126 protein-coding genes, 1 tRNA gene, 1 other RNA gene, 4 pseudogenes and 1 riboswitch (1 of these 133 running past the window's edge) are annotated in these 115,343 nt (G+C 46.6%); of the genes and pseudogenes, 20 read left to right on the forward strand and 112 right to left on the reverse strand.

Annotated features, from left to right (window positions below):
• Positions 1-123: 123 nt before the first annotated feature.
• The 5 genes from NSB25_RS14805 to NSB25_RS14825 form a co-directional block, all read right to left on the reverse strand.
• A complete protein-coding gene (locus tag NSB25_RS14805) occupies positions 124-597 on the reverse strand; it encodes a hypothetical protein (protein WP_103240426.1) in 474 nt (157 codons plus the stop codon).
• Positions 594-1,277, reverse strand: coding sequence for a response regulator transcription factor (locus NSB25_RS14810; protein ID WP_103240425.1), 684 nt, complete (start codon positions 1,275-1,277; stop codon positions 594-596). Before NSB25_RS14810 ends, NSB25_RS14805 begins: the two co-directional genes overlap by 4 nt.
• A complete protein-coding gene (locus NSB25_RS14815) occupies positions 1,246-1,794 on the reverse strand; it encodes a VTT domain-containing protein (RefSeq protein ID WP_103240424.1) in 549 nt (182 codons plus the stop codon). The genes NSB25_RS14810 and NSB25_RS14815 overlap by 32 nt, the downstream gene beginning before the upstream one ends.
• Positions 1,795-1,848: 54 nt before the next feature.
• Positions 1,849-2,472 carry a class I SAM-dependent methyltransferase gene (locus NSB25_RS14820; protein ID WP_103240423.1) on the reverse strand — a complete coding sequence of 208 codons (624 nt, stop codon included), beginning with the start codon at positions 2,470-2,472 and terminating at the stop codon, positions 1,849-1,851.
• A 124-nt stretch (positions 2,473-2,596) separates the two neighbouring features.
• Positions 2,597-2,950: an AlkZ-related protein gene (locus NSB25_RS14825; protein WP_103240422.1), complete on the reverse strand. Its 354-nt coding sequence runs from the start codon at positions 2,948-2,950 to the stop codon at positions 2,597-2,599.
• Between the two features lie 229 nt (positions 2,951-3,179).
• Here NSB25_RS14825 and NSB25_RS14830 point away from each other — a divergent pair, with 229 nt between their 5' ends.
• A complete protein-coding gene (locus tag NSB25_RS14830) occupies positions 3,180-3,806 on the forward strand; it encodes a nucleotidyltransferase family protein (protein ID WP_146040074.1) in 627 nt (208 codons plus the stop codon).
• A 219-nt stretch (positions 3,807-4,025) separates the two neighbouring features.
• Here the strand turns inward: NSB25_RS14830 and NSB25_RS14835 are convergent, their stop codons facing one another.
• The 3 genes from NSB25_RS14835 to NSB25_RS14845 all read right to left on the reverse strand — a co-directional run bounded on the left by NSB25_RS14835 (position 4,026) and on the right by NSB25_RS14845 (position 5,610).
• The gene (locus NSB25_RS14835) at positions 4,026-4,940 is read right to left on the reverse strand and encodes an RpnC/YadD family protein (RefSeq protein ID WP_103240420.1); all 915 of its coding nucleotides are present in this window, start codon (positions 4,938-4,940) and stop codon (positions 4,026-4,028) included.
• Positions 4,941-4,984: 44 nt separating this feature from the next.
• Positions 4,985-5,197 carry a hypothetical protein gene (locus NSB25_RS14840; protein WP_146040073.1) on the reverse strand — a complete coding sequence of 71 codons (213 nt, stop codon included), beginning with the start codon at positions 5,195-5,197 and terminating at the stop codon, positions 4,985-4,987.
• Positions 5,198-5,322: 125 nt separating this feature from the next.
• Positions 5,323-5,610 (reverse strand): helix-turn-helix domain-containing protein, encoded by a 288-nt coding sequence (locus NSB25_RS14845; protein WP_207656168.1) that lies wholly within the window; start codon positions 5,608-5,610, stop codon positions 5,323-5,325.
• Positions 5,611-5,786: 176 nt separating this feature from the next.
• Here NSB25_RS14845 and NSB25_RS14850 point away from each other — a divergent pair, with 176 nt between their 5' ends.
• Complete coding sequence (locus NSB25_RS14850; protein WP_103240418.1) at positions 5,787-6,179, forward strand: BlaI/MecI/CopY family transcriptional regulator; 393 nt, start codon at positions 5,787-5,789, stop codon at positions 6,177-6,179.
• Positions 6,180-6,221: 42 nt separating this feature from the next.
• Positions 6,222-8,102: a BlaR1 family beta-lactam sensor/signal transducer gene (locus tag NSB25_RS14855; RefSeq protein WP_103240417.1), complete on the forward strand. Its 1,881-nt coding sequence runs from the start codon at positions 6,222-6,224 to the stop codon at positions 8,100-8,102.
• Between the two features lie 100 nt (positions 8,103-8,202).
• Here NSB25_RS14855 and NSB25_RS29245 read toward each other — a convergent pair whose 3' ends face one another.
• From NSB25_RS29245 to NSB25_RS14875, 5 genes are all read right to left on the reverse strand, one after another.
• Complete coding sequence (locus NSB25_RS29245; RefSeq protein ID WP_330406138.1) at positions 8,203-8,670, reverse strand: DUF6070 family protein; 468 nt, start codon at positions 8,668-8,670, stop codon at positions 8,203-8,205.
• Entirely contained in the window at positions 8,642-8,944 is a 303-nt protein-coding gene (locus NSB25_RS29250) for a hypothetical protein (RefSeq protein WP_306817622.1), read from the reverse strand. Before NSB25_RS29250 ends, NSB25_RS29245 begins: the two co-directional genes overlap by 29 nt.
• A gap of 121 nt (positions 8,945-9,065) precedes the next feature.
• A complete protein-coding gene (locus tag NSB25_RS14865) occupies positions 9,066-9,620 on the reverse strand; it encodes a hypothetical protein (protein ID WP_172455140.1) in 555 nt (184 codons plus the stop codon).
• A 236-nt stretch (positions 9,621-9,856) separates the two neighbouring features.
• Positions 9,857-10,777 carry a DUF6070 family protein gene (locus NSB25_RS14870; RefSeq protein ID WP_330406137.1) on the reverse strand — a complete coding sequence of 307 codons (921 nt, stop codon included), beginning with the start codon at positions 10,775-10,777 and terminating at the stop codon, positions 9,857-9,859.
• A 3-nt stretch (positions 10,778-10,780) separates the two neighbouring features.
• Entirely contained in the window at positions 10,781-11,995 is a 1,215-nt protein-coding gene (locus tag NSB25_RS14875; RefSeq protein ID WP_207656167.1) for a DUF6070 family protein, read from the reverse strand.
• A 411-nt stretch (positions 11,996-12,406) separates the two neighbouring features.
• On the opposite strand from NSB25_RS14875, the gene NSB25_RS14880 reads away from it, so the two are divergent.
• Positions 12,407-12,739, forward strand: a complete 333-nt coding sequence (locus tag NSB25_RS14880; RefSeq protein WP_103240416.1) for a plasmid mobilization protein — start codon at positions 12,407-12,409, stop codon at positions 12,737-12,739.
• 34 nt (positions 12,740-12,773) lie between these two features.
• Positions 12,774-12,971: pseudogene (locus tag NSB25_RS29690) on the forward strand (relaxase/mobilization nuclease domain-containing protein); the annotation flags it as partial.
• 224 nt (positions 12,972-13,195) lie between these two features.
• Here NSB25_RS29690 and NSB25_RS14895 read toward each other — a convergent pair.
• The 17 genes and pseudogenes from NSB25_RS14895 to NSB25_RS14975 form a co-directional block, all read right to left on the reverse strand.
• Entirely contained in the window at positions 13,196-14,215 is a 1,020-nt protein-coding gene (locus NSB25_RS14895) for a hypothetical protein (protein ID WP_103240415.1), read from the reverse strand.
• Between the two features lie 22 nt (positions 14,216-14,237).
• Positions 14,238-14,768 carry a GyrI-like domain-containing protein gene (locus tag NSB25_RS14900; protein ID WP_103240414.1) on the reverse strand — a complete coding sequence of 177 codons (531 nt, stop codon included), beginning with the start codon at positions 14,766-14,768 and terminating at the stop codon, positions 14,238-14,240.
• Between the two features lie 46 nt (positions 14,769-14,814).
• Positions 14,815-15,216 carry a hypothetical protein gene (locus NSB25_RS14905; protein WP_242982468.1) on the reverse strand — a complete coding sequence of 134 codons (402 nt, stop codon included), beginning with the start codon at positions 15,214-15,216 and terminating at the stop codon, positions 14,815-14,817.
• A 404-nt stretch (positions 15,217-15,620) separates the two neighbouring features.
• On the reverse strand, positions 15,621-16,115 hold the full coding sequence (locus NSB25_RS14910; RefSeq protein ID WP_103240413.1) for a DUF4368 domain-containing protein: 495 nt from the start codon (positions 16,113-16,115) through the stop codon (positions 15,621-15,623).
• Positions 16,082-16,456, reverse strand: coding sequence for a recombinase family protein (locus tag NSB25_RS14915; RefSeq protein ID WP_172455148.1), 375 nt, complete (start codon positions 16,454-16,456; stop codon positions 16,082-16,084). Before NSB25_RS14915 ends, NSB25_RS14910 begins: the two co-directional genes overlap by 34 nt.
• A gap of 246 nt (positions 16,457-16,702) precedes the next feature.
• Positions 16,703-17,377, reverse strand: a complete 675-nt coding sequence (locus NSB25_RS14920) for a hypothetical protein (RefSeq protein ID WP_103240411.1) — start codon at positions 17,375-17,377, stop codon at positions 16,703-16,705.
• A gap of 41 nt (positions 17,378-17,418) precedes the next feature.
• A complete protein-coding gene (locus NSB25_RS14925) occupies positions 17,419-17,712 on the reverse strand; it encodes an ADP-ribosylglycohydrolase family protein (RefSeq protein ID WP_103240410.1) in 294 nt (97 codons plus the stop codon).
• Between the two features lie 203 nt (positions 17,713-17,915).
• Positions 17,916-18,920 carry a hypothetical protein gene (locus NSB25_RS14930; protein ID WP_146040072.1) on the reverse strand — a complete coding sequence of 335 codons (1,005 nt, stop codon included), beginning with the start codon at positions 18,918-18,920 and terminating at the stop codon, positions 17,916-17,918.
• Positions 18,921-18,995: 75 nt separating this feature from the next.
• The gene (locus NSB25_RS14935; protein WP_103240408.1) at positions 18,996-19,796 is read right to left on the reverse strand and encodes a FliG C-terminal domain-containing protein; all 801 of its coding nucleotides are present in this window, start codon (positions 19,794-19,796) and stop codon (positions 18,996-18,998) included.
• Between the two features lie 311 nt (positions 19,797-20,107).
• The gene (locus NSB25_RS14940; RefSeq protein WP_146040071.1) at positions 20,108-20,671 is read right to left on the reverse strand and encodes a hypothetical protein; all 564 of its coding nucleotides are present in this window, start codon (positions 20,669-20,671) and stop codon (positions 20,108-20,110) included.
• Positions 20,672-20,782: 111 nt separating this feature from the next.
• Entirely contained in the window at positions 20,783-21,682 is a 900-nt protein-coding gene (locus NSB25_RS14945) for a hypothetical protein (protein WP_103240406.1), read from the reverse strand.
• 17 nt (positions 21,683-21,699) lie between these two features.
• Positions 21,700-22,998, reverse strand: coding sequence for an MBL fold metallo-hydrolase (locus NSB25_RS14950; RefSeq protein ID WP_103240405.1), 1,299 nt, complete (start codon positions 22,996-22,998; stop codon positions 21,700-21,702).
• 489 nt (positions 22,999-23,487) lie between these two features.
• Positions 23,488-24,320 (reverse strand): annotated as a pseudogene (locus NSB25_RS14955) (MalY/PatB family protein); the annotation flags it as partial.
• Between the two features lie 57 nt (positions 24,321-24,377).
• The gene (locus NSB25_RS14960; RefSeq protein WP_242982466.1) at positions 24,378-25,076 is read right to left on the reverse strand and encodes a cyclophilin-like fold protein; all 699 of its coding nucleotides are present in this window, start codon (positions 25,074-25,076) and stop codon (positions 24,378-24,380) included.
• Positions 25,077-25,110: 34 nt separating this feature from the next.
• Complete coding sequence (locus NSB25_RS14965; RefSeq protein WP_103240404.1) at positions 25,111-25,719, reverse strand: LysE family translocator; 609 nt, start codon at positions 25,717-25,719, stop codon at positions 25,111-25,113.
• Entirely contained in the window at positions 25,716-26,579 is an 864-nt protein-coding gene (locus tag NSB25_RS14970; protein WP_172455147.1) for a DUF3737 family protein, read from the reverse strand. The genes NSB25_RS14965 and NSB25_RS14970 overlap by 4 nt, the downstream gene beginning before the upstream one ends.
• A gap of 26 nt (positions 26,580-26,605) precedes the next feature.
• Positions 26,606-26,845: a hypothetical protein gene (locus NSB25_RS14975; RefSeq protein WP_103240402.1), complete on the reverse strand. Its 240-nt coding sequence runs from the start codon at positions 26,843-26,845 to the stop codon at positions 26,606-26,608.
• 497 nt (positions 26,846-27,342) lie between these two features.
• On the opposite strand from NSB25_RS14975, the gene NSB25_RS14980 reads away from it, so the two are divergent.
• On the forward strand, positions 27,343-28,242 hold the full coding sequence (locus NSB25_RS14980) for a LysR family transcriptional regulator (RefSeq protein ID WP_103240401.1): 900 nt from the start codon (positions 27,343-27,345) through the stop codon (positions 28,240-28,242).
• 511 nt (positions 28,243-28,753) lie between these two features.
• On the opposite strand, the gene NSB25_RS14985 is transcribed toward NSB25_RS14980, so the two are convergent.
• From NSB25_RS14985 to NSB25_RS15010, 6 genes are all read right to left on the reverse strand, one after another.
• Complete coding sequence (locus NSB25_RS14985; RefSeq protein WP_242982465.1) at positions 28,754-29,104, reverse strand: hypothetical protein; 351 nt, start codon at positions 29,102-29,104, stop codon at positions 28,754-28,756.
• A 101-nt stretch (positions 29,105-29,205) separates the two neighbouring features.
• The gene (locus NSB25_RS14990; protein ID WP_103240400.1) at positions 29,206-30,561 is read right to left on the reverse strand and encodes a sensor histidine kinase; all 1,356 of its coding nucleotides are present in this window, start codon (positions 30,559-30,561) and stop codon (positions 29,206-29,208) included.
• The gene (locus tag NSB25_RS14995; RefSeq protein WP_103240399.1) at positions 30,552-31,211 is read right to left on the reverse strand and encodes a response regulator transcription factor; all 660 of its coding nucleotides are present in this window, start codon (positions 31,209-31,211) and stop codon (positions 30,552-30,554) included. The genes NSB25_RS14990 and NSB25_RS14995 overlap by 10 nt, the downstream gene beginning before the upstream one ends.
• A 66-nt stretch (positions 31,212-31,277) precedes the next feature.
• Entirely contained in the window at positions 31,278-32,030 is a 753-nt protein-coding gene (locus tag NSB25_RS15000; protein WP_103240398.1) for a lantibiotic immunity ABC transporter MutG family permease subunit, read from the reverse strand.
• Positions 32,023-32,751, reverse strand: coding sequence for a lantibiotic immunity ABC transporter MutE/EpiE family permease subunit (locus tag NSB25_RS15005; protein ID WP_103240397.1), 729 nt, complete (start codon positions 32,749-32,751; stop codon positions 32,023-32,025). The genes NSB25_RS15000 and NSB25_RS15005 overlap by 8 nt, the downstream gene beginning before the upstream one ends.
• Complete coding sequence (locus tag NSB25_RS15010) at positions 32,751-33,458, reverse strand: lantibiotic protection ABC transporter ATP-binding protein (protein ID WP_278278787.1); 708 nt, start codon at positions 33,456-33,458, stop codon at positions 32,751-32,753. Before NSB25_RS15010 ends, NSB25_RS15005 begins: the two co-directional genes overlap by 1 nt.
• Positions 33,459-33,630: 172 nt before the next feature.
• Between NSB25_RS15010 and NSB25_RS15015 the strand changes: the two genes are divergently transcribed.
• On the forward strand, positions 33,631-33,990 hold the full coding sequence (locus NSB25_RS15015) for a helix-turn-helix domain-containing protein (protein ID WP_103240395.1): 360 nt from the start codon (positions 33,631-33,633) through the stop codon (positions 33,988-33,990).
• Positions 33,991-34,165: 175 nt separating this feature from the next.
• On the opposite strand, the gene NSB25_RS15020 is transcribed toward NSB25_RS15015, so the two are convergent.
• The 6 genes from NSB25_RS15020 to NSB25_RS15045 are packed head-to-tail and all read right to left on the reverse strand — an operon-like array spanning position 34,166 to position 37,192.
• Positions 34,166-34,447, reverse strand: coding sequence for an NUDIX domain-containing protein (locus tag NSB25_RS15020; RefSeq protein WP_103240394.1), 282 nt, complete (start codon positions 34,445-34,447; stop codon positions 34,166-34,168).
• 2 nt (positions 34,448-34,449) lie between these two features.
• Positions 34,450-35,106, reverse strand: a complete 657-nt coding sequence (locus NSB25_RS15025) for an HAD family hydrolase (protein WP_103240393.1) — start codon at positions 35,104-35,106, stop codon at positions 34,450-34,452.
• Positions 35,096-35,737: a thiamine phosphate synthase gene (gene thiE, locus NSB25_RS15030; protein WP_103240392.1), complete on the reverse strand. Its 642-nt coding sequence runs from the start codon at positions 35,735-35,737 to the stop codon at positions 35,096-35,098. The genes NSB25_RS15025 and thiE overlap by 11 nt, the downstream gene beginning before the upstream one ends.
• Complete coding sequence (gene thiD, locus NSB25_RS15035; protein WP_103240391.1) at positions 35,734-36,555, reverse strand: bifunctional hydroxymethylpyrimidine kinase/phosphomethylpyrimidine kinase; 822 nt, start codon at positions 36,553-36,555, stop codon at positions 35,734-35,736. The genes thiE and thiD overlap by 4 nt, the downstream gene beginning before the upstream one ends.
• Before the next feature lie 17 nt (positions 36,556-36,572).
• Entirely contained in the window at positions 36,573-36,941 is a 369-nt protein-coding gene (locus NSB25_RS15040) for a thiamine diphosphokinase (protein WP_242982464.1), read from the reverse strand.
• 2 nt (positions 36,942-36,943) lie between these two features.
• A complete protein-coding gene (locus NSB25_RS15045; protein WP_103240389.1) occupies positions 36,944-37,192 on the reverse strand; it encodes a motility associated factor glycosyltransferase family protein in 249 nt (82 codons plus the stop codon).
• A gap of 86 nt (positions 37,193-37,278) precedes the next feature.
• A riboswitch (TPP riboswitch) is annotated at positions 37,279-37,376 on the reverse strand.
• A gap of 479 nt (positions 37,377-37,855) precedes the next feature.
• Between NSB25_RS15045 and NSB25_RS15050 the strand changes: the two genes are divergently transcribed.
• Positions 37,856-38,563, forward strand: a complete 708-nt coding sequence (locus NSB25_RS15050) for a hypothetical protein (RefSeq protein ID WP_103240388.1) — start codon at positions 37,856-37,858, stop codon at positions 38,561-38,563.
• Between the two features lie 76 nt (positions 38,564-38,639).
• On the opposite strand, the gene NSB25_RS15055 is transcribed toward NSB25_RS15050, so the two are convergent.
• From NSB25_RS15055 to NSB25_RS15080, 6 genes are all read right to left on the reverse strand, one after another.
• On the reverse strand, positions 38,640-39,233 hold the full coding sequence (locus NSB25_RS15055) for a hypothetical protein (protein WP_242982463.1): 594 nt from the start codon (positions 39,231-39,233) through the stop codon (positions 38,640-38,642).
• A 58-nt stretch (positions 39,234-39,291) separates the two neighbouring features.
• On the reverse strand, positions 39,292-40,095 hold the full coding sequence (locus NSB25_RS15060; RefSeq protein ID WP_306817623.1) for a cysteine hydrolase family protein: 804 nt from the start codon (positions 40,093-40,095) through the stop codon (positions 39,292-39,294).
• A gap of 68 nt (positions 40,096-40,163) precedes the next feature.
• Positions 40,164-40,511, reverse strand: a complete 348-nt coding sequence (locus NSB25_RS15065) for a hypothetical protein (protein ID WP_257479271.1) — start codon at positions 40,509-40,511, stop codon at positions 40,164-40,166.
• 4 nt (positions 40,512-40,515) lie between these two features.
• Entirely contained in the window at positions 40,516-41,355 is an 840-nt protein-coding gene (locus NSB25_RS15070; RefSeq protein WP_103240387.1) for an SIR2 family NAD-dependent protein deacylase, read from the reverse strand.
• On the reverse strand, positions 41,352-42,092 hold the full coding sequence (locus NSB25_RS15075; RefSeq protein ID WP_207656165.1) for an SIR2 family NAD-dependent protein deacylase: 741 nt from the start codon (positions 42,090-42,092) through the stop codon (positions 41,352-41,354). The genes NSB25_RS15070 and NSB25_RS15075 overlap by 4 nt, the downstream gene beginning before the upstream one ends.
• 34 nt (positions 42,093-42,126) lie before the next feature.
• The gene (locus NSB25_RS15080) at positions 42,127-42,993 is read right to left on the reverse strand and encodes an SIR2 family NAD-dependent protein deacylase (protein ID WP_103240386.1); all 867 of its coding nucleotides are present in this window, start codon (positions 42,991-42,993) and stop codon (positions 42,127-42,129) included.
• 149 nt (positions 42,994-43,142) lie between these two features.
• Here NSB25_RS15080 and NSB25_RS15085 point away from each other — a divergent pair, with 149 nt between their 5' ends.
• Positions 43,143-43,577 (forward strand): Rrf2 family transcriptional regulator, encoded by a 435-nt coding sequence (locus NSB25_RS15085; protein WP_103240385.1) that lies wholly within the window; start codon positions 43,143-43,145, stop codon positions 43,575-43,577.
• Positions 43,578-43,793: 216 nt separating this feature from the next.
• Here NSB25_RS15085 and feoB read toward each other — a convergent pair whose 3' ends face one another.
• The 4 genes from feoB to NSB25_RS15105 form a co-directional block, all read right to left on the reverse strand.
• Positions 43,794-46,175: a ferrous iron transport protein B gene (gene feoB / locus NSB25_RS15090; RefSeq protein ID WP_103240384.1), complete on the reverse strand. Its 2,382-nt coding sequence runs from the start codon at positions 46,173-46,175 to the stop codon at positions 43,794-43,796.
• Between the two features lie 18 nt (positions 46,176-46,193).
• Entirely contained in the window at positions 46,194-46,514 is a 321-nt protein-coding gene (locus NSB25_RS15095; RefSeq protein WP_103240383.1) for an ArsR/SmtB family transcription factor, read from the reverse strand.
• A 16-nt stretch (positions 46,515-46,530) separates the two neighbouring features.
• Positions 46,531-48,456, reverse strand: a complete 1,926-nt coding sequence (locus NSB25_RS15100; RefSeq protein ID WP_103240437.1) for a heavy metal translocating P-type ATPase — start codon at positions 48,454-48,456, stop codon at positions 46,531-46,533.
• A 205-nt stretch (positions 48,457-48,661) separates the two neighbouring features.
• Entirely contained in the window at positions 48,662-48,880 is a 219-nt protein-coding gene (locus NSB25_RS15105) for a cation transporter (protein ID WP_016222172.1), read from the reverse strand.
• 176 nt (positions 48,881-49,056) lie between these two features.
• On the opposite strand from NSB25_RS15105, the gene NSB25_RS15110 reads away from it, so the two are divergent.
• Both NSB25_RS15110 and NSB25_RS15115 read left to right on the forward strand, forming a co-directional pair.
• A complete protein-coding gene (locus NSB25_RS15110; RefSeq protein ID WP_103240382.1) occupies positions 49,057-49,425 on the forward strand; it encodes an ArsR/SmtB family transcription factor in 369 nt (122 codons plus the stop codon).
• A 262-nt stretch (positions 49,426-49,687) separates the two neighbouring features.
• Positions 49,688-50,347 (forward strand): helix-turn-helix transcriptional regulator, encoded by a 660-nt coding sequence (locus NSB25_RS15115; protein ID WP_242982462.1) that lies wholly within the window; start codon positions 49,688-49,690, stop codon positions 50,345-50,347.
• A gap of 37 nt (positions 50,348-50,384) precedes the next feature.
• On the opposite strand, the gene NSB25_RS15120 is transcribed toward NSB25_RS15115, so the two are convergent.
• The 5 genes and pseudogenes from NSB25_RS15120 to mobP3 form a co-directional block, all read right to left on the reverse strand.
• Positions 50,385-50,672, reverse strand: coding sequence for an ATP-binding protein (locus NSB25_RS15120; protein ID WP_103240380.1), 288 nt, complete (start codon positions 50,670-50,672; stop codon positions 50,385-50,387).
• 142 nt (positions 50,673-50,814) lie between these two features.
• Complete coding sequence (locus tag NSB25_RS15125; protein ID WP_207656164.1) at positions 50,815-51,297, reverse strand: ATP-binding protein; 483 nt, start codon at positions 51,295-51,297, stop codon at positions 50,815-50,817.
• Positions 51,298-51,868: 571 nt separating this feature from the next.
• Positions 51,869-52,123, reverse strand: coding sequence for a helix-turn-helix domain-containing protein (locus NSB25_RS15130; RefSeq protein WP_103240379.1), 255 nt, complete (start codon positions 52,121-52,123; stop codon positions 51,869-51,871).
• A gap of 13 nt (positions 52,124-52,136) precedes the next feature.
• Positions 52,137-53,587 (reverse strand): annotated as a pseudogene (locus NSB25_RS15135) (type IV secretory system conjugative DNA transfer family protein); the annotation flags it as partial.
• Between the two features lie 6 nt (positions 53,588-53,593).
• The gene (gene mobP3, locus NSB25_RS15140) at positions 53,594-54,127 is read right to left on the reverse strand and encodes a MobP3 family relaxase (protein WP_172455146.1); all 534 of its coding nucleotides are present in this window, start codon (positions 54,125-54,127) and stop codon (positions 53,594-53,596) included.
• A 278-nt stretch (positions 54,128-54,405) separates the two neighbouring features.
• Between mobP3 and NSB25_RS29695 the strand changes: the two genes are divergently transcribed.
• Together NSB25_RS29695 and NSB25_RS29700 are read left to right on the forward strand one after the other, a co-directional pair.
• Complete coding sequence (locus NSB25_RS29695) at positions 54,406-54,618, forward strand: PBECR4 domain-containing protein (protein WP_257479272.1); 213 nt, start codon at positions 54,406-54,408, stop codon at positions 54,616-54,618.
• Entirely contained in the window at positions 54,602-54,904 is a 303-nt protein-coding gene (locus NSB25_RS29700; protein ID WP_334304972.1) for a PBECR4 domain-containing protein, read from the forward strand. Before NSB25_RS29695 ends, NSB25_RS29700 begins: the two co-directional genes overlap by 17 nt.
• 76 nt (positions 54,905-54,980) lie before the next feature.
• On the opposite strand, the gene NSB25_RS15155 is transcribed toward NSB25_RS29700, so the two are convergent.
• Together NSB25_RS15155 and NSB25_RS15160 are read right to left on the reverse strand one after the other, a co-directional pair.
• Positions 54,981-55,265, reverse strand: a complete 285-nt coding sequence (locus NSB25_RS15155) for a hypothetical protein (protein ID WP_103240436.1) — start codon at positions 55,263-55,265, stop codon at positions 54,981-54,983.
• Between the two features lie 90 nt (positions 55,266-55,355).
• Entirely contained in the window at positions 55,356-55,652 is a 297-nt protein-coding gene (locus tag NSB25_RS15160; protein ID WP_330406131.1) for a hypothetical protein, read from the reverse strand.
• Between the two features lie 57 nt (positions 55,653-55,709).
• Here NSB25_RS15160 and NSB25_RS15165 point away from each other — a divergent pair.
• From NSB25_RS15165 to NSB25_RS15190, 7 genes and pseudogenes are all read left to right on the forward strand, one after another.
• Positions 55,710-56,363 (forward strand): annotated as a pseudogene (locus NSB25_RS15165) (recombinase family protein); the annotation flags it as partial.
• 99 nt (positions 56,364-56,462) lie between these two features.
• Positions 56,463-56,615: a MobA/MobL family protein gene (locus NSB25_RS15170; RefSeq protein ID WP_242982461.1), complete on the forward strand. Its 153-nt coding sequence runs from the start codon at positions 56,463-56,465 to the stop codon at positions 56,613-56,615.
• 42 nt (positions 56,616-56,657) lie between these two features.
• Positions 56,658-57,350, forward strand: coding sequence for a nitroreductase family protein (locus NSB25_RS15175; RefSeq protein WP_242982460.1), 693 nt, complete (start codon positions 56,658-56,660; stop codon positions 57,348-57,350).
• Between the two features lie 143 nt (positions 57,351-57,493).
• Complete coding sequence (locus NSB25_RS29255; protein WP_306817624.1) at positions 57,494-57,643, forward strand: hypothetical protein; 150 nt, start codon at positions 57,494-57,496, stop codon at positions 57,641-57,643.
• Positions 57,644-57,672: 29 nt separating this feature from the next.
• A complete protein-coding gene (locus tag NSB25_RS15180) occupies positions 57,673-58,299 on the forward strand; it encodes a hypothetical protein (RefSeq protein ID WP_306817625.1) in 627 nt (208 codons plus the stop codon).
• A gap of 95 nt (positions 58,300-58,394) precedes the next feature.
• Positions 58,395-58,595 (forward strand): transposon-encoded TnpW family protein, encoded by a 201-nt coding sequence (locus NSB25_RS15185; protein WP_103240378.1) that lies wholly within the window; start codon positions 58,395-58,397, stop codon positions 58,593-58,595.
• 46 nt (positions 58,596-58,641) lie between these two features.
• Complete coding sequence (locus NSB25_RS15190; RefSeq protein WP_172455145.1) at positions 58,642-58,866, forward strand: transposase; 225 nt, start codon at positions 58,642-58,644, stop codon at positions 58,864-58,866.
• A gap of 294 nt (positions 58,867-59,160) precedes the next feature.
• Here NSB25_RS15190 and tsf read toward each other — a convergent pair whose 3' ends face one another.
• The 53 genes from tsf to scpB form a co-directional block, all read right to left on the reverse strand.
• Positions 59,161-60,099: a translation elongation factor Ts gene (tsf, locus tag NSB25_RS15195; RefSeq protein ID WP_103240377.1), complete on the reverse strand. Its 939-nt coding sequence runs from the start codon at positions 60,097-60,099 to the stop codon at positions 59,161-59,163.
• A gap of 38 nt (positions 60,100-60,137) precedes the next feature.
• Positions 60,138-60,899, reverse strand: coding sequence for a 30S ribosomal protein S2 (rpsB, locus tag NSB25_RS15200; RefSeq protein WP_103240376.1), 762 nt, complete (start codon positions 60,897-60,899; stop codon positions 60,138-60,140).
• Between the two features lie 242 nt (positions 60,900-61,141).
• Positions 61,142-61,732 carry a hypothetical protein gene (locus tag NSB25_RS15205; RefSeq protein WP_146040069.1) on the reverse strand — a complete coding sequence of 197 codons (591 nt, stop codon included), beginning with the start codon at positions 61,730-61,732 and terminating at the stop codon, positions 61,142-61,144.
• Positions 61,733-61,775: 43 nt separating this feature from the next.
• Positions 61,776-62,510: a DUF6115 domain-containing protein gene (locus NSB25_RS15210; RefSeq protein ID WP_103240374.1), complete on the reverse strand. Its 735-nt coding sequence runs from the start codon at positions 62,508-62,510 to the stop codon at positions 61,776-61,778.
• Between the two features lie 15 nt (positions 62,511-62,525).
• Positions 62,526-62,834, reverse strand: coding sequence for a hypothetical protein (locus NSB25_RS15215; RefSeq protein WP_103240373.1), 309 nt, complete (start codon positions 62,832-62,834; stop codon positions 62,526-62,528).
• Positions 62,835-62,861: 27 nt separating this feature from the next.
• Positions 62,862-64,451 carry a DUF342 domain-containing protein gene (locus NSB25_RS15220; protein WP_103240372.1) on the reverse strand — a complete coding sequence of 530 codons (1,590 nt, stop codon included), beginning with the start codon at positions 64,449-64,451 and terminating at the stop codon, positions 62,862-62,864.
• A 15-nt stretch (positions 64,452-64,466) separates the two neighbouring features.
• Positions 64,467-65,240: a FliA/WhiG family RNA polymerase sigma factor gene (locus NSB25_RS15225; protein ID WP_103240371.1), complete on the reverse strand. Its 774-nt coding sequence runs from the start codon at positions 65,238-65,240 to the stop codon at positions 64,467-64,469.
• A 61-nt stretch (positions 65,241-65,301) separates the two neighbouring features.
• A complete protein-coding gene (locus tag NSB25_RS15230) occupies positions 65,302-65,574 on the reverse strand; it encodes a hypothetical protein (protein ID WP_103240370.1) in 273 nt (90 codons plus the stop codon).
• A 13-nt stretch (positions 65,575-65,587) separates the two neighbouring features.
• Positions 65,588-66,082, reverse strand: a complete 495-nt coding sequence (locus tag NSB25_RS15235) for a chemotaxis protein CheD (RefSeq protein ID WP_103240369.1) — start codon at positions 66,080-66,082, stop codon at positions 65,588-65,590.
• Between the two features lie 57 nt (positions 66,083-66,139).
• Positions 66,140-66,763, reverse strand: a complete 624-nt coding sequence (locus NSB25_RS15240; RefSeq protein WP_103240368.1) for a chemotaxis protein CheC — start codon at positions 66,761-66,763, stop codon at positions 66,140-66,142.
• A 52-nt stretch (positions 66,764-66,815) separates the two neighbouring features.
• Entirely contained in the window at positions 66,816-67,556 is a 741-nt protein-coding gene (locus tag NSB25_RS15245; RefSeq protein WP_103240367.1) for a flagellar brake protein, read from the reverse strand.
• Between the two features lie 54 nt (positions 67,557-67,610).
• Positions 67,611-68,486, reverse strand: a complete 876-nt coding sequence (locus NSB25_RS15250; RefSeq protein ID WP_103240366.1) for a MinD/ParA family protein — start codon at positions 68,484-68,486, stop codon at positions 67,611-67,613.
• 26 nt (positions 68,487-68,512) lie between these two features.
• Entirely contained in the window at positions 68,513-69,781 is a 1,269-nt protein-coding gene (gene flhF / locus NSB25_RS15255; protein WP_103240365.1) for a flagellar biosynthesis protein FlhF, read from the reverse strand.
• Between the two features lies 1 nt (position 69,782).
• Positions 69,783-71,828 carry a flagellar biosynthesis protein FlhA gene (gene flhA / locus NSB25_RS15260; protein ID WP_103240364.1) on the reverse strand — a complete coding sequence of 682 codons (2,046 nt, stop codon included), beginning with the start codon at positions 71,826-71,828 and terminating at the stop codon, positions 69,783-69,785.
• Positions 71,829-71,862: 34 nt separating this feature from the next.
• The gene (flhB, locus tag NSB25_RS15265; RefSeq protein ID WP_242982459.1) at positions 71,863-72,972 is read right to left on the reverse strand and encodes a flagellar biosynthesis protein FlhB; all 1,110 of its coding nucleotides are present in this window, start codon (positions 72,970-72,972) and stop codon (positions 71,863-71,865) included.
• Entirely contained in the window at positions 72,969-73,751 is a 783-nt protein-coding gene (locus NSB25_RS15270; RefSeq protein ID WP_103240363.1) for a flagellar biosynthetic protein FliR, read from the reverse strand. Before NSB25_RS15270 ends, flhB begins: the two co-directional genes overlap by 4 nt.
• Before the next feature lie 13 nt (positions 73,752-73,764).
• Positions 73,765-74,037 (reverse strand): flagellar biosynthesis protein FliQ, encoded by a 273-nt coding sequence (gene fliQ / locus NSB25_RS15275; protein WP_103240362.1) that lies wholly within the window; start codon positions 74,035-74,037, stop codon positions 73,765-73,767.
• Positions 74,038-74,142: 105 nt separating this feature from the next.
• Positions 74,143-74,940, reverse strand: coding sequence for a flagellar type III secretion system pore protein FliP (fliP, locus tag NSB25_RS15280; protein WP_172455144.1), 798 nt, complete (start codon positions 74,938-74,940; stop codon positions 74,143-74,145).
• A complete protein-coding gene (locus NSB25_RS15285) occupies positions 74,927-75,310 on the reverse strand; it encodes a flagellar biosynthetic protein FliO (RefSeq protein WP_103240360.1) in 384 nt (127 codons plus the stop codon). The genes fliP and NSB25_RS15285 overlap by 14 nt, the downstream gene beginning before the upstream one ends.
• A complete protein-coding gene (locus NSB25_RS15290; protein ID WP_103240359.1) occupies positions 75,310-75,672 on the reverse strand; it encodes a response regulator in 363 nt (120 codons plus the stop codon). The genes NSB25_RS15285 and NSB25_RS15290 overlap by 1 nt, the downstream gene beginning before the upstream one ends.
• Positions 75,673-75,685: 13 nt before the next feature.
• On the reverse strand, positions 75,686-77,077 hold the full coding sequence (fliY, locus tag NSB25_RS15295; RefSeq protein WP_103240358.1) for a flagellar motor switch phosphatase FliY: 1,392 nt from the start codon (positions 77,075-77,077) through the stop codon (positions 75,686-75,688).
• A gap of 3 nt (positions 77,078-77,080) precedes the next feature.
• Positions 77,081-78,061 (reverse strand): flagellar motor switch protein FliM, encoded by a 981-nt coding sequence (gene fliM, locus NSB25_RS15300; RefSeq protein WP_103240357.1) that lies wholly within the window; start codon positions 78,059-78,061, stop codon positions 77,081-77,083.
• A 69-nt stretch (positions 78,062-78,130) separates the two neighbouring features.
• Positions 78,131-78,667, reverse strand: coding sequence for a hypothetical protein (locus NSB25_RS15305; protein ID WP_103240356.1), 537 nt, complete (start codon positions 78,665-78,667; stop codon positions 78,131-78,133).
• A 24-nt stretch (positions 78,668-78,691) separates the two neighbouring features.
• Positions 78,692-79,522, reverse strand: a complete 831-nt coding sequence (locus tag NSB25_RS15310) for an OmpA/MotB family protein (RefSeq protein ID WP_103240355.1) — start codon at positions 79,520-79,522, stop codon at positions 78,692-78,694.
• Positions 79,522-80,316, reverse strand: coding sequence for a motility protein A (locus NSB25_RS15315; protein ID WP_103240434.1), 795 nt, complete (start codon positions 80,314-80,316; stop codon positions 79,522-79,524). The genes NSB25_RS15310 and NSB25_RS15315 overlap by 1 nt, the downstream gene beginning before the upstream one ends.
• Before the next feature lie 30 nt (positions 80,317-80,346).
• Positions 80,347-80,532, reverse strand: coding sequence for a flagellar FlbD family protein (locus NSB25_RS15320; RefSeq protein ID WP_103240354.1), 186 nt, complete (start codon positions 80,530-80,532; stop codon positions 80,347-80,349).
• Between the two features lie 100 nt (positions 80,533-80,632).
• Positions 80,633-82,342 carry a flagellar hook protein FlgE gene (locus tag NSB25_RS15325; RefSeq protein ID WP_103240353.1) on the reverse strand — a complete coding sequence of 570 codons (1,710 nt, stop codon included), beginning with the start codon at positions 82,340-82,342 and terminating at the stop codon, positions 80,633-80,635.
• An 80-nt stretch (positions 82,343-82,422) separates the two neighbouring features.
• Positions 82,423-82,836 carry a TIGR02530 family flagellar biosynthesis protein gene (locus NSB25_RS15330; protein WP_103240352.1) on the reverse strand — a complete coding sequence of 138 codons (414 nt, stop codon included), beginning with the start codon at positions 82,834-82,836 and terminating at the stop codon, positions 82,423-82,425.
• Between the two features lie 17 nt (positions 82,837-82,853).
• Positions 82,854-83,579, reverse strand: a complete 726-nt coding sequence (locus NSB25_RS15335; protein WP_172455143.1) for a flagellar hook assembly protein FlgD — start codon at positions 83,577-83,579, stop codon at positions 82,854-82,856.
• Between the two features lie 84 nt (positions 83,580-83,663).
• A complete protein-coding gene (locus tag NSB25_RS15340) occupies positions 83,664-85,028 on the reverse strand; it encodes a flagellar hook-length control protein FliK (RefSeq protein ID WP_103240350.1) in 1,365 nt (454 codons plus the stop codon).
• A gap of 122 nt (positions 85,029-85,150) precedes the next feature.
• On the reverse strand, positions 85,151-86,029 hold the full coding sequence (locus NSB25_RS15345) for a MotE family protein (protein ID WP_103240349.1): 879 nt from the start codon (positions 86,027-86,029) through the stop codon (positions 85,151-85,153).
• A gap of 9 nt (positions 86,030-86,038) precedes the next feature.
• Positions 86,039-86,497 (reverse strand): flagellar export protein FliJ, encoded by a 459-nt coding sequence (gene fliJ / locus NSB25_RS15350; protein ID WP_103240348.1) that lies wholly within the window; start codon positions 86,495-86,497, stop codon positions 86,039-86,041.
• A 26-nt stretch (positions 86,498-86,523) separates the two neighbouring features.
• Positions 86,524-87,855, reverse strand: a complete 1,332-nt coding sequence (fliI, locus tag NSB25_RS15355; RefSeq protein ID WP_306817626.1) for a flagellar protein export ATPase FliI — start codon at positions 87,853-87,855, stop codon at positions 86,524-86,526.
• Positions 87,842-88,732, reverse strand: a complete 891-nt coding sequence (locus tag NSB25_RS15360) for a FliH/SctL family protein (protein ID WP_172455142.1) — start codon at positions 88,730-88,732, stop codon at positions 87,842-87,844. Before NSB25_RS15360 ends, fliI begins: the two co-directional genes overlap by 14 nt.
• Positions 88,725-89,747: a flagellar motor switch protein FliG gene (gene fliG, locus NSB25_RS15365; RefSeq protein WP_103240345.1), complete on the reverse strand. Its 1,023-nt coding sequence runs from the start codon at positions 89,745-89,747 to the stop codon at positions 88,725-88,727. Before fliG ends, NSB25_RS15360 begins: the two co-directional genes overlap by 8 nt.
• 42 nt (positions 89,748-89,789) lie before the next feature.
• The gene (locus NSB25_RS15370) at positions 89,790-91,394 is read right to left on the reverse strand and encodes a flagellar M-ring protein FliF C-terminal domain-containing protein (RefSeq protein ID WP_103240344.1); all 1,605 of its coding nucleotides are present in this window, start codon (positions 91,392-91,394) and stop codon (positions 89,790-89,792) included.
• A gap of 131 nt (positions 91,395-91,525) precedes the next feature.
• Positions 91,526-91,870, reverse strand: coding sequence for a flagellar hook-basal body complex protein FliE (gene fliE / locus NSB25_RS15375; RefSeq protein WP_103240433.1), 345 nt, complete (start codon positions 91,868-91,870; stop codon positions 91,526-91,528).
• Between the two features lie 77 nt (positions 91,871-91,947).
• Positions 91,948-92,466: a flagellar basal body rod protein FlgC gene (gene flgC, locus NSB25_RS15380; protein WP_103240343.1), complete on the reverse strand. Its 519-nt coding sequence runs from the start codon at positions 92,464-92,466 to the stop codon at positions 91,948-91,950.
• A gap of 43 nt (positions 92,467-92,509) precedes the next feature.
• Positions 92,510-92,899, reverse strand: coding sequence for a flagellar basal body rod protein FlgB (flgB, locus tag NSB25_RS15385; RefSeq protein ID WP_103240342.1), 390 nt, complete (start codon positions 92,897-92,899; stop codon positions 92,510-92,512).
• Positions 92,900-93,255: 356 nt separating this feature from the next.
• Entirely contained in the window at positions 93,256-94,044 is a 789-nt protein-coding gene (codY, locus tag NSB25_RS15390; RefSeq protein ID WP_103240341.1) for a GTP-sensing pleiotropic transcriptional regulator CodY, read from the reverse strand.
• 257 nt (positions 94,045-94,301) lie between these two features.
• Positions 94,302-96,392, reverse strand: a complete 2,091-nt coding sequence (gene topA / locus NSB25_RS15395; RefSeq protein WP_103240340.1) for a type I DNA topoisomerase — start codon at positions 96,390-96,392, stop codon at positions 94,302-94,304.
• 270 nt (positions 96,393-96,662) lie between these two features.
• A tRNA-Glu gene (locus tag NSB25_RS15400) sits at positions 96,663-96,734 on the reverse strand.
• 263 nt (positions 96,735-96,997) lie between these two features.
• The gene (locus NSB25_RS15405) at positions 96,998-101,839 is read right to left on the reverse strand and encodes a PolC-type DNA polymerase III (RefSeq protein ID WP_242982458.1); all 4,842 of its coding nucleotides are present in this window, start codon (positions 101,837-101,839) and stop codon (positions 96,998-97,000) included.
• Positions 101,836-102,888 (reverse strand): flavodoxin-dependent (E)-4-hydroxy-3-methylbut-2-enyl-diphosphate synthase, encoded by a 1,053-nt coding sequence (gene ispG, locus NSB25_RS15410; RefSeq protein WP_103240339.1) that lies wholly within the window; start codon positions 102,886-102,888, stop codon positions 101,836-101,838. Before ispG ends, NSB25_RS15405 begins: the two co-directional genes overlap by 4 nt.
• A gap of 32 nt (positions 102,889-102,920) precedes the next feature.
• Positions 102,921-103,133: a hypothetical protein gene (locus NSB25_RS15415; RefSeq protein WP_103240338.1), complete on the reverse strand. Its 213-nt coding sequence runs from the start codon at positions 103,131-103,133 to the stop codon at positions 102,921-102,923.
• Positions 103,117-103,389: a hypothetical protein gene (locus NSB25_RS15420; RefSeq protein ID WP_103240337.1), complete on the reverse strand. Its 273-nt coding sequence runs from the start codon at positions 103,387-103,389 to the stop codon at positions 103,117-103,119. Before NSB25_RS15420 ends, NSB25_RS15415 begins: the two co-directional genes overlap by 17 nt.
• Positions 103,386-104,219, reverse strand: a complete 834-nt coding sequence (locus NSB25_RS15425) for a YihY/virulence factor BrkB family protein (RefSeq protein ID WP_242982457.1) — start codon at positions 104,217-104,219, stop codon at positions 103,386-103,388. The genes NSB25_RS15420 and NSB25_RS15425 overlap by 4 nt, the downstream gene beginning before the upstream one ends.
• Positions 104,220-104,230: 11 nt before the next feature.
• Positions 104,231-106,225: a SpoIID/LytB domain-containing protein gene (locus NSB25_RS15430; RefSeq protein WP_146040068.1), complete on the reverse strand. Its 1,995-nt coding sequence runs from the start codon at positions 106,223-106,225 to the stop codon at positions 104,231-104,233.
• A gap of 129 nt (positions 106,226-106,354) precedes the next feature.
• A non-coding RNA gene (gene ssrS, locus NSB25_RS15435) (6S RNA) lies at positions 106,355-106,549 on the reverse strand.
• 107 nt (positions 106,550-106,656) lie between these two features.
• Positions 106,657-107,616 (reverse strand): hypothetical protein, encoded by a 960-nt coding sequence (locus tag NSB25_RS15440; RefSeq protein ID WP_103240335.1) that lies wholly within the window; start codon positions 107,614-107,616, stop codon positions 106,657-106,659.
• A 3-nt stretch (positions 107,617-107,619) separates the two neighbouring features.
• Positions 107,620-113,196, reverse strand: a complete 5,577-nt coding sequence (locus NSB25_RS15445; protein ID WP_103240334.1) for a fibronectin type III domain-containing protein — start codon at positions 113,194-113,196, stop codon at positions 107,620-107,622.
• A gap of 135 nt (positions 113,197-113,331) precedes the next feature.
• Positions 113,332-114,744 carry a D-alanyl-D-alanine carboxypeptidase family protein gene (locus tag NSB25_RS15450; protein WP_242982456.1) on the reverse strand — a complete coding sequence of 471 codons (1,413 nt, stop codon included), beginning with the start codon at positions 114,742-114,744 and terminating at the stop codon, positions 113,332-113,334.
• An 84-nt stretch (positions 114,745-114,828) separates the two neighbouring features.
• Positions 114,829-115,343 carry the 3' portion of an SMC-Scp complex subunit ScpB gene (scpB, locus tag NSB25_RS15455; protein ID WP_103240333.1) on the reverse strand. Its footprint extends 55 nt past the window's final position, so 515 of the gene's 570 nt are visible here — the last part of the coding sequence; the start codon falls outside the window, past its right edge — the gene reads right to left on this strand; its stop codon occupies positions 114,829-114,831.

The raw sequence follows: 115,343 nt of genomic DNA on the forward strand, positions 1-115,343 counted from the left end.
TTTTTCAAGGCATAGTACCCGCTATGTCCAATGTTTATGTCCATTTTTCTCAAATTTCTTTTCCTGCACCATATTCAGTTGTCAATTTTCAGTTAGAATCACATTCATTGAGATTCCGAGAAGTTATGAAGTGATGGCGGCGCAAAGCTGGGTGAGTTCGTCATCCCCCTGCAGTTCCATGGTTCCTCCGAAGCCCTCCTCCTTTATCCGCTCCACTTCCCGGGACAGATATTCCACATACCGGACCCTGCGGTTGATTTTCAGAGAAAGGGTGACCACGAAGCATATCAGGGGAGGCGCCACCGTCAGCACCGTATTGAGATATGTGGCGGCAAGGCCGTAGCTGTAGCCCAGCCCATAGAAAAAATCCTCCCACAGCCTCAAATTGGCCAGGAGCTCCTCCAGGAGCAGGATTCCCCCAAGCACCGCCAGGCTGACGACAAAGGAGCCGCAGACCGCTTTCAGGAAATATGCCGTGAGGCGTTTTTGAAAGGAAGCGGACAGTCTCCAGTAGACCAAAATAACTGCCAGAATCGTTCCCCCGATAACGATGCCGTTAATCAGAATATAGCTCGGAATCATCTGTAATAGCGTCATATCTGGTATCCTCTCCCCCAACAGGTCTTGATGAAATCCGGATGGGCGCCGTCCCAGTTCAGCTTGCTGCGGAGATTGGCGATATGCATCATCACAGCGTTTTCCGCCTGAAAGAACTCCTCATGCCACACGGCCTCGTAAATCTGCGCCATGGAAAGCACCTGCCCCTTGTTGCGCAGCATATATTCCAGGATGTCGTACTCCTTGCGCGTCAGCCTCACCTCCAGCCCGCTTACCCAGGCCTGGCGGCTTTCCATGTCCACCGTCAGGTCATCCGCCTGGATTGTGTGAACCGGATGCTCCGTCTCGTTGTACTGCTTGTAGCGGCGAAGCTGTGCCTTGATGCGGGTAAGCAGTTCCACGGGTTTAAAGGGTTTGGTCACATAATCGTCGCCGCCCACGGTAAGCCCCTGTATGATATCCATGTCTTCGGATTTCGCGGACATGAAGATAATGGGCATCTTATTCTTCTCCCGTATCCTGAGACAGGCGTCAATGCCGTCAATTCCGGGCATCATCACGTCTAACAGAATCAAATCCACCTGATAATGCTCCAGTACCTCCAGGGCCTGCGCCGCATTTTCACAGGCTAAGTACCGGTAGCCCTCATTGCCCAGATAGATGCCCAGAAGCTTGCGGATGTCCTCGTCATCGTCCACAATCAGTATGAATTCTTTCATAGCGGCTCTGCCCTCCTTTGCGGAAACGCCTCAGACACATCGAGGCCGCAAGCATCAAAAGAACCTCCCCGGCAATGATCTGCCAGTGCTTCAGGCCGCATAAAGCCCCCAGCGAGCCTGAAAAGACAACCATTCCCACAGATATGATCTTAGCAATTATACCAATATTTAAGAACCGGGGCAAGGATATTTTCAAAAAAGCAGCCCCCGCGCAGAGCACTTCATCGGACACCAAAGGCACGATGAGCAGCACCCCCAGCACCAGGCTGCCATACTGCCCCGTCGCTTGCTGCAGCCATGCAAGCTGCCGCTTTTCTTTTCTGCCCCTTAAAATGCGGCCCGCAATCAGGGAAGAAAAGGTATGCATCACGGCCAGCCCCAGCACGGAGCCCGCGACCCCAAGGATAAAGGTGCCTGCGCTGCCTATCCGCCCTGTCCCCCACAGCACCACCGCGGCTTCCGGCACCGGAATGCATATGGGAAGAAGTACACAAAGAAGAAAGTAGATACACCACATAGCCATACCTCCCAAAATCGTTCTATCTCTCTGCCCGACAGACGGGCTTTGCGACTACAGCATCATAGTTGCCGGAAAGTTCATTCCCTGGGGCTGCCTTGCAGACGGATTCCCTTTCCGGGAGCATTCCGGTCTCATCTGCAGCACGTAGGCCGGAGGCAGATTGCGCCAGACCCGGACTATCCTTTGGATACAAAAATAACTTTCCAGGAATTTCTTCCGAAGCAGCGTGTACTGAAAAGTGGCGAATACGCCTTTCTCCCCTATGGCTTTCCTGGTCTGGACCAGTATCCGGCGGGAGGTCTGTTCCGGGAGGGAGGTAAAGGGCAGGCCGGAAATGATATAGTCCGCATGGTCAAATCCCTGTTCATTCAGGAATCGGCACACATCTCCGGCGTCTCCATGCACCAGCGCCACGCCGGGCATCCCCCGGAACTGCCTCCGGAGCATCTCATAGAAACGTTCGTTCTTCTCAATCACGATATAAACCGTATCCGGCCTCTTCCTTGCCGCCACCTGCCTGGTAAACACGCCGGTTCCCGCTCCGTACTCCACGATGCAGCGGGCTCTCCCGAAGTCGATGGCATCCGTCATGGCAGCGGCCAGGCGACGGCTGCTGGGAGCTATGGCTCCGATGGTATTTGGGGTTTTAATATATTCTCTTAAAAATCTAAGCATAGAGCAATCCTCCTGTCATACTGTCTTTTGATGATTTCAGTATAAAAGGAAGATATTTAGAGAGAACTGTATGGAATATAAAGATTTCTTTAGAAATGCTTGAAATGAAAGACCTGATTTACGGTTATGAACCTTCCCAAGAACGCAAAAAGCCCCTGAAAATGCCCATGCAAAAACGCTGCCCCAGGATTCCGCATACTACAGGGATAGCCAGAATCCCCGCATAGGAAGCCCCCATCTGCGTCCCCATGACGGACTGTGAAGCATCCTCCCCAAAATTTTGCGGCGTCAGGTAATTAAATTTCGGAAACAGCGGGCCTTTCCATTCCCATGGCCCTGGCTCCCTTTCTGAAAACCAGAGCTGACGGGGCGTCCATTCCTCAACGGAAAACCCTTTTATTCCATTCTGGAAAAACGGCAGGAACCCCAGCTCCTGTACCCCTCTCCAGATATCCTCCGCTCTCTGTATCTCCTTCAATTCCCACACCTCCCTGCTACCCTGCCTGAATACCTGCCTGTTTTACTGCATCTTCCAGCATCTTATCCTGCCCCCATCTATTCTATTTACCTTCTTCTCTTAGGCAGCCAATACATGATAATGAAAGAACAAACTTTCTCCTTGACACAGATGCCTTTTTCCTATATTCTAAAATGATTTAACGGTACACGTTGAAATGGGAGGCCTGGGACAGGAAAGGAAAAATGTCATGTACAATTACGTCACAGAAGAACAAGTAAGCCGCTACAAGTCTCTCTTCCAGAGCATCCTTGACAGGCTGCGCGAGAAGCTGAAAAGAGAGTACGGAACCGAGGTGCGCATCGTTTTGGTGGGAAGCGGCGCCAGCAACATGGTCACAAGAAACGGAAATGGCGGGTTCGACCTGGACTATAACCTTGTCCTGTCCTCCATCCCGCCCGAATATGCAGGGTCACCCCAAAATTTAAAAACCATCGTCAGAAGGGAGCTGGACGCACTGGTCCCCGGCGAGTTCTCCCATGGAAAGGATTCCACATCCGCCATTACCTGCCTCCTCCATTCGCCTGATAAGTCAAAAGTCATCTTCAAAGTCGATGTGGCGCTGATCCTTGCCGGGAAGAACGGTTACAGCAGACTGGTGCGCGACAGGAATACGAAAAGATACATCTGGAACCTGATACGCAAATCCGGGGATTTAAAGCCCAGGCTCAACGCCATCAAAGCTGCAGGCCGCCTTGATGAGCTTGCAGATATCTACCGGCAGAAAAAGAACATGTACTTAACCCGACAGGATAATGACCATCCTTCTTTTGTAGTGTATATCGAAGCCATAAATGAGCTTTACCTGAAACTGTAATCCTGTTACAGCTATTTCCGGACTTCACGGGATTTTCGAGCCCCGGGGCCCTCTTCACCTACTGTCCCAGAAGTCCGTTATCTTCAAAAAAGGACGCAGGGCTGGCAAAAATATGTCAGCCCTGCGCTATACACACATAATTTTTGATTTCCTTCCTTTTTCTGGAAAAACACGTCTGGCTGGCACCGGATAGTCCATGTCTTCATATCACGAAGCCTGTCATTTTTCCCCAAAAACTTCTGTAAGCAGTTTATTTCTATAGGCCTTATCCTCTGTCGCCTTTTTTGCATCCTCTGCCCGATTATTGCTCAATAGGTAATTCATCAAGGAAAGAATTGTATCTTCCCCCTGAATAATTCCCTTTTGAATTCCTTTTTGAATTCCTTTCTGGATTCCCCTGTCCTCCACACGATCTAATACTTCACACATATTCATAGTCCTCCTTTCCATATCAGGGCTGTATACATCTTCGAAACGGCTGTCCTGCGTCATGACCGCCATAAGCTGCAACAATTCATGCACATGCTTTATTGTTACTTCTGATGCTACATAGTTCCTGTTTTTCCGCATCTGTACAAAATAATCCGCTACAATCCTAAAATCGCTGGCAAACATCTCTACCTGTTCATCACTAAGGTATGCAATCTCATATAGGTTCATACGGTAGTCATTCACATAAGGCTTTATCTCTTCCGGAATATCGAGGCATTCAAAAAGCGTCCTTGGCTTCTTCCAATGCCTGTCATATCCAAAATACAAAACCAGTGTCACTATCGGATATCTCGGTGCCCTCCTGCCAGTTTTTTCCTTTATTTCCTTATCTGTCAAAAGCTGTGCACGGTATGCTGCTCCATCATAAGAGAACAGTCTGAGAGGCATGTCTCCGTCTATGCCGGTCTGGTTCTCCAGCCCGTATAACGCAATGCGTACAAGCCCTTTCCTCCAATACTTAGCCACATCCCTCTCCTGAGCATGCAGCCTGCCGTCCACTTTATAGCTGGAACCCGGGCTTTCCTCCTCCAGTTCATCCTCTTTCACAAAATGCCTGCCCTGAAACAGCAGCACATTTACGATATCGGCGAACACATCGTTATATGCTTCCAAAGTCTTTTCAGCAATGTCTTTTTCTGCCATGGCTTCATCCTTTCCTCATAAATAACTACACCCAAAATGCACTCTTATCTGATAAGCGGCTGAAGCTTTTTCCTGTCCCCCCTCGGAGGCATCCAGTACATCCATGGAATGTCCGGCAGACCATCTAAATTGTACCGTACCCTTTGTCTGGCCTTTTCCATCAGGTTCCGGATGCTTTTCAACAAAGTGAAAATCCGGTTTTCCTCTACTGCTTTCTCTACTGCCCTCCGTCTCATTTCCTCAAGCGCCAAACTCACATCCATCGCCTTCTTGCATTTTCCATCTCCAGATTTGCACCTGCGCATGCATTCAATACGTCAATCGCTGCCCGCCTCAGGTGCCTTTTCTACTGCAAATATCATATCATGAATGCGGCTCTTTTTCAATCGAGTTTCTCTACATCCGTCCTTTCTTTGCTGAATATCCTGCCGAGACTCCTTGCCAATAAATACAGTATTTCAAACTCTCTATTGGTAAGCATAATCTCTGCGTCATGTATGATTACGTTCTTCTCTGCCAAGTTCAGTTTCATTCCTCCAAAACTAAGGTGTTTTTCCACTTGAAGCACATTACAGCCTTCAAAACGAGGGCTTTCACTTATAATCTGCAACATTCTCTGGCAGACATCTTCCTCATCTTCTGAAAAAGCTAATGTCATTACTTTACCCATTCTATATCCTCACATTTCGCTGCAATCCATTTCCTTCAAATTTTTACCTTTGTAATATTTCATATTATTACACTTGTGAGATTTATAGTCACGAGATTTATGGAAAAATTGACACTTCCTCATTTTCACTTTATAATGTATATTACAATTGTAAGATTTATGGAGGGGGATTACAAATGAAATCATTGCCACAAATTTCAGAAGCCGAATTTGAAGTAATGAAAATCATATGGAAACACGCACCGATCAGTACCAATGAAATCACTGAAAAATTAACACAAACTACAAAATGGAGCCCTAAGACAATACAGACCTTGATAAAGCGGCTTGTAACCAAAGGGGCGCTTTCCTATGAAAAGCAGAGCAGGGTATTCGTTTACACGCCTTTGATAGAAGAAAAAGAATATATCGGTCAGGAAAGCCACTCTTTTCTTGAACGCTATTATGATGGAGATATTACAGCAATGCTTTCTGCTTATATCGAAGATGCCAAACTCTCCGAATCAGAAATTGACACGCTTCGTTCCCTTCTCGCAAAGGGTTCAAAAGACCAGGGGAAAAATTTGTAACGCAAGAACAAATTTGCAGGTTATAGAAAGGCAAGGTTTACTATGGCAGATTTTGGAATACGCTTTTTCCTATGTAATATTTTCATATGTATCATCATAGGTTTTCTTATTATCGTAAAACGGGCTTTTAAAAATTATTTAACCAGCCGGATGCAGTTCAATATATGGTTTCTGCTGCTTGGGATTCTTGCAGTCCCGTTTGTTCCCTTTCGCCCGGCTTCTTTTACGCAGGTTCTCGCATTATTTTGCCCATGGAAAAATGCGGTGTCATCAAACAAGGGGACGATTGCGGAAGGTATCCTGAATCCAAATACGTCCGGCGCTGTAAATCAGATGCATGATTTTGCACTGTCCGTCAGCAGGGAAACACCCTCCATGATTGGGCTGGTTTTGTGCGGTATATGGCTGGTTGGCATTCTGGCTATGATTTTATTCGTGATAAAATCAGTATCCCGGTTAAACGCCATGAAAAAGTCTGCGCTCCCCCTGCAGAACAGGACTATCCGTATTTTATATCATAACTGTTTAAGGGAACTGAATATAAAAAGAAAGATTCCCATTTACAGCACAGCCTTCCTGAAATCCCCCGTTATTGTTGGATTATTCAACCCCCGCATTTATCTTCCCATCCACCTCATACCGGATTTCCAGATTCATGCCGAAGGGCATACAGGGATACCCAAAGGTTGTTTTAATGCTGCAGATATGCGGTATATGCTGTTGCACGAATTACAGCATTACAGGCACAAAGACGCACTGGCTGGTTTCTTTATGAATCTTTTCGGCGTTCTCTACTGGTGTAACCCATGTGTCTGGTATGCACTGAAAGAAATGCGCAATGACCGGGAGGTTGCCTGTGATACATCCGTCCTGAATCTGCTCGATGAAAGCGATTATGAAGATTACGGAAATACCCTCATCAATTTTGCGGAGAAAGTTTCCCTTACGCCTTTCCCCCTTGCTTTTGTTTCTGAAAGCAATGCTGTCGGGATCAGCGGAAGCATGAAGCAGATGCAACAAAGAATTGTGAATATCTCCTCTTATAAAAAGCCTTCTGTTTTCAGAAAGTTAAAGGGATTTACTGTTTTTGTCACAATTGGCGTTATTCTTTCCGGACTTGCCCCAATGCTCTCCACCTATGCCGCAGAGCAGAGCCGGTATCAGTGGAATATTCCCTCCGACAAGGTTTCTGCGATTGACCTGTCTGCCTGGTTTGGTGGATATAAGGGCAGCTTTGTACTATACGATTTAAACGGCGATACATGGAAGGTCTATGACATGGAGCAGGCCACTTTACGGACAGCCCCAGATTCTACTTACAAAATCTATGATGCGCTGTTTGGACTGGAAGAAGGTGTGATTGCGCCAGATGATTCTTTCATGGCATGGGACGGAACAAATCATCCCTTTGAAGCATGGAACGGAAATCAGGATTTACTTTCTGCCATGCAATCCTCCGTCAACTGGTATTTTGAGGAAATAGATAAGCAGATCGGTTCCTCTGCCATTCAGGATTATATCCGAAAAATCGGATATGGGAATGAGATTGTAAATGCAAATCTTTCCACATACTGGATGCAGGACGCACTGAAAATCTCCCCGGTAGAACAGGTAGAACTTTTAACCGCCCTGCACAACAACCGATTTGACTTTGCCCCGGAAAATATAAATGCCGTAAAAAAATCTATCTGCCTATTTTCGTCAGAAAATTTTTCATCGGAAGGTAAAAACTTTTACGGAAAAACCGGAACCGGACGTATAGACGGTCAAGATGTAAATGGTTGGTTTGTGGGCTTACTTGAAACTGATGGCAACACATACTTTTTTGCCACCAACATCCAAGCCGCAGAAAATGCCACAGGCAGTAAAGCATCGGAAATCTCCCTCTCCATCCTGTCCCATATGGGTATATGGAAAGAGTAAAATCTGATTTGTGAAATCTCATTGAATAAAATAGTGCCCCCTTTTAAGCAGCCCATGTAAAATGCAGTTACTTAAAAAGGGGCATTATTTCGCCCATAATTCAGTTATTGTCTTTTAGATAATTACATATATCTTCTGAAAACCGCACTGTAAGCTCATGCGTTATCACCGCATCATCACATAAAATCATGCTGCATACCGCATCCACAGTTAAAGTAACCGTTCCGTCTTCGTTTTCCCTGATATCCGTAACCTCTGGAAATGAAGTTCCAAAATAGGTAGGGGCATAATTGAAACAGCCAAGCCTTACCCATGCATAAGTCTGATTTTCTTTGTCAAATGCCGCATAATCTTGTATCTCCTCTGCCGTTACCGAAAGATATTCCATAATCAGGCGCTCAATCTCGTCTTTTGATATCCCGTCCGGATAATCCCCTGAAGGAAATTGCTCCTGATATTTCATTGCATATAAATATTCATACATCCCATTATAATCTAAATGTTCCATATGGTCTGCATCCCCGTCAGAACATAAAAGATTATTTCCCTGATAGGCTAATCCAAGCACACATTTTTTGACATTTCCCTGTTTTCTTCTCCACCATCTGATCTATGACTTCATCTGCAATGACAACATTGGACGCACAGCCTTTATCTGCATTTTTATATAGCTCCAATATAAGCCCCATCATTTCCTTGCAATCTTCTTCCGCTTCTGCTCTTTGCCTTGCATCTATTGGAAGATCATAGCCCTTTTCTATCTGCCTGTCTGTGTCTGCTTCCCTGTCTGTATTTTCAGCATATTCCTTTTCTCCGGCTTGTTCAGCATACTCGTTTTTCATACTTTTCCTTTATGATTACAGGCGCATAACAAAACGATGCACATCAGCATGATAATCGGCAATATCCTCTTTTTCTTCATAATCGCACCTCAAATCTTTGCCCTTATGTACACCCGATGCATCACCACTTTATTGCACCAAAATCCAAGTCTTCAATCAGGATATATTCATCTTCCTGCCGGATTGCATCTATTACAAGAGCTGTGACGATTCCATCCTCTCTTTTCATCCTGCTGCGGGGAATGGAACTATCCCTTGACAATCCCACTAAATCAAACCGCATTTTAAATTCTTTCTCTGTAACCTCTTTTCCATTGACAGTCGCTGTATCCGGATTATATTCGTCAAAAACCCCCGTTACATATTCTCCATCGTGGTATGAAAGACAGACATAGCAGCTCCCATCCGAACCGTTATTTACAAGGATAATCGTGTTTTCTCTGTAATGCACTCCGTTAATGCAGCCCCAAACCTCCGGTTCATACAAATCTGCAATCTTTTTTGCCATGCCGTCCTCATAGATAAATATCCCTATTGATATATCATCCCCTATGATCAATTCAGGAACACTATCATCATCAAAATCGTGTATCCCGATATAGCCGATACAAGAATCACTGTTTACCTGTTTAAGTTCTTGACGGAGAACATACGGATCTGCTAAATAACTTTCCATATTACGGACAATCTCCTTATAAGCATCTTCCCATTCTGGTACGATATACTGACTTTCCTCTTCCTTTCCGCAGGCGTCAAGCAGAGTAACACATAGCAGCATATGAACCAGTAAAATAAATTTCTTCTTCCACATTCCAATATCCCTCCATTTTCCTATTTGTGGCAGTTCCAGTTCCTTTTGTTCAATCGTATTAGACAGATACCGGAATGTCCCATCTTCATTCTGTTTGTAATCTACACTTCCCCAAAAGGTGGAAACTGTCTTGCAAATATCATTTCATATTCATGACCGCCCGCATCTGCATGATAACCGCAATATTCCCTCACCTGTTCTACGGATACCGGAAAACAGGTAGTCATAACACACTCATAAATCTCCCCAGGAATCAGACCGTCCTCTGCCCTGAAAGGCTCATTTGTGTATATCCGGTATATATCCTCAAACATACATGGCATTAAAATTTTCTCCGCATTATCGGCGTCCCAGTTTGTTACAAGCATATTATAATTCACGAAGCTAAGTCCATATATGTACTTTCTTGTCAGCTCCCTGCATTCATCCGACAAGGGCTTCACCCTGTAATACTCCCGCAGATTTCCATGTGCGACCACCTCTGTATTTGTATAAATAAAATACCCTTTCTCAGTCAGCCTTATCTCCTCCAGATCATTGCTCCCAAAACCTTTTATTTCCGGTATGCCGCCTTCCCGCCAGCCTACCGACACATAAAAGGACTGTACCAACTGCTTTACCACATCTTTTCTCTGCTTTTCAGAAAAACTCCGGGTGTGGGAATATTCTGTTTCAGGATATGCAATTTCAATCTCCTTATAAAGCTCCATGCACTGCTCCGCTGCCGACATTGCCTCGTCCTGCAAACCCTGTTCTTCTTCTGCTGTCAGGATACTGACAGGTTCCGCCTTCTCCCCTATGGGAGCTTCGGCAGGATTTGGGGGCTCTTCCCCAAAACATTCTATTGGTTCATCTTCTTTTACAGCTTCTGTACTTTCGATTACAACCGGAGATCCCCACACTTCCTCTGCGTTCCTTTCCGTATCTCTTCTCCCCAAAGCAATACTGCCTGTTATAACAATGACTGCCATTAACACAATAAGAGAACCATACCTTTTTAAAAGCCATTTTACATCTTCCACTATTCAAGTCCTTCCATAAACCTCTTTCGGGAAAAGATTTTCCCTTTCTTCCTCCGTCAGCCGATTGGAATGCCACCAAATCTCATGGTCGCCTTCCGGTAAGGTTATCTCATTCGATACATACTGAAAACTTTCCTCACTGAATGGACGGATTACGGTTATGTGTGAAAACTCCTTAGACATATTTCCACCCGGATATACTGCATTGACATAAAGCGTAACTGTCCCGTCCTCGTTCTCCCTATAACGTACTACTTCCGGATACGCAATATCCGGATACTCCACCTCGTAAAAACCTCGTGGTCTGTACTCATAGGCGGCAAGCTCTGAAAGATATGTTGTTTTAGAACGGAGCGTTTCACGATCCATATTGAAATATGTCCCAATCACATTTTCAAACAATTCTCCCTGTATTTGGTAGACAGCGCCAACTCCTAAATTTTCATCCGCCATGTAAGGTACTGGCTGGCTGTACATCATTGGATAGAACCTGTCAAATAAATCGTAAAAGTCCAAATCCCCAAAATCATCCTCGCTCCAATTACAGAGAAACAGGTTGTTTTGTTCATAACAAACTGGAAGGATATACTTTCGGTTATATTCCCTGCACTTTTCATCCAAAGGCAAAATCCGAAGCATCGTATGTTCCGGCGTATCACTTAATGTCAATATATAATTTTCATCTGAAAAGTAACTCCCTTCAAAGATTAAATATCCTTCCTCCGTATACTGCCAGAAGTCCGCCGGGTAGCTTACTGTACTTCTGTTCTGCAGACTGCCATTCTGGTCATATTGATAATATCCCCTGACAATATTTACATTACCGTCCTCTGTTTTCAAATCAAATTTACGAATCCCCATCTCCATAACCACTATAATGGTCAATTCGTCCATCTCTTTTTCATCTACTGCTTTACAAAAATCGAAAGCCTGCTCTGCCTGTATCATGTCAATCTGATTCCCACTGTCAACAGCCACATAACCGTTTTCACCGAGTCTGGCAACCATACGCCGCATCATATCCAGGCTTCCCAATGTATTCGTATCTACTGCTTCCTCATAAATATCACTGAGAATCTCAGCTATGCGCTCTGTACTGACGGAATCATTATTATCGAAAGAATATTTAAGCCAGCTTTCCAAAACCTGTTTGTCTTTTCCCACAACATAACCGCTTCCTCCTCTCCCTTTTACATCTTCTACCATGCTTATACTCAAAATCGGAACTTCTTCCGGTGTTGTCCTGTCTTTTCTTTTTCCAGTGAATTTAGTTGCACATATGGTTATTGCACGAATTCCCATACATATCATAAGTACCCATAAGATTTTATTTTTTCTTCTCCTACGCTTACTTTTCCTTTTCACATGAACCTCCATTTATCCACTTTCTTTTCTCCACTGTCTCTAATTCTTACATCAGTAAGATTTATTTCAAATATTACAACAGTAAGATTTAAAAGTCAAGTAGGTCATGTATTGCCTATGATAATCTCTTCTCCCACAGATTTGCTGCAATAACACATGGATAAATTTATCCAAAACAGCTAAACAGATTCAAAACCAGACTGTTGTAAACCATACAAGTTACAGCAGTTTTTTATACCCAAATTTAGAAAGGACGATGTAAAAATGGCAACCAGGACACGCACCAGCCGGAATGAATTTCACTTAGATGACAAGGAGCAGCATATCCTTGACGAGAAGTTTAAGCTGTCCGGCATGAAAAGCAAATCGGCTTTTATCCGGAAGCTGATTCTCTACAGATATGTCTATGACGTGAATTACAGTTTTCTACGGAAATACAATACGAAGCTTGGACGGATCAACTCCAGCTTAAACCAGATTGCCAAAAGAATTAACAGCGCAAACCACATCTATCAGAAAGATATGGACGAAGTAAAGGAGTTGATGAAACAAGTATGGCAGTCACAGGAAATCAAATCGAAGTGCACTTCGATTTGATTTCACAGCAACCGTTGATAAAGCTGTAGCCTACATATACAACTCAGACAAAACAGACGAAAGCATCTATATTTCTTCCTATGCCTGTGCACCGGAAACCGCAGCGATTGACTACAAATATACCTTAGACCACTGCCGTGAAAACAGTCCCAATAAAGTCTATCATCTGATACAGGCTTTTGCTCCCGGCGAAGTCAGTTTTGAGGAATCGTACCAGATCGGGAAGGAGCTATAAGCATCAGGAGTAGAAATACTGTCCCTCCAGTGCAACAGCACCCTGCGCCAAGTGTTGCGCATCTACCCTTATGAAGCGGTCCCCGATGTGGACACCACCGGGGGCGCCATGGCGGCCGAAAGGAGCCTGCGGGGCTCCAGCAACGTGACGGCCGCCAGGATACGGGATGCGCAGCCGGAGTTGGATATCTGAATTTCGGAGCTGTTACAGGAAACCGGCCGCTATGCGAACCGGTCCATAAAGCCCAATAATCCGATCACATTATCCGCAAGCGCATCGTCCACGCCCGGCCACCAGAACCGATAGCCCGGATAGTAGGGGCACAGGCTGTGCTCCTCTCCCCCATACCCTATGGGTATCCGGACAAGCGGCCTCTTTCCGGTTTTGTCTGTCTGTACGCAGTAGCGGCAGCCGTCGCAGCGCTTGACCCGGGACATTACAAAGTCCTGCACCGCGACAGGCATCTCCTGAAAATGCTCCAGATAGGTTTTCATGCCGCCGGGAATGCACACCCCAAATATCCAGGGATCCTGATTGTAGGGCTCATACCGCAGCGAAATGCCTGTATGCTTTATCTTATACTCAAAGCCGCCCCTGGGCCGCTCCTCTCCCCAGGCGGGATTTGCATAGGTCAGGGAAAGCCTGCAGTTGCTGCCAATGGTGTCATGGATGTCATATGCCCTGTAGCCATGGTCCGCCATCCAATCCGTAAGCCTGTGGTAGGCTTCATTCCCAAAGACTTTCTCATAAATCGCGGCGGCATATGCATGATCCGCCCGAAAACAGCAATGGGCAAACCGCGAGGGCCTTTGGAAACGCTCCAGGTGTTCCTTTTGTGCCATCCATACCCAGGCGTCAGGCAGATTCCCGTAATCCTCTATGCCCAGTCTTGCGAGAATGGCCTTTTGCCTGCGATTCAGCTGAAACTCCTTTTTCGCCCCCATAAGGTACATCTGCATCACCGTGGCATCAATCATCTTACAGAATTTCTTCATATGGTCCTGCGCTTCGCGGCCAGGGTCGGAGGCACTGCTGTAAAGTCCCGGGAGCACAGCGTCCTCATGGAGCCTCGGCACAAACAGGAGCGGCTCCTCATATGCCAGTCGGTAGAATCTCTCCATCAGATCATAAAATACTTTCTGTTCCGAAACGCTCACCGGCGCCTGACCGTCCGCAATGAACTGCGGAAACAGCTCCAGATAGCCCTGTGCGGCGCGCTGTTCCAAGCTTGTGTAGGTCATCTGCGGGTCCTCCTTTCAAAAGTCATGCGCGTCTCTCTTCCACACAGGCAGCCGCCTGATTCCCGCAAAATTTCAGCGGCAGGAAGATCTGCTGCTGGGCTATGCCCAGGGCTTTATCGATCGCGCCGTCAGGATTTGGCATATTGCACATGCCGCTTATGGGGAAGTCGCCATATTCAAAGACATCGCTGTCCTCGATCCAGGCAAACATGCCGCTGACTGTCTCTTCCAGATCGGCACTGTCACTCTCATCCCCTGTGGCAACCAGGAACATCCCACCGGGGAATTCCATGATCTCATACGGGGTTGTGTCCTTTTCCGTGACATCGTCCTTAATGGCCAGAATCCAAACGGATCTGTCTATGTCTCTGTCCTCATGCCACAAAAAGTCAAGGGGTTCGAAAATATGCTTCTGCAGCAGATGGCCATGGGCATTTACCCATGACTGAAATCTACTCTCCCCACCAAAAATCTCGCCGACAGGCTGTTCTCCGGAGGACACCGCGCGGAATCGGGGAATCTCCACCAGCCTCATGTTCTTCAGTTTGCTCATCTTACAAGTCTCCTCATATGTTGTGCCATTTCCCGGACATGCGTTCTCACCAAAGCCCCAGCGCCTGCCCTTTCCCTGTCTCATTCCAGATGGAACACAGTGTCCAGGAAGTTGGTATACATTTTACCATATTCCGTCCCCATAAGTAAAGCTGCTTTGCCTGAGCAGCTTTCTGCTTTCCATCTCTCAGTCTCCTCTCACGGTCTGTTCTCTCACTCTTGTCTGTTCTGGCTTCCGGCTGTTCGCCTTCTTCTCCCTCTGGAGACGTTTCATCCCCAGGCTGACGGTCAGCCGCGTTTTCCACATCTGCCTGTCCATCTACCGGCAGGTTATGTTCTTCCAGCAGGCGCTCGTAGGAATCCTCACAGCTTGGTATCACCCGGATTTCCTGTGCCTCCTGTTCAATGATAGTCTGTTCTGCCTTTAAGTCATACTCCTGGTACTGCATTTTCTCTCTGTTTCTCTCAATACTTCAATCACTTCTTCGCTGGCCTCCGGGTACATTTTCCGAAAATCCGGCAGTCTGCCTGGCTTTGCCATAGGCTTGTCCTCCATTTTCTTCAAATTTCAAAAATACAAAGCAAGCCTGGCGGGGGCAGCACCTTGCTGGCCGCTGTTTCACCTTGTTAGTAATTGCGCAGGCCTTACAGTATCCGAAGAAAAATACCAGATGCACAGACAGCTAAAAATTTCTGCTTGTGCATCTGGTATTTGTTCCTGTATATTCTGCTCTATTCGTTCACCATACAGCGTAAAAAAACCTGTACATGGCTGATAATTTTTTAACCAGCCACCACAGGCAAAGACACGAAATTTCACTTGCTGTTTGGACAAAATAACAGCATTGTTATATTATCCCGGTTTCGCTAAATACTTATTTCGAATTTTATTATATGGTTTAAACCAGATAGGAATAAAAATAGATATGTATCCGCAGGAGCATAGATTTTCTCCTGCCACGCCTGTATTTAGGCAGTTTGACGTGTAGTATGCTGCACATATTCCCGTTCCATTTCCCGCATTTCCTCGTCCGTGGGGATGTCCACAATCCCGACATAGGAATATTTGCTGTGTCCGTTTCCCGTCCTTTTTCTCACGCTCATGGATTACGATTTTATCCACAAATGCGTTTAGGATTTCGGTGGTTAGCTCGTTGATGCGGGTGTATTTCTTGGTGACTGCTATCAGCTTGGCAACATTGGTCGCTTCCGTATCGGCTTCGCTGACCTCGGCTGTCAAGGCTTCGATTTCCTGCTTTAGCTGTTCCTGCTCGGCTTCATATCCGTCCGACAGCCTGTAAAAGCGTTCGTCATTCAGCTTTCCGTTGACGTTATCCTCATAGCCCATAAACCTCTGTCAATGATGGGAGTATGGGCGTTCTCAATATACGTCCGCCTGTCCTTTGCGGTGGGGATACGTTTCCTGCTCTTAAAGCCTAAACGGGTGGATTTAAAGCTCTCCGTCACACCGATATATGCCACATTTTCCAGAATGGATGCAATCATGGATGTCTCCCAGTTATAGGGGTATTCCGATTTTTTTGCAACGCCGATTCCCTTTGACATTTTGTAGGCTGATGGGGTATGCACTTTATCTTCCCAGAGGGCTGTGGCAATGGCTGACACGCCTTTTCCCTGCATACAGAGTGAGAATATCCTGCGGACGACCGTCGCTGCTTCCTCGTCCACGAGCCAGCGTGTTTTATCGTCTGGATTCCGTAACCCGTAGGGCGGTGCTCCTAAATGCTCGCCTGCAAGCCCGTTCGCTTTCTTGACGAAAAAAACTTTTGTAATCTGGTATTTGCCAAACCTAACAGGGAATTACAAAACCTGACAGAAAAAACAGACAATCTGCTGCATAAACTAATCTGCAGTAAGATTGCCCTGCAAGACCATGAATATAACATAACTATTCCATTGTTTTACCGCAGCCTATCATTTATCTTTCATATTGTTATACAGACTACTTTTCAGACTTTCAAACATAATCTGTCCCTGCTCTTCCAACAACTGGAACGCTCCCATCTCTTTTAAGATCGGCCAGCATTCGGTTTCAAACGCTCTCAACCTCTGTGCTTTATCGGAACGCATCAGTTCTTGGAAAACAGTTTCCACTTCACGCCCATCGGGATAGCGGATCAAGGCCCTGCAATCATCATCTATCCATTCAAAAGGTTTGTCTACTGCATAAACACCCGAACCTGTTTTAAGGTCGAGTTGTTCTGCAATTTCAGGATACTCATCCCGAAAATAAAAAGGATAACCATCGTTTTCTTGTAATACCATATACATATGTGTTTCGGATCGATCCAACTCAGGACAACAGGCACCCGAAAGATTAATAAAATCCAGATAAGGTTTCCCTCGCCGCTCCTGTACCGTAAAGATATGGGTACGATGTGACTTCCAGCTCCCCGGCACAGGCACAATGCCTACATAGTAACCGTCAAACGCAACGCAGATCTGATCAATCTCGCGCACTTCTACCTTCGATTCCCCATGCAATGAAACTACTTGATAAAAGGAGGCATAATTGCAGTTCTGCCTATTCTCACTAAAAATATCTCCCACCTGCACACCGTACTGGTTTTCCACTTTTTTCCTTCCCATATCATTCCTCCTGATTTTTCCATTAACACCATATTCTGCCTTTATATCTCTTCCAACCGAATACAGGCGATTTTCAATATTGCTGCCAGCCATTCCTGCGGGATATTGTCCGCTCCATAATATATTCCGGCCAGACCGCCGGCAACCGCTCCAACCGTGTCTGTATCAGCTCCAAGATTAACGGCTTTTAGGATGCATTCCCGGAAAGAACATGTATTTATCAGACACCACACCGCCGCCTCCAATGTATCAACAATATAGCCGCTGCTCCTGATCTCAGCCTCCGGCAGAGCCGCAAAGCTTTTTATATCTTTCAGACGGTCATATACAGATATATCTTCGCACTCCTTCTTTTAACGGCAAACTGCCTGACAATAATTTTAAGCGACATTGACATAAATTCCGCATCCAATCAGGCTGACCGGATGTCTATGTGTCAAAGATGAGAGATTATGTACGATATCCATCTGTTCTTCCATCAGAATATCAGATCGTTTTTTCAACCAATGATTCCATCATAAACTTTAACCATTATCATTCACTTCTGTTTCTTTGACAGTTCCCTGACATATTTCAACCGTTCGTCATTCATGGCTATACACCGGCAGTCTTTTGGCTCACGGTCATGCCATATTTTTCTGATGCAATTCTTATCCGCCTGAATCAATGCGCTAAATTCAGACATCCATGTTTCATCTTCTTTCAAATCACCCTCGTAAACAGTCATCAACTGCTTATATGGGAAAATAAAATCCGGGCTGTTTTCAAAAGGTATATAATCGTCCCTTAAATTGACGAACCCAATTCCATGCGTCCGCTCCCTATGCTGCCGCGTTGGATAAATCAGCCATTGATCATCGCTGCCATCCGGAAAGTTTTCCTCGTCCGGTTCTGTCATATTTACAAGAACTCCCTTCAATGCCGGAATATATGGATTTTCCGGGATTGAAATAATGGTTCCTGAAAAATAGGGAACTTTTACAGCCTCAAAATATCCCATTTCAATTTCTTCACACTTATGCCCTCCGTCCTTACCATAAATATTTTGAACATAAATCACCTCTCCATCATAACGGACAATCGTATTTTTTATGGGAACATAACCATGTGGGGACTTACCGGATCTTTGGAATACCCTGACGACGCCACACCAGTTTCTTCTTTCCAAATGCTCTTCTTTGGCTGCTTTTTCAATGTGGTAACAAATTCCATTTATTGCTTCCCCTGCGCTTCTGAATATCGTATATGGCAAAAAACAATCCTTTTCTCCACGGAAAAATATTTCTATGCCAAATAAACACATATATATCCTCGTATCTGAACGGCTGCCCTGTAAAACCATTTTCATATTTTCAATTCGATCCTGAAGCGGCTTTCCATCGTGTTCAGATTTTAGTTCTTTTACGCCTTCCAGTTTTTCTTCCAGCGTTCTGTGCGGCGCCGCGCAGATACATGAAATCTGCTCTTCCAGATTAAGAGAAGTATTTTTTTCAGCCCATACCGCAATATCCTCTGAATAAATCCATCTGCCAAAATCTATCATAAAAATCACCATGCCTTTCCAAAAGCTGCGATATTTGCGCCACAGACACAAATTCGCGTATGAAAAAATTATTTTTCACACGAACCTCTGTTTTTCAAATACTGCAATCAGCTCGGACATAGACGCCATAACATCTATTTGCCGGACAGGTCCCATGTATTCACAATGACCTGCATATTCGTCTGCTTTATAATCCGATATGACGGAAAAAAGTTTCCTTTTGGCATGAACAGACAGCCCTTTCAGGGAAATTGCCAAATCAGTATCCTCCGCCTCACAAATTACGCCTTTTAAAGTCTGAACATCAGCAAGTTCAATTTTCTCTTCCAGTAATCTTTTTACGACTAAAATTCCCCCTTCTCCAATATCAGGATCATGACTCAGCAAGATTTCCAAAGGCGTCTGCTCCTGTCCTGCCGGCTGATATTGTTTTTTGCACTCTGTATATTTTTCAGCAGCGCCATCCGGAAGATACGCCATAAGCAGGCATTCCAACAGCTCATGCGGCGCGCCGTCCTGAATTCTTATTATGGATAAAATCATCATGAAATACAGCAGTGCATCTTCCCCCTGTAAATCCTTTACATAATAACGCGCAGTAAGGATTTCTATGATATCTTCGACTTCCAGACCATCGCAAACATAAGAAACTGCGGACTGTATATCCTGATAAAATTCGACTTCCGGGGGGATTTCTCCCGCCGCATCTGTCAGAGCCAGCAATCCTTCTTTTCTTGCAGTCCGCGCCAGTAAATCCATATGACGCATCATGGAGAACAAACGCTCCCCATATTCCGCATCTCTTGATTTCGCAAATACATCTTTTCTTATTTCGTACAGTAACGGTAAATTTATGTTCTTTTTCAAATCATTCATTCTTCGCCCCTCCTCTGACCTTACCAAACCGCCGCCCAAACAAAATTTATACCTATGATTGTGTTCTTTATTTAATTTTCAAGGTTCAGCATATCTTATGGAGCAAGTATATCATATAGCTTTCAACATAAAGGACAATATATTGTCGCCCACTTTTCGGCATATATTTCATTGTTTCAAAATGAAAAAAGACTGCCGGAAATATCCACTTTCCAACAGCCCCTTGATAATGAAACATTTAACGTTTTTCAATAGTACTTATAATCAATCATAGCATAGCTGTCTTTCGCGAATGGACATATTGGTGTCACTCAGTATAATTCAAACCCCATATCGCGCATTAATTTCCCATCTTTTAGGAATACCCCAAAATCTTCTCTTAAATAGCTTCCCTCCCACATTTTGTAGCGCCGCTCGTAATTATTATAGGTTATAGTATAGCCAATGTTGTTTAACTGTTTAAAATCCCTCTGCCTCATCCGCTCGTTCGCTTCCGGAAACAATTCATAATAACATGTTTTGCAGGAAAAATATGCGTCCCCGTCTACATCATAATAAGATCTTGTATCCATACAAAGCTCCTTCATCAGTGTTGCAATCCTTTGCAGCTTCATCAAATGTATGCGGTATCTTCCTTTTGCATTTTCATTAAAGGACGGCGGATGCTCTAAATCGTGTATGTATGCTTTATATTTTTTAGAATACTTTATTCGTATCAGACCGGCGTCTGTCAATGTCTTAATATCACGCTGCACCATTTTTTTGCCAATCGGAAGCCTTGATGTAATATCCTCATATTCCACCTGCTGACTTCTGAAAAAAATATCATACAGCAAAAGCTGACGGTCAGTTTGGCTTAATTCTATTTCTTCCACATATACCTCCCCCGCTTTCATGCGTCTGTTCCGTATAGGTCTGTTCTGCACAGAGCAGCCACTGGTTATGGACATCCGTCAGTTCCCAATCATTTGAATTTCGCATGACAATTAAACAAAAATCTTATTGTTAAATTCTATTAAATCACTTATCAAAATTTCGGCTTCCTCAGATTTGTCCGATTCTTTTTTCTTCCGGGTAAAATGAACAATTCGAGAGACATATGTACTATTCCTTTTCATAATCGGGGAAACTTCAATATTGTCTTTATTATCTTTTTCTTTTAAATAATAGTTACATAAAAAATCTGCTATTTTACCCTGTATTTCGCTTTGTCTGTAGCCACTTTCATAAGAACTTTCGTTGGATTCAAACTTGCATTCCAGAAAAAGAAGATAATTTTTATCAGGCTTATGCTGACCATCTGTATCTTTTTCGGCTATAGAATAAATTACTGCAATATCCGGTGTTGCATTCATCATTTCACGAATGACAGGCTGTATTTGTTTCATATCACCAGGAATCTCGAATTTATTTCGTCCCATATTATCCTCCGGCTGCTTCCATCGAAAGGATTCTGAAACTTTAATATCCTCACCCTTACACACATATCGGAACAGCTTATCATTAAAACTGTTTTCAACTTTTAGTTCTCTTTCAGATGGAGAGAACGATTTCTGAAGCAGTTTTTCTTCCGCGCTTCCTTTCCAGTATATCCGCCGGTTTCTTTCAAAAAAATCCCTCATAAAAGTCACTTCATAAAACACATGTTTGATATCAGCTTTCTCAGGAATACCGCAAGTTTCCGTAATTATTTCGTGAATCCTGCCATGATTGCTTCTGCTTGCATGAGCATGATATTTTCTTAAAATATTATACAAAAATACTGCATACTGTCTTTCTTCTCTGCAAATAGAATAATTAAAAACTTTATCTTCCCTGATATAATTTTCTATTGAACAGCTGTGCACTTCTTTCCAACAATTATCTGCATTTCCCACTTCACCCAAGTTTTTCCATCCTCTCTTCAAAAACTGTATTCTTCTTTATCCTGCAACACTGTAATTCTATCCCGATACGGCGCAAATTCGGCTATCTCCCCAAAGGCATCAGCACACTCCGTATGCATTGGAATAATCGTTTTCGGATTTGTCAGACGTATCAATTTCTCTATCGTTTCCACATATGCGTGTCCGCTGGTATGAAGAATTTCCATTCTGTGACTGCCGATAAAGTCACCAATTTTAGCATTGGCGTGTTTTCCTTTCAGATACCCGATCCATTTGGAATAAATCACAAGAGGATCTGTCATGTATTTTTCCATAATTGCTTTAAAAACCTGCTTGTTTTCCCGTACAAGCATCGTGAACCCTTTGTTTTTCAGAATAGAAAAATCTGCCCTACAGCAGTTCTGCTCTGCGCCAAGTCCTTCCATATCTCCGATGATATAGAGCCGTCTCGGTTTCCCATGAATAAATTCCCGTCTGTATTCGTGATAGTTTCCTTTGTCAGCCATTGCCGCCAGCATCAGCTTTGCCTGATACGCATCGCACACAAAATCCATTCCCCAAGGAACTGCATGGTAAAACTTCATGATACTGTCCAAATTGGTGGAGGATACTAAAATCACTGATTCCTTATTTTCCTGAAACAATTCCCTTGCCCGATTCCCTAAATCGTCCTCGGTCTGAATCGGATTTTTATTTGTTTCCTTTGTGCGGGAAAGCATCGTTCCTTCCGAAATCAGAATATCCACTTCCCCGATATATTTCTGTACCATCCTTTCAAGCCTGTCATTTCTTCCGACAATGCCATGTTCACGGAAATCCCCGGTAAACAGGATTTTCTTTCCGCCGACTTCCAGCAGAAACATATAGGCATCCAGTGCAGAATGATCTACAAAAAATGGAGTGATCCCTATATCGCCAAATATCATTTTATGACCGGGACTATAACACTCCATGTTTTTTATACGCGGCAGTCCTTCCTCTGCCATATTGGGAATGGAATCAATCTTCTCTGTAAGGATTTCCAAAATTTTCTTTGCAGTAGAACCTATGTAAAGAGGAACATTTTGCGGGACTTTCTTATATAACCCAATATGGTCGCCGTGATAATGTGTAAACAATACGCCATCGCATGGTCTGCCGCCAAAGACTGTTTCCGTAAGTTCCTCGTCTGTCATAACGTCTTCGTTATCATTGTCAGGCAGATTTGCACCAAAATCAATGATAATGCGGTGTTTTCCTGTGCTGATTTCCGTTGCACAGCCGCCAATTTGGTGGCTGCCCCGATAAATGGTAATTTTGTTCTGTCTTGCGTTCATGCAATTTGCCTCCCTGTATTGTCATAATATCACCTTTCATTTTATAAGTACACACTATTTTTCATACTATAAATGAGCAAATTTGAAACCCTGCACAAATTTTTCCGCTACCAAACGACACATTTGAGATTTTATATTTGTTTTGTCCAGCCATAATCCACTTTGGCACTTTTCTTTTTAAAACATGTTTTGATGCCCTGTCTGTATATTATAGCAGACACCATTTCCCTATAAGGACGTATATATGTCACCCACCAACAACTTTTTACCACAAGTCAAATTGTGAATCCATGTGGCGCATCAGTTTCCCGTTTTCACTTTGCGTGAATATTTCACACATATCAATCCGGCATCTGTCAACGTTCTAATATCACATTGTATCATCTTCTTCCCAACAGGAAGCCTTACTACAATTTCCTCATAGGATACCCGTTCGCAGCAAAGAAAAACAGCGGCTACTCCGAGCGTAAAACTGATTTCATCTGCATATTTTTTATTTTCCTGAATATATTCTCTCAAAGCATCCAGCCATGCTTCCCCCTTCGTAAAAGCCGCCACCGCCCCTTCTACCGCAAAGGAATTCGGCTCTGCAACCTCATCCGTGTTCAGCCACCGCCAGACCTTATGCCGCAGGAAAGGATCAGGAACGGCCACCGCTGCTGTCTGCAGTCCTGCCAGATTAAAGGCTTTTGTGGGTGCTATACAGGTAATGCTACACTTTCTGCAGTTTTCCGAAACAGAAGCAAAAGGGATATATTCCTGGCCGGGACTGGTCAGGTCACAATGAATTTCATCCGAAATCACAATTACATGGTGTTTCCTGCACAGATCACCAACCCGCCCCAGTTCCTCCCGGTTCCAGATTCTTCCTACCGGATTGTGAGGATTACACAAAATCATCAGGGTAGTCTGCGGATTGGAAAGTTTTTGTTCCAGATCCTCAAAATCCATATGATAAGTGTTTCCGTCATATTGCAGCAGACTTTCTACAATATTTCTTCCGTTATTCACAATGGAATTGAAGAAAATATTGTAAACCGGTGTCTGTACCAGCACATTTCCCCCACTGTCGTCAGCTTGCGTACCATACTGGAAATGGCCGGAACCACTCCTGTACAGAAAACAAGCCACTCTTTTTCCATGGAAAAACTATGGCATTTCTTCCACCAGCCCAGATAAGCCTGATACCATTCTTCCGGCACAATGGAATAGCCAAATACGCCATGGGCGGCTCTCTCCTGAATTGCTGTCTGGATCTCCGGCGCTGTCTGAAAATCCATGTCTGCCACCCACATAGGCAGCTCATGCAAATTGATTCGCAAGGATCAAATATCCCGTTGCCCGCAGCGTGTATTTGACCGCCAAAGGTCATATGGACTTTATTCAAGCGAAAATGTCACCATCACATCCCCACTTCCAAGGGCTTCCTCCCAACCGGTCAAATCATCCACATGCCCCAGCCTTGTATAACTCCACGAATTGGAGCCATAAAATATAACGATCTGGTTTCCATTATATAAGACAATATCTCCTGCATGGGTTGTGGTCTGACTGTTGTTTACAGGAAGGCTTGCTCCCAAAGAACCTACCTTTTCAAAACCGGAATAATCACTCATCTGAATGCTCACCGGATTTTCCCGCACCATTTCCACAAACGAAGCTACTGCCTCATTTTCTTCTAATGTGGCTGAAAATACTGCATCGCCAACCTGTACCTTCATATTTATTACAGCCTCCTCTGCTCCATTTTGGATATCTGCTTCTGTGCCAGCCGTTTCACTCATTTCTGTTTCCGGTACAGTTTCCCCATCCCCCGTATCTGCTGCTGATTCTGTCATGTTTTCTGGCTCATTGGAAATGGTGCCCAGTTGCATTCTCTCCGCCTTAGTTTCTGTAGAATCCATAGCCTCGGATTGTACATCTGCATTCTCTGATTCTTCCAAAAGATCAGACAGATGTGTCCCTTCTTCCATGGGAGATTCTGCCTGGTCAACACGCGTCTGTGCCTGTATATTTCCACATACTGCCATCGAAAATATAACTGTCACCATGCACGGCAAAGCGCCAAATTTTTTCATGGTATATCTGCTCCTTTTATTCTATTTTATCGTTTCATATGGGGAGTGCCTTTATAAAGACAAGGACTCCGAACAGGCTTAGAACTACACCGAAAATCCGGTTCACCCTCTGAAAACTGTCTTTTCTCTTCTTTTTTCTGGCCAGGGAAACTGCAGCAGTAAGTCCTCCCCACCAGAGCCAGGTTCCAAGGAACACTCCCAGAACTACCAGCCAGCCATTCCCTTTTGTGCTGCCTCCTGCAATGCCAAACCAGGAGAAGGCAAACAGAAAGGTCAGGATTGCCGCCGGATTTGTGATTCCTACTGCAAATGATGTCAGAAACATCCTCCATCTTCCCGATACTTCCGGAACCTCCGTCTCTTCTTCTTTTCGGAAGAACAGGCGGATTCCCAGATACAGCACGATTGCTCCGCCCACCAGATGAATAACCGTCTGATGTTCCAGAAGGAAATCGGAAACTATGGTCAGTCCAAAAGCCCCGATTCCTGCATAAATGCAGTCTGCCACAGAGGAACCCATTCCCGTAAGGAGGCCGGCCTTTATCCCGTGTTCCCAGGTTCTCTGCACGGTCATGGCTCCCACTGCCCCCACCGGTACACCAAAGAGCAATCCAATCAGAATCCCTTTCAAAAGCAGGCTCATACCACCTCCTTCAGTTCTCTTCTGCAAATGATCCTTGTCTTTTCCGGATCTACCTTATCTTTTTCAATAATCAGCTCATCAATACGGTCTGCCCGGATTACTCCGCCGGATGGGTTCATCACGCTGTCAATTTTCCCGGTTATTTCCGCATCTACCGTAGAATACTCAAAAGCAAGGGTAGTATTGAGAAGCTTGCAGTTTTTCATCACCAGGTTATCAATGTAGCACATCCCCTGGAGGCTCTCGATGGTGCAGTTTATAAGTGTCAGGTTCTTTGCATTCCAGCCCAGGTATTCACCGGAAATAAAAGAATCATATACCGTCACATTCTCCGTGTTCCAGAAAGCATCCTTTGAAAGCATACGGGCATTGCGGATCTCCATATTCTTTACCCCGTCAAAGGAGTAGTTGCCCACCAGCCGGAAGTCCCTGAGCACCATATTCCAGCTGTTCATGGCGAAATAGTCGCCTTTTGCCGTCACATGGTCAAGCTCCACATCCTCGCAGCTCCAGAGGGTTTCAGCCGCATTGGGAAGGTTTACATTCTTCAGGTTTACACCCCGGCAGCGGCGGAAATTCTTGGGAGCCTCGATCACTGCGTCCTCTACCGTAATATGATCCGTATACCATACACCTGCACGGGCCATCTCAAACCAGGTACAGTTTCTTGCAGTGATATTCTTGGCATACCAGAAGGGGTACTTCCATTTAAACATGCAGTTCTCCAGCTCAATGTCATGGCTCTCTTTCAGTGGCGATTCCCCATCTGCAAAGATGCTGTCATAGATTTTCAAATCCGCCCCCTGAAACAACGCTCTTTCTCCTGTCAAATACTCCTGTTTGATTTCTCTTGTCTTCATGATTTTTTCCTCCTAACCTCTTAAAGTTATCTTTTTCCTGCCGGTTTTCCCTGAATCTGATAGATCAGATAATCCAGGCAGGAAATCCTTTTTTCATCCTTATGGACCCTGCCAAGCAGACTCTCCCTGTGATGTCCCAACAGCTCAAGCTGCTTCTCCTGCTGTCCTTTATCAAACCATCCCAGAAAATCCTCAATCATTCCAGGCTCACATCCGGCATCTTCCAGATTTTTTATAATGGATTCCCTGCTTCCTATAGCTATCATTCCTACACCTCCTCTGATGTATTTGGTAACTTTTGCAGACAATGGCGCTGTGTGCCAGTGGCACATGTTTAGCGTGGATCGAAGCGGAGTCCCAGACATGCATGCCTGCAGAGATGCAACGCTTCTCTTTCCTATATTGGCGGCTACCGCAAGGTCAGTAACTACACAGCTTTCTGTTGGGTTACTAACTTCACTATAAATCCATATATAAAAAATAGCAAATATTTATATATAATCTGTTTTTATAGTTGAAACCTATTGATATTTGTGCTAGGATTTTTTTACGGAATTATACATAAGCCTCGAAAAGTATATGACATCTTCAAACATAACAGACACCAAAAACAGCCAGGATAGTGTCAAGTGGTTTATGAAAACAGCAGTGGACCGGACAAGCCCCGGGAGGATTTACAGACACTTTAGTGACTGGAAATTCTCCCAGTTTAAGGGGGCTTGGGAGGGGAGCTGCGGAACTAAATTAAGAAGGAGAACATACTATGGAAATACGGGTACTTCAATACTTTCTTGCCATTGCAAGAGAACAAAGCATTATACGGGCTGCCGAATCCCTTCATCTCTCACAGCCTACTCTTTCCACACAAATTAAAAACATAGAAGAAGAACTGGGGAAACAGCTGCTGATTCGCGGCACAAAGGGTTCCCGTAAGGTTACGCTGACGGAAGAAGGAATGATTCTCAGGAAAAGAGCGGAGGAAATTCTGGATCTGGTAAAGAAAACAGAGCATGAGATTACCTGCTCCGATAATGTGGTAATCGGAGATATCTACATCGGTGCCGGAGAAACCGATGGAATGCGCCTGTTGACAAAAGCCGCCGGAAACTTAAAAAAACTTTATCCGGGAATCCATTATCATATTTCGAGCGGCAATGCTGTCTTTGTCAAAGAACAGCTGGATAAAGGACTGATTGATTTTGGAATCATATTCGGAACGCCGGATACGAACAAATATGAGGCACTAAAACTCCCGTCAAAGGATATCTGGGGTGTCCTGATGCGAAAAGACTCCCCCCTGGCAGAAAAAGAATCTGTCTCTCCGGAAGACCTGTGGAATCAGCCATTGCTGATATCACAGCAGGAAACAGAGGGCGGGAGAATCTCCCAGTGGATGAAACGCAGCCTCTCGGAACTGGATATCATTATGACTTATAATCTGTTGTTCAACGCTTCCCTGCTTGTGGAAGAAGGACTGGGATATGCTATCTGCTTTGACAGGATTATCAATACTTCCGGTGACAGCAGGCTTTGTTTCCGCCCTCTGACACCCACAATCGAAATCGAAATGTATATGATCTGGAAAAAATATCAGGTCTTTTCCAAAGCAGCCGAAAAATTTTTAATGATGATGCAGGGGAATATAAACACTCTTTCACCATAACATATTTTATTTGTTTACTATACTATAAAACCCTGCAAACTTCGCCCCTTGAAAGTTGGTAAAATATTTTACCAATTCCTGTACCAGTTTTTTACCAACTTTTCCGCAAAATTCTCTGATTTCCATCATCCCAAAATGACACCCCAGAAACGCAAAAACGCTGGAAACATGCGGGTTTCCAGCGTTCTGTTTAATCTTATGAAATTGGAATTATATTCATGGGTAGACTTTTCCCCGGCGGTGGACGGGCTTTCTTTGATATGTCAATGACCGTCGGATTTTGTCGAAAAGGTATATGCTTCATGGCGGCTACCTCCTTTAGCCGCCGCTTTTAACAGTGAAACCGCGTCATTTCTTGAGAAGATAAAAAAGAAACGGCGGCTTTTTTTGCCGTCGTGCAGCAGATTACTTTATCATTCAGTTTTCTATAAGCTGTTCTTACAAATCCGTGTTAAGAAGTTCAATTACAATGACTTCCGGGCGGTTATTAAAGCGGATAGGAATAATGCTGTTACCTAATCCCCGGCTTGCTTTCTGATAACAATTCCAGCAGCTTTTTATTGCCTTTCCCAAATTCTACGTTGTGCAAGTCTGATACCTGCGCTATCCGAAACCCGGAAAATGCAGGGGGAATACGGCTGCTTGAAATTTTTATGTTACTCACTGTCAACGCCGCATTTCCCCATATCGTCCAAATGAGCAGGGTAAAAAATATTACGATCATTACATATAATTTCACCAGTGCTTTTGGAATAGAATGTTTTCTCATGCTTCCTCGCTTCCTATTTGTTTCGTTTGATTTACCCGCCGCAATATGAACATAGCAAGAATTAGATAAAAAGTATTTTTTTATTGCCGTCATATGGCAGATTGTATTTCTATTGCTTATTTATATGCTAACTGCTAATTTTGTGGATTTCATAAATATTTGAAAAAAGGACGGCTCGCAAGCCGTCCATAATGTCAATATGGAATTTTGATTATAACCTGTGCGCCGCCAGTCTTTTCAGAGTTGCTTAAAATAAGCTGTCCGCCATGTTTGGCTATTATGGAGTCTGCTACATAAAGACCTATTCCATAATGCGATTTGGAATGTCTGCTTTGTTCGTCCATAAAAAAAAGTTCGGTCGCATGTTTTAACGCTTCGGGAGAAAAACCACTTCCCATATCAGTGATAGAGCATAGGATTGAATTATCTTTTTCATATACTTCAAAGAAAACTGTTTTTCCTGCTGGTGTATATTCTATTGCATTTGAAAAAACATTTGCAAAAACTCTTATCAGTTGTTCACTGTCTGCAAAGATATATTCCCGATCAACATTCTCCCTCCATTCCAGATAGATATTTTTTACAGCGCACAAACCTTTTGCCTGTGTACGGATTTCTTGCAATAAGGAAGATAATTTTACATTTTTACGGCGAAAAGGAAAATTCTCTTTTGCTTTTGTCATGTCAATTAGCGTTTCAATATAGTCCTGCATTTGAACAACACTGCCCTCGATATAGTCCGCACATTCTTTCTGATTATCGGCAAGTATCGTGTCATACAGCAGCTCCGTATTTCCACGGATAATAGTCAGTGGTGTTTTCAAATCATGTGCCAAAGCTGAAATCTGCTCCTGCCTTAATTTATCCGCTTGCCATTGCTCGGCAAGCGAATTTTTTAGTGCCTGTTTCAAGTGTTCCAATGCGGATAAGGCGCGGTCTACTTCAAATATGCCACTACTTTCAATCTTAAAATCCAAATCCTGCTTCTCAATTTTCTGGGTTACGATAAGCAGTTTGTCAATTTTCCTGCCCGTATATTTCCCAAACCAATGGGAAACAAAGAGCAGCAAAACGATAATCTCAATCATTATCAGCCCGATAAGGCAAAAGTCGGATGTCGGACATATCCGTCGAAGCGCTGGATTGCTGAATTGTGAAGTCAAACGGTATCGCAAAAGAATGACTTCATTCTCACGGTCAACGATCCGAACACGGTATGGGTGAACTACATTTTTTCCGTTTATGACAGCTTTCTCCCAAAAGGTGTTGGCGGTATCTTCTGATAAAGAACCGTACTGGAACGCACCTGTGGGAGAATAAACGCCATAATCGCAAAAGCTGGGAATGTCGGCTGTATCAAATAATTTATCTGTCTGTATTTTTTCTGCTGCGTCATCAATACTATCCTCAATATTCATGGCAGGAATAATGACTTCTGTATTGATGAAGAGCATATATAGACCAACATTAACGGCAATAATAAAAAGGATACCTCCAGCAACAGTGAATATATACCGCATGAACACAGAACGTAGTTTTTTTACTCCCATTTATAACCCACCCCCCAAACCGTTTCAATAGGGGATAATTTGACAGCCGCTAACTTACTGCGGATATTTTTTACATGAGTGGCTATCACACTATCGTCACTTTCTCCCTCAAAACCAAAAACAGCTTCATAAATCTGCTCTTTTGAAAAAACCTGTCCCCGGTGCAAAGCCAGATATTCACATATTTCATACTCACTTTTGGTTAGAGGGAGTTTATTCCCATTGACTTCCGTTTCCTTTGCGTTGATGTGAAAGATAATACCCGAAATGGATATGGCATATTTCTTTTCTCGGTTATCTCTGCGTAAATGTGCATTTACACGGGCAAGCAATTCATTTGTACCAAAAGGCTTTGTGATGTAATCGTCGCCGCCAATTCCCAAACCACGAACAATATCACTTTCCTGTGTTTTTGCAGTCAAGAAAATAATAGGGCAATCCACAAGGGAACGGATTTGATCGCATAATTCAAAACCGTCCATATCCGGCATCATAATATCCAGCAAAATCAAATCATATCGTCTGAAATCTATATCAAGAACGGCTTTTGCATTTGCTTGAAGTGTTACGGTATGGGCGTCTTTTTCGAGAATGCGTTTTATCAGTTGAAGCATTGCGTTTTCATCATCAACAACTAATATATTCGCCATATCAATCCCTCCTGTCAGACTTCATTTACGGTCACCCCAAAAGGCATATTATATTATATCATCTCCTCACTCATTTGTACACTTTCCCTCGTACCGCAAAAACCACACGAACAAAATTACAATAAACAAAACCGTCATGCCCGCGCACATGCTTATCCCGAATTTAAGTTCTGCGCTAACAGCAGTTAAATCCTGCAAGGCAAATTGAAGTGCGAAATCACTAAGATGTATTCCAAAACCATATGGCAGCACAAACCACAAGCCTGTACCTAAGCCCGTTTGGAGCAATGCAGCTAATAAACTGCCAATAGCTCCCATTCCTATGCAGACCGTTCTTCCAAACCGAAATGCCAAAATAATAGAAAGAGCATATAGCAGTATATTACTGCTCCACAAGATCAAAGCCGGTAATACAAGGGATGATGTCGGCAAAAGCAATTTTGTTCCTGTTGCCGGAAGTAACAAAGCAAATAAAAATATGCTCAATAATACCGCAAGCAATCCGGCGGCAATCAGTAACAGGAATTTAGACAAAATGGCTTTCGTTTTGGAACGCAGCACTAAAATATTCTGATAATGCCCCGCCCGGTTTTCCTGTCCTGCGATAGTCTCACAAACGATACTAATAACAAAAGGATATGCGATTGCGAAAAGCTGAAAAAATACCGCAATTTTGTTTATATCGTTTACAGCCGCAAATGTCGCATACAGTAAAACAAGTGCCACTCCCAGAAATGGGAATAAAACATGTATCCAAAAGAACGAAGAATTGCGCAACTTGTAAAAATCGCTTTTTAGATAATGATATAACTCAATCATGTGTTATGTCTCCTTTAGTGAAAAGCCATGCTGTAAGCAAAAAACACAGTACCGCCAAAATCAAGCTAAGCAAAACGGCAGGAACGATTGTTCCAGTATTTAGCAGAAAAGAACCATTTTCAATAGGAATACCGTTAGGGTGCATTTTGAAAAAGGGGCATACAATGCGTGCTGGAATGGCAAATGGATTGAGATAAAACAAATCACTTTCTGCTCCAATCGTAGATAAAATGTTGCAGCTAAAGGAAATTAGTACAGCGGTAAGATAATTTGTCTTTTTGGCAAGCAACATAATAAGCGGAAGCTGCCAAACGTAAACAAGAAACAATAACATACAGCCCAAAAAACCATTAAGCGGATCAATGTTCATCATGGTAAAAACACCAAAGAGCGTACAGCCACCCCACATTACAAAATTGGTTAATAAAAGCAGCACAGCAACTGCAAACAGCTTGCCAATCCAGATTTTCTTCATGTCAACAGAGAAACAGAGAATATTCTGATACTGTGTGCGTTTTTCACAACTGATAAAGCTGGCACACCAAATAGCAATCATAATCGGCAGTATCAAAATATACCACCAATTATAGGCTGTAAGCTGAACAAATTTGCCACTCAAAATGTATCCTAAACTCAAAGTAACGATAGGAGCCGCAACAAATAGCTTTAATGCAAACGTATGACGTACTTTTAATAATTCAGAATGTATAAGATGAAACATTATTTTTCCCCCCTTTCGTTATTAGCAGCTACAACACGCATAAAAATTTCTTCTAAACTTGTGCCTTTGTTTATTTTGCTTTCATAGCCCAACTTCCCGGCAGAAATAATTCCAATGTGTTCCGCAATCTGTTCTACTTCGGATAAAATGTGGCTGGATAAAATTACTGTAATTCCATGCGCCGGAAAAGAACAGATAAGTTCCCGTAATTCTTGAATACCAATAGGGTCTAACCCGTTTGTCGGTTCATCTAAAATCAACAATTTAGGTGATGATAACAACGCAAGCGCAATGCCAAGCCGCTGTTTCATTCCCAAAGAAAAATGTCCCGATTTCTTTTTTCGGGTGCCTGTAAGGTCAACAATCCGTAAGACTTCCTCAATACGGGTATCGGGAAGTCCCAGCGCAAGGGTTCGCACTTTCAGATTTTCGTATGCAGTCAGATTTTCGTATAGAGGCGGCATTTCAATCAATGCGCCAATAGATTGTAAATCGCTGCGGTTCCATGCGTGACCGTCAAACTCAATTTCTCCCGATGTAGGGCGCAAAATGCCAGTGAGCATTTTAAGAATGGTAGATTTGCCTGCTCCATTCGGTCCCAGCAATCCGTAGACAGAATTTCTCTGAATGTTCAAAGATACATTGTTTACTGCTGTCTGCCCTTTGAAATTTTTACAGAGGTTTGTTGTTTTCAAAATCATATCCATAATCATCATGTCCTTTCATTTAATTCTATCAATAGCATAGAGGATATTTTTGAAGATTTCATAAAGAAAATGGAATTTTGACGAGAAATCAAAAGGAATTATTTAAGTCAATATATAGAATTGTGTAGACATATCCAAAAAGAAAGGTGAACAGTAAAATGTAATAGGGTGAATAATCACGGCAAAAAGACCAGTACCACGATACGATTTTAAGGCTTTTGGGGAAGCGATCAAGACAGCCCGGAAAGGGCGCAAAGAGAGCAGGAAAAAGGTATGCGACGAAATGTATATATCCCCGCGCTACCTTGCGAATATTGAGAATAAGGGGCAACACCCCAGCTTACAGATATTCTTTGAGCTTATGCTGCGTTACAATATCTCGGTAGACCAATTCCTTTTGGAGCAACCCGTCGGGAAGAACACCCAGCGGCGGCAGCTTGACGCCCTGCTGGACGATATGAGCGATACAGGAATACGGATAGTCACCGCTACGGCGCGGGAGATCGCAGAGGTTGAGGGTGAGGGACAATAGCCCTTGTCCGGCTAAAATTGAATAGGGACTAAGAAGCGTTGCAATTATTTTCAGTTGCAGCGCTTTTCTTTTGCGTAAATTCGCCAAATCAGACATTCCCGGTGTTGTAGGTAGTAGGAAGAACTTTCGTAGCAAGCATGTGCTCGGCGGTGAAATTTAGTTTATTCCGATTATATTATTTGCTCAATATAATCAAGTAAGGGATGCAGCTTACCGTTATCACTTCTGTTTGCTGTAAACTAATTGTAGCAATATCAATATCCGCATGGAAAAGCCAAACATCATAGAAGTCTTGTGACTGTTCTCGTCGGGTTTGATAAATCAACTTTCCGCTTTTTGCGTCTAATTCTATTCCTAATTCTTCTTTTACCTCTCGCAATGCACCATGCAGACTATCTTCACTTGCAAGAACAGAGCCACCTGTACACTCCCAAAAGTACGGATATAATTCATTCATAGTTACACTTCCTTACATGGAAAAGGAGCCTGTTTGAAATTAAGAATATAACTATCTGCAATTTCTTCAATCTCTGTCTGATTATGGGCAGAATATTTATCATATACACCACAGGCAATCATATTTGCCAGTTTTGCGCTTTTAATCGCTGGAAGCACATCATCAAACACAATGCAGCGTTCGGGAACAACACGCAATCTTTTTGCTGCAAGTTCAAACACGTCGGGACATTCCTTACCATGCCGTACTTCGTCAGTAGAGCAAAGAACATCAAATAAATGTAAAATAGAATTATTTTTTAGACAAGGTATAAATAATTCTTTTGGAAGTCCTGTTGCAACAGCTAACTTTATGCCACGGGATTTTAACTGTAAAAGATAATCCATAGCATAGGACTGAATTTTAACATTGTTTGTGTATTCATATGCTGCCATAACATTCCATTCTTTAATAATATCATCTATTGTTTCGGAAAGTCCAAACAGTTCAATCGTATACTGTGCAGCTTCTTCAAAGCTGCGGGCGCAAATTTCTACTACATAATCAGTCGGAACAGGTAATCCCCGTTTCTGTAAAAACTTTATATCTATTTGTTCCCAAACATTCATAGAGTTTAGGAGTGTACCGTCCAGATCGAAAATTGCTGCTTCAAAGGTCATGTTCCAACACCTCCTTGTAAAACATACTTTTCATTTCCGCAGCCGCTTTCTGTATATCGGGTTGAGCTATAATGGCGGAAACAACCGCCAATCCATTAATTCCCGTATTGTGAAACAGCTTTATATTACTTTTGTTGATACCGCCGATTGCTATAATAGGGAGATTAACAGCATGACGGATTTTTTTTAATTCTTCTATTGATACATAGTTTGCGTCTGTCTTTGTCCCGGTGGGAAACATGGCTCCAACGCCCAAATAGTCCGCTCCGTCGTTTGCTGCCTGTACTGCTTCTTTTACAGAAGCAGCGGAAACACCAAGCAACATATCCGTACCAATCAAATCACGGACAATAGCAGCAGGAATATCACTTTGCCCAATATGTACACCGTCTGCATTAACCGCCATTGCAATATCAATACGGTCATTGATAATAAAAGGAACATGGTATTGCTCGGTTACTTTTTTAACTTCTACGGATTGTCTATAAAAATCCAAAGATGATATATTTTTTTCCCGAAGCTGTATCATAGTGCAGCCCCCAAGTATAGCTTGTTCAACCGCTTCAATTAAGGTAGCGGTACTCATAAGGCTGCGGTCTGTTACAAGGTACAACGTATAGTCGTATTTCATTTCGTATTACCTGTTCTTTCTTCCGACAGCCCATATTTATAGAGATTATAAAAATGGTTTGTCGGACCACACCCATTTCCAATAGCAAGAGAATGTTCAATTGCCATTGTGACATAAGCCTTAGCTTGTGCAACTGCGTCCTGTATACTCATTGCCTTAGCAAGATTAGAAGCGATTGCGGAAGAAAAAGTACAGCCTGTCCCGTGGGTATTTTTCGTGTCAATACGGGTAGTTTCAAAATGATAAACCCTATCTCCGTCAAATAGAATGTCAATAGCATTTCCTATATGATGACCACCCTTGACAATAACTGCTTTACAGCCCATAGCATATATTTTTTTGGCAGCAACTTCCATGTTAGCAATAGTAGAGATTTGCATATCTGCAATTTTCTCCGCTTCTGGAATATTTGGTGTCAGCACATCAGCAAGTGGGATAATTGTTTCAATCAGCGTATCAACCGCAGACGGTTCCATAAGTGGACAACCGTTTTTGGCGTACATAACAGGGTCTACTACAACATTTTGAGGGCTGTATTTCAGTAATTTTTCGGCAACTGCTTTCATGCACTCCGGTGTTGAGAGCATACCAATTTTTACTGCGTCTACTTCAATATCTTCAAATACAGCGTCAATCTGTTTTCCAATCATGTCCGAGGTAACATCTTGAATATCAATGACCCGGCTTGTATTTTCGGCAACTACCGAAACAATAACACTCATTCCAAAAACGCCATGTGCAGAAAATGTTTTTAAGTCTGCTTGAACACCAGCGCCGCCACTGCAATCAGACCCAGCGATAGACAATACTTTTTTCATAGTCTATATTTCTCCTTTTATTTTCTCGGAAAGACAATAAGTAATATGCCATTATCAACGGATATGCTGCTTTCTTTACCGATAAACTCATTACTAACCCCAATAGGAAATGTATTTGTCAAAACGGCTTTATCCAATTCATATTTTAATCCCTGTAAACAGACACCCTCTGCTTTCGAGGAATATGAAAAGACTGAAACATAGCCGGATTGTATGCTATCAAAGGTGATTTTCCGATTTGTGATAGCCGTAATAATGCTTTCATTATCAACTAAAAATCCTTGCTTGCCATTTTCTGAAAGAAAGGACAACGCTTGCAGATTTGCAATCGTATGATCTATGCGCCCGCCAGTTCCGCAGTAAAGGTAAAAATCTGAATAGCCCACATTTATTCCCTCACGGATAGCGGCAAGCATATCTGTATCGTTTTTTCTGTACTCAAAGAAATTACATTAGGGTGTTGTGGTACAGCGTTTAATGTATCAAAGTCACCAATTACAAGGTCTGTATTTATTTCAGCCTGTTCCAAATAACGCAATTTTGCGTCAGCCGCAATTACAAAATCGTCAGTCGTAGGAACAAAATCTATTCTACAATCCTCACCCGCGCCAACTATATAGCAAATGCCATTCTTCATATTCCTTTTCTCCGATATACCATATTTCAAATATTTTCATTAGTACAAAAAAAGACACTTCCATACAGGAAATGTCCTAAACATACATACCGTATCATTTAGCTCCCTGCGTTGGTATTAGCCAACAGGTTCAAAGGGTCAGGTTTTACCTTCTCAACTACATATAGTCCCCCTGCTTTTGCTAATTATATTCGGAACATATTAAAAAGTCAATACTTACTGGAAATAGAAACCATTTAATCATTAGCAGAAAATCTAAAAGTGATTAGGAACCTTACATAATAAGGCGATAACTTTTCCCTTGTGCTGCAAAAAAGAACCGGGACGCGGCAGCTTTTCAGTAGCCACCGCAAAACCTAACGCCAGCCGCCGAAGTAGTGCAGACGGTTTTACCGTTAGAATGAAGCGGACGAAAGCGGGGCCGGATTGTCAAATCCTGTTCCCCGTTTTCGGCGGCGAAATGGTAACGGCAAAAATTCAGACGGTCAAGGGTTTAAGAGTGGAATTTTTTCACGCACTTTGCGAAAAAATACGACTCGTCCCTTGACGGTCTGGATAGTCGGAACGGACAGTAGAACGGGGATTGCTTTTCGTAATTGGGCATGGTATAGTTTTCTTCAGTACAAACCGATAAATCGAAATTTGAAAGAGAGGGATTTACCCATGAAAATAAGATGTATATGGGAACACAATGGCAATGACAGCATCCTGTATGCGGAAAACTTTATTGGAGCTTTTACAAGAGGTTCATCCAAAGATTTAGCAATCCAGAAAATGCCTGTTGAGATTAAATCTTATTTGATGTGGAAAGGCAGCTTAATTCCTGACTCCTTTGAAATAGAAATCGTTCAAGAAAAACAATCCAACTTAACTATTTCTGATGCTGATTCAGATGTCCTTTTTGATGAAGAAAGAAAAGAATTGAGTTCGTTTGAATATGCCGATTTGAAAGCACTTGCCTTGAAATCTGCACAAGATTTCTTGACATTATATCAGTCAATACCAGATAAAGATAAAAGCCGTGTTCCAGTTAGAACAACTTTTTATGGACAGATTCCCCGTACAGCATTTGAAATGTATTTGCACACAAAGAATGTCAATGACTATTACTTTGGAGAAATTGGCGTTTCTACAAATAACGAGGGAAGTATTCTGGAATGTAGGGAACGCGGATTTGCAGTATTAGAGAGCCAGCCGGATTTCTTGAAAAATGCAGTTTGCCTTGGAAGCTATAATGAAGAGTGGTCATTAAGAAAAGTATTGAGACGTTTTATTTGGCATGACCGAATCCATGCAAAGGCTATGTATCGAATGGCAGTAAAGACCTTTGGTTCTCATGCTGTGCCAAATGTATTTTTGTTCGACATATAACTTCCGGTTTATCGGTCTAATAAAACTCCAAAACAGAGCGGCGGGGCAGATATTGGCTATCCCGCCGCCCTGTCCGTTATCGTTCCATATCCTGCTTTCTGTGGGGTTGCTGTTCCCTCTGTTCCTGCCGCAAGATACTGTAAACGCTCTTTCTGATTTTCTCCGCTTCTTTCACTTCCTCTTTCAATGCAAGATACCGCTGATTGAGTTTTTTCCTCTCGGCGGTCAGCTTGGTGTATTCTTCTTTCCATGTCTTTGTCGGGATTGTGGTCTTGCCGTTCATCACGCCTTTGAGATAATCTTTCGCCGTTGTGAATAAGATTTGCTCGGCTTCGGTCAGCGGCTTCTTTCCCTTGCACTTGAAATAAATGTCGGCTTGCTCTAAGTGCTTTTTCAGAGTGGCAAGCCGCCGTTCAACGGGTTTCAGCTTGCCTTGAATATCCAGTTGTTCCCCTATCATGGACTTGAATTTTTCATCAAGCCCCGCCATATCACAGATGCCGTTGGCTTGCAGGAAATTCAGCATATTTGCCGCGTCTTTGAGGTTATACAACGATTGGGAATATCCCGATTTTCCCGCCTGTGCCTTGCGTGACAAAATGCCTTGAATGTAGTCGGCAAGGGTGAGCGGCTCTGTGTTCTCGCTTTCTTCCTTTAACCAGTTTTGCATTTTGGAGATACGCGCCTTTAACTGCCGTAACTTCTGGTTAGTCACTTCGATTTCGCGGTTAAGGTCGCCGCGCTCGGTGCGGATGCCCGGCAGTGCCTGTCCCGCCGTATAGCTGACATTGAGCTGCTGCGCAGCGAGTTGTCTGTATGGGAAGCAGAGCGTAATACAACAGCAGCAAAGGTTGAATATGGCAGCTCTCCATCGTCTGCAATGCCGCCATATGTTTTTCCGGTGTAATTCCTGCACAGCAGGATGCATCCACATAAATCGGCACTTCTGGCATATATGCCTTTAATAAGAGAGCGTTGGAAACCACGCATACATCTGTACAAAGCCCAATCAGTTCAATTTCCTTTATGGACTGCTCTTTGTGGATTTCCCTCAAATCCTCCGCAAGTCGCTGCGATGCGAATGTTGACTTATAATATACTGCTCCGTTTCGTTCCACCTGCACCTTTGCCAGCTCCTGTACTAACTGCCATCCTTTTGTGCCAGCTACACAATGCTTTATCGGCAACAGCTTTCCTTCCTGAGTAGAAAGATAATCTTCTGTATGGGTATCCATTGAAAAAAACACATGACCGGGATATTCTCTGGCTTTTTTTGCAGCAGCATTTACCATGTATTCCGCCTCTTTCGTTCCAAGCGCCCCTGTAATAAAATCATTCTGCATATCTACAACAATTAAATAGCGGTCAGGACTGTCCACAGGTTTTATCCTCTGCATCTGGCCGATTAAATTCTTTGCAAAAGCCATTAGTCCTTTTGCTTCCTCTGTCCGTAAATATTTCATATCCAGTCCATTAGCGGCCAGACGGAATCTGTCCAGTGCATCCGCATCCTTGAAAATCTCATACAGCAATAATCCATGCTCCAAATTTTTATCTGTGATTGCTTTTTTTCCAGCTTCATCGGAACAGTCATGATACGCTATGACGGCATACGTTCTCCTATCGTACTCGAAACCATGATTTTTACAGTAGTCGGCATACGCATCCGCTGCCCTCTGCCCATGCCCAACATCCAGCCAGTCATCCAGCCTTCTGGAATCATGGAACGCAGCAGCAGCCCCAACGCATCCTTATCCTTTTCTGACAGTCCCTGACGCTGTGCGATTATCAGTGAATAGAGCATTACACGCCTGCAATGTGCGCCTGTGTGCTTTTCACTGTCCTCCAATGTAAACGTAACCTGATTTTCCAGAATATCATTCCACTTATCAAATACAGGTTTTATCCGTTTCCATTCCGGTAATCCCTCCATCCATTTTTCCTGCATAGCCCTACCCCACTTTCACAATTTCACGCAACGCCGCTGCAATATCCTGATCCACACCAATGGACTTTCCCTGTATCCCGTCAGGAATGTAAATCTCACCTTTGTTGAAAGTAATATACTTTGCATGAGGTTCTGCTGCCGTAAGCTGCATAAATGGCATTTTTATCATCTGATTGCGCCAGCCAACACCAAACTCTAAAATGACAAGTTTTTTTCCACGCATACGATTTACAAATCCCTGATAGCGGGCAGCTTTTTCCTGCCAGTTCTTTTTCCCCTGAAAAGAGGAGTACTCCCCATAATTTACTTCCATACTCCCGCCGCATTTTGGGCATCTGGGCAAAAGTCTTTCCGGCACTCTGCCATCTGTTTCCGCCTCTGCCATGCGAAGAACTGCCTCCCTGTCTGGATAGACTTCATCACAGCAGCCCTTTGTGCAACGCATTTCTGTCAGCTTGCCTTCCATTTCAAATACACGTTCTTCCTCGAAACCTGCCGGGATAAAGTGATCCTCCCCATTGGACGTAACAACAAAATAATCCTTTTCTTTTACAAGTTCATACATATCCTTCATAATCTGCGTCGGTTCATCCTGTAAACACTTTTCTTTGATGATCCGGCTGAAATATGCCCATCTTTCTTCCTCGGAAGAATAGGAAACAGCCATCCCCTGCAAAATACAGTAAATACCATATTTTTCTCTGAAATCACCCATTCTTTCACGAAACCACGCATCATCCGCAAATAAATGATACCCCTCTGCTATGGATAATCCGTTGCTGGCTCCGATCAACACCCCGTCCGCTTCACTGATGATTTGCTTTATTTTCTGATATATATTCACTTTCCTGTCCCTGCCTTTCCTTTCATAATCTGTTTTAAATCCCGTAAGGTTTTCGATAAATCACCATCTATATACAGGCTTTTGTTTTTCAAATGCTCCGGGGAAGAAGAATCTTCCTGATTCATACAGACATAAAAAGCACCTTTATTTTTATATGCCATTTCCCAAAAGGGCAATTTAATAATACCGGGCGTCATTTCTCCTACCCCTAATTCCAGCAGCAAAACGCTTTTTGCCTTTTCTTTTGTCAGACATTGTTTCAGAAAAGATTCGTAGCGTATTACACCATCTTTCCAGTCCCGCCCCTCCAGAAACGTATCATCTCTTACCCACGGAACCATGATCCGTCCACATTCCCGGCATCTTGGAAGCAGTTCCGAAGGTATCCTCATTCCCAGCATATTTTCACACATCTCCCGGATGAGGTTCTCATTCGGATAAATCCGGTCATGGCAGGGCTGACTGCATTGAAAATAGCCCACATTCCCCTGATAACTGCAAATAGAATTTTGGGGAAATACCCGTTCAAACTGCATATCCACATTGGTTGTTAATACAAATACTTCTTTTCCCCTTACAATCTCCGCCAAGTCATAATAGGTCTGCCCCGTTGGAGCATCCCACAGGCTTTGTATATAGCGTGCGTAAAAAGCCCACTGTTGTTCTGGTGAAGAATAGCAATAATAAAATCCTGCAAAGGGAGATTGAAAGCCATATGCTTCTTTAAAATCCTGCAACTGTCCTTCCAGATAAGGCATCCAATGGTAGTGATTATAGCCTGCTGCCCGCTGTTTTTTCAACTGCTCTTTGCAGAACCACCGCAATATCCTCTTTTATCGCAGTTCCTTTTCCTTCTAACTCATCTGGAAGCAGTGCATCTTTTGGGTTGATCGTAATGTAATAGGCTTGCGGCAGGGAGTATGTCATATTCCAAAAGGGCTGCTGAATGAACATGGGTGTCATGCGCCCCACCCCAAGTTCCAGAAAAAGTATTTTTTTATGTTTATTTTCCATCAGAAAATGATTCCACTTTTCATATTCCTCTTTATATTTTCTGCCTTGCAGAAACGTGTAGCCCCGAACCCACGGCTCCAGTTCCCTTCCACATTTCGGACAGTGCGGAATCAATTCTGTAGGAATCCGGCAGTCCTTTATATTTGCATACATCTCCTCAATCATACTTTTACTTTCAAACAGCTCGTCATGACAGGGACGCACACACTGAAGCCATCTGAAATCTCCCTGAATGGTACTGACTCTTTCTTCCGGAAAGCGTCTGCTAAATAAGGTGTCCTGATTGGTTGTCACCACAAAATAATTCTTTCCTTTCAGAAGTTCAAACAGATTTTCATAGGCAGGGCCGTCCGGAAGCTCCAGATTTGCATGGATGGAGGTCGCCAGAAATGCCCAGCGTTCTTCACTGGTCGGGTATGGGTAATAATATCCGTTAAAGCTCCCCTGAAATCCGTACTTTTTTTCAAATTCCCCAAAATATTTCTTAAAATGTTTATCGCTGTGATACGCCATATCATAGCCTGTGGCAACGGACATCCCCGCAGCCGCCCCTACACAGACGGCATCTGCTCTCTCAATCTGTTCAAGTAGGATATCTGCTTTTCTATCATACTCTCGATTCATGTTGGCTTTCTTTTCCTTTCTGCTCTTTTTATTGACTTTCGTTTTATTTACTGTTATTATATAAATAACAGCTTGTTTTTAGTATAGCACCAGACGCATGACAAGTCAAGTGGCTGTTATAATTAAATTTACAGTAAAGGAGTTTTCCCATGAAATATTCTACGAAGTTAAGTGACGCTGTGCATATCATGGCTTTTATTGCAATCCATCAGGAGTATGACCTAAGCAGCGCTGTAATCGCTGACAGTATACAGACAAATCCGGCCTTTGTCCGGCAGATCATGATGAAATTGAAAAAGGCAGGATTGATGTCCAGCGTAAACGGCCATGCAAAGCCTTCCCTGGCAAAACCCGCAGAGGAGATTACGCTTTTGGATATTTATAAGGCTGTTGAGGGAAATAAACCACTTCTTCATCTGGACACCCACACCAATCCGGAATGCGGGGTAGGGATCAACATCCAACTGGCTCTGCAGGAGTACTATAACGAAATACAGAAAGGAACCGAAACCCATATGTCTGGTATTTCTTTACAGGATATTATCGGGTTGTACCGAAAAAAAGCAGGCCAGACAGATTGCTGATACAAAAGGCATATGGAAATACCTCCGAATGAACGTATACAAGAGGTATTTCCATTTATCCATTTATTTTTTATCTGTACAATGAACACCACATCCAACGCAATTTCCATTACATCCGTTTATCCCTTTTTTCCGGAAATAAGCAATGGATAATATCAACAGGCCGGCTACAATGCAAAGTACCACAATACTTGACAAATTCATCATCAAATCCTCCTATACAAGCCCGACAGCAACCCCCATACTATGTACGACAAATGCCACAATCCATGCGATTGCGCATTGAATGATTACAGTTCCAGCAGCAGCCTTAACCCCGCCCATTTCCCGTTTCACGGTCGCAACCGCCGCAACACATGGCGTATAAAGCAAAGTAAATACGAGAAATACAAAAGCAGTAAAAGGAGTGAACAGCGTTCCAAGCAAAGATACATCCCCGCCCAATAAAACCGTCAGCGTAGATACAACGCTTTCTTTGGCAGTAAATCCGGTAATCAGTGCGGTAGAAACTCTCCAATCCCCAAAGCCAAGCGGTGCAAATAAAGGAGCAAACATCCCACCCAATAATGCCAGCAAACTTTCCTCCGCAGAAGCCGCCACATTCAGCCTCATATCAAAAGTCTGTAAAAACCAAATAACAAGGGAAGCCACAAAAATAATGGTAAATGCCTTTTTCGCAAACCCTTTTGCCTTTTCTATGATAAGCTGCCACACACTTTTTGCAGACGGAAACCGATAGTTCGGAAGTTCCATCACAAAAGGAACAGGTGAGCCTTTATATTTTGTTCCTTTTAAAAGCAGTGCATATAAGATACCGCATACAATCCCCAACGCATACAGTCCAACCATAATAAGCGCCTGATACTTTCTCGGAAAAAACGCACTAATCATCAGAGTGTAAATCGGCAGCTTTGCGGTACAGCTCATAAACGGAACCAACAGAATCGTCATTTTATGATCCCGTTCACTGGATAGTGTTCTGGTTGCCATAATCGCAGGAACCGAACAGCCAAATCCAATCAGCATAGGCACAATGCTTCTCCCTGAAAGACCAATCTTGCGGAGCAGCCTGTCCATAACAAAAGCCACTCTTGCGATATATCCGGTATCCTCCAAAATGGAGAGGAAGAAAAACATAGTCACAATCGTTGGCAGTAAACTAAGTACACTTCCCACACCGCTGCAAACACCGTCAATCACAAGGGAGTGAACTACCGGATTCACCTGCGCCTTTCTAAGCAGCCCATCAAGCAGGGCAATCACCGTATCAATTCCCATACCCATCAGATCGGACAATGCCGCACCAATAAAGCTGAATGTCATAACAAAAACAAGTGCCATAATCCCGATAAAACAGGGAATCGCTGTATACTTTCCCGTTAAAATCCGGTCTATCGCCATACTTCGTTTATGTTCCCTGCTTTCATGGGGGCGGACTACTGTTTTTGCACACAAAGCCTCAATAAACGAAAATCTCATGTTTGCAAGCGCAGCTTCCCGGTCAAGCCCCGTTTCCGTTTCCAAAACAGATACCAGATGTTCAAATATGTCAGCTTTTTCAGATGAAATGGAAAGTTTCTCTTTCATCAGGCGGTCATTTTCCACCATCTTTGTAGCTGCAAAGCGCACCGGCATCCCTTTTTTCTTTGCCTCCGGCTCCAATATATGTACTGCCGCATGAATACACCGGTGTACTGCACCTACGGGATCATGTTCATCACTGCTTGCCGGACAGAAATCAACCCTGCCGGGACTTTCCCTATGCCTTGCCACATGGATTGCATGGTCAATCAGTTCCGAAGTACCCTCATTTTTTGCCGCAGAAATCGGCACTACCGGAATGCCAAGAATTTCTTCCAGTTCATTTACCCGGACAGAACCGCCGTTTGCCCGGACTTCATCCATCATATTGAGCGCCAGCACCATCGGAATCCCTAACTCCATAAGCTGCATGGTAAGGTAAAGGTTCCTCTCCATGTTGGTAGCGTCAACAATATTGATGATTCCGTCCGGGTGCGTATCCATCAGAAAATCTCTTGTTACAATTTCTTCACTGGAATAAGGGGAAAGGGAGTAAATCCCCGGTAAATCCGTTACAACTGCTTCTGAATGCTTGCGGATTGTACCGTCTTTACGGTCAACCGTCACACCGGGAAAGTTCCCCACATGCTGATTCGCTCCCGTAAGCTGGTTAAATAAAGTAGTTTTCCCGCAATTCTGATTTCCCACCAGTGCGAAAGTAATCTTTGCCCCTTCCGGTATCTCATTTGCCGCATCATGGACATGGTAGCTTTTTGCCCTGCCAAGTTCACCGACTCCCGGATGCTCTATTGCCGCTGCCCTTTGTGTGCCATGCGTTTTTTCCGCTTTGGCATGAACCTTTTCCACTGTGATTTTTTGCGCTTCATCAAGCCGTAAAGTCAATTCATAACCTCTTAACTCAATCTGCACCGGATCACCCATCGGCGCAATTTTTTGAAGCGTAACCTCCGTTTTCGGGGTAAGTCCCATATCCAGTAAATGATGCCTGAGTGCGCCTGTTCCGCCTACGGAACGGATATAGGCGCTCTGCTTTGGTTTTAATTCATCCATTGTCATTTTATCGTCACCTCGTTTTCACCGCCTGCAAATATGTTCCGTCCCTTTTTCAAGAATCATCTGCACATGTTCGTCCACTAAAGTATAAAATATCATTTTTCCGTCCCTGCGGCGCCTTACCAGTTTATTTGATTTCAGCAAGTTCAACTGGTGCGATACCGCAGACTGGGTCATTCCAAGCCGTTCTGCCAGGTCACTGACATTTGCATCCTGCTCCATTAAAAGAAGCAGGATGCGAATACGGGTAGGGTTCCCCAGCACCTTAAAAAATTCTGTTAAAATGTACAGATCGCTTTCTTTCAACCCGACATAACATTGACTGTCCTGATATTCCGCCAAAGGACCCCCTCCTTTCTTACAGCTTTTTCACAAACAGACAACGGATTGCATTCAGCACCGCAAGAATCATAACGCCCACATCTGCGAAAATCGCCAGATACATATTTGCAATTCCCACAGCCCCTAATGCAAGGCAGGCGAATTTCACAACAAGCGCCATTGTAATATTCTGATAAACAATCCGCAGACATTTTCTTGAAATCTTGATTGCTTTTGCAATCTTAATCGGATCATCATCCATCAACACAATATCTGCCGCTTCGATTGCCGCATCGGAACCCATTGCCCCCATAGCGATACCAATATCCGCTCTGGAAAGAACCGGGGCGTCATTGATACCGTCACCCACAAATGCCAGCTTTGCCTTGCCCAGTTTCACCCGCAAAAGTTCTTCCACTTTTTCAACCTTATCTGCTGGCAGAAGTTCGCTGTAAACCTCGTCAATCCCAAGAGAGGAAGCAACCTGATTTGCCACTTTCTTTGCATCGCCCGTCAGCATGACGCATCTTTCAACGCCTGCTTTCTTTAATTCCGCAATCGCCGCTTTAGAATGAGGTTTGATAATATCGGAAATCACAATATGCCCTGCATATTTTCCGTTGATTGCCATGTGGATAATTGTTCCGGTCTGGTGACAGTCCTGATACGGAATGTTCAGGTGTTTCATCAGTTTATCGTTCCCGGCCGCAACCTCCATACCGTCTACTTTTGCAGTCACACCGTTTCCGCTGATTTCCTGTATATCTGATACACGGCTTCTGTCAATTTCTTTCCCATATGCCCGCTGCAAGCTCTTGCTGATGGGGTGGGAAGAAGCGCTTTCTGCAAAAGCAGCATACTCCAGCAGTTTCTCGTTCTCAATGGTAGAATGGTGAATCCCGTTTACTTCAAAAACACCTTTTGTCATAGTTCCGGTTTTGTCAAAAACAACATACTTGGTCTGAGAGAGGATTTCCAGATAGTTAGAACCTTTTACCAACACGCCCTCCTTGCTTGCTCCGCCGATTCCCGCAAAGAAACTTAAAGGAATACTGATTACAAGCGCACAAGGGCAGCTAATGACAAGGAATGTCAACGCCCGGTAAATCCATACTCCCCAATCTGCTGACAGTCCCATAAAAAGCATACGGACAACAGGAGGAAGGAATGCCAACACTAACGCTGCATAGCAGACAGCCGGGGTATAGATTCTTGCAAACTTCGAGATAAAATCCTCTGATTTGGATTTGCAGGAACTTGCATTTTCCACCAAATCCAAAATCTTTGAAACAGTGGATTCCCCAAACTCTTTTGTTGTCTGTATCTTCAACACACCGGTCATACTGATACATCCGCTGATTACTTCATCACCGACCTTTGCCTCCCTGGGCAGGCTTTCCCCGGTTAATGCGCTGGTATTCAGGCTGGAAGCGCCCTCAACTACATTGCCGTCAATCGGCACTTTTTCTCCCGGCTGTACAACAATCACGCTGCCAATTCCTACTTCATCCGGGTCTACCTGCTCTAACTTTCCATTACTCTCTACATTCGCATAATCGGGCCGGATATCCATCAGGTTACTGATATTGCGGCGGCTCTTACCAACCGCATAGCCCTGGAACCACTCGCCAATCTGATAAAACAGCATAACGGCAATGGCTTCCAGATACTCGCCATTCTCATAAATAGCCAGCGCCATTGCCCCAATCGTAGCCACTGCCATGAGAAAACTCTCGTCAAATACCTGACGGTTTTTAATGCCCTTTGCAGCTTTCTTCAGAATGTCATATCCGATAATCAGATAATCAATCAGATAGCACGCAAAACGAAGCCATCTTCCTGCGGAGGGGAATAAATACCCATCAACTGTATCAAACATCTCTGCGGAAATAAACTGGAGTGCCAGTAAGATTCCGGCGCTGATTAAAATCCGAACCATCATAACCCTTTGCTTTTTTGTCATACCGTCTTTACGGCTGCCAACAAAAATAAGAAGTGCCGCAGCCATTATAATAACGACCGTAAGCAGTATACTTATCACTAATTCCTGCATAGTAAAAACTCCTTTCAAAATATGCTTAATCATTTAATTATTACTGGTGAAAATGACACCCCTAAATTGCAGTGGTGCATTTTAAGGGTGTCATTCCGTCACTGGCAGCTGCCGCTTAAAGGAAAATCTCGCAGTCCGGCTCCACTTTCTTGCAGGCATCCAGCACGTTCTTCATAACGTCTTTCGGCTCCTGGCCCTCGTCGAATTCCACGATCATCTTCTGCGTCATAAAATTGACCGTTGCGCTCTGAACACCGGCAGTCTTGCGGGCTGCATCCTCCATCAGATTTGCACAGTTGGCACAGTCTACTTCAATCTTGTAAGTTTTCTTCATTGTAAAGTCCTCCTCGTTATTTTTTAAATTCAGTGATTAAGCACTTGTTTAATCATCATGGTTGCAGTATAATACACATGAAAGCAATCGTCAATAACTCTTGTGCATTCCCTCCCAAATAGGCGAAAAGTATTTCCATTTAGGCGAAATACAAGTGAAAAAGAAAGGAAAACAATATGGACAATATGAAATTACCACACCAACATGGAGAAGGACAGCAGACCGTACTTATCCAAAAGCAATTAGACCATGTAGATTATTTCCAAACCGTAGCGGAAGTTTTCAAACAACTTGGCGACACCACCAGAATCCGCATTTTCTGGCTTCTCTGCCATCAGGAGGAATGTGTTCTTAATATTTCAGACATGCTCCATATGTCAAGCCCGGCAGTGTCACATCATCTCAGACCATTGAAAAACAGCGGTCTGATTGTTTGCCGACGTGAAGGAAAAGAAGTATATTATCGAGCCGCAGATACGGAACAAGGCCGACTGCTGCATCAGATGATTGAACAGGTTATGGAAATCACCTGTCCTGAATTGTGAGGGCCACTCTATGAATGATGAACTGATACGAATAAAAAATGATATGGAGAGTTTTCAGCAAAAGCCTGCAAGCACAGCTATTCCGCTTTATCCTGGTATAGAATTATGCTATCTGACATTTTCGTCTGATTCTTTTTCCGTACACCATAAAGCTATGCCACACATCATTCAAATCAACTATTGCAAAGCCGGACAGATTATGTGGGAGATGAAAAACGGAAACCGCATTTATCTGAATCCGGGAGATTTCTCCCTGCATACCATGAAAGCCTGTACGGATTCTATACTTACCTTTCCAAACGGTATATACCAGGGGCTTTCCATCTATATTGATTTACAGGAAGTTTCTGTTCATTCGCCTGAACTGTTAAAAGGCAGTAATATCTTTGAAACTATATTACCAGAAAAATTTTGCAGGAATGACTCTCCTGTTTTTCTTGCAGGAAATGAACAGACAGAAAGTATTTTTTCTGCATTTTTCAACCAACCAGAAGAATTGAAACTGTCTTATCAGAAAATAAAGACTATGGAACTGCTTCTTTATCTTGGCAAAACAGAACTTACCTCCAGCCAGCGGTTATCCGAATATAAAACTGAGCAGATTCGCATTATCCGGGAAATCCACGACCAACTGACCCAGCATATGGAGCAGCGAATCACGATAGAAGAACTATCCAGAAAATATCTGATCAACCCAACCACTTTAAAAACCGCTTTCAAGTCCATTTACGGAACCTCGATTGCCGCCCACATCAAAGAACACCGCATGGAACAGGCTGCCAAAATGCTGCGGGAATCTGAGATGAGTATTGCAGAAATTGCAAAAGCCGTTGGTTATGACAGCCAAAGCAGGTTTACCACAGCATTTAAGACATTTTTTCATTCTTTGCCAAAAGAATATCGAAAACACCATACGGAATAGAAGGGGAAGGGGAAATATGTTCTTTCCCCTTCCCCTTCTATTGTTTTCCTTCCAAAAACACGGCAAGCCTGATAATAGCTGAATAACCGTTTGAAAGTTCCCTTCCCTTAAGTCCTGAAGCAGAAATGCTTTTTTCCGCAGGCATTTCACATATAAGATCTGCCCCCTCATAAGCATTCTCCCGCATCCATTCCCGGTTTTCTTCATCAACTTTATTAAATACCAGATAAACCGGTTTGCCAATACTCTGCCCCAGTTCCGAAACCTTCTCTGTCAGTGCCAAAGATTCATAGGAGGGTTCCACCACCATAAGAATCAGATCCACGCCATTATCAATTCCCCGTCCAAAATGCTCAATACCGGCCTTAAGTATAAATTCCTGCTTCGCAAGATTGTAGGCAATCCCTAACCTTGTACTTATACTAACCGGGTCAGCCTGCTGATATTTCTCAATACATCTGCCATCCTTATGCCTCCATCTGTTTTATGATCTCTTTTACTTCCTGTACCAGTTTTTCGCTGCAGTCATAAGGAGAGACCCCCATACGGTCTGCTTTTATAATATCCGGATTATAATGAATGAAGCCAAGAAAATCCTCATCCGGTATCCTTTCCCGGATAAATATTTCATCCTGTTCATCTCTTACCTTGCTGGCGACTACTCTTACCTGACGCACTCCCAGGTCATGGGCCAGCCGCTTCACATTCCGATAAGTCTGAATACTTCTGGAGCCGGGTTCGATCACTACGATAAACTGATCCATACCAGAGGTTGTCCCGCGAGCCAGATGTTCCAGTCCAGCCTCCATATCAAGAATCACCACGTCCTCCCGATGCAGCACCAGATTACTGATTATCCGCTTTAATATTACATTTTCAGGGCATACACAACCGTTGCCGGCCGTATCTACTGTTCCCAGAAGCAAAAGCCTGACACCATGATACAGCATTCCGTATTGATCCGGAATGTCACTGACTTTGGGATTGGCACATAAAAAGTATTGTCTTTGTCCGCTCCCGTTCGTTCCTCAATCATTTTTCTCATTTTGGAAATCGGAATAATGGCGACCACTCTGACACAGCAGAAAGCAATCGAACACATTTAGTCCATGTCCTATGAGGACATCCGGCTGCTGATCGGATTTATTGAGAGAATGAAGACAGGCGGAAAATAACAGATGGTATCGGAAATAATGGTACTGCCTGTTTTTTGATCCCACCTTCTTCCTCTCCTTTCTATCCGCCACCCTGATCTTTCAATCGCTGCCTGCTGCTTCCTTCTACACACTTCCTACTCCTCTTCTTCTCTTTTTCCCGTAAATCCAGGAACTGGTCCTTTGTTTTTTTCTCTGCTATAAGTCTTTGCTAAAGTGGGACCTTCTGGCCGGTCCACCATGAACCCTTCCTGAGTTCACCTTTGAAATCTGGCCACTGCACCGCATACGCCCTGGTATAACAGCTTCCTGCAGATGCATGGCAGTCAAAAAAGACAGACTCTCCCCCTGGCGGGATCTCACAATCTTACAGAAGGGTATAAAGATTGGACGTATAGCTGCCGTTCTCCCGGTACCGGTATTCCTTCCTCAGATACCCTGCACTGGCCAGATCATTCAAGGCACGTTTTATGGTGCTGCGGGACATCCCCAGTTCCCTGGCCATGGTAGGAATGGCAGGCCAGCAGCTTTTGTCCCGGTCCGCCCGGTCATACAGATACATATAGACTGTGATCGCCCGATGGGGCAGGCCGGATGAATAAATCGTTTGAAAGTATTCCATATCTCCTCCTTCTTCAGTCTGTCCGCAGCGGCGGCCTGGAGCCGGGTCTGTGGGGCTGTAACGGGACGGTATGCTCCGTTACCTGGCCCTGTCCCATACCGCCGCCTACAGGCAGTCCTGGCGGCACAGGTGGTTCTTCAAACCCTTCCATGTCATCATCCATCTGCCTGCGCAGGATTTCCTGCTCCAGCGTCAGCCGGTCCGCATAAGAAACAATTCTTGCCCCATATTGCTCCGCCACGTATCCCTCTTCAAATTCTATCCCCATTTAAAAAACAGCCGCAGCTCCGTCCGCATGGGATGGCATCCGGTCTTGGCCAGGATAAAATGCCCTTTCGGCAGAGATTTCAACTCATCCGGAGTCATAAGGGGACGCTGAATCATCTGCAGGCTCTGGCTGGGATCATTCTTTCCCCTGCTGATGGAGCCGGACAGCACTGTTTTATTTCCCAGGGCCTTTGACAGAACTTCCGTGCTCTCCGAGTTCGGTGCAAACCCTCCGAACAGGATGTCCTGGCAGTTGTCGATGATGATCTCACTGCCCTCTTTCCCATAGTTCTTCTGCAGCTGGGCAAAGGACTGGATGATGGGCACCATGCTGATACGGCGGGAGCGTCCTGCGGAGAACAGCATTTCCAGGGATTCAATCTTGGGGATAGTCCCGATCTCATCCCCAAAGATCACGACCCGGTTGGGAAGCTTCCCGCCATGCTCATCTGCAATAGACAGCATCTCCCGGTAAATCTGCTGTAAAAACAGGCTGACCATAAAGTATTTCGTGTTATCTTCCTCCGGCAGCACAATAAAAATCGCTGACTTTGAATTACCAAAAGTTTCCGTATCCATGGAGCCGTCAAAACACAGAATCTGTTCCATCTCTGAATCCAGGAATGCGTTCAGTCTGGACACGGCCGTGGAAAGCACAGACGCCATGGCCTGGTCTGCGGTATTTAAGGCTGCCCCGGCAAACCATCTGGCCTTATGCTCCGGGGGAAGCTTCTGCATCAGCAGCTGGAACTGATTCTTTCCTTTCACCGGAGAGGGTGCCAGCAGATCCTGGATGAGCTTGAACACACTGACAATGTGGCGCTGCTCCTTTGGACAGTATTCTGCAATCAGCAAAAGCACACTGGTCAGGAGCCCCTCAGCTGCATCATAGAAAAATGCGTTCTGCCCGTAACTGGAGGAATCTGCCCCGGAGCTGATGATGGTCTTGGCTGTAATCTTGGCATACTTTTCTGCTTTGGCCTTGTATGCCAGGTTCTCCGGATCCTCCAGCCACAGATCCATGTATTTGTTCACCATCCCCAGGATATTGTCCCCGTCAGAGCGTATGGGGTTTCTAAGATCCAGGATGGATATTTTGTAGCCATAGTATTTTTCTGCAATCCCCGCATAGTTCTGAAACAGATCCCCTTTGGTATCCGTACATAGGAAGCTCATGCCGCTGGCGCAGGCATCTTCATGTTCTTACAGAGTATAGCATTTGAAACGCAGGAGTGTCATCCACTCTCTGGCAGAATCATATCCAAGCCTCGCGGCATCCTCCCGGCGCAGGCTGACCACATGGGTCCAGACAGGGCCCTTGTGTTCTGACACTTCTTTCTGCACCTCTGCAAGGATCACCGGCTTTCCTGCATCTGTAAACAGGCCATGCTCACCGAGCCGTTCCACGCGGGGACGGTTCGCCAGGTAATTCACATAGTTTTCTTTCATCGCCGCCATGTCCAGGTTCCGCTCCAGTGCCTGGGTGATGAACTCTGAGGCATTGCCGATGGTGGAATGTTGGCGGTAGTCCTCATATTCAAGCATGTCTTTGGACTCCGGCATATCTTTGATGAGCTGCCGGATCAGCTCCTTCTGTGCAGGAGTAACTGGAAGATTCTTTTTGCTCTCGTCCGCCTTCTCCACACCTTCATGGGTACTGATGTAGCGCACATAGTTCTGCAGGTGTTCTGGCGGAGCGTCACGGATGTAGCGGCTGGTGAAGATCAGTTTTGCCATATATATCTCTCCTGGAAATAAAATCAGAGAGCATAGCACTCTCCGAACTGATGACTGATTTTTGAATTTTCATTGACATATTTCCTGTAAATCCATATAATAATAGTATCAGACAGGCAACAGCGTGTGTCTGTCCAAGCGATGAAGCATAACAGCGTACCGGATAGCCTTGTTATGCGGAGCTTTCGAGAGGGGTTGTGCAGCGAAACCTCAAGCCGGAGTAGGCATAAGCCGAAAGAAAATGCTCAGAGATCATCATTGGACGAAAGGGAAAATCCGTGGATCTTACTGTCAGCTTTCAGGCTGTAGAATTTCATCACCTTATGGGACTACATAAGCTGCACGATCTGCGTCTTTCCAGAGCCAACCGGGAAAAAGTATTTTCACAGATCCTTTCCGGCCAGATCACTTTGGATGATGTAAAAGAGCCGTTATTTCTGCAGTATCCAGAAACGGCTGGATCCTTTTCAAAGGATCGAAGAGCTATTTGATAAAAATGACCTGATCTTCCGCTATAACCGAAAGCTTCAGGCTTTTTCTCTTATCGAGGCTGAATATCTGCTTTCTACACCACATGAGCATACCGATGTGTATATCTTCCTCGACAAAAAAGGCGAAGCAGGTAATTTTTTCTGCCGTTCCTTTTTTCCAAAAGAGGAGAAAGATTACACAAAAGGCCAGGCAGTATACACCCTTTTGAAAAAAGAAAAGATAAACACCAACACCGGGACTCTACAAATCCAATATGATCGTCTCTCTCCCAAAAGCAAATCATAACCCTGCACAAACAGTTACAGAGCAGCCTGCCGGCCACTCTGTACTTTTTCTTTCTTTGTAAAAATCCGAAAAATATCTACAGCACTCCCAGCTTCTTCAGCAGCGCTACGCAGTCCTTCGCTCTCTGCTCATACAGATACAGGCAGTCATGGTCCGCCGCCAGCAGGATCTCCTCCACATAATCCGTGATGGCCTTCTTCACATCTTCCGGCAGGTCTTTTATCTTCTCCTGCATCTCTTTGCTCAGCCTGGCCGCCTTTTCCTGCAGCTCCTGGTCCTCCGGCGAATGCCCATTGCGCTCACGCACTGCTGTCTCCGTCATCTCCCGGATCACCATCTCATAAATCTCTTCTCTATCCATTTCCATTTCACTCCTTTTTCCAACCAACATAAATAAAACCGCCCTGACAGTCCATATGCAAAGTCAATAAAATTATTTCCTTTTAGTTTTTTAGTTTTCACGTTTCTGATATTTGTATGCGTCACCCAGCTCCACCGCACCATTGAGACGCTTCACTTCCTCCACGCACTTTGCATGGAGCTTTCGGAATGTACTTTCATCGATCCGGCTTTCCGAATGGCAGGCGATCATATGCGCCAGCATGGACAGCTCCACTGCGATCTTAGAATCCATCCGGGCCAGGCGGTTCTCCGTATCCTGCACCGTACTGGTCAGGACGGAAGACAAGGACTGCAGCAGGTAGTCTTCGGCCTTCCCGGAATTCAGATAGCCGCAGTAGAACTTCATTTGCATTCTTTCTACTGAAAAATTTAATAGGCTGTTGCAAAAGTAGATGTATAATCGCTACTGGAGCAATTGCGAAGGGCGAATGTAAGACTGATTGCGGTCAACGAGGGAGTTGATACAGGTTCGGGATTTGATGATGATTTCCTCCCGTTCCGAGATGTAATCAATGAATACTATGCAAAGGACATCAGCAAGAAAATCAAGTCTACGTTTAAGGCAAAGGGCGAAAGCGGAAAGCACGTTGCGAGCAGTCCGCCGTATGGCTATCTGAAAGACAGTGAGGACAAAAAACAATGGATAATTGATGAAGTGGCAGCGCCCATTATCAGACGGATATTCCGAATGACTTTGGAGGGTTACGGTCCGTATCAGATTGCGACACAATTCACAGCGGAGCATATCCCCATTCCTGCCTGCCACCAAGCGCAGTTGGGCGTTGGATTGTGGCAGAATAGGGAGATTAAATATCCCTACAAATGGACGAGTTCCACCATAGCGCATATCTTACAGAAACATGAATATTTAGGGCATACGGTAAATTTCAAGACACGCAAACATTTCAAGGATAAAAAGAGCCATTATGTAGATAAAGACCAGTGGTTAATCTTTGAGGACACCCATGCGCCGATTATCGACCAAGAAACCTTTGACAACGTACAGCGCATCAGAGGACAGGTAAGGCGGTATCCCGACGGTTGGGGCGAAGCGCACCTCCGAGGGAACATGCAAGGCAAATGATGATTGCAAAGAATAAGGCAAAAGGAGATTAGCAAAATTTAATGGAATTGTGTAGGCGTTTGTGGTAAGATAATGACATTGAATGATACAATAAATGCCACCAATGAGCAGTTAGGGATTGCGCTTCATTGGGAACACCGTTCTTTTAAGGAACAGGGAATTGACAGAGAGCCGACTATCCATATCGGGGCGATTGCCAACGCTTTAGAGCGCAAAGGAATATAGACCGAGAGGGGCAATATCAATCGGGAAATCGTCAAGAACAATATGCTGTTGGAACAGGCGAAAGAAATACTCATGCTTGCCAAGCAGGAACTTCACAGCGCACAGTACGCCAAGATTAAGAGTACAGCGGTCAGCCGTGAACAATGCCAGCAAGCTGGCATGGAAGTTATGGAAATGATTGCAAAAGTAAGGGAGCGCAAAGGTAGATTAGACTTGCCGATTGTCAGCGGAAAGCACCTAAGAAAAATATCCGACCATAACCGCAAATCCAATGCAGCTGCATTGGATTCGCAGTCAGCCGACAATGCGGAGAAATTCATCATGACAAGGAAGATAGACAGCTTTGAGAGCCTTGTGAACTTTACAGCGGATAGGGAACAGAAATACAGTCAGCTTGAAACAGTGCATTTGTCAAAGGGGCAAAAACTAAACCGATTAAAGGAACTGTCAAAAATGTATGCCCTCTTTGCGCCAATCCAAGCCACCTATAAGGAGAGCCAGTCACTCAAAGGACTTGCTATAAGTGCTTCCATACAAAATATGCTTCTTGCTGCTACTGAAAAAGGAATAGGCAGCCTTTGGATATGTGATATTTATTTTGCATATTCAGAACTATGTGAATGGCTCAATAGTGACGGACAGCTTATCGCAGCGATTGCGTTTGGCTATCCTAATGAATTTCCTAAAGAAAGACCACGCAAAAAACTTGAAGATATAGTTGAATGGAGAACTTAGACTATCAAACCTTACCGCAATCATAACTGAAAAAGTAACACAGCGTCAGAGCGTATAGAAAATCGAGAAAATTTTACGGAAAATTCAGTTTTCAAAAGGCATTGTCTGATATATAATAAAAGCAGTGGAAGAAGGTGATATTTTTGAATACAACGGAGCAGACACATCAACAGGATTTAGAACGTCTGAAATCACTCCGATATATGGACGATGATTTTATGTCCGTCTGCCTTGCAGATAATTTTGAGGGTGTGGAACTAATACTTCGGATTGTTTTAGGGCGGGGGATATAAAAGTTAAATCGGTCAGGACACAAGAACCATTGAAGAATTTGCAGGGACGTTCGGCTGTTTTAGATGTTCATGCGGTTGACGACGCCGATAAGGAATTTGATGTTGAAATTCAGAGGAAAGACGCAGGAGCAGGCGCAAAGAGGGCAAGACATAACAGTAGCTTGTTGGATGCACACATATTAAAGGCTGGTGATGATACAGAGGATATTCCTGACAGCTATGTTATTTTCATAACAGAAAATGATGTAATGAAAGGAAACCAGCCGATATATCCGGTAGAAAGATATGTCACTATCGGGGAAAACAAAGTATTGTTTGGCGATGGTTCGCATATCATATATGTTAATGGGAAATATAGGGGCAACGATGAGATTGGAAAGCTGATGCACGATTTTTCATGCACTAATCCCGATGATATGAATTATGAAACGCTTGCTAAAAAAGCACGATATTTTAAGCAAGACGAGAAAGGAGTTGCGGCTATGTGTAAAATTATGGAAGATATGAGGAATGAGGCGGAACAAAATAAAGCAAAAAAAACGGCGGTTCATTTAATAAAGTTAGGTAAAATGACATTAGAAGAAATAGCAGAAGCTACGGAATTATCCCTTGATATAGTTAAAGAGTTAGAAAGTCAATCAATGCAGTTAGCGTAATCGGCAAAACAATTTAATATCAAAATAATAGCGTAAAGACGCATGGAACAGTAAAATTGTAAACCATGCGTCTTTTTTGCGTCCAAAGGAGGAACATGAGCGACAACATTCAGACCAACACCACAGGGCGATTAACGCCCTGTTTACAACAGAAGATTGACAAGACAAGGTATTTAGTCGAGGTACATTTTTCGGCTACAAGTACCCAAAGCGTAGAGGACAAGTTAAAGCGTGTCATTCTCCATGATTTAGAGCATGGGAAACAGGGCAGACCAAGAAAACGTGATGAAAAATGATGAATACGTCCTTGACAAGTAGCTACTGGAGCAACGGCTCCGTTTTTTGTATCATAAGCCGGCTTCCCTCTATAAGAAGTATCCTCCGGAGGAAGCAAGACGCATTATCAAAAAACTGGAAATACATTATACCCCAAAGCACGGCAGTTGGCTGGACATCGCCGAAATAGAGCTGAATATAATGACCCGGCAGTGCCTGTCCCGCCGTATAGCTGACATTGAGCTGCTGCGCAGTTCCATCAATCCATATTTTCCACATGATAACTTATAATAATTTAAGGGAAGATACACCATTTTACATTCAAATTTGGAAGATAGTGCTATCCCCCAAACAGAAACACGAAGCAAACTTCTCCCCTTTTACGAAAAGAACGAGGCAAACTTTCACACACCATTTGGGGGATACCCTTTCCCCCAATTCTTCCCCCAAAAATCCCCCAAATCGGCACTCAAAATACGGTAATTTACGATAAGTTATGAGCCTCTCTCGAGAACGCAAAAAACCCCTGAAAATGCCCATTCTATGGGATTTTCAGGGGTTCGTAAATCAATTCTTCTCAGAAGTTTACTGATTCATCTGCGCCGCAACCTCAGCCGCAAAATCCTCCTGCTTCTTCTCAATACCTTCTCCGGTCTCAAAGCGCACGAACCTGCTCACAGAAAGATCTGCGCCATTCTCCTTTGCAACCTGAGCGATGTACTGGGCAACGGTCTGCTTCCCATCCTCTGCCTTTACATACACCTGCTCCAGCAGACACACTTCTTTCAGCTCTTTGTTCAGACGGCCGTTGATGGCGCCCTCGATTACCTTCTCCGGCTTGCCTGCCATCTTGGGATCCTGCTCAATCTGTGCCTTGATGATTTCCTTCTCATGTGCCTTATACTCATCCGATACATCGGCAGTGGCCACATATTTGGGATTCAGCGCAGCAATCTGCATGGCGATATTGGTCATCGCTTCCTTCACAGCCTCGTTCACCACATTTGTCTTCGCTTCCACAATGACACCGATACGTCCGCCGCCGTGTACATAGGTAGCCACAAACCCTTCGGAAGCTTCCACCTTCTCAAATCTTCTGATGCTCAGCTTCTCACCGATAACGGCAATCTTGTCAACCAGTGCTTCCTTCACTGTCTTAGAAGCATCCTCGTTCCAGGCCTCTTCCATGAAAGAATCAATTCCATCTGCGGAAGAATTTACGGCCTGAGTTGCCACTGCTTCCACAAACTGCTGGAATGTCTCGTTCTTCGCCACAAAGTCAGTCTCAGAGTTCACTTCCACAACAGCTGCAACCTTATCTCCGTTGGCGGCAATGCGGCAAAGTCCTTCTGCGGCAATCCTTCCTTCTTTCTTGACAGCCTTGGCCTGTCCGTTCTTTCTCAGAACTTCGATGGCCTCCTCCATATTTCCATTGGTCTCATTCAGAGCCTTTTTACAATCCATCATGCCAGCGCCGGTCTTCTCACGCAGTTCCTTGACCATTGCTGCTGTAATCTCTGCCATTTATATATCCTCCTGAATTCCAGTCTCTTCTTTGTCGATTATTCTGCTTCCTGTTCCACTACCTCTTCAATGTCTTCGGCACCTTCTGCAGCCACATCTGCCTCGGTATAGACAGCTTCTCCCTGATTTGCTTCCACAACGGCATCAGCCATCTTGGATACAATCAGCTTTACAGCTCTGATAGCATCATCATTTCCGGGAATGATATAGTCCAGCTCCTCCGGGTCACAGTTGGTATCGCCAATTCCAATGAGGGTAATGCCCAGAGCATGTGCCTCCTGCACACAGATTCTTTCCTTCTTGGGATCAACTACAAAAATAGCATCGGGAACTCTGTTCATATTCCTGATACCACCCAGGTTCTTCTCCAGCTTTTCCCACTCTTTCTTCAGCTTGATAACTTCCTTTTTGGGAAGTACATCAAAAGTTCCGTCTTCCGACATTTTTTCAATGGCATTCAGTCTTCCGATACGGGACTGAATGGTCTTGAAATTGGTGAGCATTCCGCCCAGCCATCTCTCGTTCACGTAATACATACCGCAGCGCTCTGCCTCGGTCTTAACTGCATCCTGGGCCTGTTTCTTGGTTCCCACGAAAAGAATGGTGCCGCCCTGTGCAACGATTTCGGATACCGCTCTGTAAGCCTCATCCACCTTACCCACAGACTTCTGCAGATCGATAATGTGAATACCATTCCTCTCAGTGAAGATATAAGGAGCCATCTTAGGGTTCCATCTTCTGGTCTGATGTCCGAAATGGACACCTGCTTCAAGCAGCTGCTTCATAGAAATAACGCTCATGTTCTTACCTCCATTTGGTTGATTTCTTCCGCATAACCGTATCAATCTGTGACAGATTGTGCCGAATCCGCGTTAAAAACCGGCAACTCCGACGATTACCTCTGGCAAACACTGCAAAAAGCACCCTCGCCGAATCGGTATGCGTGTTTTCTGTTTTAACAGATATACAATAAAAAGTGTTCCTCTGACACTTTTCACCGCACAAGATTATAGCATAATACCTCCTGCATTGCAAGAGGTATTTATCTGCTTCTCGTAATAATTTTCGCTATCTCTTCTTCACTTGCTCCCGCGGGAATCTGGTATGTCCCGAACTTAATCTTCCTTGAATATCCGTTATCACACAGATATGTGTCAAAGGCAGCGGCATCCTCCACCAGTCCCTCTTCCTCGAGCATGATACAGATACGATAGGAAGTAACTCCGGGTTCCACCTCAACGGTAACCGTTTCCGCGCTGCTTTCGCCGGCGGCTTCATCCGGGCCGGATGTGGTTCCTTCTTCTCCGGAAGTCTCCCCGGAACCGGCGTCCGCATCTTCTTCTCCCTGTGTCTCAGGAAGCTGCTGTGTGGGTTCCGCCTCCGAATCCGGGTCTTCCTCCGCCTTCGTCCCCTCTTCCGGCCCTGCCTCATCGCCGGAATGGTTTTCCCCCGGCACAGGTGTATTCTGAATATCCGTTAATTTCAGGGAATCACTTTCCACCATTCCCAGCTCCGCCGCTCTGGTTCTGATCTCCGCGTCACTTAAGGGCACTTTCTCAGCAGTCACTCCCATCAGCAGAGCTGTGACAATCATTCCGATTCCCAGTCCCCGCATTTGATATCTTAATTTCACTTTATTCCTCACTTTTTATGATTACTATGAAAGTCGGACACTTCTATGTGACATTTCGGCCGGCCGCATGAGAGCTCTGGAACAAATCCAGTACCAGTTTTACCTCTCCCATTCCCAGCCCCAGTTCCCTGGCAATGTCCCTGGCAGATTTCCCTTCCCCGTAAAGCTGCAGAATTTCTTCATTATGATTATATTGCTGTTCATCGATATTCTGAACAAATTCCCCGGTCTCAGGAGCCGCTTCCGGCAGTCCCGTCTCCGGCAACATTTCCTGCTCCGGAACAATATCTTCCTCTCCCACGGAGGCTGTCTGCGTTTCAACAGGTATCTCTTCCCGGGGTACGACAGATAGAAGATTCTGAAAAGAAGCCGCTCTCTCCTCCGCCTCCCTGACGGCATGATTCACTTCTGATACCGCATTTTTCAGGCTGACATGTTTATTGTTCAGCATATCATATAAAAACATGGCCTCGTCATGATTTTTGTGGATTTCCGTAAGGACGGTTTCTGAATATTCGCTTACCGCCATGATTTTCTCATTGGAAAGTCGTTCCAGAGACCGTTCTGTCTTCTCCATCGCATAGGTAACCGCTTCCCCCACCACATCGTCTACATGGCTCCGCACCGCCTCCAGTTCCTGGCTGACCAGCTTCCTGATCTCCTCCCGGGCCAGCTCTCCTCTGCTGTCAGCAGCCGGAGATTTCTTTTCAGGAATCAGAAAGCTTAATGTAAATATAATACCTCCAGCAATCAACAGGATAACTTCCATAATATCCATTTTTCTCGTCCGTCCTCATATTTTCATGTCGAAACCCCCGCGGTTTTTTACCACCACGCGCTCCTGAGACGGTTTCCCTTTACGCTTTCTTCCGCCGTCTCCGCTGTACTGACCATTTCCCTTTTCTTTGGCATCCGGCCTGTTTTCATGCCACTGCGTATTATCGCTGCTGCGCACTTCCCGTATATTCTGTTCCGCCGTCTTCTGAAACTGCTCACTGAAGTTGGCCTGGTCCACCGCCACTTTATTGTCTTCATTGTGTTTTATAGTAGTATAATCCTGCGACCGCGATACTGTCGTCAGCTCAATTGCCCCAAATGCCATAAGCCCCTTCCTTTCCCGCAAAACGCGTTACATGGGAACCATTTTCACTTCGCCGTCTTCCTTTACGAATTTACAATACCGATAGCTCTGCTGCAAAAGTCTGCTCACATTTCCGATAATCATGGTAGTATTCGGATGGACCTGCTCCTCCACAACTATTTCTGCCTCTTCCCGCGCCTCCATCATCTCTTCCAAAGCCGTACGACGTGCATTCAGACGCTCCAGTTCTGTATTCTTCTCCTGAATCAGAGATCCCACACTGCGCATATAACGCAGCTGGCCATCGTTATACTGAAATCCCTTTTTCTGCTTTTCCAGGAAATTATTATAAATAACCTGAGCCGCATTGACCGTTTTCGTTCTCTCCTCGATGGCTGTTCTCACATGTTCAAGCTGAGCAATCAACAGCGGTTCCACGCCTACCTCCAGTGTTGTCGCGGTACTCATACTGCCTCCGATGGACTTGACTCTGATAGAGTTTGCCGCCTGCACGCGGCCTCCCAGGATAATTCCCTTCCGGCCTCCCACTCTCACATCGCTCCCTGCAGATACTGTACAATGAAGGATTGCTTCCGTCTCCACAAATCCGCCGGTCACAATACGGGAATTTTCCAGGAATTTCACAATAATGTCGCCCTTCGCTCTCAGGTAGCCCTTGCCCATGCCGTTCATACCTTTTGCAATGATAATATTTCCGCCGGCAATAATCGTGGCCCCCTCTACCAGACCGTTTACCACAACATTTCCCCCGGCCTTTACTTCAAAGTTCTCATCCACATTGCCGGCTATCTCCACACTTCCGTCATAATTGATGTTCCCTGTGGATACATTGACTCCCTTCACCTGGTATACGGAAGATACCACTACCTTCTTGTCAGCCAGTGTCACATGTCCGTCCACCATGGAAGTGATGGAAAGTCCGTCCGCAGACAGTTCAATATTCTTGCCGAATTTCAGGGTCTCACGCTTTACCTCACGGGGCTTGATTGCCTTTCCATACACATCACATCCCGCTTCTCCCTGCTGCTCCGGAATAATTCTGGCAAGCACCTCCCCTTTCCGGCACTGATTAATCGTTGTCAGATTGAAGTAATCCACCCGACCGTCTTCCTTATGTGCCGGCCGTTTGTGAGAGACCGTATTAAAAGAATATTCAATCCTGGCATCCTGTCCCTGGACAGACTTCTTCCCTTTGGCGACCAGAATATTCGTACAATACACGCCTTCCGAAAGAAAATGCTCTTCCAGTGACTTCTCCTGTAACCCGTATACAATCTTTTTATTTCTGATTTCCCGCAGGAAATCATTCATCTCCAATCTGGCCCCGCCCTCAGAGGGTGGTATAAAGCGGACAGTAGCCATCATGCCGTCTTCACTGACCTCAAGGAAATAGGTTTCCGGGCAGACGGGACACTCTCCGCTCCCCAGATGGACAATGCCGCCCTCTCCGAAGCTGATCTGTGCCTCCAGCCTTTTTTTATCATAATTTATTTTCAATCCATCCAGATATTTCCAGACTTCATCCGCACGGATTTCTTCTCCAAAGTCCTTCGGCTGATATAAGGCTATCCCATATCCCGAAAAATCATTCACCAATCGAAAATAACCATTCTGCATAATCCGCCCCCCTGTTTAATCACCTGACAGAATACCCATATAATTCCCCATCTTCACTTTCATTTTCTTTAGCGCCCTGGTATGCAGCTGCGATACCCTGGACTCGGAAACTTCCAGTATACTGCTGATTTCCTTCAATGTAAGCTCTTCATAATAGTAAAGAGTAATTACTTTCTGTTCTTTCTCTGTCAAAAGCAGCAGAGCCTCACCCAGCACTTTCGTCAATTCTTCTCTCTCCACGCTCTCTTCGGGAGCTTCGAAATGAGAAGTCGTATGTCTCCTGTAATCCTGAGACACATCGCTGCCCTGTTCCATATACTCATTCAGGGATACCAGTCCTGTAATCTTCATCTGGGACTGCCAGTCCAGATACTCTTCGTCTGATATGCCAAGTCCCCGGGCTACCTCTTCATCTGTGGCGGTATGTCCCGTATTCTGCTCGATTTCTCTGATTACAGTCTCTATCTTTTTCTGTTTCTGCCTGATGGTTCTGGGAATCCAGTCCATCTTGCGAATCTGGTCCAATACAGCCCCCCGAATCCGCACACTGGCATACGTTTCAAATTTTACGTCCTTTAAACAGTCAAATTTGTCTATTGCATCTATCAGCCCGAAAATGCCGTAGCTGACCAGATCTTCATATTCCACATTATAACCCAGATACATACTGAGTCTTCCTGCAACCACCTTTACAAGAGGAGCGTATTCCAGGATCAACTGCTCTCTGGTTTCGGGTGATTTCGTCTTCGCATATTCTTCTAACAGTTTCTTTCTGCCTGCCTCATCCATGAAACCTTCGCTCCTTATCTGTCACTGTCATATTCCAGCCTATGAAAGTATAATTTTTGTTTTACTCCTCCTGCTTCCCATCCTGTTCCGCATTCTCAGTATCTTCTGCTTCCTTCTCTATAACCTCTCCCTCTTCCCTGAGTCTTTCTTCATTCTGTTTATCAAAAAAATCAAGTGTCCACTTCATTATGCTTCCCAGCAAATAGAAAATCAACAATACAATAAAGAGCGCAACCAGCTTCTCCGCCATCGTATACTGCTCTATAAAGGTAATAACGCATGTAACCGCACCTGCCGTCAACATTAATAAAAGCGGTAAATTTTTCCTGTTCATGTCTTTATCCCTTTCAGATAATCTTCTCGGGCTTTCCTACGGCACGAATATGGAATGCGCCAGTCTCAGGATAAAAAATGACGGTCCTGCCGTAATTTGCACCGGTGTCCTGAGCCAGAATCGGGATCTTAAGTTCTTTCAGTTTTGCCCTGGCCGCATCAGCATTTCTGTTCCCCACCTGGGCAACAGACGGACCTCCTCCGCCCTGAAAACTGAACATGGTAGCACCACCGGCAATCTTCGCCACCATTCGTATGCGCCTTGCCCCCAGCCTCTCTATCTGTCTTACCAGCTCTTCAATACCTGTATCCGCAAATTTCGCTATATTATGCTGTCCTGTAGTGATTGCTTTGCTGTCCGGCAGCATAATATGTACCAGCCCCCCAACTTTCAGCATCGGGTCCCTGATTGCAATACCGACGCAGGATCCCAGCCCCAGGGTCATCACACCATCAGGGCTTTTGCAGGTTTTCAAATCTGCTATTCCTACTTTGATTATCTCACTCATAAGCCCACTTCCACATCCTTTTTATCCGTTCTAATCCGCATCTGTCACTTCGAACCGTCATTCCATCGAAATTCCCAGCGCAGTCATAATCTTCGCATAAGACTCCAGATCCGGAATCAGGATGAAATAGCCGTCCAGCTTCACTTCATCATAAAATTGCGACTGAATCAGCAAAATATTGTCACCATAAACGCCGAACTGAATAGCCGGCACACTCAGAATCGCACCTGCCATATCCACCGTTACCGCAGGAGGCGAAGGAAATACTTTCAGATTTGTCATGGTAGACAGCGAATTCAGGTAGGCCCCCGTTATGATATTTCCCACTTCCTGCATGGCAGACAGGCCCATTTCTTCAAATTCACTGCCCTCCGGCAGCATCCCCATGGTAATCTTCTGAATCAGATGTCTGGCACTCTGTTCTTCCACCATGAACATCATACTTCCGGTGATATCGCCCTCCACCCCCAGGAATACGCCTGCCATCAGCTGCTCTTCGCCACCTACCAGCTCACCCACCTCGGCAAACTCCAGCAGTCTGACCTGCGGCACCTTCATGTCCACTTTACACTGCAGCATCTGGGACAGCGCCGTCATGGCATTTCCCGCGCCGATATTTCCGATTTCTCTCAGCACATCATAATAATTCTCCGTAACCTGTTCCAAGCTCACGTCCTTCATACGCCGCCTCTCCTACTTCCATTTACTTACCGCACCATCAGCTCAACAAAACTTATATCTTTTCCGTACTGAATTTTGTTTTCTGTCTGCTCTTTCGCTCTTCCTCGAAAATATACTTGATAATTTCCTCGCGCACAATGGGATCCATATCATAAAACTGTACCCGATGCTCGTAAGTCCCGGGACGATTGTCCAGCTCTATGGAACTGATGACCCTGCTGATCACCTCGTATTTCTTATGTTCTCCCCCGTTCATCAGATGATAGCAGCAATACATCAGACTTCCCGGCTCATACCTGCAGGAGGACAGAAAACGCAGTCCGCCTCCGCTGATATCCACGATAATACTTTCCTTCAGAGGAAGCCCCTTCTGCAGCGCAAAAGGCTGTCTGTTTTCTATGGTCTGTATCTCTTCTTCCTCCAGGGTACGAGCCCGCATCTCCAGCGCACATCTCAGACGATAGAACTCTCTTCTCTGATATTTGCGCAGATTACTGGTCATCTCCACCAGGAGCAAATACATGTTATTACTCTTGTACCGGTCAATGATTCTGCCCAGACACTGAAACAGACCGCCTGAGGCGTAAAAAATCATCTCAAATTCACTGTCCACCGGCAGCAGGATCAGTTTTGTCTTCTCCACCGGCATTGTGATCTCAATGGTATCCTCAGACTGTATTTCATGTACCTTGCTGTGATAAACCTTCCCGGCCGTTCCCGCAGGTTCCGCACCCCCATGAGAAACAGCCTGCAATTCAATTTTGTCCCCTTCCGCTATAAACTTTGAAAACATAACACCCACCTGCCTTTACTCATTTTGCCTGACTGCTTGATTTCGTTCTGTATTTCAGCGTTTCCCGCCGATAAAATAAGAGAGAAACGCGGCCATCCCCCGCTTCGGCTGACGCTCCGATTCTGTTCTGTCCAGAAGTTTTCCCGCTATCCGTTCATAGGCCAGCGCAGACCTCGCATTCGGATTGTGCAGAGAGACGGGAACCTGCTGCATCACCGATCTGGACAACTGTGAATCTTCCGGCACACAGTCCAGATATAACACAGGTACCTTCAGATAGCGCTCCACCACTGTATTCAGCTTATCATAGAGAATTCGACCCTCGGACTCTTTTTCCACACGGTTGGCAACCAGTTTTATCTTCGTATTCTCCGAATCAAACCGACTGTGACGATACAAAGCCTTCAACAGAGAATAGGAATCCGTAATGGAAGTAGGTTCCGGCGTGGTAATCAGCAATATCTCATCACTTGCCACCAGGAACTCCAGCACCGCATCCGAAATGCCTGCCCCCGTATCTACAATAATAATATCTGCAATGCTGTCCAATTGTGCCAGATTCTGAATGATACAGCTTAAATAGCCGCGATTCAGATTGGACATACCGGCAATTCCGCTTCCTCCGGAGATAAAACCAACCTCCATTGGCCCCCAGGTGATGATGTCCGTAATGCTTTTTCCCTGATATATCAAATCATACAGATTATGCTTGGGAACCGCGCCAAACATAATTTCAATATTTGCAAGGCCAAAATCCGCATCCAGTATAATGACCCGTTTTCCCATCTTCCTGAATTGAATTGCCAGATTAATGGAGGTATTGGACTTGCCGACTCCGCCTTTGCCGCTGGTAACAGTGATAATCCTCGCCAACGATCTGGGCTGCTGTCGGCCTGCCTTCAGAATTCGTAACTGCTCTGCCTGGTCCATTTATAACCTCCTTTGTCCCCTGAATCCTAAGAATTTCTCTCCTGTTTTGTACTCAGAATCTGTTTTACGGTTTTCTGAGGATTAAATTGTTCAATATCATTGGGCACATCCTGACCATTTGTCACAAAGGCGATGGGTGTTCCCATAAAAAGCTTCATGTTCAGCAGATTTCCCATGGTCATGGTCTCATCCAGCTTGGTAAAAATCAGCTGAAACTCTGTAAATTCCTCATAGCTTGACACAATTTTCAGCAAATCACGATATTTGGTAGTGGCGGAAAGGACCAGGAATACCTGACACTCTCCTGCACTCTTCAAAGCTTCAAGCAGCTTTACCGTATTCCCCATCTGATCTTCATTTTTGTGGGAGTGTCCCGCCGTATCCACGAAAATAAAATCATAGGTCTGAAATTCCCGAACCGCATCCAGCGCTTCATCCTCCGAATAAATAATACGGAAAGGAATCTCCAGAATATTCGCATAGGTGCGAAGCTGCTCCGCCGCCGCGATCCGATAGGTGTCAGCTGTCAGAAGCGCCACTTTCTTTTTCTCATCCACGCTGATGCTGCTGGCGATTTTGGCTATGGTGGTAGTCTTCCCCACTCCTGTAGGCCCCATAAAAAACACAATCTTCGGCGCACCTTCCACAGGTGTGATTCCCTCTGCCCTGCCGAATTTCAGTATCATTTTCTGATACACATTTGCCAGAATCCGATCCAGAGGCATATTGGGCTGCCCCGCCACATCTATCTCATCCACAATCTGATTGGCATATTTCTCATCTACCTCGCTTCTCAGCATGGTGTTGTATAATAAGCGGATAAAACGCTGCTGTTCTGTGATTTCCTGCCCTTCCTCTTCTCTCTCCTCCTCGACAACACCCATGTCCCCCTTATCCAGAGCATCTTTTCTCTCTTCTTCACTCTGCTGAAAGCGATTCACCAGTAACTCCTGGAGACTGTCCAGTTTTTTCTCAATTGCCTGACTCTCCTGCGTCGAAAGCCGGTTATTTCCGGCCAGGACACTCTCCGGATTCCGCGGTGCCGTCTGCGCAGGGCTCTGACCCTCTGTCCCTGCCTGCGTCTGAAAGCCCAATGTACTGCGCACCTTATTCATTGTATCACATTCTTCCTCCAGTGCTGCCGTAACCTCTGTACGCTTTCCTCCGAACAAAGCTCCCAGTCCTTTTCGCTTCACGAGTTTTACATTCATGATGACAGCACCACTGCCAAGTTCTTTTCTGGCAGCTTCCACCGCTTCTTCTTCCGTTTTACCCACAAACTTCTTAATGATCATTTTATGCTGTCACCATCCCCACCGATTGTAATTCCACATTAGTCTCTACTTCATTGTAGGATACGACTACCAGATCCCTGAAATAATCCTCGGTCAGCCGCTTAAAATACATACGTACAATAGGAGATGTAATGACAATGGGATTCTTTCCAAGGTTCTCGAGCTTCTGGACTTCCTTACCCACAGAATCGATAATCGCCCTGGACCGGTTCGGGTCCAGATTCAGGAAGGCCCCATTCTCTGTCTGTTTTACACTTCCCATAATTTCCTGCTCCACCTTCGGGTCCAGCGTAACCACATTTGTAGTCTCGTGAGGCGGGAAATACTTTGTGGAAATAGCACGTTTCAGGCTCTGTCTCACGTACTCTGTCAATATATCCGTGTCTCTTGTAGCCGGCGCATAATCCGCCAGCGTCTCCATAATCGTAAGAAGGTCCCGAATGGAGATGCCTTCCCGTAAGAGATTCTGCAGTACCTTCTGTACCTCGCCAAGCCCCAGCAGCTTCGGCACCAGCTCCTCCACCAGAGAAGGATTTGTCTCCTTTATATTGTTGATCAGATTCTGTACATCCTGTCTTGTCAGCAGTTCTGCAATATGCTGCCGTATGATTTCCGTCAGATGTGTTGCAATAATAGAAGGCGGGTCCACTACCGTATAGCCGAGACTTTCCGCCCGCTCCCTCTGATTCTCCGTGATCCAGATGGCCGGCAGATGGAAAGAAGGTTCAAAGGTGGGAATACCTGTTATCTCTTCCTCCACATACCCGGGATTCATGGCCATATAATGGTCAAACAGGATTTCTCCCTCGCTGATCTGGATTCCCTTTATCTTTATAATGTACTGATTGGGATTCAGCTGAATATTATCACGCAGTCGAATTATGGGAACCACTGTACCAAGCTCCACTGCAATCTGTCTTCTGATCATAACCACACGGTCAAGAAGATCTCCGCCCTGATTCACATCAGCCAGCGGAATAATCCCATATCCGAACTCCAGCTCTATGGGATCCACCTGCAGCAGGCTGACAACATTTTCAGGCTGCCGGATTTCCTCCGCCGCAGCCTCCTCACTGTCTACCTCACTCTCAATGGCCGCCGTCTCCAGACTGCCGGCCATCATTCTGCCTCCCACAATGAAGAGAAGTCCCATTCCCATAAAGAGAATCGTATTCAAATCGGTGACAACTCCCAGAAAGACAAGCGTACCTCCCACCATATACATTACCTTCGGTATCCCGAACAGCTGACGGAAAATAGCCGGACCAAATTCCGCCTCCTTACTTCCCTTTGTCACCAGAATACCCGTTGACAGCGAAATCAGCAGGGAGGGAATCTGGCTTACCAGACCGTCACCAATGGTGAGAATACCGTAATTATCCAATGCGGTCATCGCATCCATGCCATTGCGGAGCATACCCATGGCAAGACCGCCGATCAGGTTGATGGCAGTCAGCAACAATCCTGCCGTTGCATCTCCCTTAACGTATTTAACGGCACCATCCATGGAACCAAAAAAACTGGACTCCATCTGAATCTTGTCACGTCTCTCCTTCGCCTCTCTGTCATCGATAGCACCGGTATTCAGGTCGGCGTCAATGGCCATCTGCTTACCGGGCATGGCGTCCAACGTAAATCTCGCTGTTACTTCAGCCACACGCTCGGAACCTTTATTAATGACCAGGAACTGAATCATAATCAGAATCACGAAGACAATGGCACCCACAATCAGATCACCGCCGCCCACGAACTGTCCGAAGGTAATTACCACGTTTCCTGCGGTACCTTCTGTCAGAATATATCTCGTGGAAGACACATTCATGGCGATCCTGAAAATGGTGGTAAACAACAGGATCGTGGGGAAGTATGACATATCCAGTACTTCCTTAATGAACATACACGCGAACAGTATGGTAAAGCCTATGGCAATGTTAAAAGCCATAAATACATCCAAAAGCACCGCCGGAAGAGGCACGATCAGCATAATAAATGCCACCAGAATATAGATTGCCACCATGGCATCCGTCTTCGCCAGTCTTGCAGTCATCTTGTGCTCCTCCCTTCTCCTGATCTGATTCTATCTAAATTTTCCCCTGCAGATGATATACAAATGCAAGGACTTCCGCCACAGCCTGATATAGCTCCGGCGGCACCGCTTCACCTATCTCCACATTCGCATAAAGCATTCGGGCAAGCGGCTTGTTCTCCACTATCTCAATCTTATTCTCTTTTGCGACTTCCTTAATACGAGCTGCCAGATGGTCCTCACCTTTCGCAATCACAACAGGTGCATCTGCCACCTCCGGCTCATATTTGATAGCCACGGCATAATGAGTGGGATTGGTGATGACCACATCCGCCTGAGGCAGTTCCTGCATCATACGCCGCATGGAAGCCTCTCTCATCTTCTGCCTGATTTTACCCTTTATCTGGGGATCTCCTTCCTGCTGCTTGAACTCTTCCTTTATCTCCTGTTTGGTCATCTTCATGTCATTCTTGAATTTCACTTTCTGATAAATAAAATCAGCCAGTGCGATCAGCATGTAGAACATGGCAATCCGAATACCCAAATCGGTGACTGTCTTTGCCACCAGCTCCAGAGCCTGCATCAGAGTAACATCATATAAATTCAGCAGAATCGGCCATTTATCCTTCAGATAACTGTAACAGATATAAGTTATCATTCCGATTTTTGCAATGGATTTTACCAGCTCCACCAGCGAATTCACGGAAAGAATTTTCTTAAAGCCCTTCAGGGGATTCAGCTTGCTGAACTTGGGCTTCATAGGTTCCGTGGTAGGTTTCCACTTTACCTGCGCAAGGTCTGCAATAAAGGCAATCAGGAAACCAATCAACAGAATGGGAGCGACTATAATCAGTACTTCCATCAGCATCTGCCGAAACAGTATCCCCACATCCCGCTGAGGCATTGTCCCCTGCCAGAATACGGTGACATCCGTAATCTTACTGTAAATATTGCCAAAAAGCTCCAGAAACTGTATCCCTATATTTCCCACCCAGAGCTTTAATATCAGAAACAGAGCCAGCAATTCCAGGCCGTTGGTAATCTCACGGCTTTTCGCCACCTGTCCTTTTTTTCGGGCGTCCTCCAGCCTTTTCTGTGTAGCCGGCTCCGTCTTCTCTCCGCCCATACCTTCCTTTGCAAAAAACTGCAGATTATAACGAATCACATCATGCCTCCCACAAAGGAATCTATCATTTCCTTCATTTCGCCGAAAACGAAATCGGCGATTCCCGGCAGCATCCCCGCCGTAAAGAAAATAATCGAAAGTCCTACCAGAATTTTCAGCTGCATACCCACTGCAAACATATTCACCTGCGGCGCAACCTTTGCCAGCACGCCCAGAACGGCATTCAGCAGCAATATGGCACAGAAAATCGGCAGAATAATCCGAAAACCGATAATCACATAGTTGCCCAGGAATTCAATCACGGAATTCAGCAGAGAATCCGTGCGAAACACTGCTCCGTTCACCGGAATCAGAATAAAAGTATCCGCCAGAGCCCCGAACAGGTATCTGTACATTCCCGTGGAAATCATCAGAAGCATCAGGCCATACTGATACAGCGCACCTGTGATGCTGGTGCTTTCCCGCGAAGTAGGGTCCATCAGAGTCACCATGGACAATCCTGTCTCCATATCCGCAATAGAACCGGCAAAATTTACTATGGAGGTACACATACTGGCCGAAAATCCAATCAGCAGTCCCACAATCGCTTCTTTCATTACAATAATGGTATATTCCGTAAGTGTGGAGTATACCACAGCTTCCGCAGGAGTCAACGCCTGATACAAAAGAATGGATGTAAAAAAGCTGATCCCAATCCGCACCCTGGAAGGTGTGTTCCGCAGGCTGAAAAATGGCGCCGTATGGACAAAACAGGCTACTCTGACCAAAATCAGAAGAAAATATTCCAAATCATAAACGGAAAAGGAGTAATTTATCATTCTGTAAGGCTCCCTACCTGTTTATGTAAAGGCCAAAATCCGACCAGAGAACATTCATAAATTCCACCATAGAATTCATCATCCAATTGCCGAACAGTATCAACGCCAGAAACACACAGATAATCTTCGGCACAAAAGTGAGCGTCTGCTCCTGAATGGATGTCACAGTCTGGAAGATACTTACCGCCAGACCTACACACAGCGATACCAGTAAAACAGGAAGAGACACTTTGATAATCAAAAACAAAGCCTGTCTCGTAATATCCATCACGACATCAACTGTCATCTTCTGCTCCTTTCCGCCGCTGTCAGACAGTCAGCAGCTGTTCCGGCATATTGTCGAAATGCCGCAGCAGTCACTGGCATAATCATATCAATACAAATCATATCACTACAGATAAAAGGATTTCACCAGCTGCCCTATAATCAGATTCCAGCCATCTGCAAGCACAAACAGCAGTATCTTAAAGGGCATGGAAATCGTTGTGGGAGGCAGCATCATCATACCCATACTCATCAGTGTGGATGCCACCACCATATCTATCACAATAAAAGGGATATAGATAATAAATCCTATCCAAAAAGCCATTCGCAGCTCACTGAGCATAAAACTGGGCAGCAGCACCGACAGCGGAATATCCTCCAGGCTCTCTCCGTCCCAGCTTAAACCCGCAATGTCCATAAATAATTCCGCATCCTTCACCTGAGTCTGCGTGTACATGAACTTTCTCAGCGGAACAACACCTTTCTCCAATGCTTCATCCAGACTCATTTCCCCGGCCTCATAAGGCTGATAAGCCTGCTCGTTAATCTCCGTTATGGTGGGTTCCATAATAAAGAAAGTGAGAATCAGAGCAAATCCCACAAGGACCTGATTGGGCGGAGCTGTCTGCGTATTCAGCGCCGCACGGGTAAAATGCAGTACTATCACAATACGCGTGAAAGAAGTCATCATGATGACAAGTGTAGGTGCAATGGCTATCAGCGTCAGTGTCAGTAAAATGCGCAGGGAACCGTTTATTTCGCCATTTCCGTCACCATAGTTGATGCTCAGGACATTTCCCGGCGTATCAGAGGAGAGTTCACTGGCAAATACTGTCATTGAACTTAAAATACACAATATGCCCACCATAAGAAGTAGGCATATCGCGGATACTATTCGCTTGCTTATAAGCTTATTTTTCATCATGCTTCGGCTCTTCCCGGGCAGATTCATCTCTCTTTACAGCCTTATCCAGAAGTTCTCTGAAGCTCTTCTGTACAGAAGCCTTCTCGCTCTTCCTCAGCTGCCCTTCCGGAATCTCGCCCAACATGGTAACCGTATCCTTACACACGGCAATCACCATATATTTTTCGCCTGCCCGTATAATCTGGATATATTTATTATTCGCAATACGAGTGGTTTCTATTACCTCTACGTTCTCATTCACATTCTGCTGCTTCTGATAATTTGCAATCCACCTGGTAGTCCAGGCGGTAATTCCAAGTACTGCCACAAAAATCAGCAGAATCGTGATGAACTGGGCATAGCTGCCCGCCCCTGCAGCTAACAGAGTCATCAGCCAACAACCTTCTTCACGGCTTCAATGACACGTTCTGCCTGGAACGGTTTTACAATAAAGTCTTTTGCACCCGCCTGAATGGACTCGATAACCATGGCCTGCTGCCCCATTGCGGAACACATGATAACCTTGGCGCCACCGTCCAGCTTTTTGATTTCCTTCAAAGCCTGAATGCCATCCATCTCCGGCATGGTGATATCCATCAATACAAGATCAGGTGAAACCTCCTTGTACTTCTCCACCGCTTTCAGTCCGTTCTCCGCCTCTCCTGCGACATTATAACCATTTTTGGTCAGTATGTCCTTAATCATCATTCTCATAAATGCCGCATCATCGCATATCAAAATATTCTTTGCCATGCAAAACTTCCTCCTACTTGATAATCTCTGTTACTCTTACACCAAAGCTTTCTTCAATTACTACTACTTCACCCTTTGCAACGAACTTACCATTTACCAGTACATCTATGGGTTCACCGGCAATACGATCAAGTTCGATAATCGTACCGGGTGCAAAGTCAAGAATTTCGGAAATCAGCTTGGATGTACGGCCCAGCTCCACGGTGACATTCAGAGGAACATCCATAATCAGCCCAATGTTCTCCTGCCCCGCAATATTTCCTCCATCATTGGTAAATCCCTGGAACTGAGCAGGCTGAACATTGATATTCTGCATACCCGCTCCCGCGGACATTCCCATCTGCGGGCTCATTCCCACAGGCATTCCGCCCATCCCCATATTCATCATCTGCGGATTCATCCCCATCATCTGGGGATTCATTCCCATCATCTGAGGGTTCATTCCCATGGGCATGCCACCCATGCCTGCATTCATCATCTGCGGATTCATCCCCATCATCTGAGGATTCATTCCCATTCCGCTCATATCCATCTGGGGATTCATTCCCATTCCACTCATGTCTGCCTGCGGATTATTTCCCGTCTGAGCATTCATTCCGCCCTGCATTCCCATATCTGCGGCCGCAGTGGGAGCAGGTTCTGCCGCGGTCGGCTCCGAGCTTCCGCCTGTCTGAGAATTCATAAAGGTATCCACTACCTTACGGGCAAAATCTACCGGATACAACTGCATAATAGAGCTGTCTACCAGGTCATCAATCTGCATCTTAAAAGATATCTTGACAAATACATTTCCCAGGAAAGGAGAGACATCACTTCCGTCCTTTACCTGAGTCAGGTCCAGAAGAGAAGCTTCCGGCGGACTGATATCAATTTTGGTGCCCATCATAGTAGAAAGAGAAGTAGCCGATGCCCCCATCATCTGATTCATTGCCTCGGATATTGCGCTCAGATGCAGCTCTCCCAGCTCTCCGTCCGTATTGGTGCCGTCCCCTCCCATCATCAGGTCCGTAATCACCTTAACGTCATGCTCCTTTAATATCAATATGTTGGTACCGTCCAGTCCAACCGTATATTTAATCTGAATAAACACACAGGGGCGTTCATACTGCGTCAGCAGATTATCCCATGTGCAGAACTCCACAACGGGTGTTGTGATATTGACCCTTCTGTTCACCAGAGAGTACAGCGTGGTTGCCGAGGAACCCATACTGATATTGGCAACTTCGCCGACGGCATCTTTTTCCACATCCGTAAGAAGCTCTTCGGCATCTTTCATCGCCTGAGAAAGATCTACCGGACTTCTTTCGCCCTCTTCATTGCTTTCAACAATCCCCGGTTCATCGTCATCGGACAAATCCATGCCGGAGAGTAATGCGTTTATCTCGTCTTGAGACAATCCGTCCATTCTTTACTCCTCCTCTCTAATAACTGATGTAATCCTGACTGCATAAGAGTCTTTCTCGGTACCGGGTAATGCGGTAAACTTCCTGATATTGCCTACATAAATATTCATATCTTGATCCACTCCGGAATCCAGCCGGATACAGTCTCCTACCTGCAGGTTCAAAAAATCGTTTACGGAAATCGTACTGTTGCCAAGCACGGCCCTGATTGGCACATCCACCTTACGAATCAGAGATTCCACATAGACCTCATAATTCTCGTCATGATTCTCCTGCATGGTGGAATACCAGTATTTCGTATTCAGCTTATCCATAATATCTTCCAGTGTAAAGAAAGGAAGACAGATATTCATGAAGCCTTCCACTTCTCCTATTCTTATCTCCATGGTCACAATGGCAACCATGTCACTGGGAGCTATAATCTGTGCAAACTGTGAATTCGTCTCCAGCCTGTTCAGCACAGGTGCTATATCGACAACATTTTTCCAGGGATCCCGCAAAAGCTGGGTAAACATCACCAGTATTTTCTCGATAATCATCTGTTCTATCTCGGAGAAATCTCTGCCTTTCTCCAAAGGCATACCGACTCCTCCAAGCATGCGGTCCAACATGGCATATCCAAGATTAACACCCAGTTCCATAATAATAGAACCATTCAGCGGTGCAAAATTAACGATTCCCATTATGATGGGACTCGATAGAGAGTTCGTAAACTCATTAAAGGTCAGAGCCTCGGAGCCAACCACGGACACCTGCACGCTTTTGCGGAGATAAACCGGAAGATTCGTAGATATCAGCCGCGCATAATGCTCAAAAATAATTTCCAGAGTTCTCAAATGTTCCTTGGAAAACTTTGTGGGACGGTTGAAATCATAAATCTTGACTTTCTTCTCGTCCTTTTGCTGCATCTGGTCCGTATCCAGCTCGCCTGAAGACATCGCCGCCAAGAGGGCGTCTATTTCTTCCTGGGAAAGAGTTTCGGCCACACAAGTTCACCTCCTGTCACATGCCGCCGCATGACTGCGTTTCTCATCGTCCATATTCTCCCATGCACATCAGCCATATTTGATATTGCTGAGTGTAATTCCATAGATAAATTTGGACTTAAATAAAGTCTGAATAGAAGTCAGAATTTCATTCCTGATATCAGTGGTAAATGCGGCGCGGCATTCTTCTTCGGTATAGCTGCTTACCACCGCAGATATGGCATCCGTAATCATACTGTCATAACTGCTGATTGAGCCCGAAAATTCTGCATAGTCCTCATGATTCTTATCCATCAGCAGAGAGATGTCGAATACAATATATACAGGCTTGTCGCTCTTGCTCACCGTCCCGTCCGCATTCACTACATTGGAGAAAGCCAGCTGTATGGTCATAGGCTCCATAACATGCGTCTCTGTATCGGATACTGCCACCTCCGGTCCCGCCCCCGGCTGGTACATCTCCAGGTTCATTGCCGCTCCGATGCTGTCCATCAGCGCAGCCGTTTTTTGATTCGTGCTCAGGACATTGATCATCATAACCGCCGACAGAGCAATGTTTACAATCATCAACACCAGAATCAGTACACTCAGTAAATTCTTTTTCATGACTCAAGGATCCTTTCTTTCAACTTATCTCACTGACGGATTATAAATTAATATTTCTACCCTTCTGTTCCTGCTTCTGCCCTCGGGTGTAGAGTTATCGGCGATAGGTACCCGCTCTCCCATTCCGGCATGCTTCAGGTTCACAGGATTCAGCAGTGTCTTCTCCTGCAGATAATAGAATACAGCCAGGGCTCTGGCGCTGCTCAGCTCCTCATTGCTGGGGTATTGCGCGCTGTTTATGGGCACATTGTCAGTATGCCCCTCAATCTCAATATTTCCACTGCCCTGCCCATAGCGTTCCAGTATGGCGCCCACTTTCTCCACAACCTGCATGGACTCCTCCTTCAGCTCCGCGCTTCCGGAATCAAAAAGCAAAGCTCCGCTCATGGTAAGTTTTACATACTGAGCGGTAAAACTGAGCTCCACTTCATCGGCAATATCATTTTCCCGAAGTGCCTCTTCAATTTCTTCCATCCGCTCTTCATTTTCCTTCAGCTGCTCTTCCTGAAGCATTTCTTCCAGCGCTTCCGGCGATTTGTCAAATTCCTCCAGCTTATCACCGTCAGTCTCACTGTCTGCGGTCTTACCGGTACTGTTGATATACTGATCCAGCTCATTCAGCTGACTGACGCCATTGCTGATGAGAAAACCGTCACCTATGGCTGCAGCACCTCCGTCAAACACACTGAAGGTATTATTCATGGCTGCCACAAATTCCTGGAGCTTCGCCTCCTCAATACTGGACATGGCAAAAAGCATAACGAAAAAGCAGAGCAGAAGGTTCATCAAGTCACTAAATGTCGCCATCCACGCCGGTGCACCGGCCGGGGGCGCCTCTTCCTTGCGCTTTGCCATTACTCTTCACCCCCTGCATCACCGCCTGCAGATTCCCTGTCCTTGGGAGACAGGAAGGACTTCAGCTTCTCTTCGATAACCCTGGGGTTCTCGCCGGCCTGAATGGACAGCAGACCCTCAATCATAACTTCCTTCAGCATCATTTCCGCTTCGTTATCAGCTTTCAGTTTGTTCGAAACAGGAATACAGATGGCATTGGCAAGAACCGAACCATAGAAGGTAGTGATCAGAGCCACCGCCATGGCAGGTCCCAACGTAGCCACATTATCCATGTGATACAACATATCAACCAGACCGATCAGGGTACCAATCATACCCCAGGCAGGTCCCATGGCCCCCAGTGTATCCCAGAACCCGATACAGGTTTTGTGCCGCCCCTCTATACTTACCAGCTCTGTCTCCATAATGGCACGCACCAGTTCAGGGTCCGTACCATCCACCATGAGAAGAATTCCTTTCTTCAGGAAAGCGTCATCCATATCAGAAGCCGCCTCTTCCAGGGAAAGCAGACCCTCTTTACGGGCCACGTTTGACAGGTCAATAATCTTGCGAATCATCTCTGTGGTATTCAGTGCAGGCGCCTTAAAAACAAGCGTAAAGCTTTTCAGACCGTTTATGTAATCCGCCAGACTGTGGGACGTCAGCGTAGCGGCAAAAGCTCCTCCGAATGTAATAATGGCAGAAGGCACATCCGCGTATTCCTTGACCAGGTTCTCGATACCGGCACCATTCCAGATACCGAAAATCATCATTACAAAACATAAGATAATACCAAGTAAAGATGCAATATCCACGAAAATCACCTAACTTTTTGCTTTTTTCGACTATTCCGCAAAAATACCCTTTCTATATGATTTTACAAGATTTTTTATCTCTTGTCTACTTTCTTTTACAATTATTTTTTTCCCTGTGGTAAGCGTAATCACTGTGTCGGGAGTCTCCTCCACCACTTCAAACAGATGGGGATTTACCAGAATCTTCACTCCGTTCAGCTTAGTTACTTCTATCATTTTCAGACCTCTTCGTCTCAAAGAATATGGAGGACAAAAACTCTGCCCTCCATAGTATAGCACAACCCATAACATAAAGCGAGTAAAAATTATCTGTTTCTTATCGTTTTAGATTAGTTAATTCTTCCAGAAGCGTATCGGACACGGTAATGATACGGCTGTTGGCCTGGAAACCACGCTGAGTGGTAATCATTTCCGTAAACTCCTGAGACAAATCCACGTTACTCATTTCCAGCTGTCCTGTGGACATATAGTCTCCGCTGGCCGTAATATCCACGCCGATTCCGTCAAACGCACCGGAGTTCAGTGTGGCGGAGTACAGGTTATCCGCCTGCTTCTCCAGACCGGAGGCATTGGCAAATCTGGCCGTTGCAATCTGCCCCAGAAGCTTTGTCATACCATTGTCATAGCTGGCGTAAATCATACCGTTCTGCTGAATGGACACTCCGATCATGGCGCCCTCCTTACGGCCGGAACCGGTATTATACTCATCGTCGGAACCGTTGGTGGCGCTGATGGTGGATACTCCCTTGTGGTCCACACTGGAGATACTCGAGAAATCTACCTCGATGGACGGGAAATTGCCGTCTTTGCTGAGTGCACCTAAATTTAAGGTGGCCGTGGAGCCGGTGCCTCCGTTCAGTCCGCTGAACTTACCTGACTTACCGTCAAAGTTGATGACTGCACCGTTGAATTTGCGGCCATCTATTTTAAAGCCTTGCTTTAAATCATTAGCATCAACAGCATTGGCTAACAAAGAACTCAAATTCTTATCTTTTGTCAACATTTCTTCCACTGATTTATAAGTAATGGTTTCATTTGGAGGTGTTCCCGTTTTAATGCCTACACTCAGCTTCAAGAACTCATCCACATCTGAGTAACCAAAAGCTTCCGCAACCTTTGCATTACTTTCAGGAGTACCATCTATGGCTATTTGAACTGGAGGTGTGTCTGTGGTGGTTAAGTTACCTGCCTTATCAAGAGTATAGCCATCCTTCAATTTAAGCGTTGTGGCCATAGCCATTGTACTTGCCCCGCCAAACAGGTCCTCTACATTTACTCCATCCGGCACAGGCACTTCCTTATTTTTAGAATCCACAATCTTATCCAGCTCAATACTGAAGGTATTCTTATCATCTGTGGACTGCCTGATAGAGAATTTCGCCGTATAGGTATATCCCTGGGAATCATAGAAGCTCAAGTTCACCACTCTGCCGTTCTCACCGGTCACATCCGTGTCGTTCTTGTCAATGATACCGGAAAAGTAGGCGTGGGAAGTGGCCTCAGGGGGATAGCTCTTATTGGCGGCACTCATGATGCGCAGCGCGGAAACGGTATCCTTCTTGATCCCCTTCACATCTCCTGTCACGGGGTCTGTCTCTACCTGCCATCCCATGACATTGTAACCGATGCTGGTCATGGCCAGATTGCCTGCACCGTCAACGTAGAAGGAACCGTCTCTGGTGAAATAGTTCTGACTGCCATCGCTGACCACGAAGAAATTCTCTCCGGTGATCATGATATCAAAGGGATTTCCCGTGGACTGGGAAGCGCCCTGTCCCGTGATATTGACATTGATGGCGCTGGTTTTTACGCCCAGACCAATCTGTCTGGCATTGACGCCGCCGGTACCGGTAGTGGCGTTGGCGCCGCTGGCTCTCTGTGTGGTCTGACTCATCAGGGAGGCAAAAGTCATTGAGCTGGACTTATATGCCACCGTGTTAACGTTTGCGATGTTATGACCGATAACATCCATTCTGGTCTGATGTGTCTTAAGACCTGACACACCAGAAAAAAGTGATCTCATCATAGTAATCTGTTCCTCCTGATCTGGAACGAAGCATGCCTCTGTCTGTCATTCCAGAGGCTATAACCTCCGTAAAGGTCCGGTTACATAATAACTGCTCCGTTAATATTGGTAAATATGTTCTCTTTTGTCTCCGTACTGTCCATTGCAGTGACGACCGTCTGGTTTGGTACATTGACGATAAACGCCAGCGAATCCACAATCACCAGTGAATCCCGGATTCCCTTCTGTTCCGCCTTTCTGGTCCCGGACTCCAGCCGTTCCAGCTGACTGTCGCTGAGCTCGATATTGCGGTCCGCAAGTCTCCCCATAGCATGTTTGGAGAACTTAAGGCTGCCTGCTCCTGCCAGCGTCTTTAGCTGTAAAACATCCTGAAAGGATAAGCCGTTTGCGGCCTGGCCGTCCGTGGCCTTTCGAACCTGTGTCCTCCGGGGACTGCCCAGATACTGGTCCGTCAGCTGTTCAATGGAAAATTTACCATTGTTCTGAATCTCCATCCCTGTATGCTCCTTCTTTATGCTTCGTCAGTGCCTTCAGGCTCCTCCGTATTGGAATCACCGTCTCCTTCGCTGTCTTCCGACTCATTCTTTTCCGCTTCCTCCGCCATGGCCCGAAGTTCCTTCAGCCTCTCAACATACTTGTTCAGCTTCGTCAGCGTCTCCGTTGCGATAAAGCTCTTCTCATAATCTGTCATTTCATTGTATCGCTTCTCCAGATCATCGATGGCTTCTCCATGAGACAGGTCAATACCGCCTACAGCCGGCAGTTTGTTCATATCTATCGAAAATGCGTATCCCTTGTCAAAAGCATTCTTGTACACAACATCCACTACATTCACCAGATCATCCAGTGAATAAAGGGACTCCTCAATAGACACATAAGCCTTATTGTTCTCAAACGCCACATAATCCACCTTGCCGTATACGTATTTAGGCTCTCCGTCTGTACCGGTGGTCTTCACATATACCTCCTGCCCTACCAGTGATGTGGCTCTGCCAAGTTCCGAGGTCGCCGCCAGATTCTGCATCTGCTCTACCTGCGAGAACTGCGCATACTGAGAAATGTACTCCGTGTTGGATGTGGGCTGCAGCGGGTCCTGATACTGCATCTGCGCTACCAGAAGCTGCAGGAACGCTTCCTTATCCATGCTGTCATTGGTTGACTTAACTGCTTTTTTCAGGGACTTCTGAGACTCCGTCTCCACAATCTGTCCGTTTTCAACAGGTGCCATTAAACCCATGTGCATTCTCCTTTCTCTGTTCTGTCATTTATCCGGACTTATTGTCCGTCTCAAATTGCTCTTTACAACATATGCAGTCTCCCGTTATACGGTGTAATCCACCGTACTGCCGCCGGCTGCCAGCATATCCGCCGCCAGTGCATCCTCTCCCTCCAGAGTGTCTGCCCCGGTGCCTTCGCCCAGATGAATCCTTCTGGTGCGGCCCTTCCGCTCCGGCTCCTGCTGATTCCTGCCACGCCCCTGCTCATCCAGATTTCTCTCGAATTCATGGGTCTGTACAGTGACCTCAATGGCCTCCACTTTAACGCCCTGTTCTTCGAACTGTTCCTTCAGCTGAACCATCTGGCTCTCCAGCGCCGCCTTCACGGTCTCATTCTGGGTGATGAAATTGGCTGTCATCACACCTGCCTTAGAGGCAATCTGTACCTGAAGGGTACCAAGACTTGCGGGATGAAGCTGCATTTCCAGGCTTGTGACTTCTCCTGTGAGCTGGACTTTCATATAATCCATGATCTGGTCCATAATGGCCCGCGTGCTTTCACTCCAGGGACTGCTCTCTGTCACATCCTGACTCTGCAGAAACTCCGGTCTGAACTGATCCGTCCTCAAATCCTGGATAAAGGGATTCACATACTCTCCCTTTCCGGTTCTGCTCTCGGAATGTCCTTCTTCGCCCCTGGACTGCCCGTTATTCTGATTCCCGGCTTCCTGCTCTTTTTTCAGCGCTTCTTCGGTCGCATTCACTGCGGGAGTATTCTCCGTTTCCGCGGATTCCGCCGACTCCGGTTTCTGTGTCATATCTTCCGCTCTCACAGGAGCTTCTTCCGTCTCCGCCGGCAAAGTCTCGTCCACAAGTCCTTCTTCCAGCAGTCCGGTCAACACTTCCGGCTCTGTCTCCAGTGTCTCAGCACTTTCCTGAAGCACGGCATTCAGCTTCTCCATCAGCATCTGGTAATTCTCATAGAGTTCTCCGTCCGTAATCAGTGCACAGACATCCTCCGCACCGCCCAGATTCAAAAGCAGCGCCCCCAGCTCCGAAGCATTCAGCAGATCTGTAGGCTCCAGATTCATTTCACCCAGAACCGCCTGCAATTCTTCCATACTGATTCCAAAGACATCCGCAATCTCCTGCATCAGCTCCAGCGCGGCCCCGTTCAGCACTTCCATTGCCTGTTCCTGTTTTTCAGGGGACAGTTCTTCCGGAGATACATTTTCCTCTTCCTGTACGGGCCGGTTTTCCTTCGCCCTCAGAGAGCTGCCTCTCTGCAGCTGCCCTTTGCCGGATGCAGTCAGGTCACTGTCTCTGTCTGCGGTGCCGGCGTTTTCTCTGTTCATCTGATTATCCCAGATTTTCTGGAATCCGCCGGAATTTTCCGTATTGCGACCAGCCTGAGCCACTGCCAGATTCATCAGCATGGAACCTGTCTCTTTTACAGCTGTGCTTGTCATTCCTGACCTCCTTTCCTTTTTATTTGCGGAGCTTACGCTCCAATTTATGAAAAACCCCCGGTACACTGTCCGTGCATCGACGGATTCTTCCCCTTATGATATCGGAGGAAACCTCTGTCCTCTTAAGAACTGGGCTTCATCAGCTTCGTAAGCTTTGCTCCCAGCTCCGGGTCCAGAACATTCATGATTGCAGCCCTCTGTTCCACAGTCATGGCACTCAGAATATCTGCCACCAGATCCAGCTCGTTTGTCATTTCCTCGAAAATTTTCGCTACCTCTTTCGGCTTCATATTGGCATAAGTCTGTGCAAAGGCTTCTGTCTCCTCATTTTTCTGCTGTTGAACCAGCCCCTGCTTATACAGATATTCCGCCACCGTGGGATACATGGATTCATAGTACTTCATATAGGCGTCAAGTCCGGGTCCTTTTTCGGAATAGACTACTTCCTCATAAAATTCTGTGGAAATGCGCTGAAATTCCTCCTGTCTCGCCTCAAATTCCTTCAGGCGCAGCACCTCTGCCCTCAGAGCTTCATTCTCAGTATCCTTCGCTTTGGATGCTGTCTGTTCCCGCTCCAGCTCCAGCTCCAGCTGTCTGATATATGCCACAGCCTCCTCCATGCTCTCATATCCCCCATAGCTTTCGGAATCTGTTGAATTCCCTCCTGTGGGAGCCGTCGAAGGCAGAATTTTGTTCACGACAGGAATGTCCTTGAGAATCGGGGCCAGCACACTGCTGCCGAATCCGCCGATATCCATCTTGATTACCACACCTACAATGGCAAGCCACAGAACTACAATCAACAGAGTAGCAAAGAATGTGACAAGGCCGTTCCCCCCGTCTTCCCCCAGCGCTTCTTCCTGTCTGGCAATTTCCGCCGCTCTTCGCCGGGCTTCCTTTTTCTGTGCTTTCTGGTCCTGTTTGAACTGCTTTTTCTCCTGTTTCAGTTTTGCCTTTTCCTCCGCCGCAACAGCGGCCAGAGAACTCGTTTCGTTTGCCATATTGATCTCCTAAACAGACGCCTGTGCCCTGCGCTGACCGTAAGTATAACTGGTCAGCTGGTCTATCTCCTTGCTTTCCTGCTTCTTCTCTTCCATGAGAAATTCCTGAAACGCTTTGTCTCGAAGAGTCTCATGGGTCTTCCGCTCCATTCTCACCTCTGTCAGCCTTTCCCTGGCTTCCTCCAGCTTCCTTTCCGCGGTGTCCACATTCATCTGCTGTCTTTCTATGTAATCCTCCATACAGAGGATAGCCGTCTTATTTTCCTCAATCTCCCGCAGATTCAGCCTGCCTGACAAAAGAGTCGTCCTTCTGCTTTCATAACCGCTCTTTCTGTCAAAAAGAGCCTGCAGACGATCCTCCTCCTCGTCCAGAGCAGCTCTGGCCGCAGAAAATTCCTGCCTGGCCTGGGTCTCCAGCTTTAGTTTAATGTTCAGAATACTCTGCATGGAATATCGAAACCTTGCCATCACAATCCCCTTCCGGTCTCAATCTTCTATTTTGTCTCAAAAAGTCTCTCCAGCATGGCCACACTGTCTTCAAAGCTGAATTTCTCGTCCACATTCTGACACAGAAAGCTATTTACAGCCTCTATTTTGGAAATGGCATAGTCAATGGAAGGATTGCTGCCGCTCTTATAAGCGCCGATATTAATCAGATCCTCCGCTTCATTATAGGTGGCAAGAACATTTTTCAGCTTTCCTGCAGCCTGTTTATGCTCTCCGTCGGCAATTTGACTCATACATCTGGAAATGCTCTGCAGTATATCAATAGCCGGGTAATGATTCTTATGTCCCAGCTTTCTGTCCAGCATTATATGTCCGTCCAGAATACTTCGGGCAGTGTCTGTAATGGGCTCATTGAAATCATCTCCGTCCACCAGAACCGTGTACAGACCGGTGATGGATCCTCTGGCCGCACAGCCCGCACGCTCCAGAAGCCTGGGCATCTCCGAATATACGCTGGGGGGATACCCTCTGGTCACCGGCGGTTCTCCACTGGCAAGCCCGATTTCCCTCTGCGCCATGGAAAAACGGGTCAGAGAGTCCATCATCAAAAGGACATCTTTTCCCCGGTCCCTGAAATATTCCGCAATGGCCGTGGCAGTCTTGGCCGCTTTGTTTCTCTCCAGCGCAGGTCTGTCAGAGGTGGCTACCACCACCACGGACCGACGCATTCCTTCCTCGCCCAAATCCCGCTCTATAAATTCCCGCACTTCACGGCCGCGCTCACCAATCAGCGCTATTACATTGATATCCGCTCTGGTATTTCGGGCGAACATACCCATCAGGGTGGATTTACCCACGCCGGAACCGGCAAATATACCGATACGCTGTCCTTTTCCAACAGTAATCAGACCATCCACTGCCTTCACACCCAGCGGCAGAACCGAATCAATGATTTTCCGGCTCATGGGTTCCGGCGGTGTGGCCTCCACCAGGTATGGTGTCCCCTCGAACCGTGTACCGTCTATCGGATGTCCCATACCGTCCAGCGCCTTACCCAGCAATGCCTCACTCACTGTTACCCGAAGAGGGTTCCCCGTGTTCTCCACCAGGCATCCCAGACCAATGCCATCCACCGCATCATAGGGCATCAGCAGAGTCTTCCTGTCCCTGAACCCCACTACCTCAGCCAGGATTGGCCTGGCTTTACCGTTTCCCGGAAGCCCTTCCGGCATAATCTCACAGATATCACCCAATTTTGCATCCGGGCCTGCGGATTCAATGGTAAGCCCTACCACATTGACTACTTTGCCCTTCTTTTTATAAAAAGTCTCTTCTGTCAATCGACCATATTTTGCGAAGTCTACATTAATTGTCCGCAAAGGCTGCATCCTCCTTCGACCACGCCAGCAACGCCAGCCTTCCCTTCAGCTCCGACAGCTGTGTGCCCAGCCCACAGTCAAAGATACCGTTTTCCGTCTCAATCATACATTCATTTTTGTCAAGCGTCAGGTCCTCCACCACATCCACACTGATGCTTTCGGATACGGCTCCGGCCAATACCTGTCTCTTCTGCATATTTACATACGCGTAATCATCCTTCGACACATGAATGATAAAACTACGGGTTCCTTCTAATTTATGCAGTGTATCTGAAATCAGTGAAGTCAGAATCTCACGATAGGAAGAAAGCTCCACATGAAAAATATGCTCATAAATCCCTGTAATTGTATCCACAAACTGCGGCTCCAGCACTTCTATCTGTCGGTCATAAGCTTCCTCCAGCTGCCTCAGCTTCTCTGCATATTCCTGTTCCATGGCACCTTCATGGGCCTGGGCCTTCACCATGCCTTCATTGTATCCCTGCTGTCTTCCCTCGTTTATCGCCTGCATTTTTCCTGCTTCGGCCTGTGCTTCCGCCTCTCTGCAAATGCGATCGGCCTCCGCCCTGGCTTCCGAACGTATCTGTTCTGCCTCGGCCCTGGCCTGCTCCAGAATCTCCTTCGCCTCGTCCTGAGCCTTGATTACATTGCCCTCTTCCTCTCCGGATACCTCCAGAACCTCTGCGGCAAGGCCGGACACAAATCCTTCCCCGCTTCCCGCAGCAGCTCTTCTTTCCTCCGCCGCCAGCTGCTCCAGTCTCCTCCGCACCAGCTCATTGCTGTCAATGAGACGCTTTTCATCATCCTGAGGCAAATTCGTAAAAAATTGTTTTACCAGATTACCAGTCATTGACTGTTTTACCAGATTACTAGACAACGATCTCGTCACCTCCGCCCCTGGAAATGACAATCTCACCAGCATCCTCCAGTTTCCTGATAATATTGACAATCTTCTGCTGTGCTTCTTCCACATCCGTCACACGAACAGGTCCCATAAAGTCCATATCTTCCTTAATCATAACAGCAAGACGTTTGGACACATTGTTGAATATTGCATTCTTCACATCTTCATTTGCATTCTTCAGCGCAACGGACAGGTCGTTGTTCTCCACGTCACGCAGCACACGCTGAATCGCTCTGTCGTCCAGAAGCAGAATATCTTCGAAGACGAACATCTTCTTTCTGATTTCCTCTGCCAGTTCCGGAGATTCCAGTTCCAGTGTCTCCATAATATGGCGCTCCGTACCGCGGTCCACAGAATTCAGAATCTCCACTACCGCATCCACACCACCGATAATGGTATAATCCTGATTCACGAGGCTTGCCAGCTTGGACTCCAACACTTTCTCCACCTCCTTGACTACATCCGGACTGGTACGGTCCATTGTGGCGATACGTCTGGCCACATCTGCCTGTCTCTCGGGTGTCAGTGCAGACACCACCTGAGACGCCTGCTGCGGCGCCAGATAAGACAGAATCAATGCAATTGTCTGCGGATGCTCATCCTGAATAAAGTTAATCAGCTGAGTCGCATCTGTCTTACGCACAAATTCGAAAGGTCTCACCTGCAGCGATGCGGTAAGCTTGCCGATTACGTCCATGGCCTTCTCCGAGCCAAGTGCTTTCTCCAGCAGATCCTTTGCATAATTGATGCCGCCCTCCGCAATATATTGCTGCGCCAGACATACTTCGTAAAATTCGTTAATAACCTGTTCTTTTACCTGCGGCGTAACGCTTCTGGTATTGGCAATCTCCAGAGTCAGTTCCTCGATTTCTTCCTCTTTCAGATGTTTAAAGATACCGGCTGACCGTTCAGGTCCCAACGAAATCAACAGGATCGCAGCCCTCTGTAACCCTCTGATTCCTTCACTATTCGTTCCAGCATTCGGCATTGCGTATGTACCTCACTCATTATTCCATGTTCGGCTCAATTATCAAGCCCAATCCTCATTTAACCAGTTCCGCAGCAGGCTGGCTGCCGCTTCGGGATTCTCATCCACAAATTTCTCCACCATCTTGCGTGTCTCGGATTTCGCTTCCAGATCAATATCCTCCACCACAGGCTCCGGTGTGGACTGCAGCATATCTTCCACAGACAGTTCCTCCTCTTCCTGCACCGCTTTCTTTCTGGGACCCATGCTCCGCAGAACCACAAAGGCCAAAAGCGCCAGAATCAGAACAATCATCACAATGCTTACAATATCGGTCCCGCTGACACTGAATCCCTCGCTGTCATGAAAAACCGGCTGCTCAAATGCAAGGATTGTAATTTTTTCCCGGTCAATGCCGCTGGCATTGGCAACCATCTGGTAAAATTCATCTTCTACTTCCCTGCGGGTACTGTCTTTGTTGGCTTCCTTGAATTCCTCCCAGGAAAGCCCTTCCAGAAGCCCCTGCTGTTCCACATTATCTTCATAATAATGCCGGTACCGGATCATGGACACCGATGTGGAGGAAGCCGCATAATCAATGCTTCCGGCAGGACCGGTAGTCTGGGTATCCGACACATTGGGCTGTCGATCCACAGAGTGTTCACTGGAAGAAGATTCACTGTTGCTGACATCAGGATTCACATAACCTGTCTGGTCATCTCCGTTGGAATCCGTTCCCGGAATCCCGCCCACTCCATTGGTATTTTCAGAGTTAAAGGTATCTTCGTGAATTACCATACCCTCTTCACGGCCCTCGTTGGGATAATACTCCGTAACCCGTCTGGTATAGCTGGAAAAATCCACCACAAGATGGCTGGCCACATCAATCATGTCATACTGCTGTGTGCCCAGCAGCACTTTGCGTATCTGATTCGCGATCATGGCCTCTGCCTGGCTCTGCAGTTCCTGCATGGAACCCGCAATTCCCATGGTGGAGTAGTCGTCACCGCCGACAAAAAGAATATTGGAGTTCTGATCCACTATCGTGATATTGGCTGTAGTATCATTTCCCAGACAGGTGGCCGCTCCCTTTGCCATGGCGGTGGCATTGGCCGAATTGAAATCATCGGTGACGGTTACCTGAATATATGCATAAGATTCCTGTTTTGTTTCGCTGAGTCTGCCCGTGTTCTGCGCCAGAGTCAACATAACAGTGGCACTCTTCACCGGTTCCATCTGAGAGAACATATATTCCATGTACTTCTCAAGATACACTTTATACTGATTGTTCATTTCTGCGGATGTAGTAGACATACCGCCTTTTACATAGGTATTGTAATCCGGAATATCCGGCCTGTATCCCTGGGAGGCAATTGCCAGATTCGCCTGCGAAATCTGGTTGGCCAACACCTCCACGGTCAGCGCGTCAGCCGATTCCCGATGGGTAATCCCCGCATCGTCCAGAATCTTTACAATCTCCGCCGAAGTTGTGCTGCTCTCATAGGTCCCAAGCTTTGTATACTGCGGTCTGGTGAACGTATAAATAATAATGGCAAAAGTAAAAATAACAACAGCAGCAATACCAATAATAATTGTCTTCTGCCTGCTGGTAAATTTATTCCACCATCCCAGTATTTTTCCTGGTATTTCTTTTAGCTTGTCGGCCATGGTGCTTCTCTCCTAGTCATTTCTTAATTCCCTCATTACCCCGACACAATCCCGGCATATCGACATTCCCCAGATATGCCGGGATTGTATTGAGGTTGCGCTTTACAGTAATCTGCTTTGTTGATCATGTCTTAAATCTGCATCTGCATCAGCTCTTTATACGCATCCAGAAGTCTGTCTCTGACCGCCACCGTATACTGCAGCGCAGTGGAAGCCTTCTGCAGGGCTATGGTCAAATCATGAGCATTCTCCGTCTCGCCCATTGCAAACTTAATTTCCTCATCTTCTGCTTTGGAAAGATACTCATTGGTCGTCTTGATATTGTCAATCGCGGAATTCAAAAAGGCGCCGAATAAAGTGCCCTCCGCTTTCTTCTCCTTCTCTCCCAGAACGCCGGTCAGAGATGTCTTCTCAGCGGAAGAAACACCTGAAATCTCCGCCAGCGAATCCAATGATGGAATTGCCGATATTTCCATAATTATGTATCCCTTTCTTTCTGAATCGTAATAACCATTGATATTTATTCGGACAAAAAGCAAATCATTCACATAAATTATAACTGACCGATTTCCAGACCCTTCTGCACTATCGCCTTACTGGCATTAAACGCAGTGGAGTTCGCCTCATACGCCCGGCTGGCATCAATCATATTGGTCATCTCTGTAATAATATTCACATTGGGGTAGGTCACATAACCATTCTCGTCAGCGTCCGGATGAGAAGGATCATATACCATGTTCATCTCTGTGGTATGATCTTCGTACAGCCCCGACACCTTGACTCCAGTTCCCGTATATCCCTGGCCGGTATGCGTATGTACAAAATTATGCGTATGCGACACATTGGCATTTGTTCCGGAAAGAGCATGCTTATGAGCTTCATGCCCCAGGACATGGCTGAAAGAGGCTCCCATATTCTTCTCTGTAAAAGCCACAACCTTCCTGCGGTACGGTGTGCCGTCCGCGGTGCGGGTGGTATTGGCATTCGCCACATTTTCCGAAATCACATCCATACGATATCTCTCTGCCGTCATTCCTGTGGCGTTGATATTAAAAGCCGAAAACATACCCATTATAAAATCTCCTCTCCACACTGCTTACGCTCTGTCAGCGCTGTCACTTCATTACTGTCTGCAGATTGCTGAATTCCTGCTTGATTCCCACCATCAGTCCCTGATATTTCAGCTGATTCTCGGCCAGCTTAACCCCTTCTGTATCCACATCCACATTATTCTTATCCAGGCGATAGGAATAGTCTGCATAATCTCTGAATACTTCCGGATTCAGTCTGTCCAGATCAATGGAAGCCACCTTTGCATCCATGGTTTTGTAGTGGCTGCTTCCCAGTGCTTTCTTCAGCACCGATTCAAATGCCACATCCTGTCTTTTGTACCCCGGTGTATCCACATTGGACAGATTATTGCCAATTGCATTATTGCGAAGCCAGCTGGCGTCAGCCGCCCTGTCCAGCACATTTACATAGTCAAACACATTTGATTGAAACATGTTTTCTCCTTTCTTCTGTCGGTCTGCCTCTATAAGTTAATTTAATTTATTTTACATTCAATTCTCAATTCAATTCTCAGCCGGATCCTTTTCGAGAACCCTATAATCATATATTATAGTTGTTTTCCCTAAAAATACAATATGTAATTTGTAAATTAACTGAACTTTCCAAAAAGGATCCCATACATAAACAAAACAGACAACTTCTGCCAAACAGCAAAAGGGATTTATCGTCATATCAACAATAGACAGTCCCTCTCACAGTCTGTCTGTTGTCACAAATAAATCCCTTTACCTTAAGTGAACAACTATGCTTTTCCAAATCCGTTTGTCTTATGTAATTTTATTTCAGACTTTTATCTGTTCTGATTCCTGCGCTTGAGCTCTTCAATCTCCTCAAATACCACATCATTCAGCACCTTGATATACGTTCCCTTCATTCCGGAAGATCGGGACTCAATCACGCCTGCACTCTCGAACTTTCTCAGGGCATTGACAATAACGGAACGGGTAATCCCCACTCTGTCCGCAATCTTGCTGGCCACCAGAATTCCCTCTCTGCCGTTCAGCTCATCAAAGATATGCGTAATTGCCTCCATCTCAGAAAAAGAAAGCGTACTGATAGCCGATTTTACCACCGCTACTTTGCGGCTCTCTTCGGCGCTCTCCTCATTGACCGCTCTGAGCATCTCCAGCCCCACTACCGTACTTCCGTACTCACACAGTATAATATCATCAATGTCGTATTGAATCGCCTCTTTGTAGACAAACAGAGTTCCAAGTCTCTCTCCGGCAATTTCAATCGGAGCAATAATCGCCTCAAATTTTCTGATATCAGGGTTCTCAAACCCCAGCGTAGTCAGATTTACATTTTCCTTCGTGGAAAGAATGCCCAGCAGCCTTTCATTCAGCATGGAATCCACAAATCCACCCACATTTTCGTCAATCAGTTCGGTTATGGTTTCAATGCCTTCCGACATCCCGACACCCAGCACTTTACCCTTGCGGCTGATTACCAGAACATTGGAATTCAGTATCTCCCGCATTACCTTGCAGATATCGTTAAATACTACCTTGCTGGAATTGTTATTATGCAGCAGCTTGCCGATTTTTCTGGTCTTATCCAGAAGTTGTACACTACTCATTTCATGCCCCCGTTTTGACTTTCGTAACTACACGCGCAATCACTTCGCACGTCTTGAAATTGCGCCAGACAGACTGACAAAACAGATGGATGCTCCGCGACTGCTTTTACTTAACGGCCGAATATATGCATACGATACCATGATTACAGTTAATCATCGTACGGATAGCCGTCCGGCCGTTCATGCCTCGAATATTTGTATATTATACCACGTTTACCATCAAATTTCAATGCATAAACTTTTAATTTTGTAAACAGTTATGCTTTATTTGACAATTCAGACAAAACCTGATATCCGCATTGCTGATCCGCACATACGAGCTTATTTCCTTTTATCAGCAATGCAGAACCGCATTTCGGGCAGGTTTCTCCGGAAGGCTTCTGCCAGACCATGAAATCACAGTCCGGATTATCAATGCAGCCATAATATTTCCTTCCTTTTCTCGTCTTCTTCATCACCACATCCTTACCGCATTTCGGGCAGGACACACCTGTCTTCTCAAAATACGGCTTCGTATTGCGGCACTCCGGGAATCCTGGACAGGCAAGAAAACGTCCGTGGGGCCCGTATTTGATAACCATCTGTCTGCCGCACAGGTCACAGGTTTCGTCGCTGACTTCATCTTCTATGGAGATATGCGCCAGCAGCTTTTCCGCTGTGTCCACCGCCGCATCCAGGTCGGGATAGAAATTTGCCACCACAGTCTTCCATTTTACGGTTCCCTCTTCCACACTGTCCAGCAATGCTTCCATGCTGGCGGTAAAATTTACATCTACAATAGCGGGAAAAGCCTGTTTCATCATGTTGTTCACCACTTCTCCCAGTTCTGTCACATAGAGATTTCTGCCTTCTTTGACCACGTAATGTCTGGCAAGTATAATCCCTATCGTAGGTGCGTAAGTACTGGGCCGGCCAATCCCCAGCTCCTCCAGGTCCTTCACCAGCGAACTCTCCGTATAATGTGCGGGAGGCTGCGTGAAATGCTGCCTGGGGTCGAAGGATTCAAAGCTGAGCTCACTCTCCCTGCTCAGGGCTGCCGTGAGCGCATTCTCCTCCTCCCCTTCCTCTGCGGGTCGGTAGACACACAGAAAACCGTCAAAGCTCAAGGAAGAAGAGGACAGCGTAAAAATCTGCTCCTTCGCCTGAATTTTAACCGATGTGGTGTCATACTTTGCCGCGCTCATCCTGCTGGCCACAAAGCGTTTCCAAATCAGCTGGTAGAGCCGGAATAAATCCCTCGGCAGCTGTTCCTTCACCGCCGCAGGTGTTCTGTTCAGGTCCGTAGGACGAATAGCCTCGTGTGCATCCTGTATTTTCTGATTGTTCTTCTTCTCGCCTGTGTCCCGGTGAAGATAGGCCTCACCGTAGCCTGCAGTGATAAATTTTGCAGCCATCTCCGCCGCTTCCTGAGATACACGGGTGGAATCCGTACGCAAATAAGTGATAAGGCCCACCATGCCTTCTCCCTTGATGTCAACACCCTCGTACAGCTGCTGCGCCAGCCGCATGGTCTTCTGCGTGGAAAAATTCAGTACCTTGCCGGCTTCCTGCTGAAGTGTGGATGTGGTAAAAGGAAGCGGCGCCTTTTTCATTCTCTCGCTTTTCTTTACTTCTCTGACGCTGTATTCCGCTCCCTTCAGCGAATTCATGATAGCATCGGCCTGCTCCTTATTTACTATACTCTGCTTCCCGTCTTTGGTTCCATAATATTTTGCACATATGGATTTCCGCTCTCCCTTTACTTTCAGGAATACATCCAGCGTCCAGTATTCCTCCGGGATAAAGGCGTTGATCTCCTCCTCCCGGTCGCAGATAATCCGCAGCGTTACAGACTGTACCCGGCCCGCGCTCAGTCCTCTCTTGATCTTCTCCCACAGCAGGGGGGAAATGCGATAGCCCACCATGCGGTCTAGCATACGACGCGCCTGCTGGGCATCCACAAGATTCATATCAATCTCACGGGCATTCTTCAGGGATTCCTTCACCGCGTTTTTGGTAATTTCATTAAAGGTAATTCTGTATACCTTCTTCGCCTCCAGCTTTTCCTCCAGTTTCAGCGCATAAAGCAAATGCCAGGAAATTGCCTCTCCCTCGCGGTCAGGGTCGGTTGCAAGATAAATTTTATCCGCTTTTTTAACTGCCCTGCGCAGACCTGCAAGCAGCTCCCCCTTCCCGCGGATAGTGATATACTTCGGCTCATAATCATGCTCCACATCTATTCCCAGCGAACTTTTGGGAAGATCACGGACATGACCGTTGCTTGCCATCACTTCATAGCTGGAGCCCAGAAATTTTCTGATCGTTTTCACTTTAGCAGGTGATTCTACAATCACAAGATACTTTGCCATAACCGGCCCCCTTATTTTGTGTTCATAACAACAATTATATGATTTCTGCACAAAAACAGTATTCAGCTTACCATAAAAACTTAATCACCTAAACAATATACACCCAAAATCGGAAATGTACAAGTTATTTATGAAAAATTAAAAATTAAGGAAATTAAAGCGTTCTGAAGATATTATTGTCGAAAAAAGGCGTTTTCACCCCACAGGCACCTCTGATTCGGGCAAAAAAAAAGCCTGAAATCCTTTATCGAATTTTCAAAGCTTTCGTAACAGCTGATAGGGGAATCGAACCCCTGTTTCCGCCGTGAGAGGGCGGCGTCTTAACCGCTTGACCAATCAGCCATGTCATATTTTGCCGCATTCGCGGTACTTGTATATACTACTATATTTTTTCAAAATATGCAAGTACTTTTTTTAATTTTTTTCAGCAAATTTATGACAGATTATTATTCCTTTATTTTGCCCGGCTGCACAGGGCTTACACCGGGGCAATCAGCCGCATCTCCGGCGCAGTGTACGCTTGCAAGTCAACAGCCCCGCTGCAGGCAGCAGGGTTGTTGACCCTCGCGGCATTCGCCAAATGGCTGCTGGCGCATCCGCCTGGCTCATTGCCCGCAGAAATCAAACAGACTCAGCTGATTGGACTCCGGCAGCGCCCCCAGCAGGTTCAGTGAGCTCATCAGGTCCACCATGGTCTTCGACACTTTCGTCCGCTCTCTGAAATCATCCTTTGACAGGAACGGCCCGTCCTTCACCGCTTCCACAATGGCATCGGCCGCCTTGTCGCCGAGACCTTCTATACTGTTCAGAGAAGGCATGAGCTTATCTCCCACAATCTGAAACGAACGGGACTGTGCGGTAAAAATGTCAATGGGCATAAATTCAAAGCCTCTGGCATACATCTCCTGCACAATCCTCATATCGCTGTAGGCTCCCTCCTCTCTGTTAGACAGCGGCTGGGCCCCCGGCTCCTTGTCCGCCGCAGCCTCCATACGCCGCCTGTACTCCGCCATGTTTGCCTCCAGTCTGGCCTGTCCCTGGCACATGAGTTCATAGGAGAAGGCCTTCGCACGAATGCTGAAATAAGCGCCGTAATAAGCCAGCGGATAATTGATTTTGCAGTAGCCGATCCTCCAGGCCATCATAACATAGGCCGCCGCGTGAGCCTTTGGGAACATGTACTCAATCTTTTCACAAGATCTGATATACCAGTCCGGCACATTGTGGGCTACCATATCCTCCTTCCATTCTTTCCACTGCGCTGCCGGAGTCTTTCCCTTTGCCACCATGCCCTTCCGCACGGCCTCCATAATCTTGAAGGACTTCTCCGGTTCCATTCCCTTATTAATCAGATAGGTCATGATATCATCCCGGGTACACACGCAGGTGGAAATCGTCGCCGTGCCGTCCCTTATCAGATCCTGTGCGTTTCCCACCCACACATTGGTGCCATGGGAAAGCCCGGAGATCCGTACAAGATCCGAGAAAGATTCCGGTTTGGCTTCGATTACCATGTTCATGGCAAAGTCTGTACCGAATTCCGGGATACCCAGACACCCCAGCTTCGTCCCGCCGATCTGCTCCGGTGTAATCCCCAACGCCTGCGTGTTCTGAAAAAGGCTCATAACGTCCGAGCTGTCCAGGGGAATGGTCAGCGGGTCTCTGCCCGTCATATCCTGGAGCATTCGAATCATGGTGGGATCATCGTGTCCCAGAATATCCAGCTTCAGCAGGTTATGGTCAATTGAATGATAATCAAAATGCGTGGTGACGATATCTGTCGTCATATCGTTGGCAGGATGCTGCACCGGTGTAAAAGAATTGATATCCTGTCCGATGGGAAGCACCACAATTCCCCCGGGGTGCTGTCCCGTGCTCCTGCGCACCCCCGCCACCCCCATCGCAAGACGCTCAATCTCACTCTTCCGCTTATGCTTTTCTCTCTCCTCAAAATAATTCTTCACATAGCCGAACGCCGTCTTATCCGCCAGTGTGGCAATGGTTCCGGCCCGGTAAGTCTGCCCTGCGCCGAAGATTACCTCCGTGTATTTATGGGCCTTGGACTGATATTCTCCGGAAAAGTTCAGATCGATATCCGGTTCCTTGTCCCCTTTGAATCCCAGAAACGTCTCAAAGGGAATATCAAATCCATCCTTATGCAGCGGTTCCCCGCAGACCGGACAGTTCCTGTCCGGCATATCCACTCCCGCCTTTCCGGCGTACGCTTTTACATCCTCCTCCTCGAAATCCACATAATGACATTTGCTGCAGTAATAATGAGGGCTTAACGGATTGATCTCCGTAATTCCGGCCATGGTGGCCACAAAAGAACTGCCCACACTTCCCCGGGAACCCACCAGATAACCGTCCTCCACCGACTTCCACACCAGCTTCTGCGCAATGATGTACATTACGGCAAACCCGTTGGTTATAATGGAATGCAGCTCTTTCTCCAGACGGGCTTCCACAATCTGCGGCAAATCCGGGCCATAAATTTCATGGGCCCTGTCATAACAGATCTTCGTCAGCTTCTTATCGCTGTCCTCAATGACCGGAGCACATTTGTCCGGACGCACCGGATCTATGGACTCAATCATGTCCGCAATCATATTTGTGTTCTTTACCACAATCTCATAGGCCTTATCACTCCCGAGATATGAGAACTCGTCCAGCATCTCATTTGTGGTATGGAGAAACAGCGGCGCCTGATCGTCGGCGTCCTCAAATCCTCTTCCCGCCATAATAATGCGGCGGTAAACCTCATCCTCCGGATCCAGGAAATGGACATCACAGGTGCCCACCACAGGTTTATGAAACTGCTCCCCCAGCTTCACAATACGCCGGTTAATATTCTGAATATCCTCCATGGACTCCACACTCCGGATCCGGTCGGATGCAATCATGAACTTATTGTTGCCGGAAGGCTGAATTTCCAGATAATCATAGAAATTCACAATACGGGCTATCTGCATTTCGCTCTGCTCGTCCAGCAGCGCGCGATACAGCTCTCCCGCTTCGCAGGCACTGCCCAGGATGAGGCCGTCCCGGTATTTCATCACCAGACTTTTGGGAATCCTGGGATGTCTGTTATTGTAGTAAGTCAAATGAGACTCTGTCACCAGTCTGTACAGATTGATACGCCCAAGATCATTCTTCGCCAGGATAATGGCATGGTAGGTAGGGAGCCTCTTCACCAGCTCCACACTGGCAGCTCCCAGCTCATTCAGCTCTGCCAGTGTGTGAATCTGCCTCTCCTCCAGCATCTGAACCAGCTTCAGGAAAATCCACGCCGTACATTCCGCATCGTCCACGGCGCGGTGATGATTCTCCAGAGAAATATTCAGCGTCTTCGCCACGGCATCCAGGGTGTGCTTTGCCTGGTCAGGAAGCAGTACCCTGGCAATTCCCACTGTATCCACATAGGTACATTCCGCACCGCTGCCGGCCCCTGTTCTTCCGGTGAGTCCGGAAAGCGACAGCCCCAGCCTCCTGGCATTCTCCATGATAAAGCTCATGTCGAATCCTGCATTATGAGCCACGGGCACACAACCCCGGCAGAATTCCAGAAACTGCGGCAGCACCTCCTCAATCAGCGGCGCATCTGCCACCATATCATCACGAATACTCGTGAGCTTCTCTATCTCAAAAGGAATAGGCACCTGAGGATTGACAAAGGAGGAAAAACGGTCAGTCACCTTTCCGCCGCTTACCTTCACTGCTCCGATTTCTATTATGCGATTATTCACAGGAGAAAAGCCTGTGGTTTCAATATCGAATACCACAAAGTCATCCCCCAGGTTCTGTCCTCTGTCTCCGGTGACGATCTCCTTCAAATCATCCACCAGATAAGCTTCCACACCATAAATAATTTTGAAGAAATTCTGTCGGTCCGGCGTCTCTCCCTTTTCCTTACACCTTTCCTTCTCTGCCTTCCATAAGTCCTGCCATACATGGAAAGCATCCGTAAATCCCTGTACCACGCCATGGTCCGTGATGGCAATCGCAGCATGTCCCCATTTGTAAGCCCGCTTTACAATATCCTTTGCCTCGGACACACCGTCAAAATCACTCATCTTGGTGTGGCAGTGCAGCTCCACACGTTTATGCAGCGCCGTGTCCAGCCTGGTTGTGGTAAAATCTGAAATCTTTTTAATCCCTGTAAGAGAACCTATGGTCAGCTCATGATCAAACTTGTCCAGCGTGGCCACACCTTTTATCTTTACAAAGGCGCCGGCCTTCAGGCTGCCCGTCAGTTCCTTCACAAACTCATTTTTGGTGAAAAGCTTTACTGTCATGGTATCCGTGAAGTCCGTCACATCAAACATGACGATAGTTCTCTCATTTCTGATCTGGCGGCTGTCTGTCTTCAGCACCTTCCCTCGAATCGTCACCTCTCCCATCTCACCGATAATGTCCTCAATGGGGATGGCCTCCTCTTCAAAGTCACGGCCGTAAATGACATCCGCATTGTCAGACTGCTTCAGGGTACGGCCATAATCACCGTTTCTGCGGAATTCACCTCGTCTGAACTCTCCCTTTTTCCGGGCGCCGTCCTGCGCCGCTTCGTCGGCTCTGCCGTTCACACCGCCGGCATTTCCGCCTGCCTGCCCTGCGCCGAAGCCTGACCGGGACTTCTGTGCTGCTCCGGCAGCGTTCTGCCCGGCCCGGGACACATCGTTTCCGCCGGCTGCCATACCGACTTTTCCGCCCGCCCCGCTGCCTGCACCGCCGTTTCGCGAAAGCGCTCCGCCGGGGCTGTTTCCGCCTGCCTGACCGCCTTCTGCCCGGCCATCCTGATTTCCTTCTGCCTGCAGCGCCCCGGTGCCCTCTGAGACAGCGTCTCCATAACCGCCTCCCGTCTTCGCCCGGCGGCAGATTTCGCTTACCCGCATCTGGATTTTCAGCTCGTTCTCCTCCGCAAATCTGCCGGGACGCCCCTCTCTGTAATCCACCGTCACATGCGCGGTCAGACCGCACCGCTCCACCAGAATCTTCTCCAGCACACGGACCAGATCTTCCTCTTTTGTTCTGTTCAGCACAGTGTCTTCTATGGTAAGCCGCATCTCTCCCGTCTCAGGATAAGCGATGTCCGCTGTGCGGAAAGCATTGTATTCCACATGTGAGTACTCCAGCAGCTCGGCCAGAATACTCTCCCGATACACCTCCATCAGGTTCTCCGGCGTATACTGAGAGGAAAGCTCAAAACGTTCAAAAATCCTGACCTTCAGCATTGCATGCGGAAAAAGCTGCCCCTTTATCTCCTTTTCCGCCGCCCAGATATCCTCCTTCAGAAGCAGTCGGGTGCTGTATAAATAGACCGAAATCCGGTCCTTCTGCTTTGTGGCAGAAACCCTTTCGACTTCGGTCTGTTCCAGTTTATCATATAGTTTTCCCTTAATCTCCAGTGTGGGAAATACCTCAAAAAAAGGCTTTGATTTTGTCATCATTTCCAGTTATCCAGCTCTTCCTTTAATGCCTCCAGCAGTTGTTCCTCCGGCACCTTCCGGAGAATTTCTCCCTTTTTGAACAAAAGTCCCTCGCCCAGTCCCCCGGCAATCCCCAGATCTGCTTCCCTGGCCTCGCCGGGTCCGTTTACTGCACAGCCCATCACTGCCACCTTAATATCCAGCGGATAGTCCTCCACAAGCTTCTCCACCTTCCACGCGAGACCGATAAGATCGATTCGCGTCCTTCCGCAGGTGGGACAGGACACCACTTCAATTCCGCCCTTTCGCAGTCCCAGCGTGCGCAGAATCAGCTTTGCCGATTTAATCTCCTCCACCGGGTCTCCCGTCAGCGACACACGCACGGTATCCCCGATTCCTCCATTCAGAATCAGTCCCAGTCCAATGGCAGATTTGATATTGCCGCTGCACACTGTGCCTGCCTCCGTAATGCCCACATGAAGGGGATAATTCGTCCTGGCCGCCAGCAATTCATGTGCCTTCACGCTCATCATCACATCGGAAGACTTAATGCTGATAACCAGATTGTCAAAATCCATTTCTTCCAGCATATGTACTTTATCCAGAGCGCTTTCCACAATTCCTTCCGCAGTCACACCCCCGTATTTTTCCACCAGATTTCGCTCCAGCGAACCGCTGTTCACACCGACGCGAATAGGAATCTTCCGCTCTCTGGCCACGTCCGCCACAGCCCGCACCTTGTCTGCACTTCCTATATTGCCGGGATTAATGCGAATCTTGTCCGCGCCGTTTTCCATGGCCGCAACAGCCATCTTATAGTCAAAGTGAATATCCGCCACCAGAGGTATGTGAATCTGCTTTTTGATTTCTCCAAGGGCCAGGGCTGCCTCCCTGTCCGGCACCGTACAGCGGACGATCTCGCATCCCGCCCGCTCCAGATCCAGTATCTGAGCCACCGTAGCCTGCACGTCCTGGGTCCTGGTGTTGGTCATGGACTGAATCAGAATGGGGTTGCCTCCGCCGATTTCCCTGTCTCCTATTCTTACTGTCTTTGTGTGTTCTCTGTGCATAGAATTCCTCCCTGAAGCGCTTTGGTATCTTCTCAGTCCAGCGCCACAATTTCCCTATAAAATTCCGTGTAATCTGTACTCTTCTCCTTTGTAAACTGAATCGCCGCCCGGGGATGCTGGTTCAGCAGCCCTGTCATCAGATACTGCAGGTCATAGCCCCACACCACACCCTCATTCTTCAGCTGATTCATGTAGGTGTCCACAAACTTTATGGAACAGTTCCTCCTGCTACTTCTTCTCTCCATCCTCTTTCCACTCGCCAAGCCAGTTCCTCAGCGGATTGATTTCTCTGGCCTGCTTCAGTATATCCTGTCGGTTCACCCGCAGAAAATTCTCCAGCTTCCGAACCTCCTCCGCTGTAAATCCCCTTGATTTCTCAATCATTCCCTCCGGGAGAATGCCCTCCGCACAGTCTTCCCCCCGCAGGAAAGACACACGCACCATCTTCTTATCCCCCTTTGCAACTACACAGGAGACCAGCATCTTCACATCATCCATCATTTCTCCTTCCGTACCGGCATTCCGTCTGACGATTCAAAATATCGATTCAGATAAGCACCGATCATGATAATATACATACAGAAATACATCCACAGAAGCACTATGATAATAATGGACAGGCTGCCATAGATACCATAGGAATTGCCATAAGTCAGATAATAGGAAAATACCCAGGAAAAGATGCTCCACGCCACGGCCGAAAATACCGCCCCGGGTATCTGTTCCTTAAAGGCCAGCTTTTTATTGGGCACATAGGCATAGACAGCTGCGAACAGCACAGTCAACACCACCCATACCAGCAGAAATCTGAAATTCATGGCAAAGGCCACCACCGTCTGCAGCTGCGGAAGCCGATGCAGCGCAAGCTTCACCAGCTGATCCCCGAATACCATAACGAAAAGGGAGAGAATCACCCCCACCAGCATGACCAGGGTATAAAAGGATGCAATTATCCGAACCACGAAATAATTTCTCTTCTCCTCCACGCTGTTGACAGCATTCAGCCCGCGCATCAGCGCCAGCACACCCTTCGCCGCCGACCAGACGGTGGCGATAATGGCTATGGACAGAATCCCGGCAGACTTATCATACACCTCTGAAATCAGACTTTCCGCCAGAGGGTCAATCTGATTCGGCAGCACATCCGTCACCAGCTCCACCAGATTCTCCTCCGTCAGCGGTGTATAGGGAATAATGGTGCATATCATGATCAGCATGGGCACCACGGACAGAAAAAAGAAAAAGGCAATGCTTGCCGCATATGTGCTGATGTTCTGCTTCTTCATCTTCTCGGAAAAATCTTTTATACTCAGGTATATTTCACGTACCACTACCACAGCTCCTACTCGTATACATTTTTAATGGCACAATTTTCATAAAAAAACAGAAGAATTTCCCCGGCAGAGTACCCGCTTCCCGCCATCTGTCTGGCTCCGTTCTGACTCATTCCCACACCATGGCCAAATCCGCCGCCGGTCAAGGTATATCCTACCACACTTCCATCCTCTTTTCCAGTCGTTATGATAAAAAAACCGCTGGGCAGCAGGCTTGCGCTGGCTACTCTGCTGCCGTCCTGCCTCTCCACCTTCGTCTCACCGTCGTTGAGCACATATCGGATATTATGTTCAGATATGACTTTCAGCTTTCCGGTATCCGTCTCGATTATCAGCTCATCTGCCACACCGCCGCTGCCCCGCTTCTCTATGTAAATATCCGTGATATCTCCCAGCTCACTGATGGTTTCGCTGACGTAGGCTCCGTCCTTCCAGGTCAGTATCAGCTCATCATTGGCTGCATAGCGCTTCTGCAGCGTCTCCAGCATATGTTCTTTATCCAGTTCATCCACCTGATAGCTCCAGCGGTACCACCCTTCCTTCGCCTCAAAATCATTTTCATTTACTGTGGAAATGAACGCCGCAAAATTCTCTTCTTCTCTGAGGCTCTCTCCCAGGCTGATCTCCCCCTGGTCGCCCTCCGCGGTCTCCCCCGCAGCTCCTCCCTGTGCCATGGCGGTCACCGCCTCCTCCATGGCAATTCGGTTCAGCGGCTTTGCCTGCAGATAGGTCAGCGTGGGCGCTGCCGTCGTCTTCCACACATTGGGGTCGCTTCCCACGCCGCAGGAAGTAGAATAGTAATAGGTTCCTGCCAGGCCACCGCTTTCTGTATACAGCAGCTGTCCGTAAGTTTCCTTTACGGCTGTGGTAGTGCTCTCCTGCTCCAGAATGTTATTGTACACCTGATAGGAAGTACTGTCATCCACATGGGCTCCGTACTGTGGATATCCCGCATGTTCCATATGTCCGTAAGCATAGGTCCTGGCACAGATCGCCTGAGCCTTCAGCGCCTCAAAGGGATATTTCGCCGGCATCTCACTGGGGACCACACTGTACAGGTATTCCTCCAGCAGCACTTCATTGACCGCCACAATTCCCTCCTCCGTCTTCAGAAGCTCCATCTGTCCTCTGTACGCGGGCGTTCCCTGAGAGCGATTGCAGTTCTTCAGGATTATCTTCCCTGTCAGCACATCCGGGACAATCCTTATCCGATCCGTCTCAAAATAAGGGCTGTCAAAGGAAAAGGTCAGTTCCTCTCCCGCACCGTGATTCTCCTGCTTCAGATTGTCATAGGGACCATAAATCACCGTATAATCCACGTCACAGGTAAGTACGGGCGCGTCGTGAAAGCTGCCGCTGTAATCTGAAGCTTTAATCAGCACCCGGATATATTCCATGGCTTCCTCCTTCGCCATCAGGACGGCACAGATTTCTCCGTTTTCCATGCATAAATCCGTGAAATTATAGCCAAAACGTACATCCCGCGCCGTACACATTTCCAGGCTGTCAAAAAGTCTGTATCCTCTGTAGTCTGCTGCCAGCGGCAGTCTGCCATAGCCTTCCACTTCAATTCCCGTATCATCCGCACTCAGAATCCTGCCGTTAATCTTATCGGTTTTGGCAATGACAGAAGTGACTCTGTCGTCTGTCAGCTCCACATCCGCCACCTGTTCCCGCACAGACGAATCCGCGCGGCAGGGCTGCATCGGTCCATTGTCGCCCGCGGTCACTTCTCCCCAAAGATAGCGCTCGTTGTTCCCCTCCCGGAAAAGCGACAGCCCCTCTTCGTCCACCTCTGTAATCCATACGTTTGTCAGCTGCCTGACCACCGGAATATGAGGTTCCGGCTCCGGAATCTCCTCCTGCTCCTCTCCTCTGTGCACCAGCACAAGAATCAGCTTTCCCAGCAGCAAAATTATAATCAGCAGAAAACCCAGCACACAGATAAATGCCTTCATCTGCATTCTCTGAGACCTGTTCAGTCCCCATCTGTTATTCTCCAAATTCTCTCTCCCTATCTGTCAATCCGCACTCGTCCACGCCACACTGCCCCAATGTTAATACAACATTCTTATCCGCCATGGGCATGTACATAAAAGAGCAGCCCTGTCGGACTGCCCTCTTCTTCTGTATTTATCCCCAAAATGCCGCCTTCTGCCTTCTGACTCCTAGCAATGCTAGGTGGGTGACCGCAGCCAAAGCTTTTGCCTTCCCTTCCAATCCTCATAATGAGTGAGGGCTTGACAGCCACTGGGCAATGTAGGAATCCCGTTTAAAGTAATGTAGGTTCAAAAATAAACAAAAGTTATCAAACATTTCAGGGTACTTTTATTATAACGAAAAAGCTTTCATAATACAACTGTAAATTTTGCCATCTGTTAAAAAATTTGTTGATTTTTAATATCACAATTTTGTGAATATTGCTGTCCTGCTGTTATTGATCCGGCTTTCTGGTCAAAGTCACAAAAGCCATCACCGCGACCCCGGCAAAGATGACTATCCCGCCGATTGCCAGCAACCAGATCCAGTCAATCTTCCCGCCGGCCTCCCCTTCGTCTTCCTGACTGCCGCTGCTGTCCGACGGCTGTTCCGCTGTTGCTCCAACGCTCTGCTCTACATCCTCCTCTTCCTCATCCTCCTTCGGCGGCTGCGTGGTTGCCGCAGGAGAACTTGTAGGTTTGGATGTACTCTGTGGAACATGGACCACCGGAACTTTAGTTACAGCCGGTTTGGGCGTCTTCTGAGGGCTGGCTGTACCGGGAGGGGGATTCTCCGTCGTTTTGCTGTCATCAGCTCCCTGAGAATTATCATCCCCGTCATCATCCCTGTTATCGTCCCCTTTATCCGGCGGATTCGGCGGCTTTGGAGACGGCGTCGGATTCGGAGACGGCGGCGTAGTCTGAGAAGGTGCACCCGCCCCATTGATCTGTACCGCTCCTGACGATTCCATTCCTTCCACCACTCTCACTTCTGTACCATATACATACTGAAGCGATTCTGCCGCCACACTGGCCGTCGCCGAAGTACTTCCGCCATTTCCGTCCCGAACCACAATTCTTCCTACAGTCAGAGAATCCGAACCAGACGGAAAAAGAGCCTTTGTACCCGCTATGTATACATCCAGCTTTTTCTCCTCCCGATTATACCGGTACTCCAGAATCTTCGCATTACTCTCTTCAAACAGAAACTCTGCGCTGTCCGCATTCACTGCATCTACAGAGACGCTGAAACATATCGTGGACGCCCCGTCATTTGCCATCTGGGAAGAGACCAGCGTAACCGTTCCTTTTTCGTCCAGCCGGACTGCACCTGCTTCTTCCGCGTGGGCTCGTGCCGGCAGCATCACCGCCAGCACCAGTACCGATGCAAGAATTCCAATCTTGTATCTTCTCATGTTCTATTCCTTTATTCCCATTGTTTCTCCACTGCTGTTGGCACTTCCGCTGGTATTGCTTCCGGCTGCTCCACTGTTATCGGCACTTCCGCCACCGGCATTACTGTCGGTAGTTCCGCTGCTGTTGGCGCTTCCACTGATATTGCTTCCGGCTGCTCCACTGTTATCGGCACTTCCACTGCTCTCGCCACCGGCGCTGTTGGCACTTCCGCTGGTATTGGTTTCGCTGCCCTCGCCGCTCTCACTTCCGCCACCGGCATTACTGCCGGTAGTTCCACTGGTATCAGCGCTTCCGCTGGTATTGCTTCCGCTGCCCTCGCCACCGGCGCTTCCGCCGGTATTGGTTCCGCTTCCGCCGGCACTGCTGTCAAAGCTGATTCCAGGCAGCTGTGACGGCACTGTCTCAAACAGGGAATCACTCACCAGCCTCTGGCCTTCATTGGTCAGGGCATTATTGACACGGTAGAGCTCCGCCCGCACTTTCTGAAGGCCTGTAAGATCCAGGTTCTGTTCCGGCTCTATCCAGTAAATCCAGGTACCATCGGATACGTTTCCGAGATTCCCCTCCTCAGGCGGATCCGCCAGGATAATCTGCTGTGCCTTCAGCTCCCCGTCCGCATTCAGACCGCCCACGATATTTCCGGCCTGATCATAGAGGATCAGCACATTATAGGCAGGGCTTCCTTTGTAGCTTCCTGTGAAGACAATGGAATCCTTCGGAATCGTCTGTCCTTCCGCATAAGTATAATCTGCCGTCAGTCTGCCGATTGCCACTGTGCCTTCCCCGGCCTTTCTGAATTCCACATTGTCTCCGGTGGGTCCCAGCACATCCAGTTCCGCGATGGATACCTGGCTGCCGTTTGCCGTTTTCAGGACAAGCTTCACGGCATCGGTCTCATAAACGGCTATATACTTGCCGTCATCGTTAGTGAAGTACACTATACTGGTATCTGCTCCCAGCGTATCTGATGCAACGGTTTTCCATTCACCGCCCGAACGCACCTGTATCGTGCATTCCACCGCTGCCACCGCGCTCTCCCCGTGGGTGTATTTCAGACCGCTCACGGTGCGGGTATTGCCCAGATTCAGGATAATCTCCGACTCCCCGCCGGCTGTGGCCGTATAGACTGTGTTCACAGCATTGTCCACCAGCTGAGCCTTTCCTCTTACCTTATAACCGTCACTTCCATCCGCCTGGTCTTTCAGCTCTTCCTCCCCTGCGGAACAGGAAGGTTCTTCGTTCTCTGTGGAGTCTGCTTCTCCCTCCACTTTCAGATTCACAGTTTCCACGGTAAAGGCACCCTTATCCAGGCTTCCGTCATCACCAATCTTCAGGGAGTCCGATACCTTAACTGCAGAACGGTTCAGGTATTGGTCAATCAGGGTAATCTCATACCACACCACCCGATTATTCATGGAAACAGTGTCCGTAAAGGCATTCCCCGTAGTAAATCCTGCCGTTTCCCTGACTGTCCTGCCTCCGGAGATGGAACAGCGCACAATCTCATATCCCAGAATATCTGCCTCGGAAATCCCCGACGCACTCATGGTCAGGTTCACCAGATGAGGGTTCTGAGCGTCTGCCGCTGCCGTCACACTGCCCACGGCCTCCACTTTTCCTTCTGTTCCCAGTTTGCTTGTGCCGCCATTCAGGCTGTACACTCTGGATTCGTCGCTGACATAGTAAATGGCTCTGGTCTCCTCCGCAAACTGCTCCGCATATTTCCGCGTCTCCGCGTCAGGCGTCTTGCCCCAGCGCACGAAGAAATCCAGGATATTTCTCTTCGCCGCGGCACAGGCCAGCCTCATGAGAGCCTGCTCCTTATCTGCACCGCTCAGATTCAAAGCCACACCTCCGGGCTTCGGCGCATTTGCCGGCGTTCTGGCATAGCTGTCCACTCGGGCGAAGAACAGATTGGCAAGCTGTTCCTCATGGCTCTCATAAGTCTTGTAATTATACCCTTTATCATAGGCCAGATGGAGCTGCCAGTACATCCCCAGCTGAGTGAACACATTGGAAGCCGCTCCCTTCGCCCCGGAAGTCACTTTGTCGTATACATTCTTATACTGGAAGCGCACGCTGCCGTTGTTGTCCTTCGCCTGGGCCAGCACGGCAAAGTAATTGTTCGTAATCTCCGCCACAGCATAAGCTCCCTGATTAATACAATGTCCGATCTCATGGGCAATCCCCCATCCGAAATATCGGCCACTCTGATACCTTCCTTCAGAATCGGACTGCACCGGCACACTGTTCACCATTCCGGGTGCAGATCCCCATTCAATTCCTATATGATTGCCGGAAGCATACATAAACGCTCCCGAGAACATTCTCTGATAGCGGATATTCAGATGACCCTTCGGTATCTGGTCCACAGCATTCACCGCAGAAGCACTCAGTCCCTTATGCTGGTAGAAGAGATGCATCATATCTTCCATGGCATCCATGGAATTCAGGATTGTCTGCGCCTTCTGCTGTGTGTCACCGGTTCCTGCGCCGCCCAGAATCTGACCTGCAGGCAGAGACAGCATCATGGTATCCAGCAGAATATCCGACGCGCCCAGGATGCAGTTCGCCTGGTCATAGTCGTATGCCACCTGTGCATTCCCGGAATTCTTATGCTCTGTCTCATGCAGGCTGTTCATTCCGGTCACATAGCTCTCCAGCGCCTTCACATAATTCTCCACCCTGGTCAGCCGTTCGTCACCGGTCACCTGATACAGATCCAGTCTGGGCACCTGCACACCGCCGCTGACACGAACCGCATACTGATCACTGCCGCTGCCGCCATACTGCACATACAATGCTCCGCCGGACTCATATCCTGTAGTAGTCCAGACTTTGGGTATGGTAATCTTATTGGCTCCCACCTTCAGGGCAGCCACCTCTCTGCTCATGGCAGCGGCCTCCGCATGATACTGGGTGGCAATCAGCTTAAGGTCGGTCTTGTCTCCTGTCTTTTTAGTGTTATGGCCCACATAGACCATAATCTCTTCCCCTGCGGCCGCTGTGACACCCAGTGGCTGCCATGCGTTCAGTCCCCCGAAGCCTCTGCCCACATCATTTGTGGTAATGCCGCTGTGAATCTTCACAGAGGCGGCAGCATTCAGCCCGCCGTCCTTCAGAATCGTTTCCGCTGTGGCGAGCTCGCGCTCCAGAAGCTCCCGATCCGGATTATACTCTCCGCTGACGGGATCCACCGTCTGAATCTTCACTCTCAGCGCATCTATGACTGCCTGGGTTACATCCGCTCTCAGTATCGTATGAAGATCATCTTCATAGAGGGAAAGAATCTCATCCCACAGCTCATCGTAATAGTAAAAATAAACTTCCGAAACAGAAATATTTCCCACAGCCACAGAACGCGCCAGCCCGAACTGAATCTTCTTCGCCTCCACCGGCTCCGAAAACTTCAGCACATAATAAGGTCTTCCCGATGCATCGTTCTTCTTCTGCACTGAGACACCTGCCACATTCCCCTCTGTTCCATCCTCATTCCAGTAACGAACCTTTGCATAGCCGTAATCTGTATCCTGAGGAAGCGCCTCCAGAAAAGCAATGGTATCCATTTTATATGCCTGGTCGAATTCAAAAGTCAGTCCATGGCTCAGGGACATGGGATTAAACCCGCCGTCATCCCAGGTACCCTTGTAATAGTAGGAAGAGGGATCATGGTCCACAGTTCCCCAGGCGGTTCCGGTCTGGGTATCCATAGCGCTTTCCCGCATCTCTCCGGACATGGAGGCACTGACAATATGCGCGCCCTTTTCTCCCTTTTCGCCAGTGTTAATCAGATTGTACTTCGGCATCTGCGCAGGATCCAGGCCGGTGGTCATGGCTGCCGCCGGCAGAGAAGCACCGCTTTCGCCGAACTCGTTTACACCGGTGACATAGACTGTATATTCTGTCAGATCCTTCAGATCCGTGATGGTATAACTGTTATTTTCAATCTTCTCAATCTTCTGATACTCTCCCGCCGTGCTTTCCTTATAATATAGGTTATAGGTAAGGGTATCCTTCATATTCTTCCAGGACACCACGACACTCTTGTATTTCCCCACAGCGGATACATTGTCAGGCTTATCCGGCTTGCCGGTGGGTTTGGGTGTCGCATCCACCTCATCACAGTATCCGCTGGTCCAGGTACCGTTGACGGACTGTACGCTCACCTGATAGGTCAGATAATTGGTCAGCTTTTTCCCGTCAAAGCTGCTGATATTCAGCGCGTTTTTCGATGTGAGCAGGGTCTCCTGTTTATCGCCGTGTCTGATCAGCACTTCATACCCTGTCACATTGACACAGGGATCCCAGCTTAAGCTGATGCTGGCATTGCCCGCTTTCGCATCCAGATTCGTCGGAATGTCCATCTCCGGTTCCGGAATTCTCTCCTCCATGCCGTTGACGAATTCCACTTTGGAGATCTCCGCCAGATTGTTGTTATTCAATACACCGGTAATGGTAAATGTCACCTTCTTGACGGCAATCTGCCCGCCCAGATGAATGCGGATATTCCCTTTATCATCCAGCTCGGCCCGTACTTCCCCTCTTTCCAGAAGGTACTGTACCTCTGACTGTACAGGAATTGTCACCGATCCGTCCACATTCCCGTCCACATAGGAAAGGACAATCTGTGCCTCCGTCACAGGGTTCTCCGGGTCCGTCTCAATGATAATGCCGTCTGCAGCCGCAGAATTTCCCACTGCAGCAAAATCAAATTCCATCACCACCGGTGTCTCCCGGGAAATCTTCTGTCCATCCTCCCGGCTTAAGGCCACGCTTCCCTGACTGCGCAGAAGATCTCCCAAATCTCCCTCCACCTTTGTGCCGTCGCCAGCCCGGGGCGTGATCACCGCCGCAGGTACGGACTTTTCTATCCATGCCTGCACTGCCACCTCTTCATAGCTATGTGCAAAATATTCCAAATCCAGAAGGTTGGTGCTGCCGTCGCGATTTAAATCCGACATTCCCGAAGTGACTCCGCTGTGGACGGAGTCTACAATCGCGTTCCTGTCCGCCGCATCCATTCCCCCGTCCATGTTCACATCTCCCAGCAGCAGAACACCTGGGTGAGCGGTTCCATCTTCATAACTTATCCCTTCCAGATAACCTGTCATCAGCTTTACGGTACTGGCCCGATCTTCCACGGAGAGATTCTGCCTGTAGGTGACAAAGCCGTCCCCGGCTACCTGCAGGGTATACTCCCCCTTCTGCAGTCCCTCAAAGCTTATCCGTTTTTCGCCTGCCTGGTTTCCTTCCAGCTCAAGCCTGCCGGTCTTCTCCGCTCCCAGGGCATCTGTGAGCTTCACCGTGAAATTCACAGAATTCTGCATGGCAAGCACGTTCCCGATCACCACGTCCACCTGCCCCACATTCCCTGCCTGCACCTGTCGTGCCAGCTCTTCGGCACTCAAAGAACTGCCCGCCTGCGCTCCGTCCCTCTGGTCGACATGGCTTTCGGCAGTCTCCTGTCTTACGTTTTTCTGTTTGCTCCGGTCCCCGGCGCCGGTTTCAGAAGCATACGCTGTCAGACCCGAACTCAGCACCATGGCAGCCGCCAGCAAAAGCGCAATCTTTCTCTTCATGCATTTCCCTCCAGTCCCTGTATACCTGACAACAGGGATTATTTGTTTCATAAGTGTGCCCATCTATTATACATGGAAAATTGTCCCAATGCAATTATAATCTCAGCTTTTGCGGAAAAAGCGATGGGACGTGTTTTACGGCATCAGCAGGAATCGCTGTATCACCTGCCTCCCGCACCATTTCAAATCTACAGGCATAACGCTGTCCGCAGTTACGATATTTTCTCTCTTGTATATGGTGTCTCCCACCAAATAGTCCACAGTTCCCACTATCATACCGCTTTCCACAGGCGCCGTCAGCAGCTCTTTCACACTGTATTCCACCCGGATTTCCTCGTCTTCTCTCAGAAGAAGACCATCCTTCCACTGTTCTCCTGTTCTGTCCGCCTGTCCGCCTGCATTTTCCTGCCGCGTTCCCCCATTCTTCTCCGGCCCGTTTTCCCTTCCGGCAATTTCAATATCCACATAGGCAGAATCGCCCAAAACTTCCGTCCTTCCCTTCAGCACAGGAATGGATTTCAGCCTGCTTTCGTCAAAGGCAACTCCCTCCTCCGAAAAACTTCTGTAAAAATAATGCTCCAACCCATACTGCATCAGTTTCCTGGTGTCGCTCCACTTATAGCTCTTATTATTTGGCCAGCCACAGGCCAGCAGTGCCACCACAAAAGTCTTTCCGTCCCGCTTCAACGCCCCCACATAGCAATATCCCGCTTTATTGGTAAATCCCGTCTTGCCGCTCAGCGCACCATTCATCATGCTCAGAAACGCGTTGTGATTGGTGCAGGAATAATCCCTCCCGTTGGCATGGAAGCTATAATTTCCGGTTCCTGTAATCTCCAGAAATGCCTCTGCACAATCTGATCCTCCTATACAGTAGGCCATGATTCTTGCCAGCTCCGCAGCCGTAGTACAATGTTCCTTCTGAATGGCGGAGCCATCCTCCAGAACAATGGTCTCCGTGGCATCCAGACCGTTGGGCGTGATAAACCAGGTGTTTTCACAGCCCAGCTCCACTGCTTTCCGGTTCATCAGCTTCACGAATGCCGCCATGGCCTGTTTGCTCTCCTCCACGGTGTACTCCGCGGTATCCTTGCTGCGCAGCTCAGGAGAAAGATACTTCTTTCCCACATGTTCCGCCAGTGCCACCGCGGTGTCATTGTGAGATTCCAGCATCAGCGAATACAGCAGATCCCCCACTCTGTACTGCTCCCCCTTTTTTATGTACAGCTTGACCTTCGGCATACTTTCAGCATAGGGGGATACTGTCAGTATATCCTCCCGGGATGTATTCTCCAGAATCACAATACAGGTCATAATCTTCGTAGTGCTGGCCATGGCAAGGCATGTATTCTCATTTTTTCCATACAGTACCCTTCCGGAATCCGCATCCATCAGTACGGCTGCCGACGCGTATAAATCTGTGTCCGCCGGCGCTCCCGGGGAAGAAGCCTGCCATATAGTTCCCTCCGTCTCCGCAGCCCGAATGGGAAGCGCAATGTTCCACAGAAGACAGCAGAAAAAAAGAAAGCCGCCCAATATTTTTTTCATCCGCATTTTCATGTCATCATCTTTCAATGGGATTTTTAATAATATATGAGGCTGCTTTTCCCTTTTATGTTTAACTGCAAGTCCCTAAATGTCCAGCTGGAGCTGTACCTCTGCCTCCGCCTGCTGCCTGAACTCTTCCATCTGCAGCGGATTCAGCTCCGGAAGCTCTTCCAGACTTCCCACGCCGAAGCAACGCAGAAACTGTTCCGTTGTGCCGAAGAGCAGAGGTCTGCCCGGGGCATCCAGGCGCCCCAGCTCAGTAATCAGATCATATTCCAGCAGCTTATTGATAGCATGGTCACAGCTGACCCCTCTCACCCGCTCTATCTCCATTCTGGTCACCGGCTGCTTATAGGCAATGATGGAAAGTGTCTCCAGAACCGTGTCTGTCAGTGTCATTTTCCTTGGCGCTTTGGCAATCCTGATCAGATATTCATACATGTCTTCCTTGGTACAGAGCTGAACGGCGTTGTCAAACCGAACCAGCGCAATTCCTCTGTTCTCCTGTCTGTAGCGCTCCTCCATCTCCCGCAGGATTTCTTTTGTAGTTTTGGTATCCTCTTCTATCACTTCGGCCAGGCGGCTGATTTCCACAGACT

This window comes from Acetatifactor muris (assembly GCF_024623325.1).
GTDB classification, from domain to species: Bacteria; Bacillota; Clostridia; order Lachnospirales; family Lachnospiraceae; genus Acetatifactor; species Acetatifactor muris.

Excerpts from the sequence above, each read along its gene's own strand:
- NSB25_RS14805 (WP_103240426.1), bottom strand. The coding sequence starts at position 597 with ATGACGCTATTACAGATGATTCCGAGCTATATTCTGATTAACGGCATC.
- NSB25_RS14810 (WP_103240425.1), bottom strand. The coding sequence starts at position 1,277 with ATGAAAGAATTCATACTGATTGTGGACGATGACGAGGACATCCGCAAG.
- NSB25_RS14815 (WP_103240424.1), bottom strand. The coding sequence starts at position 1,794 with ATGTGGTGTATCTACTTTCTTCTTTGTGTACTTCTTCCCATATGCATT.
- NSB25_RS14820 (WP_103240423.1), bottom strand. The coding sequence starts at position 2,472 with ATGCTTAGATTTTTAAGAGAATATATTAAAACCCCAAATACCATCGGA.
- NSB25_RS14830 (WP_146040074.1), top strand. The coding sequence starts at position 3,180 with ATGTACAATTACGTCACAGAAGAACAAGTAAGCCGCTACAAGTCTCTC.
- NSB25_RS14835 (WP_103240420.1), bottom strand. The coding sequence starts at position 4,940 with ATGGCAGAAAAAGACATTGCTGAAAAGACTTTGGAAGCATATAACGAT.
- NSB25_RS14845 (WP_207656168.1), bottom strand. The coding sequence starts at position 5,610 with ATGGGTAAAGTAATGACATTAGCTTTTTCAGAAGATGAGGAAGATGTC.
- NSB25_RS14850 (WP_103240418.1), top strand. The coding sequence starts at position 5,787 with ATGAAATCATTGCCACAAATTTCAGAAGCCGAATTTGAAGTAATGAAA.
- NSB25_RS14855 (WP_103240417.1), top strand. The coding sequence starts at position 6,222 with ATGGCAGATTTTGGAATACGCTTTTTCCTATGTAATATTTTCATATGT.
- NSB25_RS29250 (WP_306817622.1), bottom strand. The coding sequence starts at position 8,944 with ATGAAAAACGAGTATGCTGAACAAGCCGGAGAAAAGGAATATGCTGAA.
- NSB25_RS14865 (WP_172455140.1), bottom strand. The coding sequence starts at position 9,620 with ATGGAAAGTTATTTAGCAGATCCGTATGTTCTCCGTCAAGAACTTAAA.
- NSB25_RS14880 (WP_103240416.1), top strand. The coding sequence starts at position 12,407 with ATGGCAACCAGGACACGCACCAGCCGGAATGAATTTCACTTAGATGAC.
- NSB25_RS14895 (WP_103240415.1), bottom strand. The coding sequence starts at position 14,215 with ATGACCTACACAAGCTTGGAACAGCGCGCCGCACAGGGCTATCTGGAG.
- NSB25_RS14900 (WP_103240414.1), bottom strand. The coding sequence starts at position 14,768 with ATGAGCAAACTGAAGAACATGAGGCTGGTGGAGATTCCCCGATTCCGC.
- NSB25_RS14905 (WP_242982468.1), bottom strand. The coding sequence starts at position 15,216 with ATGCAGTACCAGGAGTATGACTTAAAGGCAGAACAGACTATCATTGAA.
- NSB25_RS14910 (WP_103240413.1), bottom strand. The coding sequence starts at position 16,115 with ATGGGCTATGAGGATAACGTCAACGGAAAGCTGAATGACGAACGCTTT.
- NSB25_RS14920 (WP_103240411.1), bottom strand. The coding sequence starts at position 17,377 with ATGGGAAGGAAAAAAGTGGAAAACCAGTACGGTGTGCAGGTGGGAGAT.
- NSB25_RS14930 (WP_146040072.1), bottom strand. The coding sequence starts at position 18,920 with ATGATAGATTTTGGCAGATGGATTTATTCAGAGGATATTGCGGTATGG.
- NSB25_RS14935 (WP_103240408.1), bottom strand. The coding sequence starts at position 19,796 with ATGAATGATTTGAAAAAGAACATAAATTTACCGTTACTGTACGAAATA.
- NSB25_RS14950 (WP_103240405.1), bottom strand. The coding sequence starts at position 22,998 with ATGAACGCAAGACAGAACAAAATTACCATTTATCGGGGCAGCCACCAA.
- NSB25_RS14960 (WP_242982466.1), bottom strand. The coding sequence starts at position 25,076 with ATGAAAAAATTTGGCGCTTTGCCGTGCATGGTGACAGTTATATTTTCG.
- NSB25_RS14965 (WP_103240404.1), bottom strand. The coding sequence starts at position 25,719 with ATGAGCCTGCTTTTGAAAGGGATTCTGATTGGATTGCTCTTTGGTGTA.
- NSB25_RS14970 (WP_172455147.1), bottom strand. The coding sequence starts at position 26,579 with ATGAAGACAAGAGAAATCAAACAGGAGTATTTGACAGGAGAAAGAGCG.
- NSB25_RS14975 (WP_103240402.1), bottom strand. The coding sequence starts at position 26,845 with ATGATAGCTATAGGAAGCAGGGAATCCATTATAAAAAATCTGGAAGAT.
- NSB25_RS14980 (WP_103240401.1), top strand. The coding sequence starts at position 27,343 with ATGGAAATACGGGTACTTCAATACTTTCTTGCCATTGCAAGAGAACAA.
- NSB25_RS14985 (WP_242982465.1), bottom strand. The coding sequence starts at position 29,104 with ATGACGGCAATAAAAAAATACTTTTTATCTAATTCTTGCTATGTTCAT.
- NSB25_RS14990 (WP_103240400.1), bottom strand. The coding sequence starts at position 30,561 with ATGGGAGTAAAAAAACTACGTTCTGTGTTCATGCGGTATATATTCACT.
- NSB25_RS14995 (WP_103240399.1), bottom strand. The coding sequence starts at position 31,211 with ATGGCGAATATATTAGTTGTTGATGATGAAAACGCAATGCTTCAACTG.
- NSB25_RS15000 (WP_103240398.1), bottom strand. The coding sequence starts at position 32,030 with ATGATTGAGTTATATCATTATCTAAAAAGCGATTTTTACAAGTTGCGC.
- NSB25_RS15005 (WP_103240397.1), bottom strand. The coding sequence starts at position 32,751 with ATGTTTCATCTTATACATTCTGAATTATTAAAAGTACGTCATACGTTT.
- NSB25_RS15010 (WP_278278787.1), bottom strand. The coding sequence starts at position 33,458 with ATGGATATGATTTTGAAAACAACAAACCTCTGTAAAAATTTCAAAGGG.
- NSB25_RS15020 (WP_103240394.1), bottom strand. The coding sequence starts at position 34,447 with ATGAATGAATTATATCCGTACTTTTGGGAGTGTACAGGTGGCTCTGTT.
- NSB25_RS15025 (WP_103240393.1), bottom strand. The coding sequence starts at position 35,106 with ATGACCTTTGAAGCAGCAATTTTCGATCTGGACGGTACACTCCTAAAC.
- thiE (WP_103240392.1), bottom strand. The coding sequence starts at position 35,737 with ATGAAATACGACTATACGTTGTACCTTGTAACAGACCGCAGCCTTATG.
- thiD (WP_103240391.1), bottom strand. The coding sequence starts at position 36,555 with ATGAAAAAAGTATTGTCTATCGCTGGGTCTGATTGCAGTGGCGGCGCT.
- NSB25_RS15045 (WP_103240389.1), bottom strand. The coding sequence starts at position 37,192 with ATGAAGAATGGCATTTGCTATATAGTTGGCGCGGGTGAGGATTGTAGA.
- NSB25_RS15050 (WP_103240388.1), top strand. The coding sequence starts at position 37,856 with ATGAAAATAAGATGTATATGGGAACACAATGGCAATGACAGCATCCTG.
- NSB25_RS15055 (WP_242982463.1), bottom strand. The coding sequence starts at position 39,233 with ATGCAAAACTGGTTAAAGGAAGAAAGCGAGAACACAGAGCCGCTCACC.
- NSB25_RS15065 (WP_257479271.1), bottom strand. The coding sequence starts at position 40,511 with ATGCAGGAAAAATGGATGGAGGGATTACCGGAATGGAAACGGATAAAA.
- NSB25_RS15080 (WP_103240386.1), bottom strand. The coding sequence starts at position 42,993 with ATGAATCGAGAGTATGATAGAAAAGCAGATATCCTACTTGAACAGATT.
- NSB25_RS15085 (WP_103240385.1), top strand. The coding sequence starts at position 43,143 with ATGAAATATTCTACGAAGTTAAGTGACGCTGTGCATATCATGGCTTTT.
- feoB (WP_103240384.1), bottom strand. The coding sequence starts at position 46,175 with ATGACAATGGATGAATTAAAACCAAAGCAGAGCGCCTATATCCGTTCC.
- NSB25_RS15100 (WP_103240437.1), bottom strand. The coding sequence starts at position 48,456 with ATGACAAAAAAGCAAAGGGTTATGATGGTTCGGATTTTAATCAGCGCC.
- NSB25_RS15105 (WP_016222172.1), bottom strand. The coding sequence starts at position 48,880 with ATGAAGAAAACTTACAAGATTGAAGTAGACTGTGCCAACTGTGCAAAT.
- NSB25_RS15110 (WP_103240382.1), top strand. The coding sequence starts at position 49,057 with ATGGACAATATGAAATTACCACACCAACATGGAGAAGGACAGCAGACC.
- NSB25_RS15115 (WP_242982462.1), top strand. The coding sequence starts at position 49,688 with ATGAAAGCCTGTACGGATTCTATACTTACCTTTCCAAACGGTATATAC.
- NSB25_RS15125 (WP_207656164.1), bottom strand. The coding sequence starts at position 51,297 with ATGCTGTATCATGGTGTCAGGCTTTTGCTTCTGGGAACAGTAGATACG.
- NSB25_RS15130 (WP_103240379.1), bottom strand. The coding sequence starts at position 52,123 with ATGGAATACTTTCAAACGATTTATTCATCCGGCCTGCCCCATCGGGCG.
- mobP3 (WP_172455146.1), bottom strand. The coding sequence starts at position 54,127 with ATGGCAAAACTGATCTTCACCAGCCGCTACATCCGTGACGCTCCGCCA.
- NSB25_RS15155 (WP_103240436.1), bottom strand. The coding sequence starts at position 55,265 with ATGGATAGAGAAGAGATTTATGAGATGGTGATCCGGGAGATGACGGAG.
- NSB25_RS15160 (WP_330406131.1), bottom strand. The coding sequence starts at position 55,652 with ATGAAGTTCTACTGCGGCTATCTGAATTCCGGGAAGGCCGAAGACTAC.
- NSB25_RS15170 (WP_242982461.1), top strand. The coding sequence starts at position 56,463 with ATGACATTGAATGATACAATAAATGCCACCAATGAGCAGTTAGGGATT.
- NSB25_RS15175 (WP_242982460.1), top strand. The coding sequence starts at position 56,658 with ATGCTGTTGGAACAGGCGAAAGAAATACTCATGCTTGCCAAGCAGGAA.
- NSB25_RS15185 (WP_103240378.1), top strand. The coding sequence starts at position 58,395 with ATGAGCGACAACATTCAGACCAACACCACAGGGCGATTAACGCCCTGT.
- tsf (WP_103240377.1), bottom strand. The coding sequence starts at position 60,099 with ATGGCAGAGATTACAGCAGCAATGGTCAAGGAACTGCGTGAGAAGACC.
- rpsB (WP_103240376.1), bottom strand. The coding sequence starts at position 60,899 with ATGAGCGTTATTTCTATGAAGCAGCTGCTTGAAGCAGGTGTCCATTTC.
- NSB25_RS15210 (WP_103240374.1), bottom strand. The coding sequence starts at position 62,510 with ATGGATATTATGGAAGTTATCCTGTTGATTGCTGGAGGTATTATATTT.
- NSB25_RS15215 (WP_103240373.1), bottom strand. The coding sequence starts at position 62,834 with ATGGCATTTGGGGCAATTGAGCTGACGACAGTATCGCGGTCGCAGGAT.
- NSB25_RS15220 (WP_103240372.1), bottom strand. The coding sequence starts at position 64,451 with ATGCAGAATGGTTATTTTCGATTGGTGAATGATTTTTCGGGATATGGG.
- NSB25_RS15225 (WP_103240371.1), bottom strand. The coding sequence starts at position 65,240 with ATGGATGAGGCAGGCAGAAAGAAACTGTTAGAAGAATATGCGAAGACG.
- NSB25_RS15230 (WP_103240370.1), bottom strand. The coding sequence starts at position 65,574 with ATGAACAGGAAAAATTTACCGCTTTTATTAATGTTGACGGCAGGTGCG.
- NSB25_RS15235 (WP_103240369.1), bottom strand. The coding sequence starts at position 66,082 with ATGAGTGAGATAATCAAAGTAGGAATAGCAGATTTGAAAACCTGCAAA.
- NSB25_RS15240 (WP_103240368.1), bottom strand. The coding sequence starts at position 66,763 with ATGAAGGACGTGAGCTTGGAACAGGTTACGGAGAATTATTATGATGTG.
- NSB25_RS15245 (WP_103240367.1), bottom strand. The coding sequence starts at position 67,556 with ATGTTTTCAAAGTTTATAGCGGAAGGGGACAAAATTGAATTGCAGGCT.
- NSB25_RS15250 (WP_103240366.1), bottom strand. The coding sequence starts at position 68,486 with ATGGACCAGGCAGAGCAGTTACGAATTCTGAAGGCAGGCCGACAGCAG.
- flhF (WP_103240365.1), bottom strand. The coding sequence starts at position 69,781 with ATGATCATTAAGAAGTTTGTGGGTAAAACGGAAGAAGAAGCGGTGGAA.
- flhA (WP_103240364.1), bottom strand. The coding sequence starts at position 71,828 with ATGACTGCAAGACTGGCGAAGACGGATGCCATGGTGGCAATCTATATT.
- NSB25_RS15270 (WP_103240363.1), bottom strand. The coding sequence starts at position 73,751 with ATGATAAATTACTCCTTTTCCGTTTATGATTTGGAATATTTTCTTCTG.
- fliQ (WP_103240362.1), bottom strand. The coding sequence starts at position 74,037 with ATGACAGTTGATGTCGTGATGGATATTACGAGACAGGCTTTGTTTTTG.
- fliP (WP_172455144.1), bottom strand. The coding sequence starts at position 74,940 with ATGATGAAAAATAAGCTTATAAGCAAGCGAATAGTATCCGCGATATGC.
- NSB25_RS15285 (WP_103240360.1), bottom strand. The coding sequence starts at position 75,310 with ATGACTCTGTTAGCTGCAGGGGCGGGCAGCTATGCCCAGTTCATCACG.
- NSB25_RS15290 (WP_103240359.1), bottom strand. The coding sequence starts at position 75,672 with ATGGCAAAGAATATTTTGATATGCGATGATGCGGCATTTATGAGAATG.
- fliY (WP_103240358.1), bottom strand. The coding sequence starts at position 77,077 with ATGGACGGATTGTCTCAAGACGAGATAAACGCATTACTCTCCGGCATG.
- NSB25_RS15305 (WP_103240356.1), bottom strand. The coding sequence starts at position 78,667 with ATGAAAAAGAATTTACTGAGTGTACTGATTCTGGTGTTGATGATTGTA.
- NSB25_RS15310 (WP_103240355.1), bottom strand. The coding sequence starts at position 79,522 with ATGGCAAAGCGCAAGGAAGAGGCGCCCCCGGCCGGTGCACCGGCGTGG.
- NSB25_RS15320 (WP_103240354.1), bottom strand. The coding sequence starts at position 80,532 with ATGATAGAAGTAACTAAGCTGAACGGAGTGAAGATTCTGGTAAATCCC.
- NSB25_RS15325 (WP_103240353.1), bottom strand. The coding sequence starts at position 82,342 with ATGATGAGATCACTTTTTTCTGGTGTGTCAGGTCTTAAGACACATCAG.
- NSB25_RS15330 (WP_103240352.1), bottom strand. The coding sequence starts at position 82,836 with ATGGAGATTCAGAACAATGGTAAATTTTCCATTGAACAGCTGACGGAC.
- NSB25_RS15335 (WP_172455143.1), bottom strand. The coding sequence starts at position 83,579 with ATGGGTTTAATGGCACCTGTTGAAAACGGACAGATTGTGGAGACGGAG.
- NSB25_RS15340 (WP_103240350.1), bottom strand. The coding sequence starts at position 85,028 with ATGACAAGCACAGCTGTAAAAGAGACAGGTTCCATGCTGATGAATCTG.
- NSB25_RS15345 (WP_103240349.1), bottom strand. The coding sequence starts at position 86,029 with ATGGCAAACGAAACGAGTTCTCTGGCCGCTGTTGCGGCGGAGGAAAAG.
- fliJ (WP_103240348.1), bottom strand. The coding sequence starts at position 86,497 with ATGGCAAGGTTTCGATATTCCATGCAGAGTATTCTGAACATTAAACTA.
- fliG (WP_103240345.1), bottom strand. The coding sequence starts at position 89,747 with ATGCCGAATGCTGGAACGAATAGTGAAGGAATCAGAGGGTTACAGAGG.
- NSB25_RS15370 (WP_103240344.1), bottom strand. The coding sequence starts at position 91,394 with ATGGCCGACAAGCTAAAAGAAATACCAGGAAAAATACTGGGATGGTGG.
- fliE (WP_103240433.1), bottom strand. The coding sequence starts at position 91,870 with ATGGAAATATCGGCAATTCCATCATTGGATTCGCTGGCGGAGATTTCA.
- flgC (WP_103240343.1), bottom strand. The coding sequence starts at position 92,466 with ATGGGTATGTTTTCGGCTTTTAATATCAACGCCACAGGAATGACGGCA.
- flgB (WP_103240342.1), bottom strand. The coding sequence starts at position 92,899 with ATGTTTCAATCAAATGTGTTTGACTATGTAAATGTGCTGGACAGGGCG.
- codY (WP_103240341.1), bottom strand. The coding sequence starts at position 94,044 with ATGAGTAGTGTACAACTTCTGGATAAGACCAGAAAAATCGGCAAGCTG.
- topA (WP_103240340.1), bottom strand. The coding sequence starts at position 96,392 with ATGGCAAAGTATCTTGTGATTGTAGAATCACCTGCTAAAGTGAAAACG.
- NSB25_RS15405 (WP_242982458.1), bottom strand. The coding sequence starts at position 101,839 with ATGATGACAAAATCAAAGCCTTTTTTTGAGGTATTTCCCACACTGGAG.
- ispG (WP_103240339.1), bottom strand. The coding sequence starts at position 102,888 with ATGCACAGAGAACACACAAAGACAGTAAGAATAGGAGACAGGGAAATC.
- NSB25_RS15415 (WP_103240338.1), bottom strand. The coding sequence starts at position 103,133 with ATGGAGAGAAGAAGTAGCAGGAGGAACTGTTCCATAAAGTTTGTGGAC.
- NSB25_RS15420 (WP_103240337.1), bottom strand. The coding sequence starts at position 103,389 with ATGATGGATGATGTGAAGATGCTGGTCTCCTGTGTAGTTGCAAAGGGG.
- NSB25_RS15440 (WP_103240335.1), bottom strand. The coding sequence starts at position 107,616 with ATGAGAAGATACAAGATTGGAATTCTTGCATCGGTACTGGTGCTGGCG.
- NSB25_RS15445 (WP_103240334.1), bottom strand. The coding sequence starts at position 113,196 with ATGAAGAGAAAGATTGCGCTTTTGCTGGCGGCTGCCATGGTGCTGAGT.
- NSB25_RS15450 (WP_242982456.1), bottom strand. The coding sequence starts at position 114,744 with ATGAAAAAAATATTGGGCGGCTTTCTTTTTTTCTGCTGTCTTCTGTGG.